This window comes from Steroidobacter flavus, assembly GCF_042651805.1.
In the GTDB taxonomy this organism is placed as follows: Bacteria; Pseudomonadota; Gammaproteobacteria; order Steroidobacterales; family Steroidobacteraceae; genus Steroidobacter; species Steroidobacter flavus.
Genome location: NZ_JBHSDU010000014.1, coordinates 1206021 through 1313826, shown reverse-complemented (window position 1 = coordinate 1313826; position 107806 = coordinate 1206021). Strand labels below are relative to the sequence as shown.

Here is a 107806-nt window from a genome sequence, read left to right as displayed (position 1 = left end):
ATTGCATGCATACGAGTTACCCCAAGAAAGTCGCGTCCCCCGGCTGAATCTCAGCATCAGCGGCGGCTCGCATCAACAGATTTTCTTTACCCTTCCCCAAATTGCGATCTTAAAGACCGGCCGGGGCTACATCGTGAACATTTGCCGCACCTGACAAATCGAGCGCTATCCAGCTGTGCTCGCGCGCATTCAATGCGCTGCCGAGTAAGACACCGTGGGTGATTAGGTGATACAGCAGCAGTCATCCGCGTGCTTGGTGCCGCGGCAATCGCGCGCATCGACGCGGTTCTTCTCACAGTTGAAAAGGAAGAGATTGGGGTGAGGGGCCGCATTGAAGGCGGTCAATGACCCAGCGGCTCCGACGTTTTGTCGGGGGGGCGCTTCGCATTGGACTAGCAGAACCCCGGAAAAAAGAAAGGGGCCAACCCGAAGGTTTAGCCCCTTTTTCCGCCGTCCGCAGCCCGGCGGGATGATGCTGAAATTGTAGGAGGGCGCTTTGAGAAGTCCAGGAGTCGAGAATGACCAAGAACGAAGAAACCGCGCTCGTGCCGATCGAGCAGATCAGCTCGTCGATCCTGCTCATGCGAGGTTGTCGAGTCATTCTGGATCGTGACCTCGCAGCGATTTACGGCGTAAAGACCGGCCGGCTCAACGAGGCCGTCAAGCGCAACGTGGACCGTTTTCCCGGAGATTTCATGTTCCAGCTCACGCGGGAGGAGGTCGAATCTTTAAGATCGCAAAATGCGATCTTAAAGAGCGGCCGAGGTTCCCACGTAAAGTTCCTGCCATACGCCTTCACCGAGCACGGAGCGATTCAGGCAGCCAATGTGCTGAACTCGCCGCGCGCCGTGACAATGGGCATCCATGTCGTGCGGGCATTCGTCAAGTTGCGCGATCTGCTGGCTTCCAACAAGGAACTGGCGCAGAAGTTTGCTGAGCTGGAGCGCAAGCTTGCGACGCATGATCAAGCGATCACTGGGATACTGAAGGCCATTCATGAGCTGATGAACCCACCCGCACCGCGGCGCCGCGGCATCGGATTTACTGCCGACTTTTGATTTGAGTGACCGACTGACGAGCGAAGCCCCCGACCACAGCAATGCGGTTGCGATCGGTGATGCGACCAAGCGCGTTATAGAGCGAGGGTCACCTGCTCCAGCCCATAAGAGGATAGGTCAATGGCAGGTATCGCGGGTTTGTCAGTTCCGCAAGTTCATGGGCGAATTGAACGCTTCAGGCAAAAGTATGTAGATGATTGGAATGAATGGCTGAATGTCGGCGATCCGGACAGGCCGCAGTTATTTCGGTCCATCCTCAACCGATGGAAAGCATGCCGAGGGAACACAATTCGCCACTGCCGCGTCCACCGCCACGTGCATGACTATCCGTACGTGGAGGATCTGATCCTGGAAGCGAGCCGGCATCTAGAAATGCTTTCCGGCTTCAATGTCTCGAAGCAGATTTCATTCACCGCCGCGACTGGGGAATCGCTCAGCAGGCTCTGGGGAATTTTTCGACGCCTGCCGTATTCGGGTTCTGCGAACGGAGGATTTGCCGCCGTGGTTGGAATATCGAAGGCAGTCATGTTGCTGAGTGATGGTCGTGTGGGCCCTGCGTTCGACTCTGAGGTTAGAAAACATCTGAGCATTCGAAAAATTGAGAATGCCGAGGAGTGGTTTGCGGCCCTTCAATCGGTCAGCGTGGATATCCGTGCCTTTGAAGAAGCGAATGGATGCAGCTTCGTTGAAGCTATCCCTGCGAAATTCTCAGCGTTGCACGCTGGCCGCGTGTACGACATGGCGCTCGGTCCCGGCGCGCAGGGCTGAGTGGACCACCCCAAGGCAGGGTAGCTCTAAGTAATTGACTGGAAAGGAATGGTGCCGGTGGAGGGAATCGAACCCACACGCTTTTAAGGGCGGCGGATTTTGAGTCCGCTGCGTCTACCAGTTCCGCCACACCGGCTACGGGAAGCGAAGGGCGGCGATTATAGCGGAAGGACGTTGCCCGGCTACAACCACTTTTTTTGCGACCTTTTTGCCGGCGGCGGCATCAAACCTCGCGATGTCGCACTTTCAGGGTATCGAGGTCGCCGCTGAAGTGGTCCGGGCAGCCCAGGGGGGCGATCCGCGGGCCCACGAGACCATTTATCGGGCGTGTCGGCGGCCCATCTATACCCTGATTCGACGCCTGGTGGTCCGCGCGGCCATTGCGGACGAGCTGTTCCAGGAGACCTTTGTCGAGGTGCTGCGGAACGTCGGCGCGTACTCCGGGGAGGGGGCGTTTGGCGGGTGGGTGCGCAGTATCGCGGTGAGCAAGTGCTTGATGTACCTGCGTTCGCCGTGGCACCGCAGTCTGCTGTACCTGGATAACGACGATGAGTCCACGGCGCCGGTGGTGCTGCTGGATGGGGCCTCGCACCCGGATGCGCAGGCGTCGGCGAGTACTGATGTGGAGCGTGCTCTGGCGACGCTGCCTGCGCTCACGCGCAGTGTGGTGTGGCTGCACGATGTTGAAGGTTACACACACGCGGAGATTGGACGCCTGCTGGGACGCACGGCGAGTTTTTCGAAGTCGCAGCTGTCGCGGGCCCATGTCCGCTTGCGCGAGCTGCTGGAGCAACCGGCGAGAGCAACGTCATGCACGCACGTATCGAGCACTTGTTAAGCCTTCGGGACGGCGAGCCGGTGGCGGCCGACGTCGCCGAGCACGTCAGGGTGTGCCCGATCTGCAGTGGCGAGTTGCAGCGTCTGTCGGCCATTCGCGCGGAAATGCAGGCGTTGCCGCAGTTCGAGGCGCCGGACATGGCGTGGGATCGAATCCGCCAGACGATTCCTGAACCAGACCATGGGCTGCGTCTCCGCAAGCTCGGGCTCGCGGCGGCGGCCGCGGCGGTGGTTACGTTAACTGTGATTACGTTGCTCGCGGGGCATTTCGATAGGCGCAGCGAGCTCGCGACGGCGGAGGCGCCGCTGCCGCAGGTCATCCCGCATGTCGACGAGTTGGTGGCGCAGTCTCAGCAGCTCGAGGAGATGCTGCAGAAGTTGCCCGAGCGTCCGCGCATCGAGCGCGTGTCCACTGCCGCGACTATCGACACGATCGAGCAGCGGATTCAATGGCTGGATTTTCAGCTCTCGAACGCGCCCGAGGCGGACTTGAGCGAAGAGCAGTCGCGCCAGCTGTGGCGCGAGCGGGTGGAATTGATGGATTCGCTGGTGAAGGTGCGCTACGCCGAGGCGGGCGCGCTCTGGTTCTAGGCAAGTAGTGCACGAGCCTATAACCAACTGATTAAGAGTCAGCTGCTCTACCAATGGGCTACGTTGCACGGAGTAAGGCTATGAATATGAAGGTTCGCGTCGCGTTACTGGCCATGGCCGCGGCCGTTGCGACGTCGTCAGTGACGGCGGCGGAAATTGAGAAGAAGTCCGAGGAATCGCAGGCGCAGATCGAGAAGAAGCTCGAGGACGCGCGGCGCCGGCTCGACACCGCGGCACGCGAGGTTGCCGAGCTGAGTATGTCGATGTCGGACTACTCGGTGCCGGGGGCGCGGCAGTTCATGACCTTCGGGCCGCCGCGTGCCATGTTGGGGATCAATCTTGGTCCTCGGGGCGACGAGCAATCCGAGGGCGTTCCGGTGCTCAGCGTGAGCCCCGGTGGCGCTGCCGAGAGCGCGGGACTCAAGGCGGGCGACGTGTTGGTCGCGATCGGCGACAAGCAGCTGAAGCGCACGGAGGATTTGTCTGCGCGCGAGGTGCTGCTCAACGCACTGAGCGATGTGAAGCCCGGCCAGAAGGTGCAATTGCGCTATCGTCGTGACAACAAAGTCGCGACGGCGAGTGTGACTGCGCAGGCACCGGATCGTGTGTTCGCGATGCCAGCGATGCCGATAACCGGAAGGTTCGGTAGGACCGCGGTGCCGGCCTTTCCGATGGGACCGCTGGGTGCGATCCGCGCGGTCGGTGTGTTCGGTTCGGCTGAGTTGGTGCCGTTGACGCCCAAGCTCGGTCAGTACTTCGGCACGGACAAAGGCCTGCTGGTGGTGCGGGCGCCCGCGGACAGTCGGCTGAAATTGGAGGATGGCGATGTGATCGTCGATATCGATGGGCGGACGCCGTCGAATCCGGGTCATGCGTTCCGAATCCTCGGCTCCTATCAGGCCGGCGAGAAGCTGACGCTCAATGTGCTGCGCCAGAAAAAGAAAATGTCGTTCGAAGTCACCATCCCGGATGAGCCGGCGGCCGCGCGCACAGGGCCCTTCATCTTCCATCAGCAGCTGGATGAAATGGACGGTGGGCCGCGCGAAGACATCATGATCGGACCCGGGCCAGGTGGGCCAGGGCCGATGCCGCCCCCGCCGCCGGGACCCGGCGGCCCGGAGCGCGGTCTGATCACCATCGTGGACGAGCCCGCGTAATCGAGTTCACAGCCCCGCCGCCTGCCCATTCGTCGGCGCAGGCGGCAATTTCTGTTACCGTGCGCGCCCCATGCGGCGCACCGACTTCGCCTATGACCTCCCGGTCGACCTGATCGCTCAGCATCCTCCCGAGAATCGGGCGGGCGGGCGGCTGTTGCACGTGGCCAGCCCCGTGCAGGACCTACGTTTTACCGACTTTCCCAACCTGCTGAAGGCCGGCGATCTGCTGGTGTTCAACGACACGCGAGTGATCCCCGCGCGCGTGCATGGGGTGAAGCCGACAGGCGGGCAGGTGGAAATCCTGCTCGAGCGCGTGCTGGACGGAAATCGCATCCTCGCCCACGTGCATGCGAGCAAGCCGCTGCGACCCGAAGCGCCCGTGGCACTGGCGGGCGGCGTCGAAGCGCGTTTCGTCCAGCGACACGACGACTTGTTCGAGTTGCAGTTGAGCGCCGAGCCGCTCGCGTTCTTTCAGCAGTACGGCGCAATGCCGCTGCCTCCTTATATAGAGCGCAACGCCGAGCTCGACGACGCCACTCGTTATCAAACGGTGTACGCGCGTGAGCCGGGTGCAGTGGCGGCGCCGACGGCGGGACTCCACTTCGACGATGAGATTCTGGCTCGGTGCAAAGCCAAGGGCGTCGAATCGACGTTTGTGACGTTGCATGTCGGCGCCGGCACGTTTCAAAACGTTCGCGTCGAAGACTTGCAACAGCATCGAATGCATGCCGAGCGAATCAGCGTGAGTGCCGATGCCTGCGCCGCCATCGAGGCAACGAAAGCGCGAGGCGGGCGAGTGGTCGCGGTGGGAACGACCGTCGTGCGTACGCTCGAATCAGCGGCGCAATCGGGAACGCTGCAGCCGTATGAAGGCGAGACTCGTTTGTTTATTACGCCGGGCTATCGGTTCAAGGTGATCGATGCGTTGCTCACCAACTTTCATTTGCCCGAGTCGACCTTATTGATGCTGGTCAGCGCCTTCGGCGGCTTCGACGAAGTCATGTCGGCATATCGGCACGCGGTCGCGCAGCGCTATCGTTTCTTCAGTTACGGTGACGCGATGTTTCTGGAGCGTCGTTAGTTCATGGGAATGCAATTCGAATTGATCACCACCGATGGCGGCGCCCGCCGCGGTCGGTTGACGTTTCCGCGCGGCGTGGTCGAGACGCCCATCTTCATGCCCGTGGGCACGTACGGCACCGTCAAAGCGATGACGCCGGAAGAGCTCGTCGGCATGGGCGCACAGATCGTGCTCGGCAATACCTTTCATCTGATGCTTCGGCCGGGCATGCCGGTCATTCGCGCTCACGATGGCTTGCATCGTTTCATGCATTGGGAAAAGCCGATTCTCACCGACTCGGGCGGCTTTCAGGTGTTCAGTCTGTCCACCATGCGCAAGATCACCGAAGAGGGCGTGAACTTCCGTTCACCCGTCAACGGCGATGCGGTGATGTTGACGCCCGAGCGCTCCATGCAAGTGCAGAAGGATCTCGACGCCGATGTGGTGATGATTTTCGATGAGTGCACGCCGTATCCAGCAACGGAACAGGAAGCGCGACGTTCGATGGAGCTGTCGTTGCGCTGGGCGCTGCGCAGTCGCGCCGAGTTCAATCGGCTCGAGAATCCCAACGCGCTGTTCGGCATCGTCCAGGGGGGCATGTACACAGCGCTGCGCCAGGAGTCGGCGGCGGGATTGCAGCAGATCGGCTTCGACGGTTATGCCGTCGGCGGTCTCGCGGTCGGCGAGCCGAAGGAAGAGCGCGAGCGGATGCTCGACGGCATCATTCCGCATTTACCGAAGGATCGGCCACGTTATCTGATGGGTGTCGGCACGCCCGAAGACCTGGTCGAAGCAGTGCGCCGGGGCGTCGACATGTTCGATTGCGTCATGCCGACACGCAATGCGCGCAACGGACACTTGTTTACTAATACCGGCGTCGTGCGGATCCGCAATGCCAAGTACGAGACGGATACCGGGCCGCTGGATGAAGCATGCCCGTGTTACACCTGCATGAATTACAGCCGTGCCTATTTGCGACACCTGGACCGCTGCGGCGAAATTCTGGCCGCGCGCCTCGGCAGCATTCATAATCTGCACTTCTACCTGTCCCTGATGCAGTCCATGCGCACTGCCATCGAGGAGCATCGATTCGAGGCCTTCGTCGCGGACTTCTATGCGCGTCGGTCACGGAGCGACGCCAGCGACTAATGCGACAAACGCGCTTGAGTTAGCCGATCTCCATTCATGCTTGCCGATCTGCCTACCGCGCCCTGGTTCCGTCGCCTGCTGGTTTCAGGCCTGATCCTGGGCATTCTGCTGCTGACCTTCACGGTGCTGCAGCCGTTCATCGTGCCGCTGATCTGGGGCGCCATCCTGGCGTACGTCGCCTGGCCGTTGCATTTGTGGGTGCTGAAGATGTGCGGCGGTCGCAATTCGGCGGCGTCGCTGATCTCGACCATTCTGGTGACGCTCATCATCGTCGTGCCGTTGGTGTGGCTGATCCTGATGCTGCGAGTGGAAGGAGTCGCGGCCTATGCGCAGATCCAGGACTTTCTGGCGACCAAGCCGCAATTGCCGCAGGCCATTCGCGATCTGCCCTATGTCGGCTCGCAGGCGCAGGAGATCCTGAATCAGGTCGCGGCCGATCCCAAGGCGCTGCGCGGGCAATTGATGCTGATGTTCGAGCAGTCGTCGGTCGAGGTGTCGAAGCTCATCGGCGGCGCGGGACGTAACGTCGCCAAGCTGTTCTTCGCCGTGTTCTCCATGTATTTCCTGTTACGCGACGGCCCGCGACTGATGCGGGAAGCGCGTGCCGTGCTGGAAGGAATATTGGGTCCCCGCGTGCACGACTACATCGACGCGGCAGGCTTCACGACCCAGGCCGTCGTGTATGCATTGATGCTCGGCGCGCTCGCTCAGGGCGTGGCGGCGGGTATCGGCTATTGGATTTTCGGTGTCGAAGCGCCGGTGTTGATGGGCGCCGTCACCGTCATCATCGCGCTGATTCCATTCGGCGCGCCCATGGTGTGGGGCAGCCTTGCGACCTGGGCTCTGATCCGCGGCGAGATGGTCGACGGCATCGGCCTGATTCTGTGGGGCCTGATCCTGGTCAGCTGGGTGGACAACATCGTGCGTCCGCTGGTGATCTCCAACGCGACCCGCATGCCGTTCCTGCTGGTGGTGTTCGGTGTGCTCGGCGGCGTGCTGGCGTTCGGCCTGGTCGGCCTGTTCATCGGTCCGGTGCTGCTGGCGGTGTCGCTGGCGATCTGGCGCGAGTGGCTGGAAGAGCATTCGACCAAGGAAGACCTGGCGATCGTCGCGTCCGACGGCTCGACCCCGATTTCGGTCAAGAAGACCGGGACGCCTTAGGTCGCCGCGTTCTGCTTGCGCAGCAGGATCTTGTCGATGCGCACGCCGTCCATGTCCATGATCTCGATCTTCAGATCGCGCCAGGTCAGCGTGTCGCCGGCCTTGGGAATGCGGCCGAGGCGCGCGAGCACGAAGCCCGCGACGGTGTGATAGTCGCGGCCGCCCATGTCACGGCGGCCCAGTCGCTGCTGTAACTCTTCGATGGGCATGTGGCCGTCGACCAGCCACGAGCCGTCCTCGCGCTGAACATATTCGGCACGTTCGCGACTGCCCAGATCCGGCAGCTCGCCGGCAATCGCCTTCAGAATGTCGATGGGCGTGGTGATGCCTTCGATCTCGCCGTATTCGTCGGTGACCACGGCCAGGTGGGTGCTGGAGCGCTGAAATTGATCCAGCAACTGCAGGACCGAGATCGAATCGGGAATATGCAGCGGCGGATCCAGATCCTTCTCCGGATCCAGCTCGCCCCGGTGCAAGGCCTCGCTAAGGTCGGCGAGGGTGATCATGCCGAGCAGGTTGTCGAATTTCTCGCGCGCCACGAGAAAGCGCGCGTGTCCGCTTTCCTTGGCCCGTTGCCACAGCACCTCGACCTTCTCCTCGATATCGAGCCAGATCACGTCCTGACGCGGAATCATGATGGAGCCGACTTTGCGGTCGGCGAGTGCCAGCACGCCTTCGAGCAGGCGGCGTTCTGAAGCCAGGAATACGCCGGCCGTCGTGCCTTCGGCGACCAGGGCGCGCACATCGTCTTCAGTTACCGCCGCTTGCGGAGCGGACGAAACGGGGAGCAACTTGAGCAGGCGGTTCACGGTCACGCGCAACAGCCACACGGCGGGCACCATGACCGTGGAGAACAACCGCATCGTAGGCGCGACGAAGATCGCCAGGGTTTCAGCGTGCAGGAGTGCCACGCGCTTGGGCATCAGCTCGCCGAGGACCAGGTTCACGAAGGTCACGATCAGCACGACCACCACGACGGCCGTATCGTCGGCGAACGACGCGTGCAGTCCGAGGTCTATGAGCTGTGCGGCCAGCGGCTCGGCGAACACATTAGTGCTGTAGATACCCGTGACCAGCGAAATGATGGTGATGCCGATCTGAATGGCCGACAGCAGCGAGGTGGGATCTTCCATCAGCGCCAGGGCCGATTTGGCGCCGGAGCGGCCCTGTTCCACCGCGGCTTGCAGACGCACCTTCTTGGCGGCGACCAGCGCCATTTCCGACAGCGCGAAGAATCCGTTCAACAGGGTCAGCAGCAGCAGAATCAGGACATCGCGGGAAAGCATGCAGTCGAATCAGCCTCATACCTCGAGGGCGGACAGTGTACGGCACTCGCCCCGGCGGTAGGGGGCGGGACCGGGGCTGAAAGGGCCTGGATAGTGGCCGGAAGGGCGGTGTGTATAATGCGCCGCTCTTTGCCGACCCCGGCGGTTTCGGGGTGCGCGCCCATTGCGCCGGCAGACACGGTTTTGCTCATTCTTTTCCTGTTTTTCCTCAGTTTCGGGGGCATTGCAAGATGGACTGGTTGATTTCTACCGCTGCCGCACAGGCGGCCGGCGCCCCGGGTCAGCCCAGCGCGCTCATGCAATTTTTGCCGCTGGTGCTGATTTTCGTGGTTTTCTACTTTCTGCTGATCCGTCCGCAGACCAAGCGCGCCAAGGAACATCGGGCCATGGTGGCCGCGCTGGGCGTCGGCGCCGAGGTGGTCACCAGCGGCGGCATCCTGGGCAAGATCGTCGAGGTGAGCGAGCAGTTCGTGACCCTCGAGATCGCGTCCGGCGTCAACATCAAAGTGCAGCGTCACGCCGTGTCCCAAGAGCTTCCGAAGGGCACGCTGAAAAGCGCCTAAACCAGCATGGGCAGCGTCCGGCCGCTGAGCCCGGGCGCCGCCGCGATAAAAACTACCCATGTATCATTTCGCCAAGTGGAAATACTGGCTGGTCATCATCGTGATGGTGGTCGGCACGCTGTTCGCGTTACCCAACGTGTTCGGCGAAGGGCCGTCGCTGCAGCTGTCGCGTAACGACCGCGTGGCCATGGATCAGGCCAGCACGGATAAGGTGCTGGGCTTACTCAAAGCCGACAACGTGCCGGTGGAAGCGCACTGGTCCGAAAAGGACCGCCTGGTGCTGCGGTTCCCGGATGCGGACGCTCAGTCCAAGGCGCGCGAAACCATCGCGAAGCGCGGGCAGGGCGAATTTCTGGTCGCGCTGTCGAGCGCGTCCCGCGCTCCAGACTGGATGCGCAACATCGGCCTGAAGCCGATGAGTCTCGGCCTCGATCTGCGCGGCGGCGTGCACTTCGTTTATGAAGTGGACGTGCAGGGCGCGATCGATCAGGCCTTCGACCGCTTGGAGCGCGACGCCCGTGCGACCCTGCGTGACAAGCGAATTCCCTATGGCGCCGTGACCCGAGTGAACGACGAAGTTCGCGTCACGCTGCGCAGTCAGGACGATCTGACCAAGGCGCAGGACGCCTTGCGCTCACCCGATGGCGGCGTCCTGCTGAACACCTCGCAGAGCGCCGAAGGTCCGGTCATCGTCATGACCATGACCCCGGCCGAAGTGAAGCGCCGTCAGGACATCGCCGTTCAGCAGAACATCACCACACTGCGCAATCGCGTCGACGAGCTGGGTATTTCCGAGCCTATCGTGACCCGCCAGGCGGTGAACCGCATCGTCGTGCAGCTGCCGGGCGTGCAGGATCCGAACGAAGCGATCCGCGTGCTGGGCGCCACCGCGACTCTCGAGTTCCGCCTCGTTGATGAGAGCAACAATCCGTACGAAGCCGAGCAAACCAAGCGCGTGCCCATCGGCTCGAAACTGCTGAAGAGCCGCGACGGTCGCCCGATCCTGGTGAAGCGCGAGATCATCGCGACCGGCGAGCAGCTGTCCGATGCGTCTTCGGGCTTCGCCGAAGGCTCGCCGCAAGTGAACGTCACGCTCGATTCGCGCGGCGGTCAGTCGATGATGGAAGCGACCCGCGATAACGTCGGCAAGCGCATGGCCGTCGTCTACATCGAAAAGAAACAATTGGCCGAAGGCGAGCGCTGCGAAGGCACGCGTAACGGCGCACTGTGCACCGAAGAAGAAGTCATCAGCGACGCGACCATTCAAAGCGTGCTGTCGTCGCGCTTCCGTATCACCGGCTTGCAGGCGACTGAAGCTCGCGAGCTCGCGCTGTTGCTCCGTTCCGGCGCGCTGGCTGCTCCGCAGAGCATCGTCGAGCAGCGTTCCGTCGGTCCGAGCCTCGGTCAGGACAACATTGATCGCGGTATCCGCGCCATGGGCATCGGCCTGGTGCTGACGTTCATCTTCATGGCGATCTACTACCGCGCGTTCGGTTGGATCGCCAACCTGGTGCTGGCGTCCAACCTGATCCTCACTGTCGGTCTGTTGTCGATGTTGCAGGCATCGTTGTCGTTGCCCGGCATCGCGGCCGTGGTGTTCCACATGGGTATCGCGGTCGACGCGAACATCCTGATCTACGAACGTATTCGCGAAGAGCTGCGTAACGGCAACTCGCCGCTGCAATCGATCAACGTCGGCTTCGAAAAGGCCTTCGCGACGATTGCCGACTCGAACGTCACGACGCTGATCGCCGGCGTGGTGCTGTTCGCGTTCGGCACCGGCACGATCCGCAGCTTCGCCATCGTGATGACGCTCGGCATCATCACCTCGCTGTTCACATCGGTTGTCGGCAGCCGCGCCCTGGTCCATGCGATCTGGGGTACGCGCCGCAAGCTCGATCACTTGTCTATTTAAGAGAGCCCCGCCATGGAGTTCTTTCATAAGGTCACGAAATACCCGTTCATGCACACCCGCAAGGTGTGGTACGGGGTGTCGGGCGTCGCCATCCTCGCGTCCATCATTCTGCTGTTCGTGCACGGCTTGAATCTGGGCATCGACTTCACCGGTGGCGTGGTGCTCGAGTTCGCCTATCCGAAGGCTGCGAACATCGAACGCACTCGTAACGCGCTCTCGGAAGCCGGCTTCCACGAAGCTCAAGTGCAGAACTTCGGTGACGAGCACACCGTCGCCGTGCGCCTGCTGCCGACCGAAGGGCAGGACGTGAATCAGGTCAGCAAGTCGGTGACCGAGGCGTTGAAGAAGATCGATCCGGACGTTGAGCTGCGGCGTGCCGAGGTGGTCGGTCCGCAGGTCGGCGAGGAGCTGACCAATCAGGGCGGCCTGGCGATTCTGTTCACGTTCGTGTTGATCGGCATCTACACCTGGTTCCGGTTCCAATGGAAGATGGGTGTCAGCGCGGTCATCGCGACCCTGCACGATCCGTTGATCATTCTCGGCTTCTTCGCGGTCAGCGATATTCCGTTCGACCTCGCGGTGCTGGCGGCGATCCTGGCGGTCATCGGCTACTCGCTGAACGACACGGTCGTGGTGTTCGATCGCGTGCGTGAGAATTTCCAATCGATGCGCCGCGCGTCGCCTGAGGAAATCATGGATGCGTCGATCAACCAGACGCTGTCGCGAACCATCATCACTTCCGGCGCCACGTTGCTGGTCGTGATCGTGCTGCTCATCGAAGGCGGCGAGACCCTGCGCGGCTTCTCCTGGGCGTTGACCATCGGCATCCTGGTCGGCACCTACTCCTCCATCTACGTCGCCGGCGCCTTGGCGCTGGACATGAAGCTGTCCGCCGCGGATCTCATCGAGCAAAAGAAAGACACTTCCGAACTCGACGCCTTGCCGTAACGAAGTGCGATCCCAGACCCCAACGGCGGCAACGTCATGAGCTGGATGGTCTGGGTGGTGTTCTTCGCCCTGTATCTCAGCGTGCTGGCGCTGGATCTGGTGGTGCTGCATCGGGAGTCCAAGGAAATGAGCGTCCGCCAGGCGCTCGGCTGGACGGTCGTCTGGATCCTGGTGGCGCTGTCGTTCTCGGGCCTGGTGTACGGCGTCTACGAACATCACTGGTTCGGCTGGCGCGCCTCGCCCGACGCTCCGAGCGGCAGCGAGGCGATGATCCAGTACATCACCGGCTATCTGCTCGAGTGGTCGCTGTCGGTCGACAACATCTTCGTGATCGCCGTGATCTTCACTTACATGAAGATTCCGGCGCTGTATCAGTATCGCGTGCTGTTCTGGGGCATTGCCGCCGCCATCGTGCTACGAGGCGCGATGATCGCGGCCGGCTCGGCGCTGATCCACTCGTTCGACTGGATGTTCTATGTGTTCGGCGGGATTCTGCTGTTCTCCGCGGCGCGCATGTTGAAGAGCGACGAAGAGCAGTTCGACCCGGGCAAGAGCGTGCTGGTGCGAATCGCTCGACGCGTTTATCCGGTCACCGACCAGCTCGACGGCGAACGTTTCTTCACGATCGTCAACGGCGCCCGTGCCGCCACTCCGCTGTTTGTCACCTTGCTGCTGGTCGATTTCGCCGACGTGGTGTTCGCGGTCGACTCCATTCCCGCGATTTTCGCGGTGACCCAGGAGCCGTTCATCGTATTCACGTCGAACGCGTTCGCCATCCTCGGCCTGCGCTCGCTGTACTTCGCGATTGCCGGGCTGATGGTGATGTTCAAGTACATCAAGTTCAGCCTGGTGTTCATCCTGGCGTTCGTCGGCGTGAAGATGATGTTGCATCATCACGTCGAGATCCCGCACGCCATCTCGCTCGGCGTGATCATCGGCTTCCTGGCGATCGGCATCCTCGCGTCGCTGTGGGTGTCGCGCCGCGAGGCGTCGGGCAACGTCGATCTGCGCAACGATTGAGGTCTGGCACGTGGAATTTTTGACCGATCCCCAAGTGTGGCTGGCGTTCCTGACGCTGACGGCGCTGGAGATCGTGCTCGGCATCGACAACATCATTTTCATTTCCATCCTGGTGGGCCGCCTGCCGCCGGAGCAGCGGGCCCGCGGCCGGACTTTCGGCCTGGCGCTGGCGATGATCACTCGCATCCTGCTGCTGCTGTCGATCACTTGGGTGATGGGGTTGTCGGCGGAGCTGTTCTCACTCTTCGGTCGCGGCGTGTCAGGGCGCGATCTGATCCTGTTTGGCGGCGGCTTGTTCCTGCTGGCCAAGAGCACGCTGGAGATTCACGGCAGCCTGGAAGGGGAGAGCGAGCAGCGCGCGGCCAAGGGCAGCGCGACGTTCATGTCGACCATCATTCAGATCGCAATTATCGACATTGTGTTCTCGCTCGATTCGGTCATCACCGCGGTCGGCATGGCCGATCATGTCGAGGTGATGATCGCGGCGGTGATCGTCGCGGTGCTGATGATGATGTTCCTGGCCGGGCCGATCGGCGATTTCGTCGATCGGCATCCGACCATCAAGATGCTGGCGCTGTCGTTCCTGATCCTGATCGGCATGGCGCTGATCGGCGAAGGCGTCGGCTTCCACATTCCGAAGGGCTACATCTACTTCGCCATGGCGTTCTCGGTGGCGGTGGAGTTGCTCAACATGCAGCTGCGCAAGCGCATGAACCGGCCCAAAGAGGAGCCGGTTCAGCTGCGCAAGAAGCTGGAGGAGCAGTAGGAAAAGTGGCGGATCGGCGCCGCTCGCTCGTCTTAACTAACCGAGTGCCGCCAATCGCTTTTTGTTCTTGCTATCCAGATATAAGTTGTAGAGCGCGACGAACAGCGGGAAAAGATTCGACATGACTCCGACCGAGTCGTTCTTGCCGAAGATGAAATAGGCGAGCAGCAGCACGCTGCCGATGGCGCTCATGTACCAGAACAGGGTGGGCATGACCGGCTTGCCGGAGGCCTTCGACGCGGCCAGCTGCACGAACCAGCGGCCGGCGAACAGGAACACACCGGAGTAGCCGATGAGCTTCCACGCGGTCACTTTGATTCCGAAGATGATGATTAAGGCTTCATTCATGGCGGCCGGCAGTCTCTTGAACCCGAAAGGAAAGCGTTCGGGGCGCGACTTTACAGATATTGTCCCCGTTGTGGTGCCAGGGAATGCCTCAGCGCCTCGCGCTGGTGCGCGGGTGATTTCCAAGGCCGGATGTGCCTATGATCCGCTCCGCCGAGCGCCCGATAAACAGGGTTGGGATGCCGGCGGGCGGCTGCTCAAACTAAATTCCCCGAGGAAACCGACATAATGAATTGGCGTATCAAACCTCTCGCGCAAATCCTCGAGAGCGCCGAGAAGAAATCGCTGACGCGCACCCTGGGCGCGTTCCAGCTGACCATGCTCGGCATCGGCGCCGTGATCGGCACCGGTATTTTCGTGTTGACCGCCGAAGCCGCGCAAAAGGCCGGCCCCGGCATGATGATGTCGTTCGTGATCGCAGGGTTCGTCTGCGCCGTCACGGCGCTGTGCTACGCGGAGCTGGCCGCCATGGTGCCGGTCTCGGGCTCCGCCTACACGTACTCCTACGCCGTGCTCGGCGAAGTGATCGCCTGGATGGTCGGCTGGGCGCTGATTCTCGAATACGCCGTCGCCGCGAGCGCGGTCTCGGTGGGATGGTCGAATTATTTTGTCGGCCTGGTGGAGCGGTCCTTCGACATAGACATCCCCGCGGCATTCACCAGTGGCATGCACGTCGGCGGCATCATGAACGTACCGGCCGCTGTCATCGCCCTGCTGGTGACGGGTTTGCTGACGCTCGGCACGCGCGAGAGCGCGACCGTGAATGCGATTCTGGTCGGTATCAAGATCGTCGCGCTGACGCTGTTCATCATCCTGGCGGTGCCGGTGATGAACATGGACAACTTCGAGCCGTTCTCTCCCAACGGCTTCCTCGGCGAGATTTCCGGCATGGGCATCGCGGGCGCCGCGGCGTCCATCTTTTTTGCTTACGTCGGCTTCGATGCGGTCTCAACGGCAGCCGAAGAAACCAAGAATCCGCAGCGGAACATGCCCATCGGCCTGATCGGTTCGCTGGTCATCTGCACGATCTTCTACATTCTCGTGGCCGCTGGCGCCGTCGGCACGATCGGCTCGCAGCCGGTCATCGATCCGGCCACCAATCTGGCTTACGAGCCGGGTAGCGCGGATATGGCCATCGCGTGCCGTCAGCCGGATAACGCCGACAAGCTGGTGTGCAGCGGTGAGCCGCTGGCCCACGTGCTCGATCAGATCGGCTGGAAGTCCATGTCGAAGCTGATCGGCCTGGCGGCGTTCCTCGCGTTGCCGTCGGTGATCCTGATGATGTTGTTCGGCCAGACGCGCATCTTCTTCGCGATGGCGCGCGACAAGTTATTGCCGTTCAATGAGGCGCTGACCAAGATCCATCCCAAGTTCCATACGCCGCATGTGGTGACGATCGTTACCGGCCTGGCGGTGACGGTGTTCGCCGCGTTCTTCCCGGTCGGCGTGCTGGCTGACCTGTCGAATAGCGGCACGCTGTTCGCCTTCCTGACGGTGGCGGCCGGTGTGATGATTCTTCGCAAGCGCGAACCGGAGCGTCATCGCCCGTTCCGCGCCCCCGGCGTATGGATCGTCGCTCCGCTGGCCATGGCGGGCTGCGCCTTCCTGATGTTCTCTCTGCCGCTGCGGACGCAGCTGACGTTCTTCGTGTGGGCCGGCATCGGCCTGCTCGTGTACGCCGTGTACGGCTACGGCAAGAGCCCCCTGGGCCAGAACGGCCACACTGGCAACGGCAGCACCAAGCAGCCGGCCCCGGCTCAGGACTGAAGACGCTTCGCGGCCGGCGGCTCTGCCTTCGGCAGAGCGCCGGGCTTGAAGATTAGATTTGTTCCTCCCCCTTCGGGGGAGGAACCGTGACGAGAAGAAGCGGCCTTCCATTCGTCTCGTGGCCGGCGAGAGAAATTCCGGCCTCCGGGCCGCCCCGCAGGGGCAAGAATAAAAAACTGACCCTCTTCGCGGCCGCCCCGAAGGGCGCGGCAAGCGCCTCAGGTCAGTTCCGCAGGAACGTGAGGAGCCAACAACTCCAGCAAAGGCGCATGCACCTTCGGCGTCCCCGCCAGAATATTCCCGCCTTGCTTGTACTCCGTCCCCTGCAGCGAGCTCACCAAGCCGCCCGCTTCGGTAATCAACAAAGTCCCCGCCGCGGTATCCCAAGGCGACAGCCCGAACTCCCAAAACGCATCGAGCCGGCCCGCGGCCACATAAGCCAGATCCAACGCCGCTGCGCCGGGACGGCGAATGCCGGCAGTCGCCTGAGTCACGGCCTTGAACATGGCCATGTACTGGTCGATCCAATGCAGATTGGTTCGATAAGGAAACCCGGTCCCGATCAGCGCCCGATCCAGCCCCACATGCGGGCTGACTCGAATCCGGCGACCATCCAACTGCGCCCCTTCACCGCGTGAAGCCGTGAACAGCTCCTGCCGCAGCGGGTCGTAAACGACCGCGTGTTCCATCCGCCCACGACGTTGCACGCCGATGGAAACGGCGAACTGCGGGAAGCCATGGAGGTAGTTGGTGGTGCCGTCGAGCGGATCGATGATCCACACGAATTCGCTGTCGATCGAGCCGCCGTGCGAGCCGCTTTCCTCGGCGAGGAAGGCGTGGTCCGGGTAGCTCTTGCGCACGATCTCGATGATTTCCATCTCGGCCTGGGTATCGATTTCCGAGACGAAATCGTTCTGCCCCTTCTGGCGGATGTCGAGGCGGTGCACGCGGTTCATGCCACGGACGATGACTTCACCGGCACGACGGGCGGCGCGGACGGCAATATTGAGCAAAGGCTGCATGTAAAACGACCTCGACATTGAGCCCCCGATCCAAAGCAGGACCAGGGCAAGGGGGCAGGGGATGATAAAGAGCGTGGCGGCGGGCCCCAGATTCAAACCACAGGCGGGACCCAGCCACCGGTGAGGGGCGCTAGAATAGCGCATAACGATGAGTATTCGTGTCGTCCTGGTCGATCCCAACCACCCCGGCAATATCGGTGCGGTGGCCCGCGCCATGAAAAACATGGGGCTGAGCGAGCTGCACCTGGTGCGGCCTAAGGCTTTTCCTCATGAGGAGGCAACGGCGCGTGCCTCCGGTGCGGACGATGTGCTGGAGAACGCCCAGGTCCATGAGGAATTCGACGACGCGATCGCCGACTGCGGCTTCGTGGTCGGAACCAGCGCCCGCAAACGTTATCTGAGCTTCGATCTGGTCGAGCCCCGCGAATGTGCACAGCTGGTCGCCGAGGCGGCGCAGGTGGGCAAGGTCGCGCTCGTGTTCGGCTCGGAAAAGTTTGGGCTGAGCAACGAAGAGCTGTCCCGCTGTCAGCGGCTCGTGACCATTCCCACGGCGGGCGATTACTCGTCGCTGAATCTCGGGATGGCGGTGCAAGTGATCGCATACGAGATCATGCTGGCCACACGTGCCGACGCACCCGTGCAGCCGCCGCCCGATGTGCCGTTCGCGACCGCGCGTGAAATGGAATTGCTGTATGAGCACGTCGAACGCGTTCTGGAAGAGATCGACTTTCGCGACCGCACCGGGGGCGGCCACCTGATGGCGCGGATTCGTCGCTTATTCAATCGTTCGCGGCTCGACCAGAATGAAATGAACATCCTTCGGGGCATTCTCACCGCCGTGCAATCGCGTCGGCGCACCGCCGGCAAGACCGTTTCCTCATGACTCCAAAATCATCTTCCCCGGCAATCTATCTCGATTACGCCGCCACCAACCCGGTCGATCCTCGCGTCGCCGAGCTGATGATCGACTGCCTGCGCCCTGAAGGCGCGCACGGGAATCCTTCGTCGGGTCACGCGTTCGGCACGCGTGCCCGCGCCATGGTCGAGAAGGCGCGACAGCAAGTGGCGGCGGCTATCGGTGCCCGTCCTGAATGCATCATCTGGACGTCGGGCGCGACGGAGTCGGACAACCTCGCGATTCTCGGGGTCGCGCGCTTTCATGCGGATCGCGGTCGTCACGTGGTGACTTCCCGCACCGAGCACAAGGCCGTGATCGATGCGTTCAAGCAGCTCGAGAAGGAAGGCTTCGAAGTGACCTGGCTCAAACCGGGCGCCGACGGCATCGTGCGGCCCGAGCAGGTTCGCGAAGCCTTGCGGCCGGAGACGCAGCTGGTCTCGCTCATGCACGTCAACAACGAGACGGGCGTGATTCAGGACGTGGCCGCGATCGGCGCGATCTGTCGCGAGCGAGGCGTCGCGTTCCATGTAGACGCCGCGCAGAGCGCGGGCAAATTGCCGATCAACGTCGAGGCGATGAACATCGACCTGATGTCGATCACCGCGCACAAGACCTATGGGCCCAAGGGCATCGGCGCGCTCTACATTCGTCGCCGGCCGCCGCTGGGACTGCGGCCGTTGTCGTTTGGCGGCGGTCAGGAAACTGGATTGCGCTCAGGCACTTTGCCGACGCATCAGATCGTCGGCATGGGCGCGGCGTTCGAGATCGGCGAGCGGGATCGCGAGTCGGATGTCGCTCGAATCACGGCGCTTCGCGAGCGGCTGTGGCGGGGCCTGGCCGCCATCGGCGGCGTCGAGCTGAACGGTCATCCCACCGAGCGCGTCGCCGGCGTGCTCAATGTTTGTTTCCACAATGTCGAAGGCGAGAGTCTGCGCTTCGGGCTGCGTGAGCTGGCGGTGTCGTCGGGCTCGGCCTGTTCGTCGGGCTCTGACGAAGCGTCGTATGTGCTTCGCGCACTCGGACGCAGCGATCAACTGGCACAGAGCTCAATCCGTTTCAGCCTCGGTCGCTTCACGACCGAGGACGATATCGATCGCGCCGTCGCCGTCGTGAGCCGCGAAGTTGCGCGATTGCGCGAGTTGTCGCCTGCCTCTCATGGAACCTGAATATTCTCCCACCGTCGTCGACCACTTCGAGCATCCGCGCAATGGCGGGCACTTCGAAGCGGGCGAGGGCGTCATTCGGGGCACCGCCGGCAGCGTCGCGCAGGGCACGATGTTCGTTCTCAGTGCGCGCGTTGCGGGCAATCGAATCGAAGCGGTGCGCTTCGAAGCGTACGGCTGTCCTCATTGCATCGCCGCCGGCTCCTGGTTGAGCGAGCGGCTGGTGGGCCTCGAGCGGGAGCAGCTGCGTGCCTGGCGCTGGCGCGATGCCGACCAAGCGCTGGGATTCCCTCTGGAAAAACGTGGCCGACTTCTCATTCTGGAAGATGCCGTACATTCGCTGGGTGAAGCCTGGGCCCGGTTCATTCCATAATCAGGTTTGAAAGTGCCTAATTGGCATAACCTTCGCACTTGATTCAGCCGGCCACCGCCATCACGCTTGTACACGCTATGAGCATCTCACTGACTTCTGCCGCCGCCGATCGTGTCCAGTCTTTCCTCACACGCAGGGGCCATGGCGTGGGCTTACGCCTCGCGGTCAAGAAGACGGGCTGTTCCGGGTTCGCGTACGTCGTGAACTACGCGGATGACATCGGCTCCAACGACGTGGTCTTCGAGGACCGCGGCGTGAAAGTCATCGTCGACCGCGACCACCTCGATTACATCAATGGCACCGAAGTGGACTTCGTGAAGCAGGGCCTGAACGAGGCCTTCCGCTTCCGCAATCCGCAGGCCAAGGGCGAATGTGGTTGTGGCGAGAGCTTCAGCGTGTAAGTGCTTAAGCTAGCAGCCTAACTCCGCGTCCCTATTCATTTTCTTGCTGCTCCCGGCCATGCCGGGTAGACTGCGCCCCGCGCAATTGCCGCCGCGCGCCGACATCAGTCTCGGTCCGGTTCGGCAAACCCTTTCCAATTCATTGATTAACGGGACGATTCCTCATGGCGGTCGAACGCACTTTTTCCATTGTCAAACCCGACGGCGTGCAGAAGAACGTGATCGGTGAGGTGTACCGCCGCTTCGAGCAGGCCGGCCTCAAGATCGTGGCCGCCAAGATGGTGCAGCTGACTCAGGCCCAGGCCGAAGGTTTCTACGCGGTCCACAAGGAACGCCCCTTCTTCAAGGACCTGGTCAAGTTCATGATCTCCGGCCCGGTGATGCTCCAGGTGCTGGAAGGTGAAAACGCCGTGGCCAAGAACCGCGAGCTGATGGGCGCCACCGACCCGAAGAAGGCCGACAAAGGCACGATCCGCGCCGATCTGGCCAACAGCATCGACGAGAACACCGTGCACGGCTCGGACAGTCTCGACAACGCGAAAATCGAGATCGCATACTTCTTCGCGGCGACCGAACTCTGCCCGCGCACGCGTTAATCGCGACTGCAGGCTGCTCATGAACGCGACGACCGTCAAAACGAACCTGCTGGGTCTGACACGGACCGAGCTGGAGGCGTTCGTCGCGAACATGGGCGAGAAGCCGTTTCGCGCCCGGCAACTGATGAAGTGGCTGTACAAGCGCCACGTTGCCGATTTCGACCAGATGACCGACCTGGCGAAGAGCTTCCGCGCAAAGCTGGTCGAAGTTGCCGAAGTCGCGGTGCCTGAGATCACCCTGACCCAAGTCTCCGCCGACGGCACGCGCAAGTGGCTGCTGGCGATGAACACGAGTGAGGGCATCAAGCAGGGCATCGAGATGGTGTTCATCCCCGAGCCCGGCCGCGGCACGCTGTGTATTTCCAGTCAGGTCGGGTGCGCGATGGATTGCACCTTCTGCTCGACCGCGCAGCAGGGCTTCAATCGGAATCTGAATGCCGCCGAGATCGTCGGCCAGGTGTGGCTGGCGAACAAGGAGCTCGGCTATCAGCACGGTGGCGATCGCGTCGTCACCAACATCGTGTTCATGGGCATGGGCGAGCCGCTCGCCAACTATCGCAACGTCGTGCCCGCCACGGAAATTCTCATGGACGATCTGGGCTTCGATATTTCGCGTCGTCGGGTCACGGTGAGCACGTCGGGCCTCGTGCCGCAGATGTTGAAGCTCGCCGAAGAAACCAACTGCGCGCTCGCCGTGTCGTTGCATGCGCCGAACGACACATTGCGCGACGAGCTGGTGCCCATCAATCGCAAGCACAAGATCGCCGAGCTGCTGGATGCGTGCTGGGTGTACGTGAACAAACAAAACGCCCGCAGCATCACGTTCGAATACGTCATGCTGGACGGCGTGAACGATCGTCCCGAGCATGCGCACGAGCTGGTCGCGCTGCTCAAGGGCCGGCCCGCCAAGCTGAATCTGATCCCCTTCAATCCGTTTCCGGGCACGCGTTACAAACGTTCCAGTGCCGCCGCCATCGAGCGCTTCCGTGACATTCTCAATGCGAACGGAGTGATCGCGACCACGCGTCGGACGCGCGGCGACGATATCGATGCCGCCTGCGGCCAGCTGGTCGGACGTGTGCACGACCGTACGACAGTGCGTCTGGGCTCGAAGCTGATCTCAGTGGCGGTGCAGTAATGAAAAGCGCGGCGGTGGCTTTGCTGATGGTGACGGCCGCGCTCGCCGGTTGCATGAGCACTGGCAGTAAGAAGCAGCTGGGCAATCCGGACAACGAGCGCGCTGCCGAGATCAATCTGCAGATCGGCACCGACTATCTGCGCAAGAACAATCTGGTCCAGGCCAAGGAAAAGATCGACAAGGCGGTCGAGCAGAATCCGCGCAACGCGCAGGCGCAGACCACGGCCGGCATGCTCTACGAGCGACTTGGCGAAAGTAACAAAGCCGAAGCGTATTTCGCCAAGGGCCTGTCGCTCGATCCGAAGAATCCGGAGCTGCAAAACAACTATGGCGCGTTCCTGTGCCAGAAGGGCAAGTACGAGCGCGGCGCCAAGCTGATGATCGATGCGGCGACCAATCCGTTGTATCGCACGCCCGAGGTCGCGTATCTGAACGCGGCCAACTGCGCCCGCAATGGCGGCGACCTGAAGGCGGCCGAGGCGAATCTGCGCAGCGCGCTGAAAGTGCGGCCGAAGTTCGGCGAGGCACTGATTCAGATGGCCGACCTGCAATACAAACAAACCGATTATCTGTCCGCTCGCGGTTTCCTCGAACGCTACCAGGAAGTGGGCCGCACCAACGCCGCCTCGCTGTGGCTGGCGGTGCGTATCGAGCGAAGCCTGGGCAATGAGGCTGCCGCGAAGAACTACGCGGAGCGTTTGAAACTGGAATACCCGAGGGCCGCTCAGACCAAGGAGTTGATCGAGTCCGAGCGGAATCCTGGATGAATGCAGCTGGCGATAGCAGCGACAGCACGGCCGTCGAGACCGCGCAAGCCAACTCACCGGAGCCGGCCCCCGAGTCGTTGACGCCCGGCGAATTGCTGAAGCGGGAGCGCGAGCGCCGCTCGATCACGTCGCTGCATATCGCCGAAGAGCTGCACCTGGACCCGCGCGTCGTGGCGGCCATTGAGAGCAATCGTTTCGAAGAATTGGGCCCGTCGGTGTACGCACGCGGACACCTGCGGCAGTACGCGACGCTGTTGGGACTGTCGCCGCAGCTCATCATCGAGCGCTACGAGGCGCTGACCGGCCGCCGGGAAGTGCCGATTCAGATTCCGGCGCCCGGAGTCGTCTCGGGACCGGTGGACTTCGAGCGTCGCTCGCTGGCCGGGCCGTTGTGGTCGGGCGTGGCGTTGGTCGCGCTGACGATGGGATGGTGGATCTGGTCGACGGTGTCGACGCCGGGCGATCCGATGCAGTCGGCGACGCCCGATGAAGCGGTCACCCAATCCGGTGAGTTGCCATCGGCGTTGCCGGTGGAGCCCGAGCCCCAGTCGCCGCCGCCCGTGTCGAATGCTGTTCCCGCTGCTCCGGTGACGGCGCCCGCGGCGGCACCGGCTACCGTGGCGGAAACAGCGGACATTCGGATGCGGCTCGAGTTCAGCGACGCCTCGTGGACCGAGATCTACGACGCGAATGGCAAACGTTTGATGTTCGGGATGGGTGAGAGCGGCAAGGTGAGCACCGTTTCGGGTCCGCCCCCATTGCGAGTCACGCTCGGCAAGGCGTCCGCGGTCACGGTCCAAGTGAACGATCGTCCGATCGTCGTGCCCCGCAGAGCGGGGAAGGACGCGGCCAAATTCGTGATCGTGCCGGGCGGCACAGTGCAGATGGCGAGTGGTGAGGTTCCGGTCGAGTGAGTCAGCAGCAGATCCAGCCGCCGCGCGGCATGAACGATATCTTGCCGGCCGATACGGCGGCCTGGCAGCGCCTGGAGGCTTTGGCGCGCGAGATCTTCGCGTCCTACGCGTATCAGGAAATCCGCTTGCCGCTGGTCGAGCACACCGGTCTGTTCAAGCGCTCGATCGGCGAGTTCACGGATGTCGTGTCGAAGGAAATGTTCACGTTCCAGGATCCGGGTGGCGACTCGCTCACCTTGCGTCCGGAGGGCACGGCCGGCGTCGTGCGCGCGATGATCAGCAACGGTCTTCTGCACAACCAGAAGCAGCGCGTGTGGATGTCCGGACCGATGTTTCGTCACGAGAAGCCGCAGCGTGGCCGCTTCCGTCAGTTTCATCAGCTCGACGTCGAAGCCTTCGGTTATCCGGGGCCGGACATCGATGCGGAAGTGATTCTGGTCAGCTCGCGCCTGCTCACGCAGGCCGGCGTGAAGCGCCTCGAGCTGAATCTGAATTCGCTCGGCACGCCGGCGTCGCGCCGCGTGTATCGCGAGAAGCTGGTGGAATATTTCACCGCTTACAAATCCAAGCTGGACGCCGACAGTCTGAAGCGTCTGGATGGCAATCCGCTGCGCATTCTCGATAGCAAGAATCCGGAGCTGCAGGACATCATCAAGAACGCGCCGATGCTGACCGAGCATCTCGACGAGGAATCGCGCACCCACTTCAACGGGCTGTGCCGTCACCTCGACGCCCTGGGCGTGAAATATGTGTTGAATCCGCTGCTGGTCCGCGGTCTCGATTACTACTCGCACACGGTGTTCGAGTGGGTGACGACCGAGTTGGGCTCGCAGGGCGCGGTGTGCTCGGGCGGCCGTTACGACGGTCTGGTCGAGCAATTGGGCGGCAAGCCCACGCCGGCCATCGGCTGGGCGCTGGGCCAAGAGCGCGTTATCGACCTGATCAAAGTGCAGAACGGCGAGGTGCCGGCGCAGGCCCCTGATGTGTATTTCGTGATCGCGGGCGAGCGGGCCGAGGCCGAAGGGCTGCGGCTGGCGGAAACGCTGCGCGACCAAATCCCCGGTTTGCGCATCGAGATGAACTGCGGCGGTGGCAGTTTCAACTCGCAGCTCAAGCGCGCCGACAAGAGCGGCGCGGCCTGGGCATTGATTCTCGGCGATTCGGAAACTGAAAAGCGGGTCGCCGGTCTGAAGTCCCTGCGGGTCGAGGCGCCGCAGGTGGAAGTCGCGTGGGAGCGACTGGTCGACGAGTTGGGCTCGCGCCTGAAACGTTGATCCGGACCTGAAGTCTCTCCTCTTACTACAAATCAAGACGGCAAGTCATGGTCGAAGATTATCTGACCGATCGCGATCAGGAAGAAGCGCTCCGCACCTGGTGGCGGGAAAACTGGAGCTGGATTCTGGGCGGCATCGTGCTGGGCCTGGCGCTGCTGGGCGGCTGGCAGTACTGGAAGGTGCACACGGCGGGCCAGGCGGCCGAGGCGGCCAAGCTCTACGACGAGTTCCATGGTGCGATCGATAAGAAGGACCTGGACGCGGCGAATCGCACGCTGGCCACGCTCGTGGCCGATCACAAGAAGTCGCCCTACACGCAGCAGAGCCGGCTGTTGCTGGCCAAGAAGCACGTCGAGGACGGCAAGTACGACGAGGCTTTGCCGCTGTTGAAGGCGGTGGCCGATGAGTCCGCCGATGCTGAGCTCGCGTGGGTTGCGCGCTTGCGTGTCGCCCGTCTGCTCCTTCAGCAAGGCAAGCATGACGAGGTGCTGAGCCTGCTGGATCCGGAGAAGGCCGGTGCGTTCGGGCCGCAGGTTCGCGAGATCCGCGGCGATGCTCAGGTTGCGAAAGGTAACCTTGAAGGCGCGCGTGCCGAGTATGCGGCGGCGCTGACGGCTAACATCGACCCGAGTGCCGATCGTTCGATCGATCGCACGTTGCTCGAAATGAAACTGCAGGACGTGGGCGGCGACAAGAAGGCTGCCACGCCCGCGTCGCCTGAGACCAAACCGGCGAAGGCCGAGGGTCAGCCATGATCGACAATAAGACTTCCTTGAACCGTTTATATCGGGGTGCGCGCATCGCCGCCGCCGCGACAGCCTTGCTCGTCATGCTCGGCTGCGACAATGACAAGGAGGTCGATCCGCCGGCGGAGCTGACCAAGATTCAGAGCACGCGCGATGTGCATCGAGTCTGGTCGGCCGGCCTGGGCGGCGATTCGGAACGGCTGCGTCTGGCGCTGAAGCCGAACGTCGTCGAAGGTAACGTGTATGCGGCCTCTCACGATGGTGAGGTGATCTCCGTAGCCGCCGCCACTGGCAAGCGCAACTGGATCGTGAAGACCAAGCTGTCGCTGTCGGCGGGTCCGGAAGTGGGCGGCGGATTGGTCGTGCTCGGCTCGAGCGATGGCGACATCGTCGCGCTCGATGCCACCAACGGCGCCCAGCGCTGGAAGAAAGCGATCGCGAGCGAAATCCTGGCGCAGCCGCTGGTCGTGAACGACATCGTCGTGATCCGCACCGTCGATGGTCACATCGAAGGATTGTCGGTGACCGATGGCGCGACCAAGTGGGCGGTCGACGAACAGGTGCCGCGACTCACTTTGCGTGGCACGGCGCCGCCGGTGCTCGCGGGCGATCGCATCATCGCCGGTTTCGACAACGGCAAGGTGCTCGCCATCGATCCGCGTAACGGCGAAGTGATGTGGGACACGATTGTGAATTCCCCGCGCGGCCGTACCGAGCTGGAGCGTCTGTCCGATATCGATTCTCCGGCGCGTATCTCGGGCGACGATATTTTCGTCGTCGGCTTCCAGGGTCGCGTCGCGATGCTCGCGCGCGATTCCGGTCAGATCTGGTGGGCACGCGATGCTTCGAGCTATCGCGGCTTCGCCATGGACGAACAGAATTTGTATCTCACCAACGCGGACAGCGTGGTGATCGCCATGCGTCGCAGTGACGGCGCCGTGCAGTGGGAACAGAACGCGATGAGACGTCGCGGCCTGACCGCGCCGGCCATCGATGGCGACGCGCTGGTGGTGGGTGACTTCGAGGGTTACATGCACTGGCTCGATAAGGCCACGGGTGCCATCGTCGCCCGGCAGAAGACGGACGGTGAGCGCATCACCAATGCCGCTGTCACCGACGCCGAGCGCGTGTTCGTGCAGACGGACTCGGGCAAGCTGCTCGCGTTTCGTAGCAAGTCCCGCGAAGTCAAAACAGCTGACAGCGGCCAATAGCCGCTGTTCGGCTGTGACTGCTCTGGCAGTTGCCGGCCGCTGCTCCGAGTTAGTCACCAGTCATCAGTCAGCAGTCACTTCTAATGTTACCCGTAGTTGCTCTGGTCGGTCGCCCCAACGTCGGCAAGTCGACGTTATTCAACTTTCTCACGCGCACCCGCGACGCTCTGGTCGCGGACATGCCCGGCCTCACGCGCGATCGTAATTACGGCTACGGCAAGGTCGGCTCGATCCCGTATGTCGTCGTCGATACCGGCGGCCTGGTCATCGACGCGCAAGGCGTCGAGCAGCAGATGGTCAAGCAGGCGCTGCGCGCGGTGGAAGAGGCCGATCGCGTTTTGTTTCTGGTCGACGCCCGCAGCGGCGAGACGCCGGACGATCATTACATCGCGCAGACCCTTCGCAAGCTGAACAAGAAAGTGTTCCTGGTTGCGAATAAAGCGGAAGGCGTCGATTCGGCGACCGCCGGCGCGGATTTTTATTCGCTCGGCTTGGGCGAGGCTCGCGCGATCTCCGCCCAGCACGGCGATAACGTGCGGACGTTGATGGATGAAGCGCTCGAAGGCATCGAGCTGCCGGAAGGCGCTGCCGCCGCTGGTGGACAGGACGACGTTCGAGTCGCGGTCATCGGCCGCCCCAACGTCGGCAAGTCGACGCTCATCAATCGTCTGCTCGGCGAAGAGCGCCTGATTTCCTTCGATCAGCCCGGCACCACGCGCGATGCGGTGTTCGTGCCGTTCGAGCGCGACGGTCAAACGTATACATTGATCGACACCGCCGGCGTGCGCCGTCGCGCCCGCGTCGAAGAAGCGATCGAGAAGTTCAGCGTCATCAAGGCGCTGCAGGCGGTCGATTCGGCGAACGTGGTCATCGGCGTGATCGATGCTCACGATGCGGTGACGGAACAGGATGCGAGCTTGTTTGGCATGGTCGCGGAGCGCGGCCGCGCGTTGTTGATCGCTGTTAACAAGTGGGACGGCATTCACTCCGACAAGCGCGATGAGATTCGGATGGGGTTGGATTTACGCTTGCCGTTCCTGGATTTCGCACCGGTGCATTTCATTTCCGCCTTGCACGGCACGGGCGTCGGCGAACTGATGCGAGCTGTGAAGCACGCGTACGACGCGTCGATGCGAGAGATGGCGACGCCGGAGTTGACGCGAGTGCTGGAGACGGCGATGGAACAACACCAGCCCCCTCTGGTCCGCGGCCGCCGCATCAAACTACGTTACGCCCATCAGGGCGGACGCAATCCGCCCGTCATCGTCGTCCACGGCAACCAGATCCAGCACGTCCCGGATGCATACAAACGCTACCTGGCAAATGTGTTCCGCAAAAACTTCCGCCTGGAAGGCACGCCGGTACGAGTGCAATTCCGCACCGACGACAATCCGTTCAAGGGCAAACGAAATCCCCTGACCCCCCGCCAGCGCCGGACCGAGCAACGCCGCGCGAAGCGCGGTCACAAGAAGAGCTGAGCGCGATCGCTCTGGTATCTGTCGACGTCGCCCGGAGGTTTGGCAAGGGAGAAAGCCATTCGGGTCTTCGACACCAAAGGGCCATTCCACGTGTCGGCGGCGCCCGAGGGGACCCTTCTCCTCCCGGCAGATTCGAAATACAGGGACGTGTTTTCGTATCAGCGCACATCATGGACGTGCGCCCAGGAGCGCAATGCGCGACGGGCGAGCGCGGTGCCGGGAGGAGAAGGGTCCCCTCGGGCGACGCTTGAGCTGACGCCATCTTCCGCGCCGGCAATAGAGATCTCGGGCATTTGCATATAGCGGCCCGCGATGTTGGATTGTCGCCTCACGGGATTACACTGCACGGTGACAATCCGGTTCTTGAAACAGGACGTAGACGGCGACCCCATGGCTTCAGCCCGCAAAATTCTCAAGCTCGACCGGCCGTTCCCCATGCGGCGCGGCGGCGCCTTGCAGGACGTGCAGATCGCCTACGAGACCTGGGGCGACCTGAGTTTCTGTAACGACAACGCCATCCTGATCTTCACCGGCCTGTCGCCGTCGGCCCACGCCGCATCGTCCACCGACGACCCCGCGCCGGGCTGGTGGGAAGACATGATCGGCCCGGGCCGCCCCATCGATACCCGTCGCTTCTTCGTCATCTGCGTGAACTCGCTCGGCAGTCCGTTCGGCTCGACGTCGCCGGCCTCGATCAATCCGGCCACGGGCCAGTGTTATCGACTGACGTTCCCGGTGCTGACCGTCGAAGACATCGCCCGTGCGGGTCATGAAGTCGTCGCGTCGCTGGGCATCAAGAAGCTCGCCGCCGTCGTCGGTCCCTCGCTGGGTGGCATGACCGTCCTCGCTTACTGCGCGTTGTTTCCTGAAGGCGCGCGGGCGCTCGTTTCTATTTCATCCGCCGCCCGTTCGACGCCATTCGCAATTGCTCTGCGCTCCTTGCAGCGAGAGATGATTCGCAAAGATCCAGCCTGGCTGGAAGGCAACTACGCGACCGATGCGATCCCCGTGCAGGGCATGCGCCTCGCCCGCAAGCTCGGCATGATCACTTATCGTTCCGCGAAGGAATGGTTACAGCGCTTCGGCCGCGAACGCGCCAATGCCGAGCGCAAGCCCGGCGATCCCTTCGGCATCGACTTCGAAGTCGAGTCGTACCTGGAAAATCACGCCGTGAAGTTCATCGGCCAGTTCGACCCGAACTGTTATCTCTATATTTCCCGCGCCATGGACCTGTTCGATCTCGCCGACCACGGCGGCTCGGTCGCGGAAGCCCTGCGCCGCTTCACGGTCGAGCGCGCGTTGATCATCGGCGTCGAGACGGATCTGCTGTTCCCGATCGAACAACAACAAGAGCTCGCCGACGGCCTGAGCAACGGCACCCGCACCGTGCAATTCGCCCGCCTCGCCTCGATCCAGGGCCACGATTCCTTCCTGGTCGACATGGACCGCTTCCGCCCCGTGATCACGGATTTCCTGGCGGATCTGAAGCTGGCGAATCCCTGACATCGGCCGGAAGACCCACCCCTGGCTCCCTCCCGTGTACGGGAGGAGAATTAGTTTTTGTTTTCTCTTCCGGAGGGAACAATGAAAGTCAGGTTCCTTTTCCTGTACTCGGGAAAGGGAACTGAAGAATAAAAAATAGGTTCCCCTCCCGTACACGGGAGGGGGCAGGGGGTGGGTCTTCTGGCTACTTACTGCCAATAAACAACGCCGGATCCACCATCGCCCGATTCAACGCGACACCCCAATGCAGGTGCGGGCCGGTGACTCGGCCGGTGGCGCCGACGGTTCCAATCACTTCGCCTTGGGTGACGCGGTCGCCGAGTTTTACTTTGATGGTGTCGAGGTGGCAGTACATGGTTACCAGGCCGTCGCCGTGATCGATGTACAACGTGTTGCCGTTGAAGAAGAACTCACCGGCTTCGACGACCGTCCCAGAAGCGGGCGATTTGATTGGTGTGCCTTTAGCGGCCGCGATGTCCATGCCGGAGTGAGGATTGCGGGGCTGGCCGTTGAATACGCGGCGGGAGCCGTAGGAATCGGAGCGCACGCCATCGATGGGCGGGAGCAATTGCAGTGACGGCGTTTCCAGCGCGGTGAACTTGGACAGCGCGACATCCGAGCGCTTTGTTTCCACGCTGATGCGTTTGAGATCGTCGGGGTTGGGCTCGACCTTGCGCTGATCCTTGATGGTCAGATACTGCGTCTTATATTTCTTATCGGTGATGCGGAAGGGCACCTCAGTCGTCCCTTTAGGTGTGCTGACTTTGATCTTCAGCTCACCTGGCTTTTCCGCGAGCGGAATGCCGACCACCGCGAGCCATTGATCGTCACGCCGAATCACAGCAACACGGTGGGTGTTGAACAGCACCGTCGGCGCTATCTCGCCGCCCGGCACGGGGATGAACGCAATGCCGCCGGGAACGCGGCTTTCCATCGGTAGTTCAGTGGCGCCGGCGGCGAAGCCGGTGAACAGCAGCAAGGAAGTAGCGATGCGTAGAAGCCGAGTCGTCGAAGTCATTGGTTCTCGTCATCTCGATGCGGCGTGATGTGCTCGACGCGAGCTTGCACCGTGCCGCGGGACAAACGTGTCTGGATGATGTCGCCTTTGTTCACCGACGTTGCATCCGTAACGACCGTGCCTTGAGCGTCTGTGACGATGGCATAGCCACGCTGCAAAGTGGCCAGCGGGCTTACGGTATTCAACTTTCCGGCCGCGACCTTGAAGCGTGCTTCCAGAATGCGCAGCTGTCGTTGCAGCGACGTCTCCATGTTCCGATCGGCAATCTCGACGCGACGGCGCAACGCCACGATGCGAGCGACGGGAGACTGTTGGCGCAAATCACTGGCAGCGTGACGCAACCGACTCTCCGCCACACTCACGCGCCGTTGTAACGACGTACCCAGCGTCTTGCGAGCGATCTCCAATCGTCCGCGCGCAGCGGAGACGCGCAGGGCAGGCGAGCGCTGCCGAAGATGGGCCGCAAGCTCCACGAGCGAGTGTCGACGCTGGAACAATCCGTGTCGCATGCAACGACTCAGGCGCTGTTCCAAATCATCGAGACGCTGCGCCTTCTGTCGCAGCTCGACACCGGGATGAACTTGCGCGAGTCGCCGCTCCAGCCATACGAGTCGTTGCTGTCGAGCGGCCATGCTTCGAACCATCGCGTTTCGCGCACGACGACCGAGCAGATCGACGCTGCGGGTCCACTCGTTGCAATCGGGCGCGACGATCTCGGCCGCACCGGACGGCGTCGGTGCGCGCACGTCGGCGACGAAATCGGCAATCGTGAAATCGACCTCGTGCCCGACACCGGACACGATCGGAATCTGGCAATCGAAAATGGCGCGGGCGACCACTTCCTCGTTGAACGCCCACAGATCTTCGAGCGAGCCGCCGCCACGAGCAACGATCAGCACATCGCACTCGGCGCGTGCCGATGCCATTCGGATGGTCCTGGCAATCTGACCCGCCGCGCTCTCGCCCTGTACCTGGACCGGATAGATCAACACCGGAATCGTGCAGAAGCGGCGGCGAAGAATATTGAGCACGTCGCGCACGGCTGCGCCGGTGGGAGAAGTCACAACGCCGATCCGGCGGGGCAGGCGAGGCAGCGCCTTCTTCCGGCTCGCTTCGAACAGCCCTTCAGCGGCGAGCTTGGTCTTGAGCAGCTCGAACCGGCGCCGGAGCACGCCTTCGCCGGCTTCTTCCATGTGATCGGCGATGAACTGGTAGTCGCCGCGAGGCTCGTAAAGGCTCACGCGCCCGCGGGTCAGCACATGCATGCCGTCCTTCGGCGTGAAGCGGGCGCCCAGGTTCTTTTGACGGAACATGGCGCAACGCAGTTGGGCGGACTCGTCTTTGAGCGAAAAGTACCAATGCCCGGACGACGGCCGCGACAGGTTGGAAATCTCGCCTTCCAGCCACAAGGAAGGCAGGCCGCGCTCCAGGAGCATGCGAGCCTCCTTGTTCAGGCGGCCGGGGGTGTAGACGTCGCGTTCAGGCTCGGTGGGCGCGGCGGGCGGCTCGTCATCGAAATCTTCTATCGGCGCCCGAACCGGCGCCCGGGCAGTCTTTCGCACCGGCGGAGCCGTCTTTTTGGCCACCGGCTCGGCGGGGCGCGGCGTGGGCGCAGGGTCCTGATCCGCCTTGGGGGCGGGTGGCGGCGCCGAGAAATCGAATTCCAGCTCACGATTCATGGCGGGAAGGCTACAGCCTACGTCCCGGGCACGCACGTCCGGCATTAACCGGCGGGGCCGATGCCCGACATCGGACACGCACATTTACCGCGAGGGCTCCGCCGCGTACAATGGCGTGCTTTCATCGATATCCCGCAGGCGCTCCACCATGCGTATTCTCGAGGAAGCACTCACCTTCGACGACGTGCTTCTGGTCCCGGCTTACTCCAATTTCCTGCCGCGCGACGCTGACTTAAGCACGCAACTCACGCGCTCGATCCGCCTCAATCTGCCCATCCTGTCCGCCGCCATGGACACCGTCACCGAGGCGCGCCTGGCGATCACCATCGCGCAGGAAGGCGGCATCGGCATCATCCACAAGAACATGAGCATCGAGGCTCAGGCCCGCGAAGTGGGCAAGGTGAAGAAGTTCGAAAGCGGCGTGATCCACGATCCGTTCACCATCTCGCCCGACAAGACCATCCGCGAAGTGCTGGAGCTGACCCGCTCCAAGAACATTTCGGGCGTCCCGGTCGTCGTCGGCTCCAAGGCGGTCGGTATCGTCACGCACCGCGACCTGCGCTTCGAGACCAAGCTCGACGCCCCGGTCTCCACCGTCATGACCCCGCAAGAGCGCCTCGTCACCGTGCGCGAAAACGCGCCGAAAGATGAAGTGCTGGCGCTGCTCCACAAGCATCGCATCGAGAAGGTGCTGGTCGTGGATGCCAACTTCAACTTGAAGGGCATGATCACGGTCAAGGACTTCCAGAAAGCCACCGAATTCCCGCGTGCCGCCAAGGATGAGCGAGGCGCGTTGCGCGTCGGTGCCGCTGTCGGTACCGGGGCCGACACCCTGAAGCGGGTCGCCGCCCTGCGTGAAGTCGGCGTCGACGTGATCATCGTCGATACCGCGCACGGCCATTCGAGCGGCGTGATTCAGATGGTCCGCGAGATCAAGAAGACCTGGCGCGATCAGCAAGTCATCGGCGGCAATATCGTCACCGCCGACGCGGCGCTGGCGTTGGTCGAAGCGGGCGCGGACGGCGTGAAGGTCGGCATCGGGCCGGGCTCGATCTGCACGACGCGTGTCGTCGCCGGCGTTGGCGTCCCGCAGATTACAGCGGTGGCCAATGTCGCCGCGGCATTGAAGGATTCCGGCGTGCCGCTGATCGCGGACGGCGGCATTCGTTTCTCGGGCGATATCGCCAAGGCGCTGGTCGCCGGCGCGAACTCGGTGATGTGCGGCGGCATGTTCGCCGGCACCGAAGAATCGCCGGGCGAAGTCGAGCTGTATCAAGGCGCGTCGTACAAGTCATATCGCGGCATGGGCTCGCTCGGCGCGATGTCCCAGGCGCACGGCTCCAAGGACCGTTATTTCCAGGACGCGACCGCGGAGCTGGAAAAGCTGGTGCCGGAAGGCGTCGAAGGCCGCGTGCCTTACAAGGGCTCGATTGTCACCATCCTGCATCAGCTGGCCGGCGGCCTGCGCGCAGCGATGGGTTACACCGGCTGCCAGACCATTGAGGAAATGCGGACGCGGCCGCAGTTCGTGCGCATCACGAACGCCGGTGTGCGCGAAAGCCATGTGCATGATGTGACGATCACAAAAGAAGCACCCAACTACCGTGTCAGCTGATACCTTGCCTCGCTCCGACATCCACGCGCACCGCATTCTGATTCTCGATTTCGGCGCGCAATACACTCAGCTGATCGCTCGGCGCGTGCGCGAAAGCGGCGTGTACTGCGAGATCCTGCCTTGGGATGTCACAGACGCCGAGGTTCGGGAGTTCGGTGCCAAGGGCATCATCCTCTCGGGCGGTCCGGAGTCGGTCACGGACACGAAAGGTCCGACAGCGCCGCAAGCGGTGTTTCAAAGCGGCGTGCCGGTGCTGGGCATTTGCTACGGCATGCAAACAATGGCCGCGCAGCTCGGCGGTCGCGTTACCGCCGGCACACATCGTGAGTTCGGCTATGCGCAGGTCACATCGTCGGTGCCGTGCAAACTCCTCGAAGGTTTGTTCGATCACAAAGACGAACAGGGCCGTCCGTTGCTCGATGTCTGGATGAGCCACGGCGATAAAGTCGATGAGCTGCCGCCGGGCTTCGTTGCAGTCGGTTTCACCAACAGCGTACCGCTCGCGGCGATGGCCGATGAATCGCGCCACTACTACGCGGTGCAATTCCATCCGGAAGTGACTCACACGCTCCAGGGCGAGAAGATTCTCGAGCGCTTCGTGCGCGAGATCTGCGGCTGCGAAGCGCGCTGGAGCCCGGGCAACATCATCAGCGATTCCATCGCTCGCGTTCGCGAACAGGTCGGCCGCGACAACGTGCTGCTCGGCCTGTCCGGCGGCGTCGATTCTTCTGTCGTCGGCGCGCTGTTACATCGCGCGATCGGCGATCAGCTCACCTGCGTGTTCGTCGATCACGGCCTGCTCCGCGAAGGAGAGGGCGATCAGGTCATGGAAACGTTTGGCAAGCACATGGGCGTGCGCGTCATCCGCGTCAACGCCGAGGAACGTTTCCTCACGGCACTGAAGGGAGAGACGGACCCGGAGCGTAAGCGCAAGATCATCGGCCGTCTGTTCGTCGAAGTGTTCGAGGAAGAGGCCGGCAAGCTGCAGGGCATCCGGTTCCTCGCGCAGGGCACGATCTATCCGGACGTCATCGAGTCCGCCGGCGCCCGCACCGGCAAGGCGCATGTGATCAAGAGTCATCACAACGTCGGCGGTCTGCCTGAGAAGATGAATCTCAAGCTGTGCGAGCCGCTGCGCGAGTTGTTCAAAGACGAAGTGCGCAAGCTCGGTGTAGAGCTCGGCCTGCCGCGCGAGATGGTGTATCGCCATCCGTTCCCGGGCCCCGGCCTCGGTGTGCGCATCCTCGGCGAAGTCACCAAGCAGTACGCCGATCTGCTGCGCAAGGCCGATGCGATTTTCCTGGAGGAACTGCGCAAGCACGACCTCTACGATCGCACCAGCCAGGCGTTCGCGGTGTTCCTGCCGGTGCGCTCGGTGGCCGTGATGGGCGATGGCCGTCGTTATGACTATGTCATCGCGCTGCGTGCCGTCGAGACCATCGACTTCATGACGGCCCGTTGGTCGCGTCTGCCTTACGAATTCCTCGATCTGGTCGCTCGGCGGATTTGTAACGAAGTGAATGGTATTTCGCGGGTCACGTACGACATTTCAGGGAAGCCGCCGGCGACGATCGAGTGGGAGTGATATGTCCGGTCGCTCGAAGAGCGACGCCGGCGCGTCGCTGTTCATCCTGCTTGGGCTGTCGCTCGACCGGGACAGCGCGCAGCCGCTGAGCGATCAACTAAGCGAACAGATCGCCTCGGCGATTTCCGGCGGGCGGCTCACAGCGGGCACGCCGATGCCATCGACGCGCATCCTGGCCGACGAGCTGGACTGTTCGCGCAATACTGTTAAAGCGGCCTTCGAGAAGCTGATCGCCGAAGGCTATCTGGTCGGCGTCGCGCGCATGAACACGGTCGTTGCTGAGCGGGCACCTGACAGCTATTTCTTCGCCGAGCGGCCGGTCCCGCCGGCCGAAGTGCCAACTCCCCCGCTGAGTATTCTCTCCAGCCGCGGCGCTCGCATATCGACGCATCGACGAGCGCGCTGCGCGCAGTCCGCCCGGCCGTTCGAGCTCGGCCACCCCGAGAGCGAGGAGTTTCCCTTCGACGTCTGGGTGGATCTGTATCGCAGTCATTGGTCGAAGCCGCGGCGAGTCGTGATCGACAGTGCCGACCCGCGGGGTTATCTGCCGCTGCGAGCGGCGATTGCACAGTATCTCAGCACGATGCGAGGTCTGACTTGCGATGCTGAGGATGTGATCGTTACCGGCGGCGGCTTCCACGCCATGGACTTGTGCATGCGCCTGGCGATGCAGCCCGGCGACGCCATCTGGATCGAGGAGGCGACTGCGCGCGAGGTCTACGCGATGGTGGAGGCGAATGGACTGGTGCCGGTCGATGTGCCGATCGATGAGCAGGGCATGATCGTCAGCGAAGGCATCCGTCGCGCTCCGCAGGCTCGCATGGCAATCGTGACACCCGCGCATCAGCATCCGCTCGGCATGACCATGAGCCTGCAACGACGTCGGGAATTGCTCGACTGGGCGGCCGCCGCGAACGCGTGGGTGCTGGAAGACGATTACGACGGCGAGTTTCGTTACACCGGCACGCCGTTGGCGACGCTCAAGAGTCTGGACCGCGATGGCCGCGTGATCTACATCGGCACCTTCTCGAAATCGATTTTTCCATCGCTGCGGATGGGCTACATGGTGATGCATCCGGGCCTGGTGAACGATTTCAGCAGCGCGCGTGACGCCATCGACAACCATCCCTCGATCCTCGAACAACCGGTGATGGCCAGCTTCATCGGCCGCGGGCACTTCGCGACGCACTTGAGGCGCATGCGCCAGGTGTACCGCGAGCGGCAGTCGACGCTGCTGGCAGCGATGCGCGAACACCTCACCGGCCTGATCGAGATCCAACCCGACGTGACGGGTCTGCATCTGCTGGGCTTCATGACCCCACGCTTGTTGAGCCGGATATCTCTGGATGCCTTGGTGGCGAAGGCGGCCAGGGCCGGAATCATCCTGGTGCCGCTGAAGAATTTCTATCGCGACGGCCGCGACAGCGCCGGCCTGGTGTTCGGCTTCTCATCGTTGCCGCTCGCGGCGATTCGAGATGCGGTTGAGACGCTGGCCGCTTTGATCAACGCGCCGACGGCGGGTGGACAGCCTTAGCACATTGGCCGTTGAGAAACGGGATCAGCACGTCGAAGTAGGCGGTCGGCTCTTCGTAGAACGGCATGTGAGAGCTGTGGTGAAAGATCGCCAGCCGCGAGTTCGGGAGCGCGTCATGGATCTTCCGTGCGCAAGCCGGTGTGAGCTCGTCGTACTGACCGGCGATCACCAGACAGGGAACGTCGATGGCATGCATCGCGGGGAGGCGGTTCCAGTCTTTCATGTTCCCGGTGTACGTGAACTCGTTCGGGCCTTGCATGGTGACGTAGGGGCCCATGTTCCAATTCGCCAGTGAGCGCTGCAAGGACTCGGGCCAGTGCTCGAGCCGGCAGACGTGGCGATAGTTGAGCAACGTGATGGCGGCTTGATACTCCGGATGATCGATCGTGCCTTCGGCCTCGCGTCGAATCATCATGGTCGCGGTTTCGGATCCCAAGGCCGAGCGCAAGCGCTGCAACTCCTGCACGAGATGCGGAATGTCACAAGCGCCGTCCGCAGCGATATAACTTTTGACCCGCTGCGGATGACGCAGACAGAACTCGGTGCCGAGCCACGTGCCCCACGAGTGGCCTAGCAACTGCACGCGCGGCAGCTCGAGCATGGCGCACAGTTGCGCGAGCTCATCGACATATCGATCCAGGGTCCACAGCGAGGCGTCCGTCGGCCGATCCGATCGGCCGCAGCCGAGCTGGTCGTATGCGATCACAGTGAAGCCGTGATCGACCAGACTCACATGCGCGTCGCGAAGATAGTCACAAGGCAGGCCGGGGCCGCCGTTGACGAGCAGCACCACTTCGGACGTCGCCGAGATCGGCGGGCCATAACGATCCACACAGATGCGATGGCCGCTGCGCAAACTAACAAACGAAGTTTCGTCAGGCGTGCGCATTGAGAGCGGCCTCGGCAGTGTTCGGCGTGTGCATCGAGAATGTTCTTTCGTGGACCAGGCAGGGCAGGGCCGTCCGTGCCGTGTCCAACACCGCAAGATCGATGGCGGCACTGACGACGCCCGGCTGATCGCCAGCGTCCGCGAGCACTCGGCCCCACGGATCCACGATGAGCGAATGTCCGTAATTCTTTCGGCCTGCGTGCGGCACTCCGCATTGGGCGGGAGCGATGACGTAGCAGCCATTCTCGATCGCGCGGGCGCGCAAGAGCGTGTGCCAATGCGCTTCGCCGGTGCTCTGTAGAAACGCGGCGGGAACGCACAGCACTTTGGCGCCGTGATGGGTCAGCGCTCTGAACAGCAGGGGAAAGCGCAGGTCGTAACAGATCGACAATCCGATCGTGGTCCACGGCAGAGAGAAGACGCGTGCTGTTCCCCCGGCGCGATAGAGCACCGATTCCGGAACCGGGTTGTCACGATTGGCGGGAGCATCGAACAGATGAATCTTGTCGTAAGTGGCCAGCACCGCGCCGGTCGGCCCGATCAGCACGCTGCGATTGACGATCTCGCCACTGGCCGAACGCGCGGTGACCGAGCCAATGAGGATCCATTGTTTCTGTCGCGCGGCGAGCTGACGCATGCCAAGCACGAACTCGTGTTGCTCGAGAGGGCGGGCATACGCTTTGACGCGCTCGGCATCGGGGTCCAGCAGGTCGACTGCTTCCGGGTAGGTCAGAAAGTCGGCCCGGGCCGCGGTGGCGGATTGGCCCAGCTCGAGCGCCTCGGCCAGATTGCGGGCCGGATCGGGGCCGCTGGTCATTTGCACGCAGGCGCAGCCGAAGGAGGATTCGCTGTTATGGTGGGCATCTGACATGGCTCGAACCCCGACTGGCTATCAATTAAAGACAATATTGGCTACTATTTGCTCCCATGACAAGCCTGGAACTGGAATCGGCTGAAAAGGCCTTTGGCGAAATCCTGCGCGAGGACCTGCTGCGCGGGCGGTTTCGCCCGGGGGAATGGCTCAAGCAGGCGGACCTGGAGACGCTCTACAACGCGAATCGCTTCGAAGTGCGGATCGCGCTGTCGGAGCTGGCCGCCCGTCATCTGTTGGATCACATTCCGAATCGCGGCTATCGGGTCGCCAATCCGACCACCCGTCAGCGCGAGCAACTTTACGAAACGCGCAGCATCCTCGAGACAGCGGCCGCACGTCTGGCGGTGACGCGGATTTCCGATAGCGACGTTGAAGCTTTCGCCGAGCTGGTTCATCGATTCGAACATGCCGTCGAGCACGGCAGCCGCGAGCAACTGCGCCAGCTGAACTTGCAGCTGCACGACAAGTTGTATCGGGCCAGCGGCAACGATCTGCTCGCCGATCAGATCAGAGATTTGCGTGAACGGGGCGCGGCCATTGCCACCGGCTCCTGGGACACGATGGCCGGCATTCGCAGCAGCAGTGCCGATCATTTGGAAATGCTGGACATGCTGAGGCGTCGTGACGGCGAGGCGCTGGCGCATTCGGTTTATCGTCACCTGAATCGTTGGCGCGACTACCTTCCCGCCGGAGAGCGCTCCTAGGACTCTGTCGATGTTTCGTGAGAACCGGCTGAAACGTGCGCTCGCGGCCAAGCGCGATTGTCTGGGGGCCTGGTTGTTTTCGGGCGAGCCTTCGGTCGCGGAAATTCTCGCGCTCGAGCGCTTCGATGCGTTGATCATCGATCAGGAACATTCGCCCAGCGGGATCGAATCGACCATCGCGCAGATGCGGGCGATTGCGGCGGCAAGCGACAGCACCGTGCTCGTGCGCATTCCCGACATCCAACCTCATTTCATCAAGCTCGCGCTCGACGCGGGGGCCGAAGGCATCCTGGCGCCGAAAGTGGACAGCGCGGCGCAAGCGCGTGCGCTCGTTGAAGCTTGTCGATATCCACCCTTCGGCATGCGCGGCGCGCACTACACGGTTTCACGAGCCGCGCGCTGGGGCGAAGCGTCGGCGGAGTATTTCAATCGTTATCGCAATGAGTTGCTGATAGTCGCGATGATCGAAGGCGAGGCCGGATTGCTCGCCGCGGATGAGATTGCCGCGGTCGATGGCATCGACATGTTGTTTCTCGGCCCGCTCGATCTCACGGCCGATATGGGATGCATCGGCAACTTCGACGATCCGCGCCTGCGCGCCGCGCTCCATGCATTGGGGCCGAAAGTGCGATCGTCAGGTAAATGGCTCGGGTCCACCACCTGGCCCGGCGTCGGTATGAGCGAGCTCAAGGCGGCAGGCTGCAGCTTCGTGACTGTAGGCAGCGATGTCGGTTTCTTACGGAGCGGTGTCAGGGCTGCCGTCGCGGCCGCCACTGCTTAGGGCCGCTGGCAGCGTCGGTTCGCTCAACGGCAATCCCACTCCCGAACGTTCGTTGAGGCGCACAACACGCAGCAGTCGCTCAAGCTCGCGTGCGGCGCTCGTGTAGCTCAGCGCGGCCGGGCGAATGTTTGAAATGCAGTTGCGCGCTTCATCGGAGTTCCCGACCCGCGGGCGGTAAGTGACATAGATACCGAGGCTGTCAGGCGAAGACAGACCAGGCCGCTCGCCAATCAGGCTCACCGCGATACGCGCGCCCAGCAGGTCGCCAACCTCATCGGCCAATGCCACCCGCGCCTGTGTGGCGATCACGACCGGTCCGATCGCGAAGTCGCCGAGCAGCGGATTCAATTCGCGAAGCACGGGTAGCGTGTGGCGCTGGACTGCTGCCGCCGACAAGCCGTCGCTCAAGACGAACACGATGTCACAGCGAGGTGCGCGAGCGGTCGAGAGCAGACTGACGCTGTCGACATCGAGGCGCCGGCCCAGATCGGGGCGCAATAGATAGCTGCGACGATCGTTTGCGCGACTCCGCACGGCGAGTGTCGTCAGGCCGGCCTGCTCCAGCTCAGCTTGCAGCGAGGTGACATTCAGTTCGTTGAATATCGCGTCCCGTGCTTGGGAATGAGCCAGTGCGAAACTCAGGACATGCGCGGTCGGGAGTCCGTTTCCAACTCGGCCCAATGCGATGCGCGCCGCGGTGTAGGTGCGCAGCCAGCTCCAGCGATCGACGATTTCCTCGGCGATGGTGCTTGCCGGCTGTTTGTTCGAATTCACGATGGCGCTGTCACTCAAGTCGGTAGTGCCGCCGCTCGTGTCAGCGCAGGTATTGCGAGCTCGGTGCTGCTGGTCAGTTGACCTTCATCGTCAGTCAATCCCATTCGTTGCAGCCAATCTTCGAACTCAGGGGCGCGACGCAGCCCCAGTGTTTCTCGAACGTACAGTGCATCGTGATAGGACGTGCTCTGATAGCCGAGCAGGATGTCATCGGAGCCGGGGACACCCATGACGTAGTTGACGCCGGCCGCGCCGAGCAGCAACAACAGATCGTCGACGTCGTTCTGATCGGCCTGGGCGTGATTGGTGTAGCAAATATCTACACCCATCGGCAGGCCGAGCAGCTTGCCGCAGAAATGATCTTCCAGCCCCGCGCGCGTGATCTGCTTGCCGTCGAACAAATACTCCGGCCCGATGAAGCCGACCACGGTGTTCACCAGCAGTGGATCGAATGCGCGTGCCACGGCATAAGCACGAACCTCACAAGTGAGCTGGTCTACGCCATGATGGGCGTTCGCCGACAGCGCGCTGCCTTGGCCGGTCTCGAAGTACATCACGTTGTTACCGACGGTGCCGCGCTTCAAGGACAGGGCTGCGTGCTGCGCTTCACGAAGTAGTGCTAATGAAATGCCGAAGCTGCGATTGAGCGCCTCGGTGCCGCCGATCGACTGGAAGAGGAGGTCGATCGGCGCGCCTTGCTCGATCGCTTCGATCTGTCGTGTCGCGTGGGTCAGCACGCAGGTTTGCGTCGGCATCTCCAGCCGCTCGACCAGGGCGGCGAGCAGATCCCAGACCGGGCGCAGTTTCAGCGGATCGTCCGAGGCGGGATTGACACCGATGACGGCATCGCCGGCGCCGTACATCAGGCCGTCGATCGTGCTGGCCAGAATCCCGTGAGGATCGTCGGTCGGATGATTCGGTTGCAGCCGGACCGACAGGCGGCCCTGCAGGCCCAGGGTGTTTCGAAAGCGGGTGATCACGCGCCGCTTGCGGGCCACCGCGATCAAGTCTTGATTGCGCATGAGCTTGCACACAGCGGCGGCCATTTCGGGCGTAATTCCGAGCGATACCGCGGCGAGCGCCGCATCGTCGGTGCGTTCCGAGAGTAGCCAGTTACGAAACTCTCCCACGGTGAAGCTGGAGAGTGGGGCGAAAGCCGCCCGGTCGTGGCTGTCGTGGATCAGTCGGGTGACTTCATCCTGTTCGTAGGGAATCACCGCCTCGTTGAGGAACGATTGCAGCGGCACGTCCGCCAGCGCCAGCTGTGCAGCGACGCGCTCTTCGGCGGAATTGGCAGCGACGCCCGCGAGACTATCCCCTGAGCGCGCCGCGCCGGCCTTGCCCAGCAGATCACGCAGGTTTTCGAATCGATAGTGTATGGAATGAATGTTGCTCGAATAGGTCATCGCGCGCGGGCCGTTGCCGGATCAACGCTGACCGAGCGGCTGCAGCTCGGCGACGGTGTTGGCGAAAAACTCAGTGGCCGCCGTGACCAGAGGAGCGTATGTATGCGTAACGCCGGGCAATTCCCGTAGCGTGCTTTCGATGTTTTGCGCGCGAAGTGCGCTATGCAGAGTCCGCAGGCGATCCACTCTGGTGCGGCCAGCGGCATTGGCGCCTTCCATATAGTAGGGGCTGGCGCGGTCATGAGTGATCACTTCCGTCGAGACATCGTCGCTGCCGACCACCAGCAGCGTGGACACTGTATTCATGGCCGGAAAATTGATCGCTCTGCCGAAGCGCTCTTGGGTGTCTTTGACGCCGACCCACCAGTTGGCCGTGTCCGTCGGCAGCGTTACTGAGCCCGGTGCCGCTACGGTCAAAGCGCGCAGCCGCTCAGGATAGAGGTACCAGAAACGATGTGCGAAGTGGGCGCCGCCCGAGAAACCGAACATCAGGAATCGACTGCGATCGCAGCCATAGCGGGACGCGACTTCATCGACCATGTGCAGCAGCACTTCATCGTAATTCACGCCCAGCGCCCGAACATATTTATAGGCATCCACATCGCGCGGACTACCGATGCCCGCCGGAAAGTGCGGCGCCAGGACCAGCACGCCGTAGCGCTCGGAAAACTCTTCGAACAAGCCGCGCAACAGCGGCGCGTTTCGTTCGGTGCCATGCAAAGCCACCAGCATCGAGCGATGGGCGGGCAACGCATCCGGATAGCAGGCCGGCACGTGCAGCCAGTAGGAAAAGCGCGGATCCGCCTGGCAAGCGAAGCTCGGCGTCGCTCCCAATCCAAAGTGCGTCTGATGATCTACAGCCACGGGCAATCTCCTCGATCCGCGAAATTTGTTGTTGCTGGAACCGAAGCGTAGGTGAGTCTTGCGACATTAGCAATAATTGGCTACTCTTTTGGCTACTGAGATTCGCTGGCCAATAGAAATAAGTTGGGGAGACCTACGATGGGTATTCGATCGGGTGTACTCGGGCTGCGGAATAAACAGTGGGGCACGGTTGTCCTGCTGGCGGCAGTGTCCGCTCAGGCGGGGGCGCAGGACGCCGCCGCGCCTGAGGTCGAGCAAATCACGGTGATGGGGTCGCGACTGCCGACCGAGATCACCTCGATGCCGATCTCGGTGAACATCATCAACGAGGAAGCGCTGACCAAGCAGCTGGGCGTGACTCAGGATCTGCAGGCGGTCCTGGCGCAGCTGGTTCCGGGCCTGTCGTTGAGCAACCAGGCGACCATCAATACATATACATCGCTGCGTGGACGCAAGCCGGTGATGCTGGTCGACGGCGTGCCGATGACTTCGACGTTGAACGATGTCTCGCGCGAGATGAGCGAGATCGATCCGTGGACCATCGAACGCATCGAAGTCGTTCGTGGCTCATCCGCGCTTTACGGCAACAGCGCCGGCGCCGGCTTCATCAATTACATCACCAAGCGCGGCAAGGCCGGGGACACCAAAGTGTTCCTGGAAGCGGGCATGGGCGCTTCGCTCACGCACTTCGGCGATAGCAGCCAGCCGTCGGCGCGCATGGGTATTTCGGGCGGCACGGATAACTGGGACTATCTGGCCGAGGCGCATTACGCCGAGACCAATTCGTTCTTCGACGCCAATGGCGATCGCATTCCGCCGCAGCCCGAAGGCACCTCGGACTCCGAGTTCCGCAGCTTCTTCGGCAAGGTCGGGACGTTCATCGGCAACGGTCGCATCGAAGCGAGCATCAACATGCATCGTCAGGAGCAGAGCGCGCAGTACCAGCTCGTGCCCGGCAATATTCTCAACGGCACGCCGACCACCGCCGTGCGTGCCGGGCTGCAGCCCGGTGAAGAGCCGCGGCGTAATGAGAGTCTGATCGCCAACCTGGCCTACCTGCAGCCGGATCTGTTCTGGAGCAGCGACTTCAAGGCGCAGCTCTATTATCTCGATACGGAAAGCGTGTTTCAGTTCGTGCGCAATCGCTTCCCGCGCACCTCGCAGCCCGACGGCCAGTCGATGAACGTGACCAAGAAGTACGGCGTACGGCTCGACTTCAATCGCGAGTTCGCCGGGCTCGGCTTCGAGCAGGGCGAGCTGCTGTACGGGCTGGATTATCTCCACGATGACACCGAAGCGCCGCTGACCGACGGGCGCGCTTTCGGCCTGCCGCAGAAACTGGATAGCTACGCGGGTTTCGTCCAGGCCTTTGCTCACCTTACCCCGCGCTGGTCGGTGACGGCGGGTGTGCGTCACGAGCGCGCGAGCTTGGAAATCGGCAACTTCACATCGCTGTTTACTCTGCGCAATGTCACTGGCGCGACGCTTGATTACGACGCGACGCCCATCAACCTCGGCACTTCTTTCGAGCTGACCGATGAGTGGGATCTGTTCCTCGGCTACTCGCAGGGGTTCGAAGTCCAGCAGTTCAGTTTCCTCTGGCGCGACACGCCGGCCGACATCGATCTGCGTAATTCTTCGACCAAGCCGCGGCCGAACATCATCGATAGCTACGAGACCGGCGTGCGCTTCGGCAATCACAGCCTCAAGGCGGAGCTGGCGTTCTTCTTCGTTGAGTCGACCAACGGCGTGAGCTATGTGCTCAACCCGTTGAGCCCGGCCGACGCGAGCGTGGTGCGTGCGCCCGATCGCGTCAAAGGCGTCGAGCTGTCAGCTGACTGGTCGATCACCGCGGCCTGGAGAGTCGGTGGCAACGCCGCCTGGATGGAAGGCGAGGCCGACAATAACAACGACGGATCGTTCGAGACGCCGCTGCAGAATCGCCGGGTGCCGCCGACCAAGGTGACGGCCTATGTCGAGCACGACCTGACCGAGAACTGGTTCGTGCGCCTGCAGGGCGCGTGGTGGGACGGCCGCAATGAATTCCCAGCCAGCGTCGGCCGCGAACGTTTCCATGAGGGGCGCGTGACGTCGGGCTCGCTGTTCGATCTGCTGTCGACGTACCAGCTGTCGCAGGGCCGCCTCAGCCTCGGCATCAACAATCTTTTCAACAACGACTACTACACCAACTATTCAGAGGGCTACAACCGCAACGACACCTATAACAAAGCGACTGGCGCGACGGCCACGATCAAGTACGAAGTCGAGTTCTAGCCCATGACGAGCGTAAGAGGTCCCATGAAGATGTCCCTGAGTTCATTTCGATCCGCGATGTTTGCTTGTGTGGCGGGGCTGGCTGCGTTGGCGCCCCTGGCAGCGTCGGCGGCGGATGCCGATGCTATCGCTCGTTCGAAGACCGAGCGCGATGTGCTGATCTATTCCAACATCGCGGCGTATAACTGGGGCCCGGTGATCGATGCGTTCCATGCGAAGTATCCGTGGCTCAAGGTCGAGGCGCTGGACCTGGGTCCCGCCGAGGCGTTCGAGCGCTACTACTCCGAGTCCTCCGTCAAGCGTCGTACCGCGGACATCATCGCTGTCGCCGCGCCGGACACCTGGATGCGTTTCATCGATCGCGACCAGGTCGAGCCTTACGCGACGCCAGACGCGGCGGTGCTGCCCGAGTGGAGCAAGCCGGTCAAAGGGCTCTACACGATCTCGGCCGATCCGGTGGTGCTGATCTATAACAAGCTGCTGTTGAAGTCGAAGGATCAACGACCCGACACACTCGACGGCCTCGCCGCGCAGATTCGCAAGCAACCCGCGCTGTACACCAAGCGATTGACCACCTACGACGCGACGTCACATCCGTTCGCCTATGCATTGCATTGGACGTACGTGCACAAGCGCGGGCAGAAGGGATGGGACGCGCTGAAGGCATTGGGGCCGCAGACCCGACCGGAAGGCGGCGGTGCCACGATGGTCGAAAAGATCACTGCAGGTGAGTACGTGGGCGCGTACTTCGGCTCGAGCGTCACCTTTCTTCGTCGCATGAAAGAAGAAGGTCGCGATCAGGTGCTGGACTGGACGTTGTTACGCGACGGCACGCCGATCATGGTTCGAGGCATGGCGATCACGCGGGCTGCATCTCACAAGGCGGCGGCGCAGTTGTTCATCGACTTCGCGCTGTCGCGCGAGGGGCAGATCGCCGTGGGTAAGGGCGGTCTCACGCCTTATCGTCCGGATGTCGCCAAGAGCGCGGTGCCGTTCCTGACGCTCGACGCGATTCGCGATACCGTCGGTGAGTCGAACCTGTTCATGGTGGGTTACGACCGCGCGATGCTGCAAGAACAGGATCAATTTCTCGCGCAGTGGAAAGCGGCGTACGGTTTGAAGCGTTGATGCGCCATGGCTGCAACTGAACTCTCGATAATCCGCTCCCGCGTCCGTTGGACGCGGGATCACTGGGTGCAGTGGTCGGTGGCGGCCTTCACGACGCTGCTGGTGTTCGCACCGATTGCAGTGGCGTTGCTGCAATCGGTACGAAGCACGCCGTTGTATGAGCCGGAGTGGTCCTTCACGCTGGATCACTATGTGCGACTGTTGACCAACGAACGCTTCTGGGAGGCGCTGCGTAATTCGATGGCGTTGGCGATCACGGGATCGCTCACGGCCACCGTGCTCGGCGCCGCGCTGGCCATCGCGCTGATTCGAACCAACATTCCGTTCCGTCGCACGCTCAGCGAGATTCTGCAGGTGCCTCTGTATGTTTCTTCGCTGGTGATGGCGTTCGGCTGGTACATGTTGTATGGGCCGTCGGGTTACATCTCACTGGCTTCCGCGACGTATCTAGGCGGTGTTCCCTGGAATCTTTATTCGCTGCCGGCGATCGGGATGCTGGCGGGGTTCTCTCTGGTGCCCGTCGTGTTCCTGTACTGTTCGGCGACGCTGCATCTGATGGACGCTTCGCTCGAAGACGCGGCGCGGTCCACTGGCGCGGCGCCGCTACGAGCGCTCCGCCTGGTGACGCTGCCGCTCATGCGTCCCGCGATTCTCTATAGCCTGCTGTTGTGTTTCGTCGGCAGTATCGAAGTGCTGTCGATCCCGCTGATCTTCGGCACGGCCGAGCGTATCGAAGTGTTTACGACGTTTCTATTCCGCGAGGGTATCGGTCGCACCGAGCCCGACTATGGATTGCTGGCCGCCGCCTCGGTGCTGTTGTTGGTGCTGATGACGGTACTGGTCAGCCTGCACTCGCGCATCCTCGGCAACACGAGTCGATTCACGACAGTGAAAGGCAAAGCAACCCGTCCGCATGTCATCGACCTTGGTCGGTGGCGCTGGGTCGCGTTCGCTCTGGTGGCCGCTTACGTGTCCATCGTGATCGTGTTGCCGCTGGTGGGGCTGGTGTTCCGCTCGTTCGTGAAGTTCCTCACACCGCTGGTACCGCCTTGGGATCTGCTCACGCTCGATCATTTCCGTTCGCTCATCGAGCAGCCGTCGTACTTGCGTGCGATCACCAATAGCTTCGTCGTGGCGCTGTTCGGCGCAGCGTTCGTGACGGGGCTGGTCATGGTCGTGGTGTTGATCGTGAAGCGCTCCACGTTTCCGTTCGCCAAAACATTGGAGACGATCACTCTGTATCCGCGCGCGGTTCCCGGCATCGTCGTGGGCATCGGATTTCTGTGGATCGGGCTCACCGTGCCGGGGTTCACTCTGATTCACGGCACGCTGTTCGCGATGGTGCTTGCGTTCAGCATGCGCGATCTGCCGACTGCGTTCGGTGCCATCGCGCCGTCGCTGACGCAGATCAGCCGGGAGCTCGATCTCAGCGCCCGTACCTGTGGAGCGGACTGGTCCACGGCAAGCCTGCGTGTGATCACGCCGATCGCGCGTCCCGCATTGCTAGCCGCTTACATGCTGGCGTTCGTGTCGATGCTCAAGGAGTACGCCTCGGCCGTATTCCTGTTCGGGCCGGGGAGCGAAATCATGGGAACGGTGATGCTGCAATTGTGGACCAACGGCAACTTCGGGCCGGTCGCCGCGCTCGCCGTCGTGCAAGTGACTGCAACCGCCGTGGTGGTCGTGATGGTCAGACGTTTGATGGGTGTCCAGGTATGAGCAAGCTCACTGTCGAGCATCTGACGCGACGCTTCGGCGCGCAGACTGCGGTCAACGATGTTTCTTTCGAAGTCCAGGATGGCGAGTTCCTGACGCTGCTCGGGCCGAGCGGTTGTGGCAAGACGACGATGCTGTCGGCGATTGCCGGCCTGGATGCGCCAACGTCCGGACGGATCCTGATCGATGGCGAGCCGATCTTCGATGCGGCTCAGCGCTGCAACCTGCCGCCGGAGCGGCGGCAGGTCGGCATGGTCTTCCAGTCGTACGCGTTGTGGCCGCACATGAAGGTGCGGGACAACGTCGCATTTCCTCTGCGCATGCGGGGTATCGCGGCCGCCGAGCGGGAAGAAAAAATCCGCTGGGCGCTGGGCCTGGTCGAGATGGAACCGTACATCGATCGATATCCGCATGAGCTCTCCGGCGGCCAGCAACAGCGCGTGGCGCTGGCCCGAGCCGTCGTGTATGGACCGCGCCTAATGCTGTTGGATGAGCCGTTGTCGAATCTGGACGCGAAACTCCGCTTGCGAGCCCGAGGCTGGCTCAAGGAGCTGCAGGAGAAGTTGCGCATCACGACGATCTACGTGACGCACGATCAAACCGAAGCGCTGGTGTTGAGCGATCGGATCGCGGTCATGCAGGGTGGGCGCATCGAACAACTGGCGTCGCCGGTCGAGCTCTATGAGCAGCCGCAGTCGCCGTTCATCGCGGATTTCGTCGGGCACAGCAATCTGTTGGATGGAATAGTGCAGGAGGCGGAAGCGCGTCGCGCGAAGATCCGCTTCGGGCAGCATCTGCTGGCGGTGGAGAAGATTCTCAAGCCGAACAAGGGCAGCGCCGCCGCGATCGCAGTCCGCCCGGAGAATGTCATCCTGCATCAGGGGCAGCCCAACGGGTCCGGCGGCGGTAACTACATTCCGGGCAAGATTCTCCAGCGCGACTTTCTCGGGGCTCGTTATCTGTATCTGGTGGAAACGTCGGGCGGCATCGTGCGCGCGGAAGTGTCCGAACGATTCGAGAAAGGGGCCGTGACGCTTGAGCTGCCGGCGCATGCATGTGTCGCGTTTGCTCGCGATGCCGCGGCGTAGGAGGAAACAATGGAACGATCGATCGTCATGGCGGACCGGCCCGAGATCAGGTTGACGCAAGCGCCATTGGATCTCGCCGAGGTCCCAACGGCACTGATCGCGGATTGCGATCGGGCACCCATGGCAATTGGTGCGCCCATGGCGTGCATGAGCAAGCGCTCTCGTTTCGTTGGCGAAGCACTCACTATCCGAGCGGGAAGTCTGGCGCAGTGGAAAGCATTGGAACTTGCGCAGCCGGGGCAGGTGCTCGTCATCTCCTCTAACGGTCGTCGCGACCGGGCTGAGTTCGGCGCGGTGTTTGTACAGATCGCACTCGCCAAAGGCATCGCAGCCATCATCACCGATGGGCTGCTCCGAGACCGGGATGAAATCGCCCGTCTGGATCTGCCGGTGTTCGCATGCGGTACTCATCCGGCGTCGCCCGCGGACCCGACGCCCGGCGGTATCGGCCTGCAACTGCGGTTGCATGAAGCTGTCATCGATTGGGGCGACGTCATCGTCGGGGATGACGACGGGCTCGTCGTGATTCCTCGTGCCGCGATGACTGCCGTGCTGGAGAAAGTCTCGATGCAAAGAATGCGTGAGCATGAGTTGCAACAATCCTTGCTCGGGGCTGGACGAGGGCAGCTCCCCGAACGGATTCGCGTCGCGTTGTCGAAGGTTTCGCTGGACCGCTTAAGCGCGAGCTGAGCAACGTCCCGCGCTGGGTCCGCGGCGCCAGCGATGTTTGGGTCTATCCGAGCGCCGCCGTCCCCCTCTAGTCTAGAGAGTCCAAAGTGAGGCTGGAGGGGGGAGCATGAATGTCTTTGCTGACCGTGCCGCGCGGCTCTGTCGCGACGCGTTGATCTGCGACATGGTGTGGCCGTTGGATTTCGATCCCGCCGACACCGTAGGCAATGACTACAGCAAGCTGCGGCGTTTCAAGGACGCCGGTGTGAACTTGTTGTCGGTGACGCTCGCCGGCGATGGTCACAACAGTGCGCAAGCCCTGGCCATCGTGGCCGACGCGCGACGGCGTCTGGCAGCGCTGCCGGAGGTGCAGATCGTGCATCGGATCGGCGATGTCGAGGCCGCGCGCCGCGCGGGCAAGCTTGCGATCGCTCTACATTTCGAGGGCACGCGCTGCCTGGAGCGCAATCTCGATCTGATCGAAGCCTTCAGAGATCTGGGCATCCGTCACAACCTGCTTGCATTCAACTCCGCCAACAGCGCAGGCGGCGGCTGTGCGGACGCGAACGACGGCGGGCTGACGCGATTTGGCGCGCGAGTCGTCGCAGAGATGCAACGAGTGGGCGTGCTGGTCGACCTGAGTCATTGCGGCCCGCGCACGTCGCTCGATGCGTTGGCGATGGCACAGCGGCCCATGGTGTTCAGTCATTCGAACGCCGCGAGCCTGGCGCCAAGCTTTCGAAACATCAGCGACGAACAGATCCGCGCCGTCGCGGCAACGGGCGGCCTGGTTGGGATCTCCGGCTGCAGCGGCTATCTGGGCAGCGACCACAATCTGGCGGCGGCAGTGGTGCGTCATGTCGAGCATGTTTGTCAGCTGGTCGGGCCGAAGCACGTGGGGCTCGGGTTGGATGTGGTCTTCGACGGCGCGGCGATCTCGGCGTGGATTCGTTCGCGTCCGGATGAATGGCCGGTGGCCGCCGATCCGCACTGGCCGGGCTTCTCCTATGTGTTGCCTGAGCAACTGCCCGAGATTGTCGCCGGTCTGTTGGCCGGCGGCTTTACCGAAGACGAGATTGAGGACATTCTCGGACGCAACTGGATGCGAGTGTGCGAGGCGGCCTGGCAGTGAAGCGCAGCTCCGGACTGGGACCGTTTCAGCTGTTCACGGTGTTGTTCGGTACGATCATCGGCGTGGCCTGGATCGTGGCCACGGGCCTGTGGATCAATGAGGCCGGACCGGTCGGGGCGTTGCTCGCGTTCGGCGTGGGCGCGCTGATCATGTGGCTGATCGGTCTGTGCTTCGCCGAGATGATGGCGATGTTTCCCGACGCCAATGGCTCGATGGCCTATGTCTTCGAAGCGTTCGGCGAGCGGGCCGCGGCGGCGGCTGGATGGTTTCTGGTGCTGATGTATGCCGCGACCTGCGGCTGGTACTTCGTAACCATCGCGTGGCTGCTGGAAACAGTGCTGCCCTCCTTGGGCGGGCCGGTGATCTACGAAGCGTTCGCGGGTCAGGTGAGGCTGGGCGATGTGTTGCTCGGTCTGGGCGGCGTGGTGACGATCACGATAGTGAATCTGCGGGGCGTCGGGCCGCGCGCGATTTTTCAGGACGCGCTGGTCGTCATGAAGATCGTCATCGGCATCACCTTGTTCGGCTGCGCGCTGCTGTTGGGACGGAGCGAACATCTCAAACCTTTGTTTGCCGTCGAGACAGCGACGCCGGCGTGGCTCGGCGTGGTGTCGGTCGCGGTCATGACGCCGTTCTTTTTCGCAGGCTTCGATGTGTTGCCACAGGCGGTTCGCGACCGGCGCCCGGACGTCCGGCTGCAGTCGCTGGGAGCGATCGTCGGACTCGCCACCGCCGGCGCTTTCATCTTTTATGGAGGCGCGATTCTCGCCGCATCGGTCTCGATGGAGCGCCCGGCGTTGCAGACCGCGACGCTGCCGATTTTCTCAGCGTTCAAGGACGGACTGGGGCAGCCCTGGCTCGCCTATCTCGCCATCCTCGCCGGCATCAGCGGCATTCTGACCGGATGGAACTCGAACCTGATGTCCGGTGCCCGCGTCTTGCAGGGAATGGCGCGGGCCGGAGTGACGCTGCCGTTCTTCGCGCTCGAGCGTGTCCCTCGCACCGGAGAACCACCGGTGCCCTTGCGAGCGACACTCTTCATCTCCGCATTGGCGGTGTCGATGGGATTGCTCGGTCGCAATGCTCTGGGACCGATCGTCGACATGGCGGCGGTGCCGTTGCTCGTGGTGTTCGCCTTGGTGTGCACCGGATTGATCAAGCTGCGACGCTTGCGGCCCAACGACGCCCGGCCGTATCGAGTGAGCGACGGCACGTTGTTGCCCTGGTTCGCCGTTGCGCTCTCGATCGGGCTCATCGCTGCCGGTATTGTCACAGCACTGGCCGGCGGCGGCCTGCTGCAATGGGTTTTGATGCTGTTGTGGACGTTGGCCGGTGCTCTGTTCTGGCGCGTGGCCGCGAGCTATCGGAATTCTCTGGACGTCAACGAGCGCAAGCTGCGCGTGTTGCAAGGCGAGTAATCGCGCGCGTGCTCTGGATCTCTGGGCATCGCCCATGCTGGGCCTGTTGCTGGGCCAGGATTGTCGCAAGATGACCTGACCGGCGACTGTCACGCAGTTGCCATCGGGGATGCTTCGGGGCAATGGCTCAGACAACAGAATTCAAATCGCCGCGGGTCGCCTGCGTTGGCGCTGGCAATATCGGACGCAGCTGGGCCATCGCCTACGCGATGGGAGGGGCGGACGTACAGCTCTTCGACGTTTCCGAGGCGGCCATGACCCGCGCCTGGACCTTCATCGATGCGGCCGCCGATGACTTCGTGGCCGCTGGCCTGTTGGCACGGAAAGAACTCCTCCGGGAACGCATTCGAGGCGCCGCATCGCTCGCCGACGCGCTCGATGGCGTACAGCACGTGCAAGAGAGCGTCTCTGACGATCCGGCCGTGAAGCGCCAGGTCTTCGTCGAGCTCGACGCGCTCACCGCGCCCTCGATCACTATCGGCAGCTCCTCCGGCGAGCTGCCGGTATCGAAATTCACCGAGGGCCTGCCAGGAGCCAGCCGGTGCTTGCTGGTTCATCCGGTGAATCCTCCGCACATCCTGCGCGCCGTCGAGATCTGTCCGACGCCCTGGACGCAAAGCTGGGCCGTCGCTGCGTGCCGCAAACTGGTGATGTCGCTGGGGATGGTGCCGATCGATCTGAAACGCGAGATCAACGGCTATGTCATCAACCGGCTGCAGTACGCGCTCATCGGCGAGGCACTGCATCTGGTCGGCGAAGGCTACTGCGAGCCGAAAGATATCGATGCCGCGATCAAGCACGGGCTGGGATTGCGCTGGGCGTTTCTGGGCCCGTTCGAGACCAGCCATTTGAATGCGACGCGCGGCTATAACGAATACATGTTGACGGACGAAGCCGGGGCCCGCCGTCTGATGGCGGACATTCGCGCCGACTATCGCTGGGATCACGCGTTGATCGAGCGCATCCACGAGTACCTGATCCAGACCATGAAGAGCGACGACATCTTGCGGCATCAGCAGCGGCGCGATCGCACGCTGCTGAGCCTGATGCAACACCTGAAGGAGCAGGCGCCGCTCGTCGAGGGTCAGTCGATAAAAAATGTAAGGGGAGCTCCATGATCAAGAAACATTCCGCACTCGGTGCGGTTGGCATGTCGTTGTATGTTGGCGCCGGTCTGGCAAACGCTGCCGCCGACGGCGAAAAATCCGAGCTGGAGGAGGTGGTGGTCCGCGCCACGCAATTCAAATTTGCGGACGCGGAGAGTGCGCTGAAGATGCCGCTGTCGCTCAAGGACACGCCCCAGAGCGTCAAGGTGATCACGCAGGACCTGCTCGACTTTGCCAGCATCACCAGTTTCGAGGACATCTACAAAGTCGACGCGTCCGGCGGTGTCTCGCACGCGCGCGACGGATTTCCCCGCAACTACTATCGCGGTTTCCTGCAGCAGGGTATCAATGCCATCAAGGTCGATGGCTTCCGCATGACGGCCAACATCGATATGGATCTGTCGCCGTTCGAGCGCTTCGAGGTGGTGAAGGGCGCGACCTCGACGCTGTATGGCCAGAACTCCATTTCCGGAACGCTCAACGCGATCTCCAAGGCGCCCACCGACGAGTTCGGCGCCGAGCTCGATCTGGAGTACGGCAGCTACGAGCATCGTCGCGTTCAGGCCGATGTGCACGGCCCGATCGACGATGCGGGACGCTTCAGCTATCGGCTGGTGGGTGCCGCGCAGGACAATGACAGCTATCTCGACGTCGATGGCTCGCGAGTCAGAGCGCTCGCACCGACGCTGAAGTATCAAATCGATGAGGATACGTCCCTTACGGCGCGCGTGATCTACCAAAAATACGTCTACTCGCCTTCGTTTGGTTTCGGCGCGCAGTTCATCGGCACCGACGACAGCGATCCGGATCAGCTGATTTCCAGCAATTTCGTCGTGCCGCGCACCCCGCGCGACCGTTCTGGCGGAGCGCCGTGGAATCATACGGAGAAGGAGGCGACCTTCGCGCAGACCGTGCTGGAGCACAGCTTCGAGAACAGCTGGCAACTGCGCGGCAATGTGCAGTACCAGAAGGTCACCGGCGAGGCGGATGCCTTCCAGACCTGGAACACGGATCAAGCCGGCGACACGTTCGCTTATCTCTACGGCCGCGAACAAGAGAACGAAGTGTATGCGGCGGAAGTGAACTTGTTCGGCGATGTCGAAGCCTTCGGCCGGCGGCACACGTTGTTCTTCGGCGCGGACTATGCCGAGCTGAATACCGATACCCTGGATTTCGGCCAGGCAGGTCCGGCGGGCTTCAGCATTTTCCATCCCGACTGGTCGAATGTTCCGGTGCATCGCTCGGCGGCGGACTACGATTCCTTCACTGACTCGGAGAATCGCCGCGAGATTTCCGGCGTGACCGCGCAGATCCTGGCAAGGCCGATCGACGATCTCACCATTTCCATCGGTGCGCGCTACTCGCGCGACCAGACGCGCAATCGTTTCCGTAGAGGAGACGTTCCCGAGCTGCAAGACTATGCCGCGATCCCCTATCAAGCATGGACCGAGCTGAAAGCGTCGGAAGTGACGATGCAAGGGGGCGTGACGTACGCGCTGACGCCACGATTGAATATCTACGGCAGCTATGGCGAAACGTTCGAACCTCGCGGCGGACTGCTGTTCAGCGGCGGCCTGGCCGGGCCGGAGGAAGGCAAAGCCTACGAAGTGGGTGTGAAGGGCGATGCGCTCAACGGTCGAATGTTCTATAGCGCCGCCGTATTCGACATGCGCCGGACCAACATTCAGCAACGCGATCCGGCTCATCCGGGCTTCGTGTTGCCGCTTGGCACGCAACGCAGTCGTGGCGTGGAAGTCGAGTTTCAGGGCACCGTGCTGCCCGGCTGGGAAGTGTTCGGCTCGGTCGCCTGGCTGGAAGCTGAGTTCATCGAAGGTCAGTACGCCGGGTTCCAATCCGCGAATGCGCCGGACTTCGGCCTGTCATTGTTCACCAGCTATCAGTTCCAGGAAGGCAGCTTGCGTGGCGTTGGCGTCGGTGCCGGCGTGGTGCGCAAGTCGGGCATGGAAACATTCGACGCCGCCAACTATGCGCGGCCGGTGGCCTTCGATCTTGGCGGATTCACCGAAGTGGACCTGCGCCTGTTCTACGATCGAGATCGCTGGCGCTATGAGATTGCGGCGACCAATTTGCTCGACACGAAGTACTACCGCTCGTACTCCGAGGCGATGTGGTTCGGATTGCAAGTCAATCCGCCACGTCAGGTGATCGGCAGCGTGTCGTATCGATGGTGACGACCTCGCGATGTTTGCTGACGCTGGCGCTGTTGAGCGCCAGCGTCTGTGCCGCGCAGGAGCGATTGTACGATCGCAAGCAATGGCTCGATTCGACAACTGTCGTGTCGGACGATCCTCGCCACGTGCCCGTTGCGCCGGGTCAGCGCGGCCCTGAGGGCTGGCTGGTTCTCAAGGGCGGACGCGTATTCGATGGCACGGGTGCCGCCGCTGTCGATGCGAATGTCGTCATCGAAGGCAATCGCATCAGCGCGGTGTTGCCAGCGAGCTCCACCCAGTGGCCATCGCAGGCGCAAGTGATCGATGTCTCGGGTCGGACTGTCATGCCCGGCCTCATCGATCTGCACACCCATCTGAGCTATTCAGAGCCCGACACGCCCTCCGAAGAAGCGGACGACGATGCCGCCGCCGCGCTACGTGGCGCTGAGCGTCTTCGTTATTTCCTGGAGTCCGGTGTAACTACGGTGCGCGATGTCGGCGGTCAGGGGGCGGTGCCGTTCGTGCTGAAGCGATGGGTCGCGCAGAATCGTATTCCCGGTCCACGCATCTTTGCGGCCGGTCAGTTGATCACAGGCACGGGCGGGCACGGCGCCGAGGGACTGCGACCTTCCTGTCATGGAGCGTCCAACGGCAGAACCCGTGAAGCCTCGGGGCCGGATGATTGGCGCGAGGCGGTGCGCGAACAATTCAAGCGTGGCGCGGATCTGATCAAGCTTGCCAGTCACTACTCACGCGACGAAGTCCGGGCCGCGATCGACGAGGCTCATTCGCTCGGTTTGAAGGTGACTGTCGACGCCGAGACTCAATACATCCAGTGGGCGGTGGAGGCGGGAGTAGATTCGGTGGAACATCCGCTGCCGCGCACGCCGGAGACCATTCGTTTGATGGCGAGCCGGAAGGTCGACTCCGTGCCGACCCTGGTGCCCTATATTTATATCTTCGATCTGGACGGCGGCTATTTCGATTCCACGTCGCGGCGCTTCAGTTTCTCCAAGGCGGCGAACCTGGCCCTGTTCCGCCAGATGAAGCAGGCCGGTATCCGCATGGGGGTGGGCACGGACCTGGTCACCGACTGGTTCCGTTACCTGCCGCAGTCGTACATCACCGAGCTCCAGCAGTTCGTAGCTGGCGGCTACACGGTGCCGCAGGCGTTGGTCGCTGCCACGCGTACCAGTGCACAGATCCTGGGCATGGATGACAAGCTCGGCACGTTGCAACCTGGCAAGCTGGCCGACGTCATCGTGCTCGACGGCCGGCCGGATGAGCGCCTGGAAGATTTGAAGAAGCTGCGGCTTGCAATTCGCGATGGCCATGTGGTCCTGCAGGACGGTCGTATCGTCAGCACGCCGCATGTGCCGCGTCCGGAGCCGGTGCCTTCACGTGAGCAGTCGAAATGAAGTGTGCATGGTCAGTTCTGCTTTGGTGCGGATTGAGCTCGACGGTCTTCGCGCAGGGAACACTCTCGGACTACGAGCGTGCGGCCCGTATGCAAAGCGCGCATACGCTGGTCTCTCGCACCAGTCTCCAGCCGCATTGGATCGCTCAGAGCGATCGGTTCTGGTATCTGGATGACCATGCCGGTGTGAAAACATTCCTGCACGTCGATCCAGCTCGCGGCACGCAGCGACCTGCGTTCGATCACGCGCGCCTGGCTGCGAGCATTTCTACCGCGAGCAAACCATACAGCGCGCAGGATCTGCCGTTCGGCTACATCGAGTTCAGCGATAGCGAGGCATCCATCGCTTTCACGCTGGACGATGTGAGCTGGCGCTGCGATCTCAGCACCTATCGCTGCTCTGTCCAGCAACAGCCAGTCGGCGCGAAGGCCGGGGAAGTGCTGTCTCCGGACGGACGTTGGGCGGTGTTCATTCGTGACCACAATCTCTGGTCGCGCGATACGCAGACGAACAATGAGCGCGCCTTGACCCGCGATGGTGAGCCACGCAATGACTATGCGAGCGACAGCGGCATCAGCTTGACGCCGGTCACCGATGCTCTGCGCAAGAATCCACTCGAGATCGAAGTCGTTTTCTCGCCGGACTCGACACGGTTGCTGACATACCGTATCGATGCACGGGAAGTGACTGAGATCGGCATGCTGCAAACGGTGCCTGAAGCGCGCCCACGGTTGCATCGATTCCCGTATCCGATGCCGGGCGATGCCGGCGTGCCGAAGGTGAAGATGGTGCTCGTGGACTTGCACAGTGCGCAGGCGCAGCCGCTGAATCTCGATCCGTTCGTGCGCATGACCAGTTTCCCGTTGCAGATGGGCTGGAACGAGCGCGGCACGCAAGTCTTCTTTCTAGAAGAAACGAGAGGATTCAAGAGCGCGAGGCTGCACGTCGCCGACGCGAGCTCTGCGCAAGTGCGGACCGCATTGGAGGAGAGCAGCGACACCTACATCAATCGCAACTCGCAGCTGCGGATGATAGGTAACGATCTGCTTTGGACGTCCGAACGCGACGGCTGGAATCATCTCTATTTGATCGATGGGCGCAGCGGCGCCATCAAGAAGCAGCTGACTCGCGGCAACTGGGCCGTACGCGACATTCATTACATCGATGCAAAACGGGGACAGATCTATTTCACGGCGGGCGGCGCCGAGGCGGGTCAGGATCCTTACCTGAGATTTCTCTATCGGGTCGGCGTGGATGGCTCCAAGCCGAAACTGCTGACGCCCGAACCGGCCGATCACGGCATCGCGTTTTCGCCGAACGGTCGATACTTCGTCGACACGTATTCCCGAATCGATCTGGCGCCGGTGACGGTGCTGCGCGCCGCGGACGGCCGGTTGGTGCGTGAACTGCAACGCGCGGATCTCACACAGTTGCTGGCGACAGGATGGCGACTGCCGGAACCTGTCACGGTCAAAGCCAGCGACGGTCAAACGGATCTGTACGGCATGATCCTGCGGCCGACCAACTTCGATCCGAAGCGGCGCTATCCGGTGCTGGATGCGATCTATCCCGGGCCGCAACACATTCGCACCCCGAAGACCTTCAGTCTGGAAGGCAGCGCGCATCGTGAAGACGATCTTGCACTCGCAGAGTTGGGCTTCATCGTCGTCACTGTCGACGGCAGGGGCACCCCCTGGCGGTCGCGCGCCTTTCGTGAGTACGCCTACGGCAACATGGGCGCAGCCGGCGCGCTCGAGGATCACGTCGCCGCGCTCAAGGCACTGGCTGAGCGTTACTCATTCATCGATCTGGAACGCGTCGGTATCTACGGTCACTCCGGCGGCGGCTATGCATCCGCACGCGCCATGTTGAAGTATCCGGAGTTCTACAAAGTCGCGGTGTCGTCCGCCGGCAATCATGATCAGCGCAGTTACTGGGCGGAGTGGGGCGAACGTTTCCAAGGCTACCCGGTCGGCGACAACTATCTGAATCAGGCCAACGCGGCGCTCGCCTCGCAACTGCGGGGACGGTTGCTTTTGGTCCACGGCGACCTGGACGATAACGTCCACGTCAGCAACATGCTGCAGCTGGCTGACGCGCTGATTGCCGCGAACAAGGACTTCGACATGCTGATTCTGCCCAACCGCAATCACGGCCTGGTCGATCTGGGCAATCCCAAGGCTGCATCGGAAAGCTACGATCCATACTTCCTGCGCCGGCGGTGGGACTACTTCGTCCAGAACTTGATGGGTGTCACGCCGCCGCGGGAGTTCGTGCTGAAGTTGGAGACGCATTGAGCGCCGAGGTATTCACTTGAGTCGAGTCATCCAATCGATGTCGATGGTCCTGGCGCTGTTTGCATCGGCGGCTGTGTACGCCGCGCCGGAGCAACCTGTGGCGGGGTTGTCCACCGTGGCGGCCGGTGTCGGCGAATATCGTCGCGATGAGCCGTTTATCTATCGACAAGCGATCCGGCGCTCCGTCTATGTGACGATGCGCGACGGTGTGCGGCTGGCGGTTGACTATTACTTGCCGGCACGCGATGGCAAAGCGATGCGCGGACGCTTTCCAGTCGTGCTGGAATACACGCGCTACGGGCGATCGCGGCCGTTGCCTGGTGGCGGCACCAAGAACGACAAGTACTCGCCCACGGATGCGCGTGGCTTGATGTCGATCTCAGACAATGCCATTCGGTCGGAGTTACTGCTGGCGTATGGCTATGCGCTGGTCGTCGCGGATGTGCGGGGCTCGGGTGCGTCGTTCGGTCCTTCGCATGCCGAGGGCGACGACATCGAGGGCAAGGATGGTTTCGATCTCATCGATTGGATCGCTCGGCAACGTTGGAGCGATGGCACGGTGGGCATGCTGGGCTCGTCTTATCTCGGTGAAGTGCAGCCGAGAGTGGCGGCGGAGAAACCTCCCGCGTTGAAGGCGTTGTCGATGGTGTATGCCTTCTTCGACGGGCCGAACTCCGCTTACGCGATGGGCGGAATCTTTCGTAGCGGCTGGCAGGGCGGCTGGGTCCAGAACGTCGCCAAGCTCGACAATCGTTCGACGGATCCCAACGCGCCGATCACCAACATCTCGGCGGTCGACGCGGATCCGAAGCAGGTGCTGTTACGGCGCGCGATCGAGGAGCATCGCACCGGCGTCGACGACGAATATTTCAAGCATCTGGACACCTTCAAGACCGTCGGCGTGGTCCGGGACGAGCTGCCGTTCATCGATCACTATCAGCTCAAGGGCCAGAACAATCTCTACACCGTGCTGGATCGGGTCAATGCCAATGGCATTCCGACGCTGCTGTCGGGCGGCTGGCATGACATCTATGCCAACGACATGCTGCTCTGGTACGCCAATCTGAGCGTGCCGAGGAAGCTGATCTACGGGCCGTATCCGCATGGCAAGTCCGGCCCGGCGCCGAACGATCCGCGCGATATCGAGCGTGACCGGCTGGTAACACGCGAGACGTTGCGATGGTTCGACTATTGGCTGCGCAAGGTGCCCAACGACGCTGAGCGACGCCCGGCTGTTCAGTTCGGTCTGCAGCGAGATCCGCGGCACACGGAATGGTTCAGCGCGGAGGGATGGCCACCACGCCAGGCGCAGTACCGGGACTTGTATCTTTCCGCAAATGTTTCCAACACGGTGCTGTCCCAGTACGACGGTTCGTTGAGCGGGTCACCGGACAAGGCGTCGTCGAGTCAGCCGTGGACCGTCAAGTATGACGCGTCGGTCGGAAGTCTCGGCACGCGCTGGGGCGGCAATGTTTATGACGTCGCCGTCACCAGCAACGACATGAGATCGCTCACTTACACGTCGCCACCGCTGGCGCGCGATCTGTATGTAGCCGGGATTCCCGTGGTGAAGCTATGGCTGTCGTCGCAGAACGCCGCCGACGCCGATGTGCATGCATATCTGACTGTCGTTTCGGAGGACGGGACGTCGAGGTTGATCTCCGACGGCTTGTTACGTGCCTCACACCGGACCTTGGGTCAGCCGCCGTATCGGAACTTCGGATTGCCCTTTCCCAGCTCGAAGTCCGCTGACATCGCCGCGACGCCGCCGTTGTCGGCAACGCCGGCGGCGCTGGAATTCACGATGCTCGCAGTGGGGCGCGTGTTCCGGCAGGGCGACCGATTGCGCCTGACCATTGCTGGCGCGGATCGAGGCAACACGCTGGGCGAGGAGCGCGATCCCGCGCCGGCATTGGCAGTTCACCTGGGCGAGGCGACTCGCTCCGTGCTGCGCTTACCGGTGCTCGGCGATACCAGCGAGTCTCCTTTCTTGAGGGGCGAACCATGAAGAATCGCATCACTCTTCGTACGGCCAGGCTGCCAGGCCATGGATGGCATTGCGAACGTCCATGGACAGATTTTTGCTCAGCACTCGGGTGCCACTCCTCAGATCGTGAATGGACAGCGTCGAGGGCGATGAACCGATTGCGACCCTGCCCGGAGCGACTTCGCACAGACCGCGCGCGAAGCCCGGCCGCGCTACGCCCGCATCGACGCGTTCTGAATTGAGTATCAGCTCATGCGGGTAGACCGGCACGCTCATCGTCACGATTCGTCCGCCGCTATGGAAGCAGGCCCGGTCGGCGGCGGTGTCGTTGTAGATCAGTCCGCCTGCCAGCAACTGAGCGTTGTGAGTTCCCATGGGCAGAGTCGCCACAGCGACAACTTCTTCACCGCGAATGCGCAACAGCTGTTGCATGCGCAAGCCGCTGACGTAGATGTCCGTGGCTGTAGCGGTGACGCTGTTGATGTGCAGTGTCTGACTCGGGGCGGGGCCCTGCGCTGCTTGCGGATCGTAAGCGAGCACCTTGGCAGTGCCGTTCTCGTAGCGCAACTGCAGCCCTTGCTCGAACGTTCGCGAGCGCAGGTCGAAAGTCAGGATGCTATCGAAGCCGGTGGAAGTGATGAACAGCAGATCGCCATGCACGGCGATCTCGTGGCAATGACGCAGGAAGCGGCACGTGTACGTCTCGGTCCAGTTGAAGTCCCGATCGAGAAACAGAATCTCGGCGTTGGCCGCGACGATGATGTTGTCCCGATGAAAGGCGATGCCGCGCAAACCGCGATCGCCGCCGCGTCCGCTCACGTCGATATCCGTTCGATTCCAATCGAGCTTTTGCTCGATCGTGCCTTCGAGCATATCGACCAGGAACAGCCCGCCGTGACTCTGGCCGAGTCGACTGCCACGAACCACCGACGATGCCAACAGCCGCGGAGCGTGGTTCATGACTGAGTTTGAGGAGGCGCGTAGTCGAAGATGAAGTGGATGCGCGGCTCGGCGCCGCGATTGATGACTTGATGTTCGACCCGGTTATTCAGTTCGAATGCGAAATGAGCACGAGGCGGAACAATTTCGTTGCCCACGATGAACTCCACTTGCGGATTCGTCTGCAATGGCACGTGGATTCGATGCGCGATGGCGAACGATGGATGCGAGTCGCGGTGGCGGGCGATGCGGCCGCCGGGCGGCAAGCGCGTCATCATGGCGCGCAGTACCTCGCCTCCGGTCGCATAGTGGTCGGCGATGATTCGGTCCATCACTGGCACGGCCACGTCGGCGAGCAGATCCCAGCCGTTGGCGCGTGTGATGGAAATCTTCGGCCAGCCCGAACAGAACAACAGAATGAGCGATTGGGTCTGTGCATGAACATCGTACGACTGCTGGCGGCGGGCATCCTGGTGCCACTGCGCTTCCTCGACGCTCAATACGCGCCGGGTGAGCTCGGTGCAGTCGTATTCGCCCAGCGGGCTGGTGGGTTCGCCGATCAGCATGGGAGCACTCTAGCATGAACATCACAGCCGCTCGCGCCGCCGCCGACAACAAAGTCGAAGCTGCCTTCCTGCGACACAAGCAAGGCGATATTCCTTTTGCTTACGCGGTCTACAAGGACGTGCTCACGGAGTTTCCGGATCATTCGCGTGCGCTTCACTATCTGGGATTGATCGCGCAACAGACCGGTCATCCGCAAGAAGCTCTGCGCTTGCTACAGCGTGCAATCGAGATCGAGCCGGGCGATGTGCGTGCTCACAACCACCTCGGCCAGGTGTGGGTGGGGCTGAAAGACAAGGAGGCCGCGCTCGAATGTTTCGAGCGGGCCGTGCAGGTCGATCCTACGCATGCGGACTCCATCAACAATCTTGCCAACGCCGTCCGTGTCCGCGATCCGTTGCGATCGATTGAATTATATCGGCGTGCTCTGGAGCTGAATCCGCTCTCGGCACTTGCCGCCTACAACCTTGCGAACGCGTTGAACGAGGAGCGCGATTCGGACGGTGCCGTCGCCATGCACGAACGTGCGCTGGAGATCGATCCCCGGTTTGTGCGCGCTCATATCAATCTCGGCTTGCTGCTCGAGCAGAAGGGGCGCTTCGCGGAGGCTGCCGAGCATTACCAGCGTGTGCTCGAGATCAAGCCTCGGCACCCCGGTGCGCTGGCAAATCTGATTGCCGTCCGTTCCTATGAGCCGAGCGCTGAGATTGTCCGGGATGCCGAGCAACTGTTGACCGACAGCAACACCGATGAGCGGGCGCGCATCAGGTTACACAGCGGCATCGGCAAGTACTACGATCGAGAACGACAGTACCCACGCGCGTTCGAACATTTCATTGCTGCCAAACGCATCGTCCAGGAGCGCGGGGCAGGGTTTGAGATACGGCGTATCGCCGAGCAGATCGATCGAACCATTGGCGCATTCTCACGATCCTTCTTCGAGCAGGCGAGTGCGCATGGCAGTGATTCTGCGCGGCCGGTCTTCATCGTGGGCATGCCGCGCTCCGGCACCACGCTCACCGAACAGATCCTGGCCAGTCATCGCTCGGTGTTCGGTGCGGGTGAATTGCAGGACATGCCGCGCATCCTCAAGGGGCTGCGTCCGGGCTATCCGGCCAACGTTGCGACGCTCGAAGCGTCGAAGCTGGCTGCGCTGGCGGAGGAATATCTGCGCGGTCTCGAAGCCAATGCCGGAGATGCTTTGCGCATTACAGACAAGCTGCCCGTCAACTTCATGCATCTGGGAATGATCGCCACGTTGTTCCCACACGCCCGAATCATTCATTGTCGCCGCGACCCGATGGATGTGGGGTTGTCCTGTTTGATCGAGCTGTTCGACATGGACAGTGACTTCACCACCAGTCTGGAACATTTCGGCCAGTACTTCCTGCAATACGACCGCCTCATGACGCATTGGCGCACGACGCTGCCAGTGTCGATGTTCGAGCTGCGCTACGAAGAGTTGGTGAAGGATCCCGAGACACACGCCCGCGCGCTGGTCGATTACTGCGGGCTCGAGTGGGATCCCGCCTGTCTCGATTTCCAACAAACCGGCCGCACCGTGCGCACGCCGAGCCGCTGGCAGGTTCGGCAGCCGATCTATCAGCGTTCAGTTGGGCGCTGGCGCAACTATGAAGAGCAGATGGAGCCGCTGCGTCGGCTGTTGCGCGAGAGTGACTATAAATACATCCAAGTCGAGGAGTGATTGATGCAACTGTTTTCAATCGTCAGGGGAACCTTCGGTACGCGAGCGCTGGCGGTGGCGCTGCTGGCATTCGTCGGAATTTTATCGATTGAGCAGGCTGGTGCAGCCGAGCGGTCGGGACCGCGCGTTCTGCTGATCCACGACATGGAAGGTCTGTCCGGTCAAAACGATCCCTATACATTCTTATATGGCCACCCGGCATATCCCCACGGGCAGGCACTGCTGATCGCGGACGTCAATGCGGTGATCGCAGGTCTGTTCGCTGGCGGTGCCTCTTCCGTGGTCGTCGCCGATGGTCATGGCAGTGGCAATCCTGGGCCCGACATTCTGGTGGATAAACTAGATAAGCGCGCCCGCTTGATCTCGCGCTCGGAGCCCTTTGACGCCTATCTCGATCTCGCGCAGAAGGACGAGTTCGATGCCGTCGCTGTGGTCGGCATGCATTGTAAGAGCGGCAGCGGTGGATTCGCGGCGCACACTTATACGATCGGCATGGAGTTGCTGGTGAACGGTCATTCCATCACCGAAACCGAGCTGGTGGGATTGTTGTACGGGCGTGCCGGCATTCCGGTGATTTTTGCGTCCGGCGACGATCGACTCGCGGCCGATCTGAAAACCATGCCCTGGCTGCAGTATGTGACCACCAAGAAAGCCAAGAGCGCTTCAGACGCTGAACTGTATCCCGTCGATCAGGTACACGAAGCCATGCGCAAACAGGCAAAGCTGGCGGTACAGAAACTGAGCTCGGCAGTGGTCATGCGGCCCGAAGGCCCGTTGCAGATCGCCGTGCGCGCGGTGGCGCCAGCGAACATGCGATGGCTGAAGGCCATGCCGGGTGTGAACTATGACAATGAGACCGTTTCTTTTACCGCCAGCGACATGGCCGATGGTTACCGTCGGATGAGGCCCATCGTTACCGCACTGTCGTTCTCCTTCGCCGATGCGGAACTGGCACCGTACAACGCGCAGCCGAATGTCGACGATCTGAAATTCAAGGGCATGGAAGAGCTGTATCGCCGCTGGTTCGCCGCTGAGTCCGGACACGCGGCGGCCTCGCCAGCGTCGTCCTCCCGGAAGTCGGAATATCACGGTTTCGAGTGAGCGGAGGCGATGGCTGCAATGAAGACATCGTGGCTCGCCGCAGCGGTGCTGATCACAAGTGTGTATGGCGCAACGGCCCGTGCGGAACCGTCGCTCGCGTCTCTCGATCCTTACATACAACGAGCGGTTCAGGAGTGGCGTGTCCCGGGCGTGGCGGTGGGGCTGATTCATGGCGGCAAGACAGTCTGGTCGAAAGGTTATGGCGCGCGGGAAGTCGGCAAGGCGCCGCGAGTCGACGCACACACGCTGTTCGAAATCGGTTCATTGAGCAAAGCGTTCACCGCGGCTGCCATCGCAATCCTCGTGGATGAGGGCAAGTTACGGTGGGACGATGCCGTGATCGATCACTTGCCGACGTTCCAGGTCGCCGATCCGTGGTTGACTCGGCAGATCACGATTCGCGATCTCGTGAGCGGACGGACTGGAGTGGAGGGCGGCGTGCCCGCGCTCGTGCCGATGGATACTCGCGGGGTAGTGCGACTGGCGGCGCATCTGCAATCGCAGTCGGGCTTCCGCGACTCGCTCCTTTACAGCAACGTGATGTATGACATTGCTGGTGAAGTCGTCGAAGCTGTCTCCGGGCTGAGCTGGGCCGAGTTCCTGCAGCGGAGGATTTTCGCGCCGCTGCGAATGGACGAAAGCAGTCCGAGCGCGGACACCGCGGGATTTTGGGATGCGGATGAACTCGCGCCGAGTATGTATGGGCAGGCTCGCGCCGGCGTGGTGAGCATCGAAGATGCGCCCAACGCCAACGTGGCCATGCCTCATTGGCAGACACCGGGAGGGCTCAAGGCGCTGCCCTGGCAGATTTCGCACGCGGGTGGCGCCGGCTCCGGTTCGGTGGTGTCCAGCCTCGATGACCTGTTGAAGTGGGTTCGATTCAATCTCGGCGATGGTCGAGCCGCCGATTCGCGTGTCCTGATGCAACGTCAAACACTCGATCAGTTGCACACGCCACAGATTTTCGTGCGCAAGCCGCCTTCGAGCTCATTCACTCTGGTGAAGGCCGCGATCGATGCGGTCAGTCCGAGCGATCGACAGGCGTCGTACGCGATGGGCTGGTTCGTGCAGGGCTATCGCGGTTATTCGCTGGTCAATCATGGCGGTGCGCTGCTGGGCGGCTCGTCGCTCATTGTCATGCTTCCCGAGCGGGACTTGGCCGTGGTGGTGATGGCCAATAGCTACGGCCGCGATGGTCAGGGGTTGATGAATTGGGCGATTGCGCTGCGCGCCCTGGATGCTCTGCTTGCTGTCGATCGGCATGATTGGAGCGCCGATCTGCTGCAGGGAGTGCAGCAACGAGACTCAGAAGCAAATGCCGCCGAGACGCGCGTTCAGCAATCGCGACTCAAGGGAACTCGTCCGTCGCTATCGCTGACCGGCTACGCAGGCGCTTACCAGAACGCGCAGTTCGGTCACATTCGCGTGGACGTCAAAGGCAGCGAGTTGGTGTTGCGCTTGCCGGGAGTCTTCGAATGGCGCTTGGAACATTGGCATAACGATACGTTTCGCTTGCACGTAGCGACCAGCGGCGTGGAGTTGATGCGCTTCTTTGTGACGTTCGATGTCGGTCCCGCGGCGAAGGTCCGTTCGTTCGATCCCGGCTGGCTGGTCTTCGGTGGGCCCTTTCTACCCAGCCCGGATGCATCGAGCTAGCGCCGTCGGCCGCCGCGCGGAAGTTTCTCTGGCTCGAGGCAGCTGAGCAGTCGGGTGAGATCTTTGCTCGCCCGATCGGAGCGATGAATGACCGCATGCCGATACATCGAGCCCTCGGCAGTGAGTGGAATCAGCCGCAGGCGGGGATTGTTGGGGCGCAAGGAATATTCGCTCGCGATGCCGATACCGATGCCTCGTTCCACGAGCACCTCCATTAGCGCGGTGCTCGTGGTGCGTGCGGCGACCAGCGGCTGGATTCCACCGCGCATCAGCAGCTGTTCGCACTGGCGAGCAAATGCGTTCTTCGGCGCATCCGGCGGCAGCACCAGCGGCAGGCCTTCGAGCATCGACAGCTGCGCCTGCTTGGAGCCGGCCAGAGGATGATGTTTGGGAACGACCAGGCCCAGACGCGAAGATTTGATGGGTTGAACGACCAGCTCCGCGCTGTCTGTGCTCAACGGCAGGTTCACCAGCGCTGCATCGACCAGCCCGTGCGCTACTTGCAGTTCGAGCGAGGGTGACAGCGTGACCGTCGTTTCCAGTCCGATGCCCAACTTTTGCGCCTGCTGGAGCAAACGGTCCAGATGCGGCCCATAGACGAAATCATCCGCCATGCCGAGTGCGAGCGTGCGCGTCTGGGCGCCATGAAATGCCTGGATGGTGCTGCAAACCCGATCCAGGCCGGCGAGCAGCATGCGCGCTTCGGCATAGAAAGCCTCGCCGGCTTCCGTGAGAGAAAACTTGTGTCCCTGCCGCTGCAACAGATCGACGCCGAGAGTGCTCTCCAGTCCCTGCAGCTGCTTGGTGATCGGCGGTTGCGAAATACAAAGTTTCTCCGCGGCGCGCCGGAAGCTGCGATGTTCGACCACTGTGACGAAGTAACGCAGCTGCCGGACACTGACATGGCGCGAGGCCGGGTCTTTACTGCTCGATTCCATTTTCATATCGACCGACCAAGAAAAAAGCATTGGCTGCGGGTGAAGAGACCACGAATCATGGCTCTCGACAAGAGCGGCAAACGAATGCCGACGAGTGGGGGATGGTGAGCGCACGCATGGCAGACGGTTTTCGACATTGGGCCGCGATGCTCCTGGCATCGGTGGTTGTCAGCGCCGCGTCGCCTGCGATTGCGTCCAATCAAGCGCCGGTCGTTACCGTGTCGGCGCCGTCGACTGGAGAAGTCGACCGACGGCGCAGTACGTTCGTCCCGATGCGCGACGGCGTCCGACTGTCCACGGATATCTATTCACCGCGCTCCGCCAGCGGTCCCTTGCCGACGATTCTGATTCGCACGCCATATAACAAAGACCGTGAGGAAGCGCGGGCCATTGCATTCGCGCGCTACGGGTTCACAGTGGTGGTGCAGGATCATCGCGGACGTTTCGAATCGGAAGGCCGATTCTTTCCTTATTCGCGCATCGACGGCCAGGACGGCTACGACACCGTCGATTGGATCGCGCATCAGCCCTGGTCCACCGGCAAGGTGGGAACGTTCGGTTGCTCGTATCTCGGCGAGACGCAGCACATGCTGGCCCGGGAGCGTCATCCCAATCATCGAGCGGCAATCGCGCAAGCGGGTTCCAGCTACGGCGGCGACGGTGTTCGCAACTTCGGATTCCAGCGCTATGGCGCGACGGAATTGTCTTCCGGCGCCTCGTGGATGTATCGCAACGGCAGCTCGGTGTTCTATGGCCCGCCCGCCGGTATCGATCGCGCGGAGTGGTTTTCCAAGCGGTTCGCACGCCGGTACTCGGTGGCGCCTTCCGTTCCGGCCGACGACTTGCGACTGGCGATGTTCGAGCGCTTGCCGGTCGTGGATCTACTCGATTCCATCGAAGCGCCGCCGAATGAATGGCGCCAGTGGGTGAGCAAGCCGCCGGCGGATGACTACTGGCAACAGCAGGGCACGGTCACGGAGGCGGATCGTTTCGATGTGCCGACGCTGCATATGAACGGTTGGTACGACCTCACACCCAACTCGACGCTGGCGCTGTTCCGACTGTTTCGCGACAACGCGGAGTCCAGGCGGGCCGCCGACAATCAGTTTCTCATCATGTATCCCGGCACTCATTGCGTGTTCGACTATCCCGACGCGGCGGTGGTCGGCGAGCGGCCGGTGGGCAATCCGACGCTCGATCCCATGCCGATCTACGTGGCGTGGTTCAACCATTGGTTGAGAGATGAGCGGAATGACATCACGCGACGTCTGCCTCACGTGCTGTCCTACGCGCTCGGCATCAATCAGTGGCGCAACTATCCCAGCTGGCCGCCAGTGCAGGCGAAGAGCGAAAAATGGTACCTGGCGAGCGATGGTGACGCGCGTTCACGTTTTGGCAGTGGACGCCTGAGCGTTACGGGCGGCAAGGGGGATGGCGCAGATAGTTACATCTACGATCCGACGACCCCGGTGCCCACGCTCGGCGGCAGCATTTGCTGTGCCGGTCCCGATGTGAAAAGCGGTGCAGTCGATCAGCGCGCGGTCGAGTCGCGCAGCGATGTTCTGGTTTTCAGCTCGGAAGCACTGAAATCGCCGCTGGAAGTCGCCGGCCCGGTGCGAGCTTTCATCCGTGTATCCGCCGACGTGCCTGATACGGATCTGGTCGTTCGACTCACCGATGTGTATCCCGAAGGCACGTCGTACAACATCACCGAAGGCATTCTGCGGCTTCGCTATCGCGACGGTCTCACTCAGGAAAAATTCCTGCGAGCCGGGGAGGCCTACGACGTGTCGGTGGATATGGAATCCACTCACAACGTGTTTCTACCAGGACATCGTATTCGAGTGCACGTGACCAGCAGCAGTTTCCCGCGCTGGGACCGGAATCTGAACACCGGTGGGCGCAACTTCGATGAGACGCGTGGGCGCATCGCCGGCGTCACCGTGCATCACGGATCTGGCACCTACCTGTTGTTACCTGTCATCAAATAGCGAGAGCTCGATCGTATGGTTCGCAATGTTGTGATTACCGGTGCCGGTTCGGGTCTCGGTCGAGTGATGCGTGAACGATTCCTGGCGCAGGGCGATCGCGTCCATATCTGCGATGTCGAGCTCGACTTGCCAGTGCGCGACACCGCAAGGACCGACAAGTTGCGCGGTAGCGTCTGTAACGTAGGCGATGTCGCCGCAGTCGAGGCGCTGTTCGACGAAGTTGCCGCGTGGATGCCGCACGTGGATGTGCTGATCAACAACGTCGGTATCGCAGGGGCGCGTGCGCCCGTCGAAGATGTTTCCGACGACGAGTGGCGACAGATCATCGAAGTCAATCTGTTCGGTGCGATCCGCTGCATGCGGCGCGTGCTGCCCGGCATGAAGCGCGCCGGCAGCGGCAGCATCATCAATGTGTCCACGTCGTCGGTTGCGACGAGGCCGGTGAACCGCTCGCCTTACAACGTGAGCAAGGGCGCGATTGAGACCTTGACGCTCAGCGTGGCCCGCGAAGCCGGTCCGTTCGGCGTGAGGTGCAATGTCCTCCGGCCGGGAATGATGGACAACCCGCGCATGCATCGTGTGTTACAGCGAGTCGCCAATGACTCCGGCAAGCCCGTGGATGAAGTGTTACGTAACGAGCTGCAGTTCGTGTCATTGCGGACTCTGGTGCCGATGCAGTCGGTTGCCGACATGGCGGTGTATTTGAGCTCGCCGGCGGCAGCGCATGTGACGGGTCAGGTGATCGCGGTGGACGCCGGCGCGGAATGGGAGAGCTGAACATGCAGCCCACGCTCCGCCGGACTATCGGCCGCTTTCAATACTTCGCGCTCGGGTTCGGAACCATCGTCGGTTCCGCCTGGGTGGTGGTGCTGGGTGAGTGGCTGCAGGAGGCGGGGCCGGGCGGCACGGTGATCGGTTTTCTCGCCGGCGGGATCTTCATGTGTCTGATTGCGGCCGTGTATGCGGAGCTGTGCGCTCGCATGCCGGAGGCCGGCGGCGAATTCGTGTTCGCCTATCGCTTGTTCGGCCCGAAGGTCGGCTTCTTCGTCGGCTGGTTTGTCACGTTGTATCTCATTGCGATCACGGCATTCGAGGCCATCGTCCTGCCCTGGCTGCTGCAGACCCTCTGGCCTGGGTTGCGACAAGCGGTGTTGTACGAGTTCCTCGGTGAGTCGGTGACGCTCGATGCCGCCTTGATCGGTCTCGCCGGTGTGATGCTGGTGACGTTTCTCAACTACCGCGATGTGCGCCTCGCGGTGATCTTTCAAAGCGCGATCACGTATGGATTTGTGATCGTAGCGCTGGTGGTGTTGGTAGCAGGCGCGACCTCGGGCAGCGCCGTGAATCTGCAGCCATTGTTCGAGGCCGGCAGCGGCCAGGCCTGGTGGCTCGGTTCGCTGTGGATCTTTGTGAACACCGCATTCTTTCTCAACGGCTTTCAAGCGATTCCGCAAGCCATCGAAGAGCGCAGCGAGGGAACCTCCACGACCACCGTCGCTCGAGTGATGATCGGTTGCGTGGCTGCGGGTGCATCGTTCTATTGCGTGGTGGTGATCTTTGCGTCGCTGTCCACGCCGTGGCAAGCACTGGCCGGTGCACCGTTGGCAAGTGCGGCGGCAGTTTCCGATGTAGTGCCGGGCGGATTGCTAACCACTGTGTTGTTGCTGGTGGCGGCGTTCTCGCTGCTGAAGACCTGGAACGCCATTGCATTCATGGCGGCGAGAATCCTCATGGCGCAGGCCAGGCAATCGCTGTTGCCTGCGCGGTTCGCACGTATCCATCCTCGATACGCAACGCCAGCGACCGCGGTTCTGTTCGTCGGACTGTGCACCCTCGTCGGATTGTTTCTTGGTCGAGGCGCGGTGTTGCCACTCGTCAACATGGCGTCCATCTGTCTGGCCTTCACCTTCGTTCTGGCCTGTGTCGCGCTCTGGAAATTGCGCCGCCTCGAGCCCCACAAGGTGCAGAAGTTCAGCGTGCCTGGCGGGCGCGTGACGTTAGTCATTGGCATCGCCGGCGCTTCGGCGATGTCCTGCATCGCGCTGATCGCGCCGCTGATCCAGAGGCGAGGAGTACCGGTGGAGTGGGTACTCATCGTTTGCTGGGCAGCGCTGGGCTGGCTGGCGATACCCCGCCGGCGAGCGACGGTCTCGAGCGCGGCGCCATCGAGATGAAACTGAATTGTTGAGAGGTATGAGAGCTATGAGTCGCAAAGTCATTCTTACTTGTGCCGTTACCGGCGAGAACCAGTACAACCGCGCCCATCCGAATTTCCCCATCACGCCGACGCAGATCGCGGACGCTGCTTTCGAGGCTCAGGAGGCGGGCGCGAGCGCCGTGCATCTGCACGTGCGCAATCCGGAGACAGGCGCCGGCAGCCGCGATCCGAAGTTATTTGCTGAGCTGACGCAGAATGTTCGCTCACGTGGGTTGCGTGTGGTCCTCAACCTAACCTGCGGCGGCGGTGCATTGTATCTGCCGTCGCCCGAGAACGACGCCATCGCAGCGCCCGGCACCGATGTCGGCGATGTGCAGAATCGCACACGTCACATTCGTGAGAACCGGCCCGAGGTGTGTTCGCTCGATGTCACGACTCAGAACCAGATGGATGGCGAGCTCGAGTACATCTATATGCACAGCCAGCGCACGCTGCGCGCGATGGCAAAGACGTTCCGTGACTTGGGCGTCAAGCCGGAGCTGGAGGTGTTCGCGCCGGGCGATGTGCTGTTCGCGAACCAAATGATCGAGGAAGGTTTGATCGCGCCGCCGCCGTTTTTCCAGATGGTGCTTGGAACCCGCTGGGGCTTGCCGGCGGATGTCGAGACGATTTTGTATCTCAAGCGCCTATTGCCGGCGGGTGCGATGTGGTCGGCGTTTGGTATCGCACGCATGCAGATGCCGATGGTTGCCCAATCGGTGCTGCTCGGCGGTCACGTGCGCGTCGGGCTGGAGGACAACCTGTATCTGAGTCGAGGAGTGTTCGCTACCAACGGCCAACTCGTAGCACGAGCGAAGCGCATCGTAGAAGACCTCGGTCACACGGTGGCCACGCCCGATGAAGCTCGCGAGATGTTGCAACTCGGGAAGCGATCACGATGAGCGTGGTGACCTATACCGGCATCGTGCACGGAGTCGACTGCGACGTCATGGGGCATCTGAACACAGCGCGCTCCGCGGCGCTCTTCGACTCAGCAACTTGGGCCATGTTGAGTCGCCTCGGCTACCGCTGGCGGCCGGATGCGGAGATCGGCTGGGTCGACCGGAAGAACACCATTGAATACGAGCGTGAAGTGCCGGTCGATACACCGATCCGCGTAGTCACGCGAGTAACGCGATTGGGTGAGAAGTCGATGACGCTGCTGCACGAGTTGCAAGTCGCGGAGCCCTGGGAACGGGCGACGACCTTCGAAGCGGTGCTGGTGCAGTTCGACAATCGGCGCCGCTGCGCCACGCGTATTCCCGACTCTCATCGCGCCGAGATTGCCAAATACCTGTCACCAGGGTGAATCGATCATGAAGTCATCGATCTTATTGTCCCGAGTTTGTTTGCTGTTGTGGCTGGGCTCGTTTCCCGCCCTGGCTGACAGCACGGCGCCAGCGGGCACGCCTGCCGGCACATATATAAGTGTGCCCGACACGCTGTCGGCGGAGGACTTGAGCGTGCCGGTCGAGCGGGGGCTGTTTTTCGTTCCGGAGAATCGGGCCGACGCGCACAGCCGCGTCATCGCTGTTCATTTCATACGATTCCCGGCGGCCAGGAAGTCGGCCGAGCGCAATCGTCCGCCGGTGTTTGTATTGCCCGGCGGTCCAGGCGCGGAGTTCAACTTGTCCTGGCGGCCGGCGCTGTATTTGTTTGAAAGGCTGCGGCGTACGCGAGACGTCGTATATGTCAGCCAGCGCGGCAATCCCAAGTCGCGGGGACTGGTTGCGAATCTTCGCGTCAACACACCCAGCGTTGGCTGGGATGTGCCGGATTCGCCGGCGCGTGAGCGCGAACGCCAACGGCAAGCGGTCAAGCAAGCGATCACGGAATGGACCGCTCGCGGCATGGACTTGCGGGGCTATGACATTCTCAACGTAGTGGATGACGTGCACGAGCTGAGAGCTGCGTTGGGCTACGACAAGATCGTGCTACGCGGCTGCAGCTTCGGTTCGCAATGGAGCCTCGCGTATCTCAAACGCTGGCCCGGCAATGTCGATCGTGTCCTCCTCAGCGGCGTAGAGCCGCTGGACTATGGCTATGACAGCCCGCAATGGCTGTGGAGTTCGTTCGCCCGGCTGGCGCAACGGGCCGAGTCCGATCCGGGGCTGCGATCGCATATGCCCGCGGGTGGCTTGCTGGCCGCGCTCAAAGCGTCGATCGATAAGTTGGAGCAACATCCGGTGCAGGTCACCATCGAAGATCCGGAGAAGGGCGAGCCGGTGCGTGTGGCCTTGGGAGCGATGGAGCTTCGGCAAGTGCTCGCCGATCAGAGCGTGTATGGCGAGACGCGCGACGAAGAGATTGGCTACTGGCCGCGCTTCATTCTGGAGATTCATTCGGGCGACTATCGCTATCTCGCAGCGAAAGTCTGGCAAGCCCGCAGTCGACGCGGCGACGGCGAGGCGTTGATCCTGCCGTTGATAGACAACAGTCTCGGCATCACCGCTGCCCGCGATGCCCGATTGCTCGCGGAGCCGGAAGCTCGCTGGACCGGTGACATCAACAGCTTCTATCACAACACGCGCGATCTGACTCCGACGCGCGTTGTCGGCGATGCGTTTCGGGCCGACGGGCCGATCCAGGTGCCGGTGCTCATGCTCCAGGGCGATCTGGATTGGTCGACCCCCATCGAGAATGCCCGACATCTGGCCGGACAGATTCCGCAGGGACATCTGATCGAGATCGAGGGCGCGACCCATTGTGACGAGGTGGACGTCGCCGAACGTCAACTGCCGCAGCTCATGGACCAGGTGTATTCATTCATCGATGCCGACTTCGCTGCGACATCGCCGCAGAAGTTGTTCTCGACGATGCCCCGCAAGGTGGCCTATCAGCCGATTCGGTTTCCGCCGTTCGAAGGCCCCGCGCTCTACGAGCGTTGGCTGGATGGCAAGAAGCGCGGAGGCTCAAAGCAATGATGGTTTGGAGCCGGCCGTCATGCGTACGGTCACGTGGCTGCTCGATGATCCGGGCGCTGGTGACCATTGCCTTCGGGTTGGCAGGCGCGGGACCTGCGAGCAGCGATGATCGCCCCGCGGATCTGGTCATCCGGGGCGGCCGAGTCATCGATCCGGAGTCAGGACTCGATGCGGTCCGGAACGTCGTCGTGCGAGACGGACGCATCGTCGATGTAACTGATCGGCCCGTCCGAGGCGCTCACATCATCGACGCATCGGGACTGGTGGTCGCGCCAGGATTCATCGATCTGCACGCCCATGGTCAGCAGTTGCCAGCGGCACGCATGCAAGCGTTCGACGGAGTCACGACCGCGATGGAATTGGAAAGCGGAGTGGCTGATGTCGGCGAATACTACGAGCGAGTTGCGAGAGAGGGGCGGCCCATCAACTATGGTGTGAGCGCGTCGTGGAGCGACGTGCGCGAGCGGATTCTCAAAGACAGCGCAGTGGCCGATGACGAGCAGCTGAGACGGATATTGAAGGGGCTGGAGCAGGGGCTGAGCGAAGGTGCGCTGGGCATCGGCATTACCGTCGGATATGCACCGGAGAGCGGCGCCAAGGAGTTCCACGCGATCAACGCGCTTGCCGCGGATCGTGGGGTCGTGACGTTCAGTCACATCCGCTATGGCAGCGTCATCGAACCGGGAAGTTCGTTTGCCGCTTTGGAGGAAGTCATCGCGGTGGCGGCGACCACGGGCGCGCAAATGCATATCTGTCACTTGAACAGCAGCACCTTGCGGGACGTCGATGCTGCCGTGAAGCTGATTCGTAGCGCGCAGGAGCGTGGGCTGCCGATCTCCGTCGAGGCGTATCCGTACTCAGCGGCATCGACGAACATCGGTGCGACTTTCTATCGAGGGCCGCAGTGGCGGGAGCGTCTCGGTGGAGCGCGCTACGAAGATTTCGAATTGAACGGCCAGCCGTTGGATGAGCGCAGTTTCCTGGAGCTGCAGACGCACCGGCCCGACACGCTGATCGTCTACAACTATCTGCGTCCGGAGCGCAATCCGCTGGACCAGGGCTATCTCGACCAGTCGGTCTTGTATCCGGGTGGCGCGATTGCATCCGACGGAGTTTGGTGGACCCGTGACGGCAAGCTGCTCGATGGCGATGTGTGGCCGATCCCGGCGGACGCGTATGCTCATCCGCGCAGTGCCGGGACGTTTACTCGGCTGTTGCGGGTGTATGTGCGCGAACGCCAGAAATTGACGCTGTCTCAGGCGATCGAGAAGGCTAGCCTGATTCCGGCTCTCATCCTCGAGCGCAGTGTTGCTGAGATGAAGAATAAAGGCCGGCTACGGGCGGGTGCCGATGCGGACATCATCGTTTTCGATGCGCAGACTGTGAGCGATCGCGCCACGTTTGAGCGACCGGCGCAAACCGCGGCCGGTATGCGCTATGTCATCGTGAACGGTAGCCCGGTCATCGCGAATGGCCAGCTGATCCGGTCGGCGCGGCCGGGAAGGGGGATCCGCCGCGGCTCCATCGATAAATAAGTGTAGATTCGGGTCGGGCGGCTTCACTTTTCGCCGCCTGCGACGTCTTCTTCCACACACTGGCGGATTTCCGGCGACGTGACGGCGGCACCAGATAGCGTTTTCGTCAATGGCGTGCAGGTGCTGAAGGACGGCGAACATACCGGGGCGCGCCCGGGCCGCTATGTGCGCGTTGGGGAGTAGAGCGCTTTCGCTGGCTTCCAGTGCAAGGCTGCGGGACTGCAATTTCTTCCCGGCGTGGCCGCCGCAGACTTCGTTCAGCGGGCGCCCTATTCAGACGGAGCGCGGACTGACCTAAGTTGATGCTCAATCAACCTGTGCCCGGATGCGCCCATGCAGAACCAGCTTCGTGCCCGCTCGCGAATCGATCGGCTGACTTTGATCGACGAAGACGATAAGTCCTCCAGCCCGTCGTACTTCGAGTGGCGTGAGCAGACGATTCGCATGCAGGCGTTCAAGCCGGTGGCCAAGGCGCAGCCCAAGGCCAATTCCCTCGTTCGCCTGTTCCGCCGCTTCGCATAATTTTCCTGGCCGCGATTGTCGGAAAGCGCCCACGGCGCCCGTCCTAGGGTCGAATCCAACGGGAGGGACCATGAAAGCGACACCGACAATCTGGACTGGCCGGGTACTCACCGGCCTTTTCGCACTCTTTATCCTGGGCGCATCGGTTGCGCCAAAATTATTGGGCATGCCCGTCGCCGAGCAGACTCTGCAACAGCTGGGCTGGCCAAGCGGCTACGCCTTCAGCATCGGCATTCTCGAACTGCTGTGCCTGGCGCTCTACCTCTATCCCCGCACCAACCTCTTCGGCGCCATCCTTGTCATGGGCCTGTTCGGCGGCGCCATGGCCACCCAGATCCGGGCGGGCAGCCCGCTCTTCAGCCACCAGCTTTTCAGCATCTACCTCGGTTTGTTGATGTGGGGTGGGCTGTGGCTGCGGGATCCGCAGGTAAGGGCGATGTTTCCCGTGCGGAGAGCCCGCGCCTCGTAGTCCTGATCCTGCCATTTGTGCGATTCTGTGCGGATGGACATTCTCTCCGCTGTCATCACGCTTTGGTTGATCATGGATCCGCTGGGCAACGTGCCCGTGTTCCTGGCGGTGCTCAAGCGGGTGCCGCCGGAGCGGCGGCGGAAAGTACTGGTGCGCGAGGTGTTGATCGCGTACGTGGTGCTGATCTTTTTCATGCTGGTCGGCGAACACGCGCTGGATCTGCTGCAGATCAAGCAGGAGACGATCAGCATTGCCGGCGGTATCGTGCTGTTCCTGATCGCCTTGCGCATGATTTTCCCCGCGCCCGGCGGGCATGAAGAGGCGGCCGACAGTGAGCCGCTGGTCGTGCCGCTGGCCATTCCGCTGATCGCCGGACCGTCGACGCTCGCGACCTTGCTGCTGCTTCGGGCAAGCTTTCAGAGCACGTTTCAACTGTGGCTGGCGACGACCATTGCCTGGGCCGCGACCGCGGTCATCCTGGTCGCCGCGCCGTTCTTTTATCGAGCGTTGGGCGAGCGGGGCTTGATTGCGATGGAGCGCCTGATGGGCATGGTGCTGGTGATGATCAGCGTCCAGATGTTCCTGAACGGGGTAGCGAGGTTTCTGCACTCGGCGTGATCGATTGTTCGCCGAGCAGTCGAGTGATGCCGCGGTCGAGTATCCATAGTCGCGCCTGGCCTCGATCGTCGTCGCCGACGAATGCGATCTTGTTGCCGAGTGCGACGAATTGATTGGGATAGGAACTGTCCTTGCCGGCGCGGACGTCCTTCACTAATGCAGGCTGAGTCCCGCCTTTGACTCGCCAGAGTTCCCACCCGTGGGCCGGTGTGCCGGCTGCAAAGTAGAGCGAGTCGCCGATGGCGGTAAGTTGGCCGGGCGAGGAGCTGTCTACGCCTGGATTGATATCCGCCGTCATGCGCGTGCCGCTTGCCGTGCCGTCGCTTTGCCAGAGCTCGACCCCGTGGTTCCCATCCATGGCGGCGAAGAAGAGGGTGCCGTTCAGCGTTGCAAGATGACTCGGGAGCGAGCTTTCGGCGCCGGGTCGAATGTCTTTCACGAGCTGCGTGCCTCGCTCTGTGCCGTCGGTCCGCCACAGCTCGAAGCCGTGCTTACCATCGTCCGCTTGAAAGTAGATGCTGTGGTTGAGTTGCTGCAGATAGCGAGGTCGCGAGGCGGTCGGGCCGGGGCGAATGTCTTTAATCATTCGCGTGTTCGCGTGAGCATCGGTTCGCCAAAGCTCGATGCCATGATCTTCATCGGCGGCGACCACCACGACAAAGTCGTCGAGGACCTGCAGCGATTGCACGTTCGTATCCAATGCGCCGGGATTGATGTCGGTCACTCGACGCGTTCCCGATGAGGTGCCGTCGGTGACCCAGACTTCCGTTCCTGAGGCGGGCTCGCTGGCAACGAAGAAGAGAAGGCTGCCGGCGGCGGTGAGATGTCGTGGCACGGAGCCGGTTGTGCCTGGGGAGATATCGGCGACGAGCGACGTTCCTTCGGGTGTGCCGTTGCTACGCCAGAGCTCGTGGCCGTGTTCGCCGTCGTCGGCGACGAAATAGAGATACTCGCCCGCGACAGTTAGTGCGGTAGGCGTTGAGGCGGCGTTGCCTCGCTGGAGATCCTTGGTGAGCGTTGTGCCGTCAGCGGTTCCGTCGCTTGCCCACAATTCCAGGCCGTGCACGCCATCGTCCGCCGCGAAGAACACGCGATTGCGAAATGAAGTGAGAGAGGCAGGGTAGGAGCCGCGGAAGCCGGCGCGAATGTCTTTGACGGGGCGCGTGCCGGCGTCGGTGCCGTCGGAGGTCCAGAGTTCGAAGCCGGTGTCGGGGTGAGAGGCGCCGAAGAACAGACGGTGGTTGAGAGTGGCGTCCCCACGGGGATTCGAATCCCCATTACCCACGTGCACGATCAATCCGGCCGGTGCGGTGAAAGAAGCGCGCGACGGCTCATCCGCCGCGCCGGGCAAGCTAAATCCGACACCGATGGCTATAGCCGCTAGCGCGCCGGGCAAGCTAGATCCGATACCGATGGCCATAGCCGCTAGCGCGCCGGGCAAGCTAGATCCGATACCGATGGCCATAGCCGCCAGCGCGCGGGGCAAGCTAAATCCGCCACCGATTGTTATCGCCGCCAGCAGGGCACGCGACGGCGTGCCCCACCGGTTGAATCGACGACGCCTGATGTTTGCTCGCATTGTCACGCGCCTGCCGGGCATCGGGCGTCCGAGGTGCATCGATATCAGCGCCCGCCCGTGCAGAACGGCGTCAGTCCCATCGCTGACTTGATGCCATTCACGACCATTTGTTTGAACTGCGGCTGCCCGGGGAATCCCGAGCCATCGGTGAAGGCCGCGCCATCGTGGCCGAGCGTTGTAACCCAGGAGCGACCGCCGTCGTAATACTGGCACCACGTCACGGGATGAAAGTCGCCATGGCCCGGATGCACCGTGCGCCGGGTGGCCAGCGTGCTCTCGTCCACCGTGGCGAGGAATTTCACGCGAGTCGGAAACGGCTCGAGGTTGTACCACTCATCCCGGAACGGCCAGGTCTTCGGCAAGCCAGCGGTCGATGAGTCGCCGCGCGAGACGATCTTCACCATGCCGTCTTGATTCGCGCCGTGGTCGTAGTAGTTCGCGTTGCCGAGCAGCCCCTCGTACCAGGGCCAGTTGTATTCCGTGCCGAACGCATTGTGGATGCCGACAAAGCCGCCGCCAGCGCGAATGTATTGTCGAAGGGCGGTCTTCGCCGCATCCAGGTGTGCGCTGGTCGAGGTGTTGACCGCGAGTGTCGGATCGATCGCGCGGCCGTGAGCCTGCAACGTATCGCGAGTGGTGCTGGCGAAGATCACGGCCTTGTAGCGATGCAGATTGGAAAGACGCGTCACATCCTCGGTCCAGTCGACCTCGATGCCTTCCTGTTCCAGCCAACTCTTCAACGCGTTCTGCATCACGTTGCCCGCGCCCAATGCAGGATTCAATCCGGCGGCGAGGCGAGGGCCGAGATTCGCATGGCGAGGACCGGCGGTCCGCGAGTAGATGAGCACGCGGTTACCTTCGCGCTCGCCCGCGGCCCAGTCGTGATAGCAACGAGGATCGACGCCCCGACAGACGTTGTACGCCGGATCGTAGCTGCTGTTCTTGTCACCGCGATCGTTGCGATCGTAATGATCGTCGTCGTCATAGCCGCGGTCGCCGGCAACCGCGCTCAACGAGAGCGTAAGTGTCGCGCAGGCAAGCAACGCTGCCCGCCCGAAAGCTGGTTCGTTCGTCATGATTCTATCCCCCCTGCTGGTTATGGAATCGGCTGGATCACTTCCACCTTGCCGGTCGGCCGCGGGCTGAAGCAGTCGTTGAAGAAATATTCCCCCGGCTGATCGAACCGATACGTCGCCGATTCGCCCGGCGCGAGGCGGAAGTTGAACAAGCCTTCGAAGAACTGCGTGGCGCAGTGTGTGTTGAGGTTCGTGGCCGGATTGGTGAACGTCACCGTCGTGCCGGGCGCGATGCGTAGATGAGTCGGCGCCATGCCATTGACTGCCGTCGACTCGGTCGCGCCAACAGTGTTGGTCGTAGCGTTATAAGTGCGAGCGAGAATGACGGTGTTCGCAACGATACTGCCTTCGACAGGACCACCGGACACCGGCCGACGAACGATAGGAGCCGGCGGAATAGGCGCTTCCGCAAGCTTGCCGCCAAGTTTGAACGCCCACAGATTGTCACCGCGCGGCGCTGAGTTGCCGTAGGGAATGCCGGTGCCGCCGGCATAGATGGCGATGTACTGCTCTCCGTCGATCTCATAGCTGATCGGGCTCGCGCTGATGGCGGCGCCGGTTTGGAATCGCCACAACTCTTCGCCATTGCGTGCATCGAGCGCGAGCAGATTGCCATCGGGTTGGCCGATGAACAGCAGATCCGACGCGGTCGTGAGAATGCCGTTGCCGTGCGCCAGCGAGTACGGCATCCGTTTCTTCCAACGGATCCGATTGGTACTCGGATCGACAGCGACGATGCCGCCTGTTTGATACTCGCCCGGCGGCCGCAACCCGTTGCTCGATTCAGTGAGAGAGTGAGCCGCGGCTACATAGCCGAAACCGGTGTACATCAAGCCCGTGCTATGACTGAACGAATGATGATTCCAGTCCGCGCCGCCACCGTGGCCCGGCACTGAAAGAATCGGAACATCCCAATGGGCCGGATAGATACAACCGCGCTCATAGTTCGGTACCGCGCGATTGGGATTGCCTGGAACGGCCGTGCCCAGCGGTTGATCGACGACGCAGGTTTCCGTCCAGGCCCCTTGTCGCGGGAACGGTTGCGTCGGCGATGTTTTCTGTCGCGGCTCTTGAGCTACTGGAATCTCATCGATGCCCAGCGGCGCGCTGCCGTCGCGACGATCGAGGATGTAATACATGCCCGACTTGCTGCCGTAGACGATGAGCTTGCGCTCGCGGCCACGGATCTTGGTATCGACGATCACCGGGGCCATGACGTTGTCCATGTCCCAGATGTCGTGATGAACGGATTGGAAGTGCCACTTGTAAGCGCCGGTCTCCATGTCGAGCGCGACGATGGAGTTGCCGAACAAGTTGTCGCCGCCGCGCGTGGAGCCGTTCTGCGAAGAGCCTGCGCGAATGTTGCCGAACGTGAAGTAGACGGTCTTCAGTTCGGGATCGATGGCGGGATGAATCCAGGGCGCGGCGCCGGCTTCTTGCCATGTGTCGCCTTCCCAAGTGTCATTACCGAACTCACCGGGGCCGGGAGAACCCCAGAAGTGCCAGAGCTTGTCGCCGTTCGTCGCGTCCAGCGCCAGGGCCGCGTTCCGGTCGCCGTCGTTGGTGCCGATGAACAGGCGACCGCCGTAATAAACAACCGCAACCTTCTCGACATTGCCCCAGCCTTCGTGCTGCCGCTCCCACACGACCTCGCCGGTGTCTTTGTTGAGCGCGACCACGTAGTTGTCGCCGGAGAGCGTGTAAACCAGCCCTTGGCCGACGGCGACGCCGCGACGCGTGAGGTTGCCGCGGGTCTGCAGATATTTCCATTTTGTTTGTCCGGTGCGCCCGTCGACGGCAATCACGTTACCGAGCGCCGATTCCAGATAGATCACACCGTCGACGACGACCGGCGTGCTCTGGTTGTTGCCGGTCGTCAGGCCGCCTTCGATCTTGTTCAGCCACACCGCGCCGAGCTTGCGCAGCTTGGCCCGATTGATTTGTTTCAAGCGACTGTAGTTCTGATTGCCCAGGTTGCCGCCGACCTTGGGGAAATCCTCGTCGCCAGCGGTGCAACAGTCGTTGAGATCGGCCGCGCGCGGCCGGTGGCGATGATCGTCGCCCGCAGGAGCGGCGAGGGGACAGAGCGATAAGACAACGAGAGACAAGCCGAGTCTGAGCTTCATGGGCATCTCCGTGACGCGTGTTGCATAGCTCGCGGGCGTGCGCATGCGCTTCGTGCAAATGTTCCATTCGCACGCCCCCCTGAAATCGTCGCTTGTTTGATCGACCGAACATAAACGAACCATTTCGTACATGTCAACGCGGCTTGACACAAACGTACTAGTTCGTACACTCAGGCAGATCCGCTCGCCCCTGAGCTGGCTCTGCTCAGGGCAATGGAAACGCGCGAGCGCCACAGAACATCGTCAAGACAGGGGGCAATCGATGCGTACTAGAACAAGGGCGGTCGCACAGGCCGCGTCTTTCCTGGCCGTCTTCAGCACCGGCGTCGCGCTCGGTCAGGCCGCCGAGCCGGCCAGTACCGCCGCGACTCAGGAAGTCGAGGAGCTGGTCGTCACCGGCTCGCGGATCTCACGGCCGGATTATTCCTCGAGCAGCCCGATTGTGACTTTCGGCGAGGATGCCATCACCCAGACCGGCACGGTCAACATCGAGAACGCGTTGAATCAGCTGCCGCAGTTCGTGCAAGGCCAGACCCAGAGCACGATCGGCGCGGTGGCGCTGGCCGGGCGCGCATCGTTGAATCTGCGAGGACTGGGCGAGCAGCGCAACCTGGTCTTGCTCGACGGTCGGCGACTGCCGCTGTCGAATGCCAATGCAGTCGTCGACGTTAACTTGATTCCGCAGTTCATCCTCGAAGGCGTGGAAACGATCACCGGCGGTGCGTCCGCCGTGTATGGCTCGGATGCGATGTCAGGTGTGGTCAACTTCAAGAGCAAACGTCGCGTAGACGGCGTGCAGATCGATCTTCGCTCGGGCATCAGCGATCGTGGCGACGCGAATACCACCGACGTCGGCATCACCGCCGGCTTTGAGATTAGCGAGGGCCGCGGCAACGTGTTGCTGTCCGCCGGCTACACCGATCGGGATGTGTTGTTCGGCAAGGATCGCGACTTCTATCAGCTCGGCGTGCTGTCGTCATTCATTGCCAACGGCACCTACGTGCCGTCGCCGACGAATCTGCCGACACAAGCCGCGCTCAATACCGTCTTTGCTCAGTACGGCGTCGCGCCTGGCACGGTGCTGAATTCTCGTAGCCTGGGCGTGAACGACAACGGCACGCTGTTCGGTCAGATTGGTGTGGTGAACTATCAAGGACCCACCACGGGTTACTTCAGTACCACCGGCAACAATGTGCGCCAGCCGGTCACGTATCAGGAGTACATCGTCAATCCGATGGAGCGTAAATCGTTCTTCGGCAAGTTCGACTACGACGTGACCGAGAACATCGAAGCGTACGGTCAGTTCCTGTACAACCGGACGACAGCGACCGGACAGGTGGGCTGGACGCCGACGTTGTATGTCGTGCCGACCGTGCCGGTGACGAATCCGTTCATTCCGAACGATCTGCGCACGATTCTGGCGTCGCGTCCCAATCCCACCGCGGACTTCACCATCAACCAGCGCTTCATGGGATTGGAAGCCCGCGCGTTCCCGTCCGATTTCACGGTCGGTCAATATATCTTCGGCGTGCGTGGCGATCTGCCGTTCAAGGATTGGCAGTGGGACATCTACGGTTCGTATGACTCGACCGATCTGGTCGAGACTCAGGACAAGGCCATTCTGAACTCCCGCATGCGCACGCTGTTGTATGCGGCGGATGGTGGCGCGTCGATCTGCGCGGGAGGCTTCAACCCGTTCGGCTACACGAATTCGACGACTATTTCACAGCAGTGTCGGGACTATCTCGAAGCCGAGACTCACGACTACACGCAGCTGACGCAGACCATCTTCGAAGCGAACCTCAAAGGCTCGCTGTTTGCCCTGCCGGCCGGCGACTTGAAGTTCGCCTTGACGCTGGACACTCGAGAGAACAAGTTCGAGTTCGACCCCGATCCGTCGCGGGAGAACCTGGACATCATCGGCACCCTGCAGACCTATCCCGCGCAGGGCTCGAGCGATGTGAAGGAAGCGGCGCTCGAGTTCCTCGTGCCGTTGCTCAAGGACAAAGCATTCGCGCGCCGGCTGGATTTGAACCTGGGCTTCCGTGTGTCCGATTACGATGTGTCGGGCAGAGTGGAAACATACAAGGCCGATGGCATGTGGGAGCCGTTCCAGGGCTTCTCGTTCCGAGGCGGCTTCGAGCACGCGATTCGAGCGCCGAACATTGGCGAGCTGTACAACCGACTCGGCGCGCAGGCGCAGATCGGTTCGCCGCCGGGGCAGGGCGATCCTTGCGACGTGCGTTCATCGGCGCGTACCGGTGCGAGTAGTGCGGCTGTTCGAGCGCTCTGTGTCGCGACGGGCGTTCCCTCGCAGATCGCGGACACCTACCAGTACACGACGGTGGCCATCGGCGTCATCAACAGCGGCAATAAGGAGCTGACGCCTGAAGAGGCGGAGACGATTACGTTTGGCGCGGTGTGGCGTCCGGCGTTCGATTCTCAGCTGTTCTCCGATGTGTCGATCTCGGTGGACTACTATGACATCGATATCAGCGACGTGATCGGGCCGGTGAGCGGCGGCACGGCGCTGAGCAAGTGCTACAACCTCGACGGCAGCAATCCCTCGTACGACGCAGCCAACGCGTACTGCCAGATCATTCAGCGCAATGCCACGACGGGTGGCGTGGACATCATCGCCACGCCGTACTTCAACCTCGGTGGCTTGCGGACCAGTGGCATCGACGCGCAGATCGATTGGCAGTTCCCGCTCGGGCCCGGCAGCCTGGATGTCAATCTGGTCGCGAACTTCACCAACTCGTATGAAGTGCAGTTGCTGCAAGGCTCGGCTTGGCAGGAATTCGCGGGCACCATCGACGGCACGCAGAACGGCGGCATTCCGTTGCCGGATTGGAAGACGCTGATGTCTCTGACGTACCGTCTCCCCAATTTCGAGGCCGGCGTGCGCTGGCGCCATCTGCCATCGATGGACGATGTGACGGCGGTAACGAGGCCGGCAAGCCCGGCGGCGGGTGTGCCGGCCTACGACTTGTTCGATCTGACGCTGGCGTATCGCTTGAACGACGGCATTCTTCTCCGCGGCGGCGTCAATAACCTCGCCGACGAGGAGCCGCCCATCGTCGGTGGCACGATCGGTCAGACGCAGCCAGGCACGTACGACATTCTGGGTCGCTACTACTACGCAGGTCTGCAGTTGAACTTTTGATGCTTGGTCGGGCGCCGGGGAGTCAATGCTTCTCGGTGCCCGCGTTTTCTAGTGATGCAGGCGACGTGTAGACGGCCGCGTCGAAGTCAGCGGGCGCGGCGAGTTGGCCTCAAAGAAATCCCTCGCGCTCTCCAGCGCCAGCCGCGCGCATTCTTCCAATCCAACCTTCTTTGCCAGCGCGGCCATTGGAATCTCGAGCGAGTAGGGAATCCCGTCAGGCAGCGCGCCGAGAATGCCTTGCAGATCCAGCCCGCCCGCACCGAGAAACATTCGGTCGTTGCGGGCCGCGAAGATCAAACCGTCGAGTGTCTTGGGCGGCTCGCTCGGTGCGTCGCAGACTTGAGCATAGTGAAACCACGAGCGCGGCAGCTTCGCCAGCTCGGCGATGTCTTCGTTAGATCGCGAGAAGTGCAACGTATCGATCAGCAGCCCGCCATTGTCTCGCGCGGCGCCTCGAACGATTGCGGAGGCACGGGCGAGGTCCGCCGTTTCCGTCCATGTAACGAACTCGATATCGGCGGTGAGATTGCGCTTCTGGGCGGCATCGCAGAGTTGAGCGAAGTGCTCGATGACGCGCTCCAGATTCGTGTCGGCGCCTTGAGCGATGAGGTGTCGTGCGCCGAGCTCGGCACTCACGTCCAGCAGCGCTTCGAGCTCGCGGATATCGAAGTCCGGAGTCAGGCGAATGAGCTCGACATCCAGCACCCGCAGGCCGGTGGCCGCGAGCTGCCGTTTTGTTTCCAACAACATCGCGCGATGCCGATGTAACGCATATTGCGGCTCGTCGGCGGTGACGGCGTTGAGCCGCAAGCCGACGTGGGAATAACCGGCCTTGGCCGCCGCGGCGACCATTTGGGGCGGCGCCAGGCCGAGCACGGTGAGGTGGGCGAGGGAATATTCAGGATGCATGCGCGGCCCGCGACTGGTCGTAATGAACCAAATGGTACAGGCGTATGGACTAGTTAGTCCATAAAGGGCTACTCTAGCGTCCGCGCCGCCGCGGGGATTCTCATCGTCTCGATGAGTGCGGACGGTTGCGGGCCAGATCAATGAGACGCTATGGGCACTACATCGGCGGCAAGGAGACAGCGCCGCGCGGCGGGAGTTATCTCGCGAGTGAAAATCCGTACACCGGCGAAGCCTGGGCCGAAGTCGCACGAGGCAATGCCGACGATGTGGCGGCGGCGGTAAGTGCGGCGAAAGCCGCGTCCGCCAATCCAGCGTGGTCTGAAATCACAGCATCGAAGCGGGCCGCGTTACTGCGCAAGGTCGCCGACCTGATCGTCGAAGAAGCGCCGCGCCTCGCGCAGATCGAACAACGTGACAACGGCAAACTGGCCACCGAGGTCACTTCGCAGGTTCGTTACGTCGGCGAATATTTTCACTACTACGCCGGGCTCGCCGACAAAGTGCAGGGCCATGTCGTGCCGAACGACAAAGGCGGCGCGCTCACCTACATTCGCTATGAGCCGAAGGGCGTGATCGGCATCATTACGCCGTGGAACTCGCCTCTGACACTGACGAGTTGGAAGTTGGCACCGGCCCTGGCGGCGGGATGCACGGCGGTCATCAAGCCTTCAGAGTTCACCTCCTGCGCCATCGTTGAGTTCGCCGATCTGTTCCGACGCGCCGGCTTTCCGGATGGCGTCGTGAACGTTGTCACAGGCTTCGGCGACGAAGTCGGTGCGCCGCTCGTGTCGCATCCTGATGTTGCTCACATTGGGTTTACCGGCGGCGAGGCGGCCGGCATTCGTGTTTATGAACTGGCGGCACGTGGTTTGAAGACCGTGACGCTGGAGTTGGGCGGCAAATCGCCCAACATCATCTTCGACGACGCCGATTTCGATCTGGCGTTGAACGGCGTGTTCGCCGGCATCTTTGCCGCGTCGGGGCAAAGCTGTCAGGCCGGATCGCGGCTCTTGTTACAACGCTCCATCCACGATGCGTTTGTCGAGCGCCTGGTCGCTTTCACCAAAGGCCTGAAGCTGGGCGATCCGACGTTGGCCGAGACTCAGGTCGGCCCGATCGCCACCCGCCCGCAATTCGAAAAGATCCTGAAGTACATCGACATTGCCAAAGCCGAAGGCGCTCGCTGTGTGGCAGGCGGCAATGCGCGTGCCGATCTCGGCGCGGGGCAGTTCATCGAGCCGACCATCTTCACCAACGTCAACATGCAGATGCGGATCGCACAGGAAGAAGTGTTCGGTCCCGTGCTGTGCGTGATTCCGTTCGACGACGAGGCGGACGCGGTGCGGATCGGCAACGACGTGGCATTCGGTCTGGCCGCGGCGGTGTGGACGAAGGATCTGCATCGAGCGATGTCGATGACCGCGAAGCTCAAGGCCGGCACGGTGTGGGTGAACAACTATCGCGCAACGAGCTTTACCGCGCCGTTCGGCGGCATGAAGCGCTCGGGCGTGGGGCGTGAGTCGGGCGTCGATGCGATTCGCGAGTACCTGGACACGAAGTGCGTCTGGATCGCCAATGCACCAGCGAGGAAGTCCTCATGACGGCAGTGCTGTCCGGCATTCGAGTCATCGATATCACCAATGTGCTGGCGGGGCCGTTCTGCTCCTATCAGCTGGCGCTCTCCGGCGCGGAAGTCATCAAGGTCGAGGTGCCCGAAACCGGCGATCTCGCGCGACAGCTGGGCGCGGACCCGGAGCTCAGTCAGCAGCTGATGGGAGCGTCGTTCATTGCGCAGAACGGCGGCAAGAAATCCGTGACGCTGAATCTGAAGCTCGAAGGCGGCAAGGAAATATTTCGGCGACTGGTGCGCAGTGCCGATGTGCTGGTCGAGAACTTCCGTCCGGGCGTGATGGATCGATTGGGATTGGGGTACAACGCACTCGCCGGCATCAACCCGCGACTCATCTACTGCGCGATCAGCGGCTTCGGTCAGGAAGGACCGATGCGCGAGGCGCCGGCGTATGACCAGATCGTGCAGGGCCTGTCGGGCGTGATGAGCATTACCGGCGATCGTCACAACGCGCCGTATCGTGTTGGCTATCCGGTGAGTGACAGCATCGGCGGGCTGACCGCCGCCTTCGCTATCTCCAGCGCGCTGGTCGGGCGAGAGCGGACTGGCGAAGGTCGCTTTATCGATGTCTCGATGCTCGACTCAACTATCGCAACCATGGGCTGGATCGTTTCGAATTATCTCGTCGCTGGCCTCGAGCCGGAGGCTATCGGCAACGACAACTTCACCGCCGCGCCGTCGGGCACGTTCAAAACGGGTGCCGGCCTGTTGAACATCGCGGCGAACACGGACGATCAGTTCGCGTCGCTGGCCAGGCTCATCGAGCGGCCGGATCTCGTCGGCGATCCTCGCTTTCTCACGCGCGAGTCTCGCAAGCGGAATCGTGAAGTGCTGACGCTGCTCATCGAAACGGAATTGCGGCAGCAGCCGGCCGTGTACTGGGAAGATCAGCTCAATAAGGCGGGTGTGCCAGCAGGTCGGGTGTTGAGCGTGCCGCAAGCACTCGATCTGCCGCAGCTCGCGCATCGCCAGTTGATCCGGAAGGTCCCGAACGTCGCCGGCTTCGGCAAAGATGTCAGCGTCGTGCAAGGCGGCTATCGCTATTCCGACGCCGACGCTCCAGCCGATCTTCGACCTCCGACATTGGGTCAGCACACCGACCAGATACTTCGTGAGCTCGGCTACGGCCCGGAAGACATCGAAGGCTTTCGTTCCGCCGGTGTCCTATGAGCGACGATTCACAGTCGCTGGTCGATAAGGCCCATGCCTGGTGGGACACACGGATCATCGATATCCACCCGGGCAAGATCGGTGTGCGTGGTTATCCGATTCAGGAGCTGATCGGGCGCATCTCGTTTCCCGACATGATCTGGCTCATGACTCGCGGCGAGCTGCCTTCTAAAGGACAAAGCCAGTTGCTCGAGGCGGCGCTGGTGGCGTCGGTCGATCACGGCCCGCACGCGCCATCGATTGCCATCGCTCGCATGGCGATCACGTGCGGCGTCGATCTCAACAATGCGGTCGCCTCCGGCGTGAATGTGCTCGGCGACATCCATGGCGGCCCGGGCCAGCAATGCATGGAGTTGTACGAAGAGGTTCGTGCCGCCAGTGGCAACGATCTGGCAGCGTCGACCGATCGGGTGCTCGAGAGCTTTGTCGCGCGGAACGGCAAGATCATTCCGGGCTTTGGCCATCGCTTTCATCCCGTCGATCCGCGCGTTGCTCCGTTGCTTGCGTTGGTGGAGGAGGCGGCGCGTGCTGGCACGGTCTCTGGAAACTATGCGCGCATTGGTGTCGAGGTCGAAGCGGCGCTGCGTCGACGCACCGGTAAGGCCATCCCGATGAACATCGATGGCATCACCGCAGTGATCTTCTCCGAACTGGGATTTCCCCCGCCCATGGGGCGCGGCTTGTTCATCTTGTCGCGCTCCGTGGGAATCCTTTCGCATGCCTGGGAACAGTCGCAGCGGAACGAGCGCATCAAAGGGCCCATGCCCAAAGAGATTCCCTACACCTACAGCGGCCCGGAGCGACGCTCGCTCGATCCGGATCGATGAGCACTTAGTCTTCGAAGGTCGAGGTCCGTATGACACATACCGTAGCCCAGTTGCTGGTCGAATATCTCGAAGCGCGCGGCGTCGAGCACATCTTTGGCCTGTGCGGGCACACCAACATCGCGGTGCTCGCGGCACTGGAGAAGAGCTCGATTCGTTTCGTGAATACACGGCATGAGCAGATCGCTGCTCATGCGGCCGATGGCTACGCTCGGGCGAGCCGGAAGACCGGGGTCGTGCTGAGCCATCTCGGCCCCGGCCTCACCAATGCGGCGACGGGCGTGGCGAATGCGGCGCTCGATTCGATTCCGATGGTCGTGATCGCGGGCGACGTGCCGAGTCATTACTACGGCAAGCATCCTCATCAAGAAGTGAACATGCATGCCGACGCGTCGCAGTTCGAGATCTATCGTCCGTTCGTCAAACGCGCGTGGCGGGTGGAGCGTCCGGATCTGTTGCCGGAGATTGTCGATAAGGCGTTTCATCTCGCTGAGAGCGGGCGGCCCGGGCCGGTGCTGATCTCCGTGCCGATGGACATCTTCTCCGCCGAAGCTCGCGCGACGTTGTTCGATCGAGTGAAGGCCAACGCATCGACCTATCAAAAGCCGTCAATCGATGACGCGACCGCTCGCACTATCGTGAAGACGCTGCTGAGCGCGCGGAAGCCTGTCATGTACGTCGGTGGCGGCATTCTGCTGGCGGACGCGGCGAAAGAGCTGCGTGATCTGGCAGATCATCTGGGCATTCCCGTCGCGCATTCATTGATGGGCAAGGGCGCGCTGCCGGACGATCACCCGCTGACGCTGGGCATGACCGGCTTCTGGGGCACGAAGTACATCAACGACAGCTGTCGCAATGCGGACTACGTGCTCGCACTGGGCACGCGCTTCTGCGAAGCCGACTGCAGCTCGTGGGAAGGTGAGTTCACGTTCAACATGCCGCCGACCAAGTTGATTCACATCGACATCGACCCGTCGGAGCTGGGGCGCAACTATCCGGTGGAGATCGGTGTAATCGCCGATTTGAAACAGGCGCTGACCGTACTGAATCGGGTTGCGCGTGAGTTGTTGCCAAACCCGCGACTCAACGAGCCGTTGCGACAGGAGATTGCCGCCTATCGTAAACAGTTCAAGAGTAACAACGCAGCCGCGGAGGCGAGTTCGCAATTTCCAATGCGGCCCGAGCGGATTCTCGCCGATGTGCGAGCGGTGTTGCCGCGAGATGCGTTCATCACGACGGACGTGGGTTGGAACAAGAACGGCGTCGGTCAGCAGTTCCCGATCTATGAGCCCGGCACGATCTTCACGCCGGGTGGCTACGCCACGATGGGCTTCGGTGCGCCGGCCGCGCTGGGTGCGAAGATCGCGCGACCTGATCGAGTGGTTGTGTCACTCGTTGGCGATGGCGGCTTCGGACAAAACCCTGCGGTGCTTGCGAGCGCCGTCGAACAGAATGCGGCGGTGGTGTGGGTCGTGATGAACAATCTGGCGTTCGGCACCATTGCTGGTTTGGAGAAGGCACACTTCGGCACGACGTTCGGCACGGTGTTTCGTCACAACGATCAACCGTATTCGCCGAACTTCGCAGCGCTCGCCAAGGCCTATGGGGTGGATTCGGTGCGCATCGAGTCGGCGGATCAATTCAAGCCGGCGCTCGAGCAGGCGGTGAAGTGCGGCAAGCCGTATTTGCTGGATGTGATCATGGAGAATGCGCCGGTGCCCACGGCAGGTCACTGGAACATCATGGATATCTACTCGCCGGGTCGGAAAGTGAGCCACGTTTCGACCTGAGCGGCACGACGAAAAGAGAGCAACGTTTCGACCTGAGTGGCTCGACAGACAACCAACAAACGCCACGACCATGGCGCGCGATACCACGACGCTCTGCGCCGTCGGCACCGGACGTTCGGGTGGTCGTGGCCTCGTAGCTGATCGATTTCGGGGGATCTAGATGCAGAACTCTTTGCGCCTGCGTGGGGCCGTGTTACGCGCGCTGTTGGCGACGACCGCCTTGTGGATGAGCAGCGCCCAGGCCCAGATCGTTGAGAATCCGATTCCTGGCGACCCAGTCACCGTCGACACGGGCAACGTCAGCGGCAAACTACTTCCGTCCGGTATACGCGCCTACTTCGGCGTGCCATTCGCGGCACCACCGACCGGAGATCGACGATGGCGCGAGCCGCAGCCGCGTGAAGCTTGGAAAGGCGTCTACAACGCGGAGCGCTTTGCACCTGAGTGCATCCAGATCCTCCGGCCGCACAACATCAATCATTACTTCGGCGAGGAAGCGACCAGTGAAGATTGTTTGTATCTGAATATCTGGGCACCGGCCTCAATGCCCCAAGGGAAGAAGGCGCCGGTCATTCTGTGGTTGTACGGCGGCGGTTTGTCGATCGGCTCGGCCAGCATGCCCAACTATGGCGGCGAGAACCTGGCAAAGAAGGGCGTTGTCTATATCACTGCCGGCTATCGCGTCGGTGCATTCGGTTTCATGGCGCATCCGGAGTTGACCGCGACCTCGCCGCATCATGCCTCGGGCAACTACGGCCACCTCGATCAAGTCGCAGCGCTGCAATGGATTCAGCGAAACATCGAGCGCTTCGGCGGCGATCCGAATCGGGTGACGGTGATGGGACAGTCGGCCGGGGCCAGCTCGGCTTTCAGCTTGCAGGCCAGTCCGCTCGCGAAAGGGTTGTTCCAGCGTATCGTTGGCATGAGTGGCGGCGGTTTGCGGGCCGGTTCAGATCCCGTGTCACAAACTGAAGCGGAGCAATCCGGTCTCGAGTTGCAACGGACGCTCAAGGTCGGCTCGCTGGCCGATCTGCGTAACGTGCCGGCCGATCGCATTCTCGCCGCGCAGGCGGAGTTCCAGTTGGGCGGAACGGCGGGCACCGTGCGATTCCGACCGAACATCGATGCTCACTTCATGCCGCGCACGCCGCGAGAGATCTTCGCCAGCGGCGAACAGAGCGATGTGCCGCTGCTCATCGGCTTTACGCGCGACGAGAGCGGCAACGAGCTGCGCACGGCGCGCTCCATCGAAGAATTCAACACGGCAGCGAAGAAATACTTTGGCGACAAGACCGATCAGTTCTTGAAACTGTATCCAGTGGGTTCCGATGCAGACGTGGCGAGCGTAAGTGCCACCGCCGTACGTGATGGCGGCATGGCCACGTCGATGCGCAGCTGGGCGCTCGGACAAGTCGCGAAAGGGAAGGCGGCGACCTACGTGTACATGTACAGCCATCCGCATTCGTATGAGCCCGGCGTGGCCATCGCGGATCTCAATCCGGCGACGGCCGGGGCGTATCACACCAGTGAAGTGCCGTTCTTCTTACTGACGCAGGACGTTTACAACCGGATCCGCCGGACGCGTGCGTGGACGGACTACGATCGCGCGCTCGCCAACAAAATGTCGGACGTGCTGGTTGCATTCGCGAGCACGGGCAATCCCACGACCAACGACGTGAAGCCGCCGAAGTTCACGGTGCGCACGCAAGAGTTCACAGAGTTCGGCGATGAGATCAGCACGCGCCGCTTCGACGCGAAGCGGATGGATTTCTTCTCGACCGTGAACATGCCGGGCGCCGTTGGCGCCGGCGCGCCGCGGACACCTCGCGATTGAGTTAGACGTCTATCTGGCCGTCTTCACTTCGCCGACGATCTAGGCGTTCATCTCTACCGGGTTCACTTCGCAGACGATTTAGACGTCCATCTCGACCGGCTTCACTTCACCGACGATAAAGATGTACGAGAGTGCGCCAAGGATGGCGACGATCGCGATGTAAGCGAGGGCGAAGAAGAACGATCCGGTTGCGCCCACGATCACGCCGATGACGATGGGTGTGACGATGCCGGCGAGGTTGGCGAACAGGTTGAACACGCCGCCGGTCAAACCGATCAGCCGCTTCGGTGCCACGTCGGTGATCAGCGTCCAGCCCAGGTTGACCATGCCCTGGCCGAAGAACGCCACCGACATCACGGCGATCACGACCTGGTCGCTGTCGACGAAGTTCGCGATCACGATGGTCGAGGCGAGCAGCAGGCCGGTGAGGATGGGCAGCTTGCGGCCCAGAGTCGCCGAGCCGGTACGTCGGATGATCATGTCCGAGACCCAGCCGCCCACCAGCACGCCGACCGACGCAGCGATGAAAGGCATCACCGCGTAGAACCCGACCTTGAGCCAGCCCATGTTGCGCTCGGTCGCCAGGTAGGTCGGGAACCAGGTGAGAAAGAACACCAGCGTGGAATTGCCGGCGAACTGGCCGATCGACGCGCCCAGCACCTGACGATGCTTGAGCAGCCGAAAAATATTGCTCCAGGCGAACGGCGTGGCCGCGCCTCGATAACCCAGGCCGCCGCCGGCCTCGATGTAGTCCAGCTCGGCCTGGTTGACGGTGGGATGATCCTGCGGATCGCGATAAAGTTTCAGCCAGGCCGCCGCGAACAGCAGGCCGGCGACGCCGGCGATCACGAACAGCGCCCGCCAGCCCAGCTCGGCCACGATCCAGAACAGCAGGGGGCTCAGGAAGGCCAGCCCGAAGTACTGGCCCACCGAGTAAACTCCGGTGGCGCGGGCGCGCTCGTGTTGTGGAAACCATGTGCTTAGCACGCGGCTGTTGGTGGGATAACATGGCGCCTCGGCGACGCCCAGCCCGAGGCGGAATGTGAGCAAGGAAACGAGGCCCGACGCCAGGCCCTGCAGCAGCGTGAACACCGACCAGATGCTGACCGACCAGAAATACGACAGCCGCGCACCGACGCGATCGACGAACGCGCCGCCGGGAATCTGAGCCGCGGCATAGGTCCAAGAAAAAGCCGAGAACACGATGCCCATCACCACTGCATCCAAGCCCAGTTCCCTGGTCATCGACGGGGCGGCGACGCCCAGCACGGCACGATCCAGATAATTGATCATGGTGCCGACAGTGATCAGCCCCAGCACGGTCAGACGCGCGCGGCTGCGCATGACGCCTGTGTCCGCTTTCACCGCCACTGTCGCTGTGCTCTCCATCCATTCCCCCGTCAATGCTTTTTTTCACTATGTACCAGCTGGTACAGAGTGTCAATGAACGAGGTCAGCCATGAGCAAGAGCCCCAAGAAAAAAGCCACCGCCGAGCAACCGCCGGTCGTGACCCGCGATCCGGAAGCCTCGGTGCAGGACATTCTCGCGGTGGCCACCGAGGAATTCGCGATCAACGGTCTGAGCGGCGCCCGCGTCGATCAGATCGCCGAGCGCACGCGCACCTCGAAGCGGATGATTTATTACTACTTCAAGGGCAAGGAAGGCCTGTATCAGGCGGTGCTCGAAAAAGCCTACATGGATATCCGCGCGCTCGAGGAAAAGGCCAAGCTGCTCGACATGGAGCCGCGCGCCGCCATGCGCAAGCTGATCGAGCTGACCTTCGATTACGATGAAACCCATCCGATGTTCATCAGTCTGGTGAGCGTGGAGAACATTCATCAGGCCAGGCATCTGACCAATCTCACCTCCATCAAGGACGTGAACCAGAGCGTGATTCGCACCTTGACCAGCATTCTGGAGCGCGGCCGGAAGGAAGGCGTGTTCCGCGCCGATCTGGATCCGGTGGACGTGCACTTGCTGATCAGCGCGTTCTGTTTCTTCCGCGTCTCGAACCGGCACACGTTCGGCGCCATCTTCGATCGCGACCTGTCCGATCCGAAGCTGCGCAAGCGACACAAGAAGATCATCATCGAAGCGGTCGAGCGGCTGCTGGAAGTGCGCAAGGGCTGACCTTTTCTCGTTGAGCCTCCGTGACCAGGGGCTCGGCGGTGCCTTTCAGCGAAGCACGGCTTCGCTCCGCCGAGCGGGTGTACATGGATGTACACCCAGGGCTTGCGCGGAGCAGGGACTGCGCAGCGCAATGGTGCGTGGGGCTCCTTATCGTCTAGACTGTACGAACCGGTACGGACGTACGAGGAGCGCGCCGCCCATGTTCACATCCATCGCCTCCGTCTCCATCAGCGGCCGGCTCGATGCCAAGCTGCGGGCCATCGTCGCCGCGGGCTTCGACGGGGTCGAGCTGGTCGAGAACGATCTGCTCACTTACGACGGCACGGCGCGCGACGTCGGCCGGATGATCCGCGAGCTCGGGCTGACGTGTACCGCGTTTCAGCGGGTCAACGATTTCGAAGGCATGGAAGGGGCCGCTCGTGCGCATAACTTCAGCCTCATCGAGCGCAAGCTCGACGCGATGGAGCAGGTCGGCACCGATCTGTTGATTGTCGGTAGCAACAGCTCCATCGCAACCTCTGGCGATCGTCAGCGAATCGTTGCGGATTTCCACGAGCTGGCGGAGCGCGTGCATGCGCGTGGCATGCGTATCGGTTACGAAGCACTCGCGTGGGGTCGATATATCTTCGATCACCGCGAAGCGTGGGCGGTCGTCAAGGAAGTGAGCCATCCGGCGTTAGGGCTGGTGCTCGGCAGCTTCCATTCGCTGGTACGAAACATCCCCATCGAAAGCCTGCCCGACATCGATCCGGCCCGGATCTTTCTAGTGCATCTGGCCGATGCGCCGGTGATCCAGATGGATTTCCGCTCGTGGAGTCGTCATTTTCGTTACTTGCCCGGACAGGGCGAGCTGGATCTGGAAGCGTATGTCGCGGCGTTGCGCGCTCGGGGTTACAACGGCATCTGGTCGCTCGAAGTGTTCAACGATCGCTACCGGGCGAGCGCGGCCGCGACGACTGCGGTCGATGGCATGCGGTCGTTGCGGTACATCGAAGATCAGGTCGCCCGGCGCTTGTTGCTTGCGAAAGGCTCGGGGCGGCCACCGCGCGTGCAGTGTCATGGGATCGAGTTCATCGAGTTTGCGGCCAACGACAACGAAGTCGAGCCGCTAGGAAATATGTTCGAGGCGCTGGGCTTCACGCGCACCGGCCAACATCGTTCCAAGCGCGTTTCGCGCTGGAGCCAGCAGGGCATCAATCTGCTGATCAACAATGAGCCCGCCAGTTTCGCGCGAGCGTATGCCGATGTGCACGGGGCGTCGGTGTGTGCGATTGGCGTGCGTGTCGAGGATGTCCGGGCCGCGATGGAGCGGGCGCAGGCACTGCAGATCAGCAGCTTCTCTCAACCGGTCGGCCCAGGCGAGTTGCAGATTCCCGCGGCTCGAGGCGTGGGCGAGAGCTTGCTTTATTTCATTCGCGACGGCGAAGAGCAGCACGTCTGGAAGAACGATTTCCTCGCAGTGAGCGATCCGGTGGCTGGCGGACGCGGTGTCGGCTTGACGCGCATCGACTATGTGACTCAGACGATGGAGTACGAGGCCATGTTGTCGTGGCTGCTGTACTACCTCTCGTTATTCGCCGTATCGAAGACCGCGCAGGTCGAGATCGACGATCCATTCGGGCTGGTTTACAGCCAGGCCGTGGAGTCGACGGATCGCGCCTTCCGTATCGTGCTGAACAGCTCGTCGACGCCGCAGACATTGTCGTCGCGCTTTCTGCATGGATTCATGGGCGCGGGCGTTCAGCATCTGGCGCTGCAGACGGACGATATCTTCAAAACCGCCCGATTGCTGAAGGAGCGAGGCGCGCGGACGCTGCCGATCCCGGCAAACTACTACGAAGATCTGCAGGCGCGGTTCGACCTGGATAGCGCGCTGATCGAGCGGCTTGCCGCCAACGACATCCTGTATGAGCGCGACGGGCGGGGCGAGTATTTCCAACTGTTCACGCGCGCCTTCGCCAAGCGCTTTTTCTTCGAGATCGTGCAGCGGCGTAGTTATCAATCCTACGGCGCGAGCAACGCCGCCATTCGTATCGCCGCGCAGTCGCGCTATCGCTCCGATTCCCAGAATTAGCCTCGCCGCTTGACCGCCAGCTCATGATGGAGGCAGTATGTACGAACTAGTACAGAACATTCGATGAGCGAGAGCACAGTGACTTCCAGGGGCAAAGTCCAATTCCAGGCTTGGTTGGGGGCGGTGGCCGTGGCGCTGCATTTCGCGGCACCGGCGGCTTGGGCCGATGTGACTGCGGAGACGGCCGCAGCGCCGGTGCTCGAGGACCGCTATCCGAGAGCCAAGGTCTCGTTCGGGTCGGATGTCGAGAGTTATCCCGATGTGATCTACAGCACTCAGCCGGGCTTTCGGCCGTTGCGACTCGATATCTATCGACAGGTCGCACCCAAGGGGCCGCGTCCGCTGATTGTTTATATTCATGGCGGCGGCTGGATCAGCGGTCACACGCGCCACTCCGGAGCGTTCTCGAACTGGCCCGCCGTGCTCGCCTCGCTGGCTCGCAAAGGCTATGTGGTCGTGTCGGTGGAGTATCGCCTCAGTAGCGAAGCGAAATTCCCGGCGGCGATTCAGGATGTGAAGAACGCGATCAAATGGATGCGAGCCAACGCGGCGAAATATTCCGTCGATCCGCAGAAAACTGTGGTCTGGGGCGGCTCGGCAGGCGGACAGCTGGCGGCGCTAGCGGCGACGACCTGTGGTGTCGAAGCGTTGGAGCCGGAGGCGGGCGATAAGAGTATCGCGAGCCAGTCGGATTGTGTGCAGGGCTTGGTTGCCTGGTACGGCGTGTTCGATTTCAACGCCATTCCGCCACCGCCACCCGGCGTCGACGATGCTGTATCGGCGGCCGGTAAATATCTCGGCTGTGCGCCGGCGCAGTGTGTGAGCAAGGTCGCGCTCGCCAGTCCCATTGCACAGCTCGATGCGAAAGATCCACCGGCGCTACTGATCCACGGTGAGATCGACAAAGTCGTCGCTGTCGACCAGTCCCGCGCTTTCGACGCCGCTCTGCGCGCGAAGGGGATTCCGTCGGAGTTGGTGGTGATTCCAGCGGTCGATCACAGCTTTATCGGTAGTACGCCCGAGGCCACGCGTCAGGCGAGTCTGCAAGCTCTGTCCAAGACCTTTGAGTTCATCGATGCGGTGACCGGAGGCGCACGGAAGTGAGCTCTGTCATTTCCACCGCAAGCAATCGACGCGTGCTCGCGGGGCTGATCGGCTCGGCCATTCAGCAGTCGCTGACGCCAGCGCTGCATATGGAAGAGGGCACGGCACAGGGCCTGGATTATCGCTACGAGTTGCTCGATCTCGATCGCATCAATGGCGGTGTAGCTGCGTTGCCTTCGTTACTGGCGTCAGCGCAGGAACGTGGCCTGGCCGGGTTGAACATCACGCATCCTTGCAAACAAATCATTCTGCCGATGCTGGATTCGTTGAGTGACGATGCGAAGGCGCTCGGTGCCGTGAATACGGTGGTGTTCTCCGAAGGACGCCGCATCGGGCACAACACCGATTGGTGGGGATTCGCGGAAAGTTTCAAGCTCGGCTTGCAAGGCGCTGCGCTGGAGCGCGTCGTGCAGCTCGGCGCTGGTGGAGCGGGCGCCGCGGTTGCTTATGCGATGTTGAAGCTCGGTGCGCAGCGCCTGGATATCTACGACATCGACGCGACGAAGATGCGAGCGCTGGTTGCGCTGCTGAGTGAGTTGTTTCCTTCCCGGCAGGTTGCGGCTGTCACGGACCTACGAGTTGCGATGGCTTCTGCCGACGGACTCGTGCATGCGACGACGACCGGCATGGCCAAGAATCCGGGGCTACCGCTGCCGGCCGACATGCTTCGCGCTTCGCAGTGGGTCGTCGAGATCATCTATTTCCCATTGCAGACGCAGCTGTTGAAGACCGCGCGCAGCATCGGCTGTCGCACGCTCGATGGCGGTGGCATGGCCATCTATCAAGCCGTCGGCGCATTTCGCTTGTTCACGGGCATTGCGCCGGATGCACAGCGCATGGCCCAGCACTTCGATTCCCTGGCGCGGAGGCCTGCTGCTATCGCTGCCGCGGAATGAAAAAAGATCCGAGCACCAAGGTGCAAGGAACATGAACGTTGAGTTAGGGGGGATGAACAATGAAACACAGAAGATGGCCCGTCGTTCGTCATTTAGTTGCGGGTTTGACGGCAACGACGGTTGTGACCACAGCCCTGGCCCAGGATCAGGCGGCCGGAGGGCTCGAAGAAGTCGTCGTCACCGGCTCGCTGATCTCCGATCCGAATCACGTCGCGCCGAGTCCCATCGTCATCGCCGATGCCGAGGCGTTGAAACAAACAGGTGCAGTAACGCTCGAAGCGGCGCTCAATCAGCTGCCGCAGTTCTCGCCGGCAGGCACTGCAGGTAACGGCGGGCAGGGCACGGGCGGTCACGCAACCGTGAACCTGCGCGGCTTGGGCTCGAATCGCAACCTCGTGTTGCTGGATGGTCGGCGTCTGCCGCTCGCCGATATCTCCGGCAACGTCGATATCAACCTCATTCCCGATGCCATCCTGTCGAGTGTGCAGACCATCACTGGCGGCGCGTCGGCAGTGTACGGTTCGGACGCGATGTCGGGCGTCGTCAACTTCATCACGCTGCCCCATTTCGAAGGCATTCGCACCGACTTGCAATACGGCAACTCGGAGCGCGGCGATTATGAGCAGATCACGTCGTCCGCTGCCTTCGGAACTTCGTTCGCCGACAGTCGCGGTCAGGCTTTGTTATCCATCGGCTACTCGACGCGCGAAGGCTTGACGGGCGACAAGCGCGACTTCTTCGATCTGGTGACGCCTTCGTCATTCATCGGCCAGGGCACGTTCGTGCCTGCGGCGACCAATCTGCCGAGCCAGGCCGCGGTCAATAGCTTGTTTGCAAGTTATGGTGTGACGGGAACCGTCGGCAATACGCTCAATCTAGGCTTCAACGACGACGGCACCCTGTTCGCGCAGACCGGAGCGAGGAACTATCGCGGTCCGACGGATGGGGCTTACCGGGTGATCGGTGGCAACGTTCGCATGCCGGTGGGCCCGCAGGGTGTGATTCAGAATCCGCTGGACCGCACATCCATCTACACCAAATTCGACTATGACTTCACCGACACGCTGACGTTGTATGGGCAGTTCATGCACGTCGATTCCGAGGTGACCACCAGCAGCGGTGGCAGTCTCACGCAGTTCGGTACGCTCACGAGCATCCCGGTCACGAATCCGTTCATTCCGGCGGACCTGCGCACGCTGCTCGCTTCACGCGCCGATCCGAACGCGCGCTTCACTTGGAACGGCCGCTACGTCGGCTTGCCGGTCAAGTCGTGGGACGAGCACTACGACACCTCGCAATACCTGGTGGGCTTGAAAGGGTCGTTGCCGCTCGAGAGCTGGACGTGGGATCTCTATGGCTCGTACGACGACACCAATCACTTGCAGTCCAACTACAACGCGGTGCTGAAGAGCCAGGTGCAGAATCTGTTGAACGCGCCCGACGGCGGCAATTCGCTGTGCGCGGGCGGCTTCAATCCCTTCGGTCTGGCGAACAGCAGCAACATCTCCGCGCAGTGCCGTGCGTATATGACGACCACGGCGAAGAGCACCGAAGTGCTGACGCAGACGAACTTCCAGGGTGTCATGCAAGGCGACGTCTTCAACTTGCCGGCGGGCGAGGTGAAGCTGGCGTTGCTGGCTTCTCATCGAAAGAACACCTATCGATACAGCCCGGACTCTCAGCTGGCTTCGCAGAACATCGAAGCCGTCATTGCTTCATTGCCTTCGCAGGGCAAGTACGACGTGACCGAGTACGCGGCGCAGATCGACGTGCCGATCCTGGCCGATCTGCCGTTGATCGATCGTCTGAACGTGGGCGCAGCGTTCCGTCGTTCCGACTATTCAACCAGCGGCAGCGTCGACAGCTACGAGGGCGACATCAAGTGGACGCCGGCGCCAGGCTTGTTGATTCGCGGCGGTTATCAGCGCGCCGTGCGTGCTCCGAACATCGGCGAGTTGTTCGCGGCCGACAGCGGTTCGCAGATCGCATTCGGCACGCCGCCAGCGTCGGTCGGCGATCCTTGTGACATTCGCTCGTCCGCTCGCACGGGGGCGGGTGGCGCGAATGTGAGAGCGCTGTGTCTTGCTCAGGGCATTCCCACGGCCGTCATCGACAACTACACGTTCCCAACCACAGCGACCGCCGGTCTGACCCGAGGCAATCGCGACTTGGACCCGGAGACCGCCGATACATACAACATCGGTTTCTCCTGGCAGCCGAATTCGGAATCGCCGTGGGTGAGCGGGATCACGCTGTCGGTCGACTACTATGACATCAGCATCAAGGACGTCATCTCCATCGTCCCGGGCCTGACCGCGCTCAGCAAGTGCTACAACCTGGATGGCTCCAACCCCGGCTACGATCCCAACAACTCGTTCTGCGCTTTGTTGACTCGCGACGCGAACGGTCTGTTGCAGGTGATCCGCACGCCGTATTTGAATCTCGGCGGGCTCGAGACCAGTGGCGTCGACGTGCAGTTCGCCTGGAACGCCGACTTGAACGAGCTGGGCTTCGGCACCGGGCGGGTGTTCTTTTCCACCGGCGTGGGCTACTCCAAGAACTTCTCGATTCAGACATTGCCGAACACGCCGTTCCAGGAATACGGCGGCACCAACACCGTCGGCGCGTCGTATCCCGAGTACAAGGCGTTGACCAGCGTCGGCTACGGTATCGGCGGCGCTTCGGTGACGGTGCGCTGGAGATATCAAGCCGGCATGGACGACGTGACCGCAGTAACGACGCCGGCGAATCCCGGCATCGGCGTGGGCGCCTATAACCTGTATGACCTGGTGGCCTCGTACGAGATCAACGATCGCTGGGAGCTCCGCGCAGGTATTACCAACCTGACGGATGAGGACTCGGTGTTCGTGTCCAGCTCCCAGAACAGCACGGACACGAGCGTATTCGACGCTGTCGGTCGCTCGTACTATCTGGGGCTACGGTTCTCGTTGTAACTGTGCGACGGATACTTGTTTGGTTGATCCTGTCGCTCGCTGTGGGCGCAATACAGCCCGCAGCGAGCGACGCCCCTTCGGCTGAGTGCACGCCCACCAACAATCTCCGATTCATTTGCGGTGCCGAGCGGCCGGAGGACGTCGCTCGCATTCCTGCCACGCGCTGGCTGGTGTTCAGCGGTTTCAGCAATGGGGCAGGGCTGAAGCTCGTGGACAGCTCGGCGCATTCGATGCGGTTGTGGTATTCGGGGGCGCCGGATCAGATTCAGCATGATCGGCAATCGTTTCCACGCTGCGCGTCGCCGCCGCACGCCGAAACATTCAACGCGCAAGGCATCAGCCTGCGCACCGTGGCGCCGTCGAGCCATCGCCTGTACGTCGTGAATCACGGTGGGCGTGAAAGCATCGAGGTGTTCTCTATCGATGCGAGAGTCGATGAGCCGAAGTTGTCTTGGATCGGTTGCGTGCTATTGCCGGACGGCGTTGCAGCCAACAGCGTTGCGACCTTCTCAGACGGAACCATTCTCGCGAGCGTGCTCACCCATCCCGGCACCTCCATCACCGACTTCGTGCTCGGCAAGACGACGGGCGGCGTTTACGAATGGCGGCCCGGCGCAGAACGTTTCCATTTGCTCAAAGGCACGGAGCTGCCAGGAAACAACGGCATCGAGACTTCGCTCGACGACCGGGAGTTCTACGTCGTTGCGTTCGGCTGGCGCTCGGTCGTCGTGTTCTCACGCGCCGATCCATCGAAGCCGGCACGTCGCGCGGTCGCTCCGGGATTCATGCCGGACAACATTCACTGGCATGAAGGTCGATTGCTGCTCGCGGGAATGCAGGTCGATGAGCCGGCCTGCGGCGGCCTTCGCAAGATCGTGGACGGCAAGGCGGACGGCATGTTGTGCCATCGCGGCTACGGCGTAGCGCAGCTCGATCCGACCACCCTGCAATTCAAGCTCATCGCCTACGACGGCCCCGATCCGGCATTCAACGGCGTGTCCGCGGCGCTGCTGGTCGACAACGATCTGTGGTTGGCGTCGTATCAATCCGATCGGGTCGCCGTCCGCAAGCTCAGTTATTCGCTAAGCCCCTAGCGAGGTCGTCTCATCCCGCAGGATGGCGATCGTGCAATCGACCAACGCCTCGAGCTGCCTGGTCGATAGCCTACGGTTACGCGATGTCTCGTGATAAAGGATCGAACCGATCAGCGTATCGAACGCGAACGCCAGCTTTTCCTGCGTCAATCCACCGCGCACGCGCCTGAACTCGGCATAGTAGAAATCCTTGGCGCGCTGTTCGCGACGAGCCATCAATGCGCTGAGCTCCGGGTTGCGGTTGCCGGCTTCACTGAGGCTCATCAGAGCCCGGCCGTGGCCCTCTCTCATGAACTCAGCGCTGGTGCGTGCATGCCAAAGCAGATTCTCCCGTGCTGACCGATTATCGAGTGGCGTGGTCGGCTCGGTGGCATCGAGCGTGGCGTTGATCGTGTCGGCCACCAGTTCGAAGCGCGAGGTGAATCGTCGGTACAGCGTCGCGCGGCTGCAGCCAACTGACTCGGCGACTCCTTCGAACGTGACGCCCTCATAGCCCACGGTCGCCAGCATGGTCCACACCGCCTGACGAATCGCTTCATCCGTTTCCGGTGCGCGCGGCCGACCCCGGCTCCTGATCGGTTGTTCTGATTTTGCTTTGCTTGCTACGCGCGCGGTCACGTCGATGTCCTCAGTCCGGTCCCGGTCTCACAATTCTGTAACAGATTATCGGTACAGTCGTGTCTCGTAAATAGCTTCGTGGGTTTGTCAGCTTCCATGGCCAAGTCGAGCACGCTGTTCTGTTCAATTCTGTGCGCTGTCGGCGCCGTTCAACCGGTGTCGGTCACGCTTGCGGACGATACAGCAACCGCACCGGAGTGGGGCAAGGTGGAAGAAGTGATCGTCACCGCGCAGAAGCGCGAGCAACGAATCACCGACGTGCCGATGTCCATCAGCGCGTTCACCGGCGAATTTCTGGAGCAGACGGGCGGTCGTGAATTGAGCAATGTCGCGGCCGTGACGCCGGGCTTTGTCATTCAACTGCAAGATAAGTTTGCTCCGGGTTTCTCGGTGCGCGGCATTACGTCGAATGATTTCCAGCCGCAGAGCGAGCAGCGCGTCGCTGTGTTTCAGGACGGCGTCGCGGTCACACAGACCGTTTCTGCTTATGGCGAGTTGTTCGACATCGATCGTATCGAAGTCGAGAAAGGTCCGCAGTCCACGCTGCATGGACGATCGGCGTTGAACGGCGGCGTGTCGATTTTCCAGAAGCGGCCGACGGACGAATTCACTGTCGACTTGAAGGGCGGCGTCGGCGCGGATGATTATCGTGCGGTCGAAGTTATCGTGAACGTGCCGGTGAGCGACACGTTGGCGTTGCGGGCCGGCGCGATGACCCGCGAGCGCGACGGATTCGTCGAGGACAGCGACGGCTCCGGCACGTTCAACGCGTTGAACGCGCAGGCTTATCGCCTGTCGGTGCGTTGGCAGCCCAGCGACGATTTCAGCTTCAATCTCAGCACCACCCACGACATCGACGACACCAGGGGCGGCGTGCCGTTCAAATCGCGCACCTTCGTGCCGCTGGATCAACAGACCGGCGCGGTGGTGGGCACGACAGATTTCTGGACGCCGACTCATCTCAATACCTTCGGCGACCTGCCGCCGGCTTACTTCAAGCGTGAGATCGTAGGCGTCAGCGGCACGGCCGAGCTGCGCATCAACGATATATTGAGCCTGACCTCGATCACCGGCTATCGCTGGTTCGACGCCTGTCAGTCCGGCGACAACGACGGCACGCCGACCAACATCATCGCTTACGAGCAATGTAATTTCGGCGATCAGTATTCCGAGGAAGTACGACTCAACTTCACCGATCTCGGCCCGTTCGAAGGTTTCGTCGGCGTGAGCGCGCTGAAGGCGGACAACGGCATGGACTTCGATCTGGGCTACGACGAGCGCGCGATGGCGCTGCTGCTCAGTGGCCGGTTGCAGGCGCTGGCCCCGCGCGGCCTCACGAATTCAGAGATCAATGCGTTGCTCGGCCCGACGGCCAACGCCCTCAAGCCCTTCCATCTGGATCGTTCGCTGACCGATGCGGACATCAAGACCTACGACTTGTTCGCCGACGCGACGACGCATATCACGGACGATCTGTCTGTGTTCGCGGGTGGACGAGTGACCTGGGATGAGAAGACCGTGTATGCGCAGGGCTTGACGCCGAACGGCCCCAGCCGACTCACTGGCGGTGGATTGTTGCTCGTGCCGACGCCGAACGGAGAGGTGCGCAGCGGTAGCAACAGCTCGACCGACGTGACCGGTCGTGTTGGCCTCCGATACACCATCACACC

Annotated in this window: 89 protein-coding genes and 1 tRNA gene (1 of these 90 running past the window's edge); 70 read left to right on the top strand and 20 right to left on the bottom strand. The window is 62.1% G+C overall.

The window, feature by feature from the left end; translation table 11 throughout:
• The first annotated feature begins 518 nt into the window (after positions 1-518).
• Both ACFPN2_RS28025 and ACFPN2_RS28020 read left to right on the top strand, forming a co-directional pair.
• Positions 519-1058 (top strand): ORF6N domain-containing protein, encoded by a 540-nt coding sequence (locus ACFPN2_RS28025; protein ID WP_380602807.1) that lies wholly within the window; start codon positions 519-521, stop codon positions 1056-1058.
• A 120-nt stretch (positions 1059-1178) separates the two neighbouring features.
• Positions 1179-1826, top strand: coding sequence for a hypothetical protein (locus tag ACFPN2_RS28020; RefSeq protein WP_380602805.1), 648 nt, complete (start codon positions 1179-1181; stop codon positions 1824-1826).
• Between the two features lie 49 nt (positions 1827-1875).
• Here ACFPN2_RS28020 and ACFPN2_RS28015 read toward each other — a convergent pair.
• Positions 1876-1962: transfer RNA gene (locus ACFPN2_RS28015), tRNA-Leu, on the bottom strand.
• Positions 1963-2061: 99 nt separating this feature from the next.
• On the opposite strand from ACFPN2_RS28015, the gene ACFPN2_RS28010 reads away from it, so the two are divergent.
• The 6 genes from ACFPN2_RS28010 to ACFPN2_RS27985 all read left to right on the top strand — a co-directional run bounded on the left by ACFPN2_RS28010 (position 2062) and on the right by ACFPN2_RS27985 (position 7781).
• Positions 2062-2664, top strand: a complete 603-nt coding sequence (locus tag ACFPN2_RS28010) for an RNA polymerase sigma factor (protein ID WP_380602803.1) — start codon at positions 2062-2064, stop codon at positions 2662-2664.
• Entirely contained in the window at positions 2637-3254 is a 618-nt protein-coding gene (locus ACFPN2_RS28005; RefSeq protein ID WP_380602801.1) for a hypothetical protein, read from the top strand. Before ACFPN2_RS28010 ends, ACFPN2_RS28005 begins: the two co-directional genes overlap by 28 nt.
• An 80-nt stretch (positions 3255-3334) precedes the next feature.
• On the top strand, positions 3335-4411 hold the full coding sequence (locus ACFPN2_RS28000; protein WP_380602799.1) for a PDZ domain-containing protein: 1077 nt from the start codon (positions 3335-3337) through the stop codon (positions 4409-4411).
• A 70-nt stretch (positions 4412-4481) separates the two neighbouring features.
• A complete protein-coding gene (gene queA / locus ACFPN2_RS27995) occupies positions 4482-5492 on the top strand; it encodes a tRNA preQ1(34) S-adenosylmethionine ribosyltransferase-isomerase QueA (protein WP_380602797.1) in 1011 nt (336 codons plus the stop codon).
• A 9-nt stretch (positions 5493-5501) separates the two neighbouring features.
• Positions 5502-6620 (top strand): tRNA guanosine(34) transglycosylase Tgt, encoded by a 1119-nt coding sequence (gene tgt / locus ACFPN2_RS27990; RefSeq protein ID WP_380602872.1) that lies wholly within the window; start codon positions 5502-5504, stop codon positions 6618-6620.
• Positions 6621-6656: 36 nt separating this feature from the next.
• The gene (locus ACFPN2_RS27985; protein ID WP_380602795.1) at positions 6657-7781 is read left to right on the top strand and encodes an AI-2E family transporter; all 1125 of its coding nucleotides are present in this window, start codon (positions 6657-6659) and stop codon (positions 7779-7781) included.
• On the opposite strand, the gene ACFPN2_RS27980 is transcribed toward ACFPN2_RS27985, so the two are convergent.
• Positions 7778-9067, bottom strand: coding sequence for a hemolysin family protein (locus ACFPN2_RS27980; protein WP_380602793.1), 1290 nt, complete (start codon positions 9065-9067; stop codon positions 7778-7780). The genes ACFPN2_RS27985 and ACFPN2_RS27980 overlap by 4 nt on opposite strands.
• Before the next feature lie 110 nt (positions 9068-9177).
• Between ACFPN2_RS27980 and yajC the strand changes: the two genes are divergently transcribed.
• Genes yajC through ACFPN2_RS27955 form a run of 5 tightly spaced genes read left to right on the top strand, consistent with a single transcriptional unit; the run spans position 9178 to position 14279 of the window.
• On the top strand, positions 9178-9630 hold the full coding sequence (gene yajC, locus ACFPN2_RS27975) for a preprotein translocase subunit YajC (protein WP_380602791.1): 453 nt from the start codon (positions 9178-9180) through the stop codon (positions 9628-9630).
• Between the two features lie 58 nt (positions 9631-9688).
• Positions 9689-11545, top strand: a complete 1857-nt coding sequence (secD, locus tag ACFPN2_RS27970) for a protein translocase subunit SecD (RefSeq protein WP_380602789.1) — start codon at positions 9689-9691, stop codon at positions 11543-11545.
• Between the two features lie 12 nt (positions 11546-11557).
• Positions 11558-12493 carry a protein translocase subunit SecF gene (secF, locus tag ACFPN2_RS27965; protein ID WP_380602787.1) on the top strand — a complete coding sequence of 312 codons (936 nt, stop codon included), beginning with the start codon at positions 11558-11560 and terminating at the stop codon, positions 12491-12493.
• A 36-nt stretch (positions 12494-12529) separates the two neighbouring features.
• Complete coding sequence (locus ACFPN2_RS27960; RefSeq protein WP_380602785.1) at positions 12530-13513, top strand: TerC family protein; 984 nt, start codon at positions 12530-12532, stop codon at positions 13511-13513.
• 10 nt (positions 13514-13523) lie between these two features.
• Positions 13524-14279, top strand: a complete 756-nt coding sequence (locus ACFPN2_RS27955; RefSeq protein ID WP_380602783.1) for a TerC family protein — start codon at positions 13524-13526, stop codon at positions 14277-14279.
• 36 nt (positions 14280-14315) lie between these two features.
• Here ACFPN2_RS27955 and ACFPN2_RS27950 read toward each other — a convergent pair whose 3' ends face one another.
• Positions 14316-14627 (bottom strand): lipid-A-disaccharide synthase N-terminal domain-containing protein, encoded by a 312-nt coding sequence (locus ACFPN2_RS27950; protein WP_380602781.1) that lies wholly within the window; start codon positions 14625-14627, stop codon positions 14316-14318.
• A 225-nt stretch (positions 14628-14852) separates the two neighbouring features.
• On the opposite strand from ACFPN2_RS27950, the gene ACFPN2_RS27945 reads away from it, so the two are divergent.
• Complete coding sequence (locus tag ACFPN2_RS27945; RefSeq protein WP_380602779.1) at positions 14853-16391, top strand: amino acid permease; 1539 nt, start codon at positions 14853-14855, stop codon at positions 16389-16391.
• Between the two features lie 218 nt (positions 16392-16609).
• Here the strand turns inward: ACFPN2_RS27945 and ACFPN2_RS27940 are convergent, their stop codons facing one another.
• Positions 16610-17413 (bottom strand): inositol monophosphatase family protein, encoded by an 804-nt coding sequence (locus ACFPN2_RS27940; RefSeq protein WP_380602870.1) that lies wholly within the window; start codon positions 17411-17413, stop codon positions 16610-16612.
• Between the two features lie 142 nt (positions 17414-17555).
• Here ACFPN2_RS27940 and ACFPN2_RS27935 point away from each other — a divergent pair, with 142 nt between their 5' ends.
• The 13 genes from ACFPN2_RS27935 (at position 17556) to metX (ending at position 29875) form a co-directional block, all read left to right on the top strand.
• A complete protein-coding gene (locus ACFPN2_RS27935; protein WP_417774533.1) occupies positions 17556-18296 on the top strand; it encodes an RNA methyltransferase in 741 nt (246 codons plus the stop codon).
• A complete protein-coding gene (locus tag ACFPN2_RS27930) occupies positions 18293-19477 on the top strand; it encodes an IscS subfamily cysteine desulfurase (protein WP_380602775.1) in 1185 nt (394 codons plus the stop codon). Before ACFPN2_RS27935 ends, ACFPN2_RS27930 begins: the two co-directional genes overlap by 4 nt.
• Entirely contained in the window at positions 19467-19847 is a 381-nt protein-coding gene (locus ACFPN2_RS27925; protein WP_380602773.1) for an iron-sulfur cluster assembly scaffold protein, read from the top strand. The genes ACFPN2_RS27930 and ACFPN2_RS27925 overlap by 11 nt, the downstream gene beginning before the upstream one ends.
• A 77-nt stretch (positions 19848-19924) precedes the next feature.
• The gene (locus ACFPN2_RS27920; RefSeq protein ID WP_129774821.1) at positions 19925-20248 is read left to right on the top strand and encodes a HesB/IscA family protein; all 324 of its coding nucleotides are present in this window, start codon (positions 19925-19927) and stop codon (positions 20246-20248) included.
• Between the two features lie 164 nt (positions 20249-20412).
• Entirely contained in the window at positions 20413-20844 is a 432-nt protein-coding gene (gene ndk / locus ACFPN2_RS27915) for a nucleoside-diphosphate kinase (protein WP_129774820.1), read from the top strand.
• A 19-nt stretch (positions 20845-20863) separates the two neighbouring features.
• Positions 20864-21982, top strand: a complete 1119-nt coding sequence (rlmN, locus tag ACFPN2_RS27910; protein WP_380602771.1) for a dual-specificity RNA methyltransferase RlmN — start codon at positions 20864-20866, stop codon at positions 21980-21982.
• Positions 21982-22749: a type IV pilus biogenesis/stability protein PilW gene (gene pilW / locus ACFPN2_RS27905; protein WP_380602769.1), complete on the top strand. Its 768-nt coding sequence runs from the start codon at positions 21982-21984 to the stop codon at positions 22747-22749. Before rlmN ends, pilW begins: the two co-directional genes overlap by 1 nt.
• A complete protein-coding gene (locus tag ACFPN2_RS27900; RefSeq protein WP_380602767.1) occupies positions 22746-23663 on the top strand; it encodes a helix-turn-helix domain-containing protein in 918 nt (305 codons plus the stop codon). Before pilW ends, ACFPN2_RS27900 begins: the two co-directional genes overlap by 4 nt.
• Complete coding sequence (hisS, locus tag ACFPN2_RS27895) at positions 23660-24937, top strand: histidine--tRNA ligase (RefSeq protein ID WP_380602765.1); 1278 nt, start codon at positions 23660-23662, stop codon at positions 24935-24937. The genes ACFPN2_RS27900 and hisS overlap by 4 nt, the downstream gene beginning before the upstream one ends.
• A gap of 47 nt (positions 24938-24984) precedes the next feature.
• Positions 24985-25692 carry a YfgM family protein gene (locus tag ACFPN2_RS27890; RefSeq protein WP_380602763.1) on the top strand — a complete coding sequence of 236 codons (708 nt, stop codon included), beginning with the start codon at positions 24985-24987 and terminating at the stop codon, positions 25690-25692.
• The gene (gene bamB, locus ACFPN2_RS27885) at positions 25689-26894 is read left to right on the top strand and encodes an outer membrane protein assembly factor BamB (protein ID WP_380602761.1); all 1206 of its coding nucleotides are present in this window, start codon (positions 25689-25691) and stop codon (positions 26892-26894) included. The genes ACFPN2_RS27890 and bamB overlap by 4 nt, the downstream gene beginning before the upstream one ends.
• A gap of 83 nt (positions 26895-26977) precedes the next feature.
• A complete protein-coding gene (gene der, locus ACFPN2_RS27880; protein WP_380602759.1) occupies positions 26978-28372 on the top strand; it encodes a ribosome biogenesis GTPase Der in 1395 nt (464 codons plus the stop codon).
• A gap of 390 nt (positions 28373-28762) precedes the next feature.
• Complete coding sequence (metX, locus tag ACFPN2_RS27875) at positions 28763-29875, top strand: homoserine O-acetyltransferase MetX (RefSeq protein ID WP_380602757.1); 1113 nt, start codon at positions 28763-28765, stop codon at positions 29873-29875.
• Positions 29876-30059: 184 nt separating this feature from the next.
• Here metX and ACFPN2_RS27870 read toward each other — a convergent pair whose 3' ends face one another.
• Entirely contained in the window at positions 30060-30893 is an 834-nt protein-coding gene (locus ACFPN2_RS27870) for a peptidoglycan DD-metalloendopeptidase family protein (protein ID WP_380602755.1), read from the bottom strand.
• Entirely contained in the window at positions 30890-32572 is a 1683-nt protein-coding gene (xseA, locus tag ACFPN2_RS27865) for an exodeoxyribonuclease VII large subunit (protein ID WP_380602753.1), read from the bottom strand. The genes ACFPN2_RS27870 and xseA overlap by 4 nt, the downstream gene beginning before the upstream one ends.
• Before the next feature lie 148 nt (positions 32573-32720).
• On the opposite strand from xseA, the gene guaB reads away from it, so the two are divergent.
• The 3 genes from guaB to pdxR are packed head-to-tail and all read left to right on the top strand — an operon-like array spanning position 32721 to position 37306.
• Entirely contained in the window at positions 32721-34187 is a 1467-nt protein-coding gene (guaB, locus tag ACFPN2_RS27860) for an IMP dehydrogenase (protein WP_380602751.1), read from the top strand.
• Positions 34177-35772 (top strand): glutamine-hydrolyzing GMP synthase, encoded by a 1596-nt coding sequence (gene guaA, locus ACFPN2_RS27855; RefSeq protein ID WP_380602749.1) that lies wholly within the window; start codon positions 34177-34179, stop codon positions 35770-35772. Before guaB ends, guaA begins: the two co-directional genes overlap by 11 nt.
• A gap of 1 nt (position 35773) precedes the next feature.
• On the top strand, positions 35774-37306 hold the full coding sequence (pdxR, locus tag ACFPN2_RS27850) for a MocR-like pyridoxine biosynthesis transcription factor PdxR (protein ID WP_380602747.1): 1533 nt from the start codon (positions 35774-35776) through the stop codon (positions 37304-37306).
• Here the strand turns inward: pdxR and ACFPN2_RS27845 are convergent.
• Complete coding sequence (locus ACFPN2_RS27845) at positions 37275-38195, bottom strand: proline iminopeptidase-family hydrolase (protein WP_380602745.1); 921 nt, start codon at positions 38193-38195, stop codon at positions 37275-37277. The two genes, pdxR and ACFPN2_RS27845, sit on opposite strands and share 32 nt — an antisense overlap.
• The gene (locus tag ACFPN2_RS27840; RefSeq protein WP_380602743.1) at positions 38182-39066 is read right to left on the bottom strand and encodes a carbon-nitrogen hydrolase family protein; all 885 of its coding nucleotides are present in this window, start codon (positions 39064-39066) and stop codon (positions 38182-38184) included. The genes ACFPN2_RS27845 and ACFPN2_RS27840 overlap by 14 nt, the downstream gene beginning before the upstream one ends.
• 56 nt (positions 39067-39122) lie before the next feature.
• Between ACFPN2_RS27840 and ACFPN2_RS27835 the strand changes: the two genes are divergently transcribed.
• Together ACFPN2_RS27835 and ACFPN2_RS27830 are read left to right on the top strand one after the other, a co-directional pair.
• Entirely contained in the window at positions 39123-39773 is a 651-nt protein-coding gene (locus ACFPN2_RS27835; RefSeq protein WP_380602741.1) for a GntR family transcriptional regulator, read from the top strand.
• A 10-nt stretch (positions 39774-39783) separates the two neighbouring features.
• Positions 39784-40554, top strand: a complete 771-nt coding sequence (locus ACFPN2_RS27830) for an HpcH/HpaI aldolase family protein (RefSeq protein WP_380602739.1) — start codon at positions 39784-39786, stop codon at positions 40552-40554.
• On the opposite strand, the gene eutC is transcribed toward ACFPN2_RS27830, so the two are convergent.
• From eutC to ACFPN2_RS27815, 3 genes are read right to left on the bottom strand one after another with little or no spacing between them, the layout of a single operon-like run.
• On the bottom strand, positions 40510-41328 hold the full coding sequence (gene eutC / locus ACFPN2_RS27825) for an ethanolamine ammonia-lyase subunit EutC (protein ID WP_380602738.1): 819 nt from the start codon (positions 41326-41328) through the stop codon (positions 40510-40512). The two genes, ACFPN2_RS27830 and eutC, sit on opposite strands and share 45 nt — an antisense overlap.
• A gap of 14 nt (positions 41329-41342) precedes the next feature.
• Complete coding sequence (locus ACFPN2_RS27820; protein WP_380602736.1) at positions 41343-42734, bottom strand: ethanolamine ammonia-lyase subunit EutB; 1392 nt, start codon at positions 42732-42734, stop codon at positions 41343-41345.
• Positions 42735-42755: 21 nt separating this feature from the next.
• The gene (locus ACFPN2_RS27815) at positions 42756-43598 is read right to left on the bottom strand and encodes an alpha/beta hydrolase family protein (RefSeq protein ID WP_380602735.1); all 843 of its coding nucleotides are present in this window, start codon (positions 43596-43598) and stop codon (positions 42756-42758) included.
• Between the two features lie 138 nt (positions 43599-43736).
• Between ACFPN2_RS27815 and ACFPN2_RS27810 the strand changes: the two genes are divergently transcribed.
• The 12 genes from ACFPN2_RS27810 to ACFPN2_RS27755 all read left to right on the top strand — a co-directional run bounded on the left by ACFPN2_RS27810 (position 43737) and on the right by ACFPN2_RS27755 (position 62023).
• Complete coding sequence (locus ACFPN2_RS27810) at positions 43737-45872, top strand: TonB-dependent receptor (protein WP_380602733.1); 2136 nt, start codon at positions 43737-43739, stop codon at positions 45870-45872.
• A 24-nt stretch (positions 45873-45896) separates the two neighbouring features.
• On the top strand, positions 45897-47000 hold the full coding sequence (locus tag ACFPN2_RS27805; RefSeq protein ID WP_380602731.1) for an ABC transporter substrate-binding protein: 1104 nt from the start codon (positions 45897-45899) through the stop codon (positions 46998-47000).
• Between the two features lie 6 nt (positions 47001-47006).
• Positions 47007-48719, top strand: coding sequence for an ABC transporter permease (locus tag ACFPN2_RS27800; protein ID WP_380602729.1), 1713 nt, complete (start codon positions 47007-47009; stop codon positions 48717-48719).
• Complete coding sequence (locus ACFPN2_RS27795) at positions 48716-49804, top strand: ABC transporter ATP-binding protein (RefSeq protein ID WP_380602727.1); 1089 nt, start codon at positions 48716-48718, stop codon at positions 49802-49804. The genes ACFPN2_RS27800 and ACFPN2_RS27795 overlap by 4 nt, the downstream gene beginning before the upstream one ends.
• A 9-nt stretch (positions 49805-49813) precedes the next feature.
• Entirely contained in the window at positions 49814-50494 is a 681-nt protein-coding gene (locus ACFPN2_RS27790) for an RraA family protein (protein WP_380602725.1), read from the top strand.
• 106 nt (positions 50495-50600) lie between these two features.
• Positions 50601-51605, top strand: coding sequence for a dipeptidase (locus tag ACFPN2_RS27785; RefSeq protein WP_380602724.1), 1005 nt, complete (start codon positions 50601-50603; stop codon positions 51603-51605).
• A complete protein-coding gene (locus ACFPN2_RS27780) occupies positions 51602-53023 on the top strand; it encodes an APC family permease (protein ID WP_380602722.1) in 1422 nt (473 codons plus the stop codon). Before ACFPN2_RS27785 ends, ACFPN2_RS27780 begins: the two co-directional genes overlap by 4 nt.
• A gap of 122 nt (positions 53024-53145) precedes the next feature.
• Positions 53146-54141, top strand: a complete 996-nt coding sequence (locus ACFPN2_RS27775; RefSeq protein ID WP_380602720.1) for a 3-hydroxyacyl-CoA dehydrogenase NAD-binding domain-containing protein — start codon at positions 53146-53148, stop codon at positions 54139-54141.
• Positions 54138-56321 (top strand): TonB-dependent siderophore receptor, encoded by a 2184-nt coding sequence (locus tag ACFPN2_RS27770; RefSeq protein WP_380602718.1) that lies wholly within the window; start codon positions 54138-54140, stop codon positions 56319-56321. The genes ACFPN2_RS27775 and ACFPN2_RS27770 overlap by 4 nt, the downstream gene beginning before the upstream one ends.
• Positions 56315-57718 carry an amidohydrolase family protein gene (locus ACFPN2_RS27765; RefSeq protein ID WP_380602716.1) on the top strand — a complete coding sequence of 468 codons (1404 nt, stop codon included), beginning with the start codon at positions 56315-56317 and terminating at the stop codon, positions 57716-57718. Before ACFPN2_RS27770 ends, ACFPN2_RS27765 begins: the two co-directional genes overlap by 7 nt.
• A gap of 32 nt (positions 57719-57750) precedes the next feature.
• A complete protein-coding gene (locus ACFPN2_RS27760) occupies positions 57751-60015 on the top strand; it encodes a S9 family peptidase (protein ID WP_380602714.1) in 2265 nt (754 codons plus the stop codon).
• 16 nt (positions 60016-60031) lie between these two features.
• Positions 60032-62023 carry a CocE/NonD family hydrolase gene (locus tag ACFPN2_RS27755; RefSeq protein ID WP_380602712.1) on the top strand — a complete coding sequence of 664 codons (1992 nt, stop codon included), beginning with the start codon at positions 60032-60034 and terminating at the stop codon, positions 62021-62023.
• Between the two features lie 9 nt (positions 62024-62032).
• On the opposite strand, the gene ACFPN2_RS27750 is transcribed toward ACFPN2_RS27755, so the two are convergent.
• The gene (locus tag ACFPN2_RS27750; protein ID WP_380602710.1) at positions 62033-62962 is read right to left on the bottom strand and encodes a hypothetical protein; all 930 of its coding nucleotides are present in this window, start codon (positions 62960-62962) and stop codon (positions 62033-62035) included.
• Positions 62959-63507, bottom strand: coding sequence for an aspartyl/asparaginyl beta-hydroxylase domain-containing protein (locus tag ACFPN2_RS27745; protein ID WP_380602708.1), 549 nt, complete (start codon positions 63505-63507; stop codon positions 62959-62961). Before ACFPN2_RS27745 ends, ACFPN2_RS27750 begins: the two co-directional genes overlap by 4 nt.
• 14 nt (positions 63508-63521) lie before the next feature.
• Here ACFPN2_RS27745 and ACFPN2_RS27740 point away from each other — a divergent pair, with 14 nt between their 5' ends.
• The 3 genes from ACFPN2_RS27740 to ACFPN2_RS27730 are packed head-to-tail and all read left to right on the top strand — an operon-like array spanning position 63522 to position 67967.
• On the top strand, positions 63522-65210 hold the full coding sequence (locus tag ACFPN2_RS27740) for a tetratricopeptide repeat-containing sulfotransferase family protein (protein ID WP_380602707.1): 1689 nt from the start codon (positions 63522-63524) through the stop codon (positions 65208-65210).
• Between the two features lie 3 nt (positions 65211-65213).
• Positions 65214-66311, top strand: coding sequence for a M55 family metallopeptidase (locus tag ACFPN2_RS27735; RefSeq protein ID WP_380602705.1), 1098 nt, complete (start codon positions 65214-65216; stop codon positions 66309-66311).
• Between the two features lie 18 nt (positions 66312-66329).
• On the top strand, positions 66330-67967 hold the full coding sequence (locus tag ACFPN2_RS27730) for a serine hydrolase (protein ID WP_380602703.1): 1638 nt from the start codon (positions 66330-66332) through the stop codon (positions 67965-67967).
• On the opposite strand, the gene ACFPN2_RS27725 is transcribed toward ACFPN2_RS27730, so the two are convergent.
• Positions 67964-68905, bottom strand: a complete 942-nt coding sequence (locus ACFPN2_RS27725) for a LysR family transcriptional regulator (RefSeq protein ID WP_380602701.1) — start codon at positions 68903-68905, stop codon at positions 67964-67966. The two genes, ACFPN2_RS27730 and ACFPN2_RS27725, sit on opposite strands and share 4 nt — an antisense overlap.
• A 116-nt stretch (positions 68906-69021) precedes the next feature.
• On the opposite strand from ACFPN2_RS27725, the gene ACFPN2_RS27720 reads away from it, so the two are divergent.
• The 10 genes from ACFPN2_RS27720 to ACFPN2_RS27675 all read left to right on the top strand — a co-directional run bounded on the left by ACFPN2_RS27720 (position 69022) and on the right by ACFPN2_RS27675 (position 79161).
• The gene (locus tag ACFPN2_RS27720; RefSeq protein WP_380602699.1) at positions 69022-70896 is read left to right on the top strand and encodes a CocE/NonD family hydrolase; all 1875 of its coding nucleotides are present in this window, start codon (positions 69022-69024) and stop codon (positions 70894-70896) included.
• Positions 70897-70911: 15 nt separating this feature from the next.
• On the top strand, positions 70912-71673 hold the full coding sequence (locus ACFPN2_RS27715; protein ID WP_380602697.1) for an SDR family oxidoreductase: 762 nt from the start codon (positions 70912-70914) through the stop codon (positions 71671-71673).
• A gap of 2 nt (positions 71674-71675) precedes the next feature.
• Entirely contained in the window at positions 71676-73070 is a 1395-nt protein-coding gene (locus ACFPN2_RS27710; RefSeq protein ID WP_380602695.1) for an APC family permease, read from the top strand.
• A gap of 28 nt (positions 73071-73098) precedes the next feature.
• The gene (locus ACFPN2_RS27705; RefSeq protein ID WP_380602693.1) at positions 73099-73995 is read left to right on the top strand and encodes a beta-keto acid cleavage family enzyme; all 897 of its coding nucleotides are present in this window, start codon (positions 73099-73101) and stop codon (positions 73993-73995) included.
• Positions 73992-74402, top strand: coding sequence for an acyl-CoA thioesterase (locus ACFPN2_RS27700; protein ID WP_380602691.1), 411 nt, complete (start codon positions 73992-73994; stop codon positions 74400-74402). The genes ACFPN2_RS27705 and ACFPN2_RS27700 overlap by 4 nt, the downstream gene beginning before the upstream one ends.
• Before the next feature lie 7 nt (positions 74403-74409).
• Positions 74410-76017, top strand: a complete 1608-nt coding sequence (locus tag ACFPN2_RS27695; RefSeq protein ID WP_380602689.1) for an alpha/beta fold hydrolase — start codon at positions 74410-74412, stop codon at positions 76015-76017.
• Between the two features lie 44 nt (positions 76018-76061).
• On the top strand, positions 76062-77552 hold the full coding sequence (locus ACFPN2_RS27690) for an amidohydrolase family protein (RefSeq protein WP_380602687.1): 1491 nt from the start codon (positions 76062-76064) through the stop codon (positions 77550-77552).
• Positions 77553-77885: 333 nt separating this feature from the next.
• Positions 77886-78074, top strand: a complete 189-nt coding sequence (locus tag ACFPN2_RS27685; RefSeq protein WP_380602685.1) for a hypothetical protein — start codon at positions 77886-77888, stop codon at positions 78072-78074.
• A gap of 70 nt (positions 78075-78144) precedes the next feature.
• Positions 78145-78543 carry a DoxX family protein gene (locus ACFPN2_RS27680; RefSeq protein ID WP_380602683.1) on the top strand — a complete coding sequence of 133 codons (399 nt, stop codon included), beginning with the start codon at positions 78145-78147 and terminating at the stop codon, positions 78541-78543.
• 33 nt (positions 78544-78576) lie between these two features.
• Complete coding sequence (locus tag ACFPN2_RS27675; protein ID WP_380602681.1) at positions 78577-79161, top strand: YhgN family NAAT transporter; 585 nt, start codon at positions 78577-78579, stop codon at positions 79159-79161.
• Here the strand turns inward: ACFPN2_RS27675 and ACFPN2_RS27670 are convergent.
• The 3 genes from ACFPN2_RS27670 to ACFPN2_RS27660 all read right to left on the bottom strand — a co-directional run bounded on the left by ACFPN2_RS27670 (position 79109) and on the right by ACFPN2_RS27660 (position 83942).
• A complete protein-coding gene (locus ACFPN2_RS27670; protein WP_380602679.1) occupies positions 79109-80557 on the bottom strand; it encodes an ELWxxDGT repeat protein in 1449 nt (482 codons plus the stop codon). The genes ACFPN2_RS27675 and ACFPN2_RS27670 overlap by 53 nt on opposite strands.
• Positions 80558-80784: 227 nt before the next feature.
• A complete protein-coding gene (locus ACFPN2_RS27665; protein ID WP_380602677.1) occupies positions 80785-81816 on the bottom strand; it encodes a ThuA domain-containing protein in 1032 nt (343 codons plus the stop codon).
• A 20-nt stretch (positions 81817-81836) separates the two neighbouring features.
• The gene (locus ACFPN2_RS27660) at positions 81837-83942 is read right to left on the bottom strand and encodes an outer membrane protein assembly factor BamB family protein (RefSeq protein WP_380602675.1); all 2106 of its coding nucleotides are present in this window, start codon (positions 83940-83942) and stop codon (positions 81837-81839) included.
• Between the two features lie 262 nt (positions 83943-84204).
• On the opposite strand from ACFPN2_RS27660, the gene ACFPN2_RS27655 reads away from it, so the two are divergent.
• Positions 84205-87108 (top strand): TonB-dependent receptor domain-containing protein, encoded by a 2904-nt coding sequence (locus ACFPN2_RS27655; protein WP_380602673.1) that lies wholly within the window; start codon positions 84205-84207, stop codon positions 87106-87108.
• A 48-nt stretch (positions 87109-87156) separates the two neighbouring features.
• On the opposite strand, the gene ACFPN2_RS27650 is transcribed toward ACFPN2_RS27655, so the two are convergent.
• Positions 87157-88017, bottom strand: a complete 861-nt coding sequence (locus ACFPN2_RS27650; protein WP_380602671.1) for a sugar phosphate isomerase/epimerase family protein — start codon at positions 88015-88017, stop codon at positions 87157-87159.
• 140 nt (positions 88018-88157) lie between these two features.
• Between ACFPN2_RS27650 and ACFPN2_RS27645 the strand changes: the two genes are divergently transcribed.
• The 5 genes from ACFPN2_RS27645 (at position 88158) to ACFPN2_RS27625 (ending at position 95265) form a co-directional block, all read left to right on the top strand.
• A complete protein-coding gene (locus ACFPN2_RS27645; protein ID WP_380602669.1) occupies positions 88158-89618 on the top strand; it encodes an aldehyde dehydrogenase in 1461 nt (486 codons plus the stop codon).
• Positions 89615-90817: a CaiB/BaiF CoA transferase family protein gene (locus ACFPN2_RS27640; protein ID WP_380602667.1), complete on the top strand. Its 1203-nt coding sequence runs from the start codon at positions 89615-89617 to the stop codon at positions 90815-90817. The genes ACFPN2_RS27645 and ACFPN2_RS27640 overlap by 4 nt, the downstream gene beginning before the upstream one ends.
• Positions 90814-91644 (top strand): citryl-CoA lyase, encoded by an 831-nt coding sequence (locus ACFPN2_RS27635; RefSeq protein WP_380602665.1) that lies wholly within the window; start codon positions 90814-90816, stop codon positions 91642-91644. The genes ACFPN2_RS27640 and ACFPN2_RS27635 overlap by 4 nt, the downstream gene beginning before the upstream one ends.
• Before the next feature lie 29 nt (positions 91645-91673).
• Positions 91674-93431: a thiamine pyrophosphate-binding protein gene (locus tag ACFPN2_RS27630; RefSeq protein ID WP_380602663.1), complete on the top strand. Its 1758-nt coding sequence runs from the start codon at positions 91674-91676 to the stop codon at positions 93429-93431.
• A 160-nt stretch (positions 93432-93591) separates the two neighbouring features.
• Positions 93592-95265: a carboxylesterase/lipase family protein gene (locus tag ACFPN2_RS27625; RefSeq protein WP_380602661.1), complete on the top strand. Its 1674-nt coding sequence runs from the start codon at positions 93592-93594 to the stop codon at positions 95263-95265.
• 78 nt (positions 95266-95343) lie between these two features.
• Here the strand turns inward: ACFPN2_RS27625 and ACFPN2_RS27620 are convergent, their stop codons facing one another.
• Positions 95344-96654, bottom strand: a complete 1311-nt coding sequence (locus ACFPN2_RS27620; RefSeq protein WP_380602659.1) for an MFS transporter — start codon at positions 96652-96654, stop codon at positions 95344-95346.
• Positions 96655-96724: 70 nt separating this feature from the next.
• Between ACFPN2_RS27620 and ACFPN2_RS27615 the strand changes: the two genes are divergently transcribed.
• From ACFPN2_RS27615 to ACFPN2_RS27590, 6 genes are all read left to right on the top strand, one after another.
• A complete protein-coding gene (locus ACFPN2_RS27615) occupies positions 96725-97396 on the top strand; it encodes a TetR/AcrR family transcriptional regulator (RefSeq protein ID WP_380602657.1) in 672 nt (223 codons plus the stop codon).
• A 199-nt stretch (positions 97397-97595) separates the two neighbouring features.
• Positions 97596-99470, top strand: coding sequence for a bifunctional sugar phosphate isomerase/epimerase/4-hydroxyphenylpyruvate dioxygenase family protein (locus tag ACFPN2_RS27610; protein WP_380602655.1), 1875 nt, complete (start codon positions 97596-97598; stop codon positions 99468-99470).
• Positions 99471-99533: 63 nt separating this feature from the next.
• A complete protein-coding gene (locus ACFPN2_RS27605) occupies positions 99534-100574 on the top strand; it encodes an alpha/beta fold hydrolase (protein WP_380602653.1) in 1041 nt (346 codons plus the stop codon).
• Positions 100571-101470 carry a shikimate dehydrogenase gene (locus tag ACFPN2_RS27600; RefSeq protein WP_380602651.1) on the top strand — a complete coding sequence of 300 codons (900 nt, stop codon included), beginning with the start codon at positions 100571-100573 and terminating at the stop codon, positions 101468-101470. The genes ACFPN2_RS27605 and ACFPN2_RS27600 overlap by 4 nt, the downstream gene beginning before the upstream one ends.
• Positions 101471-101529: 59 nt before the next feature.
• The gene (locus tag ACFPN2_RS27595; protein WP_380602649.1) at positions 101530-104424 is read left to right on the top strand and encodes a TonB-dependent receptor domain-containing protein; all 2895 of its coding nucleotides are present in this window, start codon (positions 101530-101532) and stop codon (positions 104422-104424) included.
• A 23-nt stretch (positions 104425-104447) separates the two neighbouring features.
• Positions 104448-105518, top strand: a complete 1071-nt coding sequence (locus ACFPN2_RS27590) for a hypothetical protein (RefSeq protein ID WP_380602647.1) — start codon at positions 104448-104450, stop codon at positions 105516-105518.
• On the opposite strand, the gene ACFPN2_RS27585 is transcribed toward ACFPN2_RS27590, so the two are convergent.
• On the bottom strand, positions 105507-106028 hold the full coding sequence (locus ACFPN2_RS27585) for a TetR/AcrR family transcriptional regulator (protein ID WP_380602645.1): 522 nt from the start codon (positions 106026-106028) through the stop codon (positions 105507-105509). The two genes, ACFPN2_RS27590 and ACFPN2_RS27585, sit on opposite strands and share 12 nt — an antisense overlap.
• Positions 106029-106232: 204 nt before the next feature.
• Between ACFPN2_RS27585 and ACFPN2_RS27580 the strand changes: the two genes are divergently transcribed.
• On the top strand, positions 106233-107806 hold the 5' portion of the coding sequence (locus ACFPN2_RS27580) for a TonB-dependent receptor (RefSeq protein ID WP_380602643.1). 751 nt of this gene lie beyond the right edge of the window; only the first 1574 of its 2325 coding nucleotides appear in the window; the start codon lies at positions 106233-106235; its stop codon lies off the right edge, out of view.

What these genes read in the sequence shown, in the direction of transcription:
- ACFPN2_RS28025 (WP_380602807.1), top strand. Translation starts at nt 519, where the DNA reads ATGACCAAGAACGAAGAAACCGCGCTCGTGCCGATCGAGCAGATCAGC.
- ACFPN2_RS28020 (WP_380602805.1), top strand. Translation starts at nt 1,179, where the DNA reads ATGGCAGGTATCGCGGGTTTGTCAGTTCCGCAAGTTCATGGGCGAATT.
- ACFPN2_RS28010 (WP_380602803.1), top strand. Translation starts at nt 2,062, where the DNA reads ATGTCGCACTTTCAGGGTATCGAGGTCGCCGCTGAAGTGGTCCGGGCA.
- ACFPN2_RS28005 (WP_380602801.1), top strand. Translation starts at nt 2,637, where the DNA reads ATGCACGCACGTATCGAGCACTTGTTAAGCCTTCGGGACGGCGAGCCG.
- ACFPN2_RS28000 (WP_380602799.1), top strand. Translation starts at nt 3,335, where the DNA reads ATGAATATGAAGGTTCGCGTCGCGTTACTGGCCATGGCCGCGGCCGTT.
- queA (WP_380602797.1), top strand. Translation starts at nt 4,482, where the DNA reads ATGCGGCGCACCGACTTCGCCTATGACCTCCCGGTCGACCTGATCGCT.
- tgt (WP_380602872.1), top strand. Translation starts at nt 5,502, where the DNA reads ATGCAATTCGAATTGATCACCACCGATGGCGGCGCCCGCCGCGGTCGG.
- ACFPN2_RS27985 (WP_380602795.1), top strand. Translation starts at nt 6,657, where the DNA reads ATGCTTGCCGATCTGCCTACCGCGCCCTGGTTCCGTCGCCTGCTGGTT.
- ACFPN2_RS27980 (WP_380602793.1), bottom strand. Translation starts at nt 9,067, where the DNA reads ATGCTTTCCCGCGATGTCCTGATTCTGCTGCTGCTGACCCTGTTGAAC.
- secD (WP_380602789.1), top strand. Translation starts at nt 9,689, where the DNA reads ATGTATCATTTCGCCAAGTGGAAATACTGGCTGGTCATCATCGTGATG.
- secF (WP_380602787.1), top strand. Translation starts at nt 11,558, where the DNA reads ATGGAGTTCTTTCATAAGGTCACGAAATACCCGTTCATGCACACCCGC.
- ACFPN2_RS27960 (WP_380602785.1), top strand. Translation starts at nt 12,530, where the DNA reads ATGAGCTGGATGGTCTGGGTGGTGTTCTTCGCCCTGTATCTCAGCGTG.
- ACFPN2_RS27950 (WP_380602781.1), bottom strand. Translation starts at nt 14,627, where the DNA reads ATGAATGAAGCCTTAATCATCATCTTCGGAATCAAAGTGACCGCGTGG.
- ACFPN2_RS27945 (WP_380602779.1), top strand. Translation starts at nt 14,853, where the DNA reads ATGAATTGGCGTATCAAACCTCTCGCGCAAATCCTCGAGAGCGCCGAG.
- ACFPN2_RS27940 (WP_380602870.1), bottom strand. Translation starts at nt 17,413, where the DNA reads ATGCAGCCTTTGCTCAATATTGCCGTCCGCGCCGCCCGTCGTGCCGGT.
- ACFPN2_RS27930 (WP_380602775.1), top strand. Translation starts at nt 18,293, where the DNA reads ATGACTCCAAAATCATCTTCCCCGGCAATCTATCTCGATTACGCCGCC.
- ACFPN2_RS27925 (WP_380602773.1), top strand. Translation starts at nt 19,467, where the DNA reads ATGGAACCTGAATATTCTCCCACCGTCGTCGACCACTTCGAGCATCCG.
- ACFPN2_RS27920 (WP_129774821.1), top strand. Translation starts at nt 19,925, where the DNA reads ATGAGCATCTCACTGACTTCTGCCGCCGCCGATCGTGTCCAGTCTTTC.
- ndk (WP_129774820.1), top strand. Translation starts at nt 20,413, where the DNA reads ATGGCGGTCGAACGCACTTTTTCCATTGTCAAACCCGACGGCGTGCAG.
- rlmN (WP_380602771.1), top strand. Translation starts at nt 20,864, where the DNA reads ATGAACGCGACGACCGTCAAAACGAACCTGCTGGGTCTGACACGGACC.
- pilW (WP_380602769.1), top strand. Translation starts at nt 21,982, where the DNA reads ATGAAAAGCGCGGCGGTGGCTTTGCTGATGGTGACGGCCGCGCTCGCC.
- ACFPN2_RS27900 (WP_380602767.1), top strand. Translation starts at nt 22,746, where the DNA reads ATGAATGCAGCTGGCGATAGCAGCGACAGCACGGCCGTCGAGACCGCG.
- ACFPN2_RS27890 (WP_380602763.1), top strand. Translation starts at nt 24,985, where the DNA reads ATGGTCGAAGATTATCTGACCGATCGCGATCAGGAAGAAGCGCTCCGC.
- bamB (WP_380602761.1), top strand. Translation starts at nt 25,689, where the DNA reads ATGATCGACAATAAGACTTCCTTGAACCGTTTATATCGGGGTGCGCGC.
- der (WP_380602759.1), top strand. Translation starts at nt 26,978, where the DNA reads ATGTTACCCGTAGTTGCTCTGGTCGGTCGCCCCAACGTCGGCAAGTCG.
- metX (WP_380602757.1), top strand. Translation starts at nt 28,763, where the DNA reads ATGGCTTCAGCCCGCAAAATTCTCAAGCTCGACCGGCCGTTCCCCATG.
- ACFPN2_RS27870 (WP_380602755.1), bottom strand. Translation starts at nt 30,893, where the DNA reads ATGACTTCGACGACTCGGCTTCTACGCATCGCTACTTCCTTGCTGCTG.
- xseA (WP_380602753.1), bottom strand. Translation starts at nt 32,572, where the DNA reads ATGAATCGTGAGCTGGAATTCGATTTCTCGGCGCCGCCACCCGCCCCC.
- guaB (WP_380602751.1), top strand. Translation starts at nt 32,721, where the DNA reads ATGCGTATTCTCGAGGAAGCACTCACCTTCGACGACGTGCTTCTGGTC.
- pdxR (WP_380602747.1), top strand. Translation starts at nt 35,774, where the DNA reads ATGTCCGGTCGCTCGAAGAGCGACGCCGGCGCGTCGCTGTTCATCCTG.
- ACFPN2_RS27845 (WP_380602745.1), bottom strand. Translation starts at nt 38,195, where the DNA reads ATGCGCACGCCTGACGAAACTTCGTTTGTTAGTTTGCGCAGCGGCCAT.
- ACFPN2_RS27840 (WP_380602743.1), bottom strand. Translation starts at nt 39,066, where the DNA reads ATGTCAGATGCCCACCATAACAGCGAATCCTCCTTCGGCTGCGCCTGC.
- ACFPN2_RS27835 (WP_380602741.1), top strand. Translation starts at nt 39,123, where the DNA reads ATGACAAGCCTGGAACTGGAATCGGCTGAAAAGGCCTTTGGCGAAATC.
- ACFPN2_RS27830 (WP_380602739.1), top strand. Translation starts at nt 39,784, where the DNA reads ATGTTTCGTGAGAACCGGCTGAAACGTGCGCTCGCGGCCAAGCGCGAT.
- ACFPN2_RS27820 (WP_380602736.1), bottom strand. Translation starts at nt 42,734, where the DNA reads ATGACCTATTCGAGCAACATTCATTCCATACACTATCGATTCGAAAAC.
- ACFPN2_RS27810 (WP_380602733.1), top strand. Translation starts at nt 43,737, where the DNA reads ATGGGTATTCGATCGGGTGTACTCGGGCTGCGGAATAAACAGTGGGGC.
- ACFPN2_RS27805 (WP_380602731.1), top strand. Translation starts at nt 45,897, where the DNA reads ATGAAGATGTCCCTGAGTTCATTTCGATCCGCGATGTTTGCTTGTGTG.
- ACFPN2_RS27800 (WP_380602729.1), top strand. Translation starts at nt 47,007, where the DNA reads ATGGCTGCAACTGAACTCTCGATAATCCGCTCCCGCGTCCGTTGGACG.
- ACFPN2_RS27795 (WP_380602727.1), top strand. Translation starts at nt 48,716, where the DNA reads ATGAGCAAGCTCACTGTCGAGCATCTGACGCGACGCTTCGGCGCGCAG.
- ACFPN2_RS27790 (WP_380602725.1), top strand. Translation starts at nt 49,814, where the DNA reads ATGGAACGATCGATCGTCATGGCGGACCGGCCCGAGATCAGGTTGACG.
- ACFPN2_RS27785 (WP_380602724.1), top strand. Translation starts at nt 50,601, where the DNA reads ATGAATGTCTTTGCTGACCGTGCCGCGCGGCTCTGTCGCGACGCGTTG.
- ACFPN2_RS27775 (WP_380602720.1), top strand. Translation starts at nt 53,146, where the DNA reads ATGGCTCAGACAACAGAATTCAAATCGCCGCGGGTCGCCTGCGTTGGC.
- ACFPN2_RS27770 (WP_380602718.1), top strand. Translation starts at nt 54,138, where the DNA reads ATGATCAAGAAACATTCCGCACTCGGTGCGGTTGGCATGTCGTTGTAT.
- ACFPN2_RS27765 (WP_380602716.1), top strand. Translation starts at nt 56,315, where the DNA reads ATGGTGACGACCTCGCGATGTTTGCTGACGCTGGCGCTGTTGAGCGCC.
- ACFPN2_RS27750 (WP_380602710.1), bottom strand. Translation starts at nt 62,962, where the DNA reads ATGAACCACGCTCCGCGGCTGTTGGCATCGTCGGTGGTTCGTGGCAGT.
- ACFPN2_RS27745 (WP_380602708.1), bottom strand. Translation starts at nt 63,507, where the DNA reads ATGCTGATCGGCGAACCCACCAGCCCGCTGGGCGAATACGACTGCACC.
- ACFPN2_RS27740 (WP_380602707.1), top strand. Translation starts at nt 63,522, where the DNA reads ATGAACATCACAGCCGCTCGCGCCGCCGCCGACAACAAAGTCGAAGCT.
- ACFPN2_RS27735 (WP_380602705.1), top strand. Translation starts at nt 65,214, where the DNA reads ATGCAACTGTTTTCAATCGTCAGGGGAACCTTCGGTACGCGAGCGCTG.
- ACFPN2_RS27730 (WP_380602703.1), top strand. Translation starts at nt 66,330, where the DNA reads ATGAAGACATCGTGGCTCGCCGCAGCGGTGCTGATCACAAGTGTGTAT.
- ACFPN2_RS27725 (WP_380602701.1), bottom strand. Translation starts at nt 68,905, where the DNA reads ATGGAATCGAGCAGTAAAGACCCGGCCTCGCGCCATGTCAGTGTCCGG.
- ACFPN2_RS27720 (WP_380602699.1), top strand. Translation starts at nt 69,022, where the DNA reads ATGGCAGACGGTTTTCGACATTGGGCCGCGATGCTCCTGGCATCGGTG.
- ACFPN2_RS27715 (WP_380602697.1), top strand. Translation starts at nt 70,912, where the DNA reads ATGGTTCGCAATGTTGTGATTACCGGTGCCGGTTCGGGTCTCGGTCGA.
- ACFPN2_RS27710 (WP_380602695.1), top strand. Translation starts at nt 71,676, where the DNA reads ATGCAGCCCACGCTCCGCCGGACTATCGGCCGCTTTCAATACTTCGCG.
- ACFPN2_RS27705 (WP_380602693.1), top strand. Translation starts at nt 73,099, where the DNA reads ATGAGTCGCAAAGTCATTCTTACTTGTGCCGTTACCGGCGAGAACCAG.
- ACFPN2_RS27700 (WP_380602691.1), top strand. Translation starts at nt 73,992, where the DNA reads ATGAGCGTGGTGACCTATACCGGCATCGTGCACGGAGTCGACTGCGAC.
- ACFPN2_RS27695 (WP_380602689.1), top strand. Translation starts at nt 74,410, where the DNA reads ATGAAGTCATCGATCTTATTGTCCCGAGTTTGTTTGCTGTTGTGGCTG.
- ACFPN2_RS27690 (WP_380602687.1), top strand. Translation starts at nt 76,062, where the DNA reads ATGATCCGGGCGCTGGTGACCATTGCCTTCGGGTTGGCAGGCGCGGGA.
- ACFPN2_RS27685 (WP_380602685.1), top strand. Translation starts at nt 77,886, where the DNA reads ATGCAGAACCAGCTTCGTGCCCGCTCGCGAATCGATCGGCTGACTTTG.
- ACFPN2_RS27680 (WP_380602683.1), top strand. Translation starts at nt 78,145, where the DNA reads ATGAAAGCGACACCGACAATCTGGACTGGCCGGGTACTCACCGGCCTT.
- ACFPN2_RS27675 (WP_380602681.1), top strand. Translation starts at nt 78,577, where the DNA reads ATGGACATTCTCTCCGCTGTCATCACGCTTTGGTTGATCATGGATCCG.
- ACFPN2_RS27665 (WP_380602677.1), bottom strand. Translation starts at nt 81,816, where the DNA reads ATGACGAACGAACCAGCTTTCGGGCGGGCAGCGTTGCTTGCCTGCGCG.
- ACFPN2_RS27660 (WP_380602675.1), bottom strand. Translation starts at nt 83,942, where the DNA reads ATGAAGCTCAGACTCGGCTTGTCTCTCGTTGTCTTATCGCTCTGTCCC.
- ACFPN2_RS27655 (WP_380602673.1), top strand. Translation starts at nt 84,205, where the DNA reads ATGCGTACTAGAACAAGGGCGGTCGCACAGGCCGCGTCTTTCCTGGCC.
- ACFPN2_RS27650 (WP_380602671.1), bottom strand. Translation starts at nt 88,017, where the DNA reads ATGCATCCTGAATATTCCCTCGCCCACCTCACCGTGCTCGGCCTGGCG.
- ACFPN2_RS27645 (WP_380602669.1), top strand. Translation starts at nt 88,158, where the DNA reads ATGAGACGCTATGGGCACTACATCGGCGGCAAGGAGACAGCGCCGCGC.
- ACFPN2_RS27640 (WP_380602667.1), top strand. Translation starts at nt 89,615, where the DNA reads ATGACGGCAGTGCTGTCCGGCATTCGAGTCATCGATATCACCAATGTG.
- ACFPN2_RS27635 (WP_380602665.1), top strand. Translation starts at nt 90,814, where the DNA reads ATGAGCGACGATTCACAGTCGCTGGTCGATAAGGCCCATGCCTGGTGG.
- ACFPN2_RS27630 (WP_380602663.1), top strand. Translation starts at nt 91,674, where the DNA reads ATGACACATACCGTAGCCCAGTTGCTGGTCGAATATCTCGAAGCGCGC.
- ACFPN2_RS27625 (WP_380602661.1), top strand. Translation starts at nt 93,592, where the DNA reads ATGCAGAACTCTTTGCGCCTGCGTGGGGCCGTGTTACGCGCGCTGTTG.
- ACFPN2_RS27620 (WP_380602659.1), bottom strand. Translation starts at nt 96,654, where the DNA reads ATGGAGAGCACAGCGACAGTGGCGGTGAAAGCGGACACAGGCGTCATG.
- ACFPN2_RS27615 (WP_380602657.1), top strand. Translation starts at nt 96,725, where the DNA reads ATGAGCAAGAGCCCCAAGAAAAAAGCCACCGCCGAGCAACCGCCGGTC.
- ACFPN2_RS27610 (WP_380602655.1), top strand. Translation starts at nt 97,596, where the DNA reads ATGTTCACATCCATCGCCTCCGTCTCCATCAGCGGCCGGCTCGATGCC.
- ACFPN2_RS27605 (WP_380602653.1), top strand. Translation starts at nt 99,534, where the DNA reads ATGAGCGAGAGCACAGTGACTTCCAGGGGCAAAGTCCAATTCCAGGCT.
- ACFPN2_RS27595 (WP_380602649.1), top strand. Translation starts at nt 101,530, where the DNA reads ATGAAACACAGAAGATGGCCCGTCGTTCGTCATTTAGTTGCGGGTTTG.
- ACFPN2_RS27585 (WP_380602645.1), bottom strand. Translation starts at nt 106,028, where the DNA reads ATGCTGGCGACCGTGGGCTATGAGGGCGTCACGTTCGAAGGAGTCGCC.